Source organism: Akkermansia muciniphila (assembly GCF_002884975.1).
GTDB classification, from domain to species: domain Bacteria; phylum Verrucomicrobiota; class Verrucomicrobiia; order Verrucomicrobiales; family Akkermansiaceae; genus Akkermansia; species Akkermansia muciniphila_C.
The window spans coordinates 57,672-171,299 of the sequence record NZ_PJKB01000001.1 but is presented as its reverse complement, the minus strand read 5'-3'; the positions used below and the strand labels follow the sequence as shown (position 1 = coordinate 171,299).

Below are 113,628 nucleotides of genomic sequence, written 5' to 3'. Positions count from 1 at the left end.
CCGCGAGAGCGTGGAGCAGGCACGGGCGTTTTTCCAAACCTGCATCAAGCAGGCGCAGGACGAACACGCTCCGCTGAAACCCAGCGAGAAGGCTTGCCGGTATTGCCGAGCCCAGTCTTCCTGCCCGGCGGTGTCTCTGGCCTTGGTGAATGTCACGTCCGGGGATTTGACGGCTGCCTGGGAGCAGTGGACCCCCGAAAAGCGGAGGGAAGCCTATGACCTCGCCAAGCTGGCGAAGAGGTGGGCGGCCTCCGTGGAGGGGAAAGTGAAGGCGGACCTGCGGGCCGAGGTAGAAATTCCCGGACTGACTCTGGCACCCGGCAAGAAGGCGTTTACGATCACGGATGCCGCGGCGGCCTTTCAAATCCTCAACGGTTTGTTCCCCGATGGCATCACGGCACAGGCGTTCACGTCCTGCTGCAAGGTGGGAATTACCGACCTGGACAAGCTAGTGCATGGTGTCCGCAAGGCTGCGGATGCTGGCGCCAAGGTAGCCGAGTCCAAAGACTGGCTGCGTAAGACGCTGGCAGGGTGTGCGGATGTGAAAGTCTCTGACGGCTCCGTGAAGGAGATAGGGGGAGGTAAAAATGCCTAATTGGTGCGTTGGTACAATGAAAGTGAGGGGAAACAGCGAAAATCTCACTCGTTTCTTCAAAGAAGGGGTTTTCCATTATGATGACAAAAAACCGCTTACTTTTATTTATGATAAAGGTGAGAATGAAGCTGATATTCTCGCCTACGTTAAAACTAATGATTCTGGCTATCTTGCTATTAAAGGAGTTACTCGTAATGAAATCGAACCCTTGAATGATTATGGTGAAATTTATTTCACTGATTCAAGGAAAGATAAAAATATTAGAATCGGTTATTTCCGATTTGAAACAGCTTGGAAAATTGAAACTGACCAACTGGTTGAAGTGTCCAAGAAATACGGAATAGACATCAGAATTCATGCTTTCGAGCAGGGGATGGAATTTGAGCAGTTTATTGAAGTACATGCAGGTAATCTGGTTAAAAACGAAGTTATTTTGTTTGAAGACCGAGATTGGGCATGGGAATCCGTTAATCCAAACTGGGGAGGCTAAATGAACTCTTTGACCATTACCTTGCCCCATACGCCGCGCTGCCTGTCTCCCAACGCCAAGGCCCCTCTCACTCCGAGGGGGGCCATGGTGGCCGGATTCAAGAAGACGGCTGCCAAGAGCCGGGCTCGTCAGTTGGCCTGGGGCCGGACCTACGAAGCCATGAATGGCCGCAGGATGGTCCCCACGCATTACCGGGTGATCTGGTATTACAAGGGCAACAAGCCGGACGCGGACAACTGCCTTGCCCGCTGCAAGGCGTACCTGGACGGGGCATGCAAGGCTATGGGCATTGACGACAGGACACTGGACTGCGCCGGGATTGACCGGGTTCATGACCTGACGAAGGCCGGACAGGTGGAAATCGTGTTTGAAAGGAGGGAACAATGAAGATTTCACTGAAAAGAATAGTGTTCTTGAAACAACGGGAGAAAGTTTTGCTGAATGAATTAAAGCAAATTAAAGAAGAGATTCTATTTATTGAATCTTTAAAGAATGATCAGCTTGAAGTTTATGAAAAAATCATAGTGAAGCATGATTCCATTGGAATTGAACAGAAACAATTAAAGATTTCGATACGACAAGAACTGAAAAAACAAGGGAAGAATGTTGACTGGCTGGCAAAAGAGCTAGGGAAAAGTACAGGAACAGTTAGAAATTGGTTCTATGCAAATTACTACATAACAGAAGAAAATATAAGGGAAATAGAAGCTGCGTTGAAGAAAGGAGGCCAGCAATGACTGAAGAATTGAAACCTTGTTTTTGTGGACGCATGCCTGAACTGATGAAATACACCAGCAATGGGGAAAATCATGTAGAGTACATGTGCGATCAGTCGATTGATGAATATTTGCCTCATGTCTTACTTGCAGACAATTCTGTTTGCGAAGAGGGAGCGCGGCAGAACTGGAATATGGTAATTGGTGCCATTGAAAAGCGTTATCGGAAAGGAGGCCAGCAATGATTAACATCCTTGCATCCGTCAGGCGGCCTTTCTCCGGTAAAATTCTGTCCGGGGAAAAGAGGTGGGAACTACGCAAGAACGAGCCGTGCATCCCACCGGAAAATCACGGCGGCGTAACGCTCTGGCTCTACGAATCCGGCAAGGACGGGGAGCGGGCCATCATCGGCAAATGCCAGTTGTGGTGCTTTATTCCGTTGAGGCACATGCCAAATGAGTTGATGATCAAGGAAGCTTGCGTCTCGGTAGCTCATTTGCAGTCATATCTCCCCTGCTACGCCTGGGGCGTCCAAGACCCCGTGAGGCTGCCCGCTACCGCGCCGCTCTCTGCCATCGGCCTGACCCGTCCGCCGCAGTCTTGGCAGTACCTTACCCCGGAGCAGGCGGCTATCTTGGAAAGGAGGCTCGCATGACAACATGTAAATACTGTATCAGTTTTGACAAATATGACGGGTGTTACAACCCTAATTGCCCTCATGTATGGGATGCAATAGGTCAAGATGACCCGGCATGTGAATTTTTCAAGGGAAAGGAAGAAGATGACGCCTGAACGGAAAGCATTAAAGGACTACGGAATAGCCCTAGGAGAACTTAAACGATTAAGAAAGGAGCTTATATTTAACCTTGCACACTACCGAGGCATAAAAAAGAATGGGGCTATTTTAATTTTCAGGAAATGTCTTGGCAAGCGTGCCGTTTTAATCAAAGACGCATGGCAGAAGCGGGCCGCGTGCAGGGCGTGGGTGCCTTTAATACGGCGCGATTGCCACAATTGCACTTATCAGGGTATTACTCCCGTACCAGATTTTTGTTTCCCCTGCATCAACGAGGGCATCCCTATCAACTGGGAGCCGAGAAAGGAGGGCGTATGAAACCCTCCATATTTACCATCCAGGCCGCGGAGAGTAAGAAAAAGGACAATTGAAATTATGCTTAAAGGGTATGGCAACATCACGAATGATTAGAGAGGGGTTCCTTGATTCAGAAAAGGTCGCGGCTTTGTCGTGGCGTACCGAATGCTTCTTTCACCGGCTCCTGCTGGTGGCAGATGACTACGGCCTGTTTGACGCTCGCCCGACGGTATTGAGGACTCGCTTATTCCCCCTGCACCTTGACAAAATCAGTAACCAGGACATTCAAGACTGCCTTCGCGAAACGGAGGAAGCCGGGCTTGTAAGGGCATACTGTGTCGGGGGCAAGGATTACGTGCAGATCATCAATTTCGGGCAGCGCAGACAGAGTAAGCCCAAGTTCCCGCTTCCTGACGGTGATTCACAGTGCAATACAGTGAGTCACGGTAGTTCACGGAAATCCACTGTGAATAACGGTGAGTCACGGAAATCCACCGCTTATACGGAGACGAAGTCGAAGACGTATACGGAGACGGAGTCGGAGCCGTGCTCCGTAAACAGGGGTGTAGAACAGTTCCCACGGAATGCGGAGGAAGTACGGCTTTTCATGGGGGCTCAACTCATGGCTCCCAAGGGAGACGAGTTGAAACGGTGTGCAGAGTCGTTCTTTGATGACTTCTCAGCCCGCGGCTGGCGGGACAGCAAGGGCATTCCCCTTGCCAACTGGCAACCGGCTGCCCGCAAGTATGCCCGCTCCTGGGCAACCAACAATGTGCAGCATGGGCGGCAAGGCTCGACTGGACGGAATGACGCCAACGCAGGAAGGAGATACGAATGATGGATGATATTCAACACCTGGCAGGGCAAGTTTCCCTCGTTCCATCCCAAGACGGGATTGTTCGCAGCTACAAGCCTGTACGCTACGACATGGGCGGATTTGACGAGCGAGTGCATCCGGAGGTTCAGGCCATGCACCGGGAAGTGCAGTGGTTCATCAACGACGTTGTGAACAAGGTTCGTCCGCGCCGCTGGCTTTCCCTGCTGGGGGCTTCCGGCATAGGCAAAACGCACTTAGCGGAAGCTGCCAGGGATGCGCTGTTCAAAGAACGCCCCTCGCTGCCCATCCAGTTCTGGAAGTGGCAGAAGGTGGTTTCCATGCTCCGTTCCGGGGACTGGGCATTTGTGGAGTACCTGGTCAAAGAGGTGTACGTGCTGATTCTGGATGATGTAGGCGCAGAGAACACTTCCCCCGCTATTCTTTCCGCGCTGAACCGTGTTGTTGACGGGAGGCTGGGGAAATGGACTATGCTCACCTCCAACCTGCTGCCAGAGCATATCGGGGAGCATCTGGACGCCCGGATTGCCTCACGCCTCTACCGCGGCAATAACGTGGTGTGCCGGGTCACGGATGCGCCGGACTATTGTTTCGAAAGATACCGCAAAAGGGAGGAAGGAAAATGAATATTGAAGAAAGGAAAATGCTACACCTGATTGTGCTGGCCGGAGACTGTGCCGCTTGCGGGGTGACGCCTCCGCTTCAGCCTACCATGTGCGCCGTGATGCGGATGCTGGGGCTGCTGGGAGCCATGACGCTGGCAGAGCTGGCTAACGTTATCCCCTGTTCGGTTGAGGCGCTGCGCCAGCAGTTGAGCCGCCTGATGCGCTGCGGGCTGGTGACCAAGAAAGTCGAAAAGCGCGACGGAAAGCCCGTGGGCATGTACAAGCTGACGCCCAGCGGCACCATTACCCTGCAAGGGTGGATGGCCGACACGGAAAAGTTTCTCAAGAGAATACAAACCCAACCAGAAAGGAAATAGAACCATGCTGAATACGAAACAATACGAACTGGCCCATGCCGTAGCCGCTGGGGAAGACCATGTGGAAGCCTACATGCGCATTTACGGGTCGAGCCGGGAGACGGCGGGGAAGAATGCCAAGAAGACGCTGACAAGCCCGGAGGTGGCCAAGCTGCTGGAGGATCTGCGTTCCGCCGACAAGGCGAGTGTGGATATGATCAAACGGGAGCTGACTGCGGAGCTGCTGAAGGACAGCCGCAATGAGTCTCTTCCCGCCCGCGACCGATTGGCAGCCCGTGCACAACTAGCTAAGATTTACGGGCTGGAGAAATCGAACGTGCATGTCTCCACGGATGACGAGTTCCGGCAGGCAATCATCCAGGCAGCCAAGGGGGAACCATTGGTGAAACCGCAGGCAAAGTAGTGAGTTTAGGAGAGTTGCGTGGAATAACGCCGCCCGGTAATTCTGGGCGGCGTTATTTATTAAATAAGGGTGGCTTTATATACGTACCATACATTACCCAGCATATCCTGGCACCATGTACCGCCATCATCCTCCCAAAGCAGGACAATGGCTCTTACAGCCAGTTTGTATATTTGCGGAGCTTCCTTGTTTTTATCTCTTTTAGGGATTACTTCCAATGCTTCAAAATCCAGTTGCATCCATACAGTGTATCATATTGGTGCAAATGGTACGAAATCACTGGCAGGAGGCATGAACCTGCATGTTGTCTGTATGAAAGTGCTTGATCAAGGGGTGAATGGTTATTTTCAACCATTAATTTTTCGTGTGACACCGTCACGCTTGCGCGGGTGTTCCCTGGTTCCCCATGATGGGAGCATGAACCTTGACTTTTTGGGAGCGGAGCAGAATTTCACCGTACTTGCGGGCAGCCAGCCGACTTACAGGCTGGATTTCATGGATGATTCCGGCAACGCCCTTGTGCTGGACAATGTGACCTTTGACGGCGTATTGACTGCCCCGGACGGCACGGAACGAGCCCTGGACATTACCCAGGCGGAGAGCGGCAACACGCTGATGATTGTGTTCCCCACCGTGGAAACAGGCATGTACCTGTACGAGCTGCGGGCGACCAGCGAGGGCGGAGATCGCTTGCGGCTGGCTTATGGGCGGCTGGGCGTGATGGGCACCAATCTGGAGCTTGCCCGCGTGGAGGACGACACGGAAGTGCGCCGGCTGGCCGTGAGGGTGCCTGGGAATGCCGCGGCCCACTGCATGCTGGAATGGCGGGCGGTGACTGACGCGCAGCGGGCAGCCCAGGACGCGGCGGATTCCGCCAGGGAAGCGCAGGAGGCTTTGGGCGAGATGGAGCAGGTACGGAAGGATGCGGAGGAAGCCGTGAAGCAGGCCCAGGACGCCCTGGGCAAGCTCAATGCCCTGGACGCCAAGCTGGCGGAGGTGGAGGGTCATATCACGTCCGCCATCGTTCCCAACCCGGAAACCAACACGTGGTGGATCTGCGGGAACAATACCGGCTACCAAGTGACGGGCGATCCCGGCAAGAGTCCGCAGTTGTCCTCCACCGGAACGTGGATGATCTGGAACGTCGAGACGCAGGCATGGGACGACACGGGGATTTCCGCCGCGGGAGAAGATGGCCACAGCCCGTATGTGAATGTTGCGGGTAACTGGTGCACCTGGAACGTGCTGACGGGCGAGTACGAGGACACGGGCCTTGCCGCTGCCGGACGGGACGGCATTGACGGGGTCAAGGTGCGCCGCATCGTCGTGGGCAGCGTGGCGGAGATACCGACCAGCGGGGAAACCTGCAACGGCGGGTTCTACTACTACGTTCCGGTTTCCGTGGAGATTCCACCCGCGGACGAGGGGGCGGAACCCGGAGTGAAGAGCTATTACGAGGTGTACGCATGGCTGGAGCAGCCGGACGGCACGGCGGCCTGGGTGTGCATCGGGGAATCCAACGACATTGCCACGGCGGAGATTTACGGATTGGTGAGGCTGGGTACTGACCATCCTGTAACCAACGGCGCCCCGGTGGGGAATGACGCTGCGGGTCAGATGCACGTGCCTCATGCGGATTACACGACTCCTGGGGCGACGCTTCCGGCGCTGGATGGCACCCTGGCGGACGGGGGCGCCGTTGGCTTTGACGCTTCGGGCCGCATGCGCGTGGAGCCTGCCTCCTTTAATAAGTTCGGGGCAATCAAGCCATCCATCAACCAGACGCTGGACAATGCCTGCATCGGGTTGAGAGCCGACGGGCGGGCTTCCGTGCGTTGGGCTACCCTCCAGGATGCAGGCGTGGTGCGGCTGGGAAGCAGGTTCGGCCAACTCAACCCGATACCCTATCAGCACGGCGTGGGGGAGACGTCGGACCACCAGCTTGCCAACAATCTGCTTTATGCGGGGGCTCTCCAGCACCAGCAGCCTTCCTCCTGGTCTGGCAAGGGGATGGATTGGCTGTCCGCCGCCATGACCGAGCACCCGGAGTATTTCGGTTCCACGGATTATTTCATGGGGCTGGTGACTTCCGGGCAGTTCATGCAGAGCCAGGACCGCGGCCTGGAGCTGGAGAGTGCGACCGCCTCCCTGCTGGCGGGCGTCTATCTGGCTTCCACGCTGGGCAATCCCATCGAGGGGACGGCGGCGGATGCCAGGGGAAACGCGGTGCCCACGGCGGCGCAGACGGCTGATTACCTGTCCCAGTTCTATTACAACAAGAGCGAGGTATTCACGAAGGAGGAAACCTGCGGGCATGTAGCAGAAGAGCTGAAGCCCTACGCTACGCAGAGCTGGGTTGAGGGGAAAGGCTACGATACTGCGGAGAGCGTCAACGGCAAGCTGACCGGGTACATTCCCAAGTCTCCGCGAGTGGAGCGCATCGAGGTGTTGACCAGGGATGAATACGCCAACCTGACCGCCAGGGATGCCAAGACCCTGTATATCATGGCGGCGAGCGTTGCATCCTAAAATCCTTACGACCATGAGAGTGACCAACGGAACGAGATTCATCAACAGCTTTGTGGAGAACGTCCGCCTGGGCGATCTGGCGGTGAGCCATGTCTGCCTGGGGAATAACCAGCTCTACCCGGAGGACACGTCCAGCATGCGGCGGCTCACGGTGGAGCTTCCGCAAGAGGGCACGCTGGAGTGGGCCTACTGGGTGCATGCGGTGGCTGCCGTGCAGGATCTCGTGACGCCGAAGCGGTATATGCAACTGACGGTGGGCGCGGAGCGGTACATGGTGAGATCCTCCTTCAACGCGCTGCCTTCCGTCATGTTCGAGGTCAACGGCGTGTTCCTGTTCTACCCGGACGAGGGGGCATCCCTGCATTCCGTCAGGCCTGGGGATTCCGTAGAAGTGAAGGCCGTGATACCCGTGATTGACGATATGCCCCTTTCCATCCGGGAGCAGGACGGTTCCGGCAGCCGCAATTATTCCCTGCCGTTTTTGCCCGGCACGGGGCTATATGTGCAATGGGTAAAGGGCCAGAAGAAGAAGAGCGCGGGAACTTATTTCACCCTGTCCGGTTCCGGCAGCGGCCGTGCCCATATCCAGGGCCAGGGGCAGAAGAACGGACATGGGCGCGGCGAGACGGTAAATGCCGTGGCGTGGCCATGGTCCTGCCGGGTGGCGGATGCAGGCACGCACTCCTGGCTGAATGCCTTTATCGACAGGGACACGGGCCTGCGCCTGACGATGCAGGGCTACAATTCCTGCAATGCGCTGATGGGGCGCCCGCGTTACCCTGCCTTTATCAAGACATTCCAGCTTAAAATTCTATCTATCGCTTAACATGCAGACGAGAACTTGTTTCAACGGCGGCGAGCAATCGCCGGAACTGGCAGCCCGGTGCGACCTGGAAGCCTATATGCGCGGGCTGCTGATTGCGGAGAACTGGAAGCTTTCGCAGATGGGGGGAGCCGAACGCCGCCGGGGGATGCGATATTTCGCAGACGCCTTGAGCGAGCGCAGCCGGCTGGTTCCCTATGTCTATTCCTACGCGGATGCGGACGGCCTGCGCTTCCTGGTGGAGATCGCCGGTGACGTAGTGCGGGTGCTGGACATGGAGGGCGCCGAGGCGGCCCGGTTCACGGACGGCGAGGACGGCCAGGAGTTTTATCTGGACCCGGACACGGTGAGGTGGCGCCAGCTCAACGCGCTGCTGTACCTGACCACGCAGGACAACCGCCCGATGGTGCTGAAGAGGGACGAAGACGGCGCCTGGACATTGGAGGCATGGGAGTTCAAGCACCATCCCTGGCGGTACGTAAACGAGAAGCGGGACCATCCGATGGTGCTGACCTGCACCCCCGTGCTGGGGGACGTGCGCTATACGGTGGAGTTCGACCAGGAAGAAGAGCCCAGGGAAAGCGCCCTTGAAAGTGTGGACCTGCTGCGGGCCAGCTTCTGGTTGGAACAACAGGAGGCATTCGCCAAGGGGGGCGACCTGCGCCGGAACGTCATCATCGCGGACGGATTGCGGACAGCTTCCAAGGGGGACAGGCTGGCCGTCCATACCGATACCACCGTCAAATACTACATCTGCAAGCAGACGCTTTCCGCGGATGTTTACACGGAGGGGTTGGACGAGCCCGCGTGTTATCCTGATTGCTTTGTAGAGGCGGAGAATTTGGACGGGTTTGAAGGAGTGACGCCCGTCTATTCCGTTAAGGACGTGACCGGCACCGGGTTTGTGGACAGGGGAACGAAGGTGGCCATCAAGTCCGGCTACTGGGAGTATTTCACCTGCATACGGGATTTCACGGAGGCGGACATGGTGGACCTGGGCACGGGGTTCGGGGATTATCCGGGTTATTTCGTGCGCGGTCTGTCTGTGGGGAATGCTCTCACCTGCCGGGGGAAGTGGGAATTCTACTGTTCCGGGTTGTGGTACGGGAGCTACGAGGTGCGCAAGTGCTACGATTCCGACGACCTGGACGCCGACTGGGAGACGGCCGGCACGAGCTTTTCCCGGATTGGGGAAGCGAGTAATACGCAGTTGACGGGGGACGAAGCAGACGAAGAGTGCTTCCTGCGCCTGTTCCTGACGCGCAGCAAGTTCATGGGGGATTCCCTGGCTTCCGGCTTCCCGGCGGATAGTTGCGGCAACCGGCTGATTGTGCCCGGCTACCGGCACGATATGGTGCTGCGGGCGGTGCCCACGCTGGACGATGCCGGCGAGGTGGTGGCCGTGGAATGGTCCTGTGAGGACAAGGTACCCGTGGAGTGGATGGGGCGCCGGACGGTCCACAACTGGAGCTGGGCGGCTTTCTCCGATCGCTACGGGTTCCCGCTGCTGTGCGAGGTGTACAACCAGCGGCTGGTGTTCGCCTCCACCCTGGAGCAACCGCAGACCGTCTGGATGAGCCGAACGGACGATTTCAACAATTTTTCCACCGGGGACAGCGACGATGCGGCCCTGGCGCTGACGATGGCCACAACGAGCCAGAACCCGGTGTGCTGGATGATGGCCCAGTCCCACCGCCTGCTGCCGGGCACCAGTGAAGCGGAGTGGGTGATTTCCGCCGGGTCCAGCCAGGGGAGCATCACGAGCTCCAACGCCCAGATTGAGGATCACGGCCATGTGGGCAGCGCGGCGATTCCGGCCCTGATGGCCACCGACAAGGTGCTCTACATCGAGCGGGGTGCTGGCAGGTGCTACGAGTACGGTTATTCCTTCGAGACGGACGGCTACCGGAGCAAGGATTTGACGGTGCTGGCTCCCCATGTCCTGCGCGACCACGGCGGCGTGAAGCACGGCACGATGCTGCGCAAGCCCGATACGGTGGCGGTGTTTGTGCTGGCGGACGGGCAACTCGCCTTGTGCACCTATAATACGATGCACGAGGTCAACGCGTGGCACCGCTGGACTACCAACGGGCGCGTTCTTGCCGCCTGCGCGATGCCGGACGGTTCCCGTTCCGACCGCCTGTTCCTGGTGGTCAAGCGTGAAACGCATACGGCCGCCGGGGACCTGGCGGACAGCTCCCTCTATATCGAGGTGGTGGACGACGATTCCCCTTATGACGACGTAGGCAATGATTACGTGTCCACGCTGCTGACCAACGCCTTGAGCAATCCCCTGGAAACACGGGTAGAGAGAAACCCGAAGTTCCCGGTGGCCGTGCTCTTTGGACAGGATTGCCTGACCGAGCCGCTGCGGGTGACGGGGGACGGGGAAAACTGGGTGCCCGTGGCCAGTAACGCTCCCGTGATGAAGAAGGGCTGGCACGAAGTGATTACGGTGAACCGGTGGCAGTATGAGCATGTCGTGGGCCTGCGGTTCAGCGGCCCTACCGGGTGTGAATTTCTAGCGATGCAGGGATAGAATCAGTTAATAGTGAAAAGGTAATAGTTAATAACATTTCAGAATGAACGCGTTGGAACAGGCATGGGACGTGTTGGAAGGCATCAGGCCGGGGCTGTACGGGGAACATATCCGCACGGCACTGGACATGGGCGGCATTGTCCATCTGGCGCCGGATTGCGTGTACATGGGCATTCCGCGGGACCCGGTAGAAGGAGATGATGCCCACACGTTCCTGGTGTTGTTTGTGTGCGGCATCGGGGCGCGTATCGGCGTCCAGGCGGATTACCTGCTGGGTCTGGGGTACACGCACGTGATCTGGTGCCGGGAGGTGAAAGGCTACGGTCCCCAGGAGTTGCAGAAACACAGTATGGGGAAGTTCGCCCGGCTGGCGCAACGATTGAACAGGAATGGCAATGGGTAAGCATTGGTACGATAATTGCTGGACAAGCCAGGAGTGGAGGCTGAATCACTTGTACTGGATTGAGCGCAAGAACGGACCTCCCTGCCGGTTCCGGCTGAACTGGGCCCAGCAGGAGCTTCACCGTAACTTGTGGCACCGCAATAATATTCTGAAGGCCCGCCAGCTTGGGATTTCCACCTACACGGCCATGTTGATGCTGGATATGTGCCTGTTCCGGGAAGGGTTTCATTGCGGCATCATCGACAAGACCCTGCCGGACGCCCAGGAGAAGATGTCCAAGATTTCCTTTGCATTCAGTTCCCTGCTGGAACCTCCCGTCAACGGGGAAGAGTTCATCGAAGACGAGTGGGAGAGGGAACAGATCAATACGTTTTCCCGCCAGCTTTTTGCGAGTTCCAGTGGCAGGATTTCCGCCACCAGGGCGGAGTTTGCCACGGGCAGCAATATTCGCGTGGGAACCAACCTGCGCGGCGGCACGATGCAGTTGCTCCATGTCTCCGAGTTCGGCTATGTCGCCATCAACGACCCGAAGAAGGCGCTGAAAATTCTTTCCGGCGGCGTCAATACGGTGGGACGAGACGGCGTGGTAATCATGGAGTCCACCCACGAAGGGGGCAAGTATGGCGAGAATTACCGCCTGACCAAGGCGGCCATGGAGAATGTGGGGCGCACCCTGACGCCGCTGGATTTCAAGTTCTTCTTCTTTCCCTGGCACAAGCAGCCGGAATACAGGGTGGACGAAGGGGAACCCCTCCGTCTGAACAACCAGCACCGGGAGTATTTCGAGGGACTGACCAAGGAAGGAATCCATCTGGACGAGGGGCAGAAGCGCTGGTATTTGTCCCAGTGGAATACGTTTGGGCACCTGGTAAAGCAGGAGTACCCCAGCACCCCGGCGGAGGCGTTTGAAACCCAGGTGCACGGCGCCGTGTACGGCACCCAGATTTCCACGCTGCGCGCGGAAGGACGCCTCAAGCAGCAGTTTGAACCCGACGATACCCGGCCGCTGTACGTGAGCTGGGACATCGGGCTTTCCGACTACATGACCCTGTGGCTGATTCAGCCGGGAGGGGACGGCAAGTTTTACGTGCTGGACCATTATTCCGCCAACGGGAAGGAGCTGGCCCATTACATAGGTGTCGTGCGCGGATGGGAGGCGCGCTGCGGGCAGAGCATTGCCGCCAATTTCCTGCCCCACGATGCCGCCAAGCGGGACTGGGACCTGACGAGTTTCGAGCAGAGGCTGGAAATGCAGGGGCTGGTGTGCCGGGTAGTTCCGCGGACCAGCGATATTTGGACGGGGATTCACGTAACCCGCCAGCTTCTGACCCATTGCGTGTTTCACGAACGATGCAGCGAGCCGGTTGTCGTGGACGGCGTGGAGTATATGAGCGGCGTGAATGCCCTGGAGAATTACCAGACGCTGCCGCCGGGAGCCAATGGCCGGGTGATTTCGATGCCGCTGCACAATGCCTGTTCCCACTCCGCGGACGGGTTCCGGACGTTCGCCGAAGCGTATGCTCATGGTTACGTCGAAAAAACGGGAGCACGGGCACGCCCCCGGACGGGACAGAGAGGCGGCATGCGCAAGGGGATGGCCAGGGGCGTTCCGTGGGCAAAGTAATTTTTTTGGCTGTGTGACACCGTCACGCTTTCTTTCAGTCCGCGGGCATGTGAAATCATGATACATGATTATCAACACCACACCCGGCAAGTCCTACGCCGTCACTACTGCGGTGGATTGCACCCTCACGACCCCGGAAGGAGTTTTGATTGCCACCTGCCCGGCAGGGGAACAGACTTATTTTGTCGCCCCTTGTGCGGAAGTGGAAGTGAGCGACGATGCCGCCCTGGTCACAGAGTCTTTTAAGGGGGCCGCTCCGGGATCGTCTGCCCGGAGTGGCATTAGGCCAGGAGATGATGCTACTCTGAAAAGTCTGACGGCGGAAAGTGCCACCTTCGCAGGTGCCGTCAATGCCAACGGCGGCATCAATATCCCGCTTGCTGTTGGGGCTCCGACGGACACGATGGGCATCAACCGGGCTTACGCCCTCGGAATGGCCCACACGGTAATGATGCACCAGGCACGCACCTATTGGCTCACGTCCTCCTGTACGGCTACCAATGGCGTGACGATCAATCATGTGGTGCCCGGCCTCTATTGTGATGCCCGGCTTGGGGCCAATGAGCACACATCACTGACGATGTGCACAACGGGGGTGGTCGGTGGCGGAAATTACAGCAAGATCATGGGTTATTCCCTTCCAGTACGCAACAGCGGGGATACTCCCGGCGCCTGGTTCAAAGTGTCTATGCTCATAGGAGCAGGGGGGGAGTGGACGGAGTACCCTGATGCGGGGATGGATGGTTTCCGCTTCAGGCCCGTTTCAGGAAGCGCCCCATCCATTGCCCGGCTGGTTGAGGTGACCCTCTACTATCAGGAGGGGTACAGGGCGAGGGTGCGAGAATTGATCGGCGTCGGCAATCCCCGGCATTACGTTGTCCGCACGACCACATCTGCCATTAATTACGATAGCAATACGGGATTAATGGCAGGAGCTTACCGTCTGGTGATTGCTCAATCAGAGCAATCTTACTCTGACACACTGGCCGCCGGAGTATGGCTGATGATAGGAGGCGCGGCCAATGATACGGTTCTCAAGCTGGCGGACATCAGGGGGTGGGACACTTACCATGTATCCTCTGGTCCCATGTTGTACCTGGATGTGCAGTCTGGGGAATATGGGTGTGTGGCGCAACTGGAATCTCCGACGATTCTCAACGGCATAGGCAATAATACCTACGTGCGTTACGGCCTGGAACCCTACCAGCGCAGCTGGATCACCACGGAGACGGAGGAGCCGTACACCGATCCGGAACAACCAACAGAATAATATGAACAACGCAGAAATACAGATACAGTTTCCTGCTCCTGGTCAGTGGGACAAATTTACGCTTACCGCGGTGTACCGGGACGCGGAGGGGTACACACACACGGACCGTTACACCCAGGACGAGATACCCGCCGACCAAGCTCCGGCCATGCAGGCTGTAGCTGCCTCGCTGGTGGGCATGGGCGAGGACTGGCAAGCCTCCCGGGTATGGGCATGGCTGGGTGTGAAGCGTGCTCCTGCGGAGAGCAACAGCATATACCTTCTTGCCGTGGAATTGTTCGTTGAGGCTTTCAATGCGCAGGGCGGCCGCAGAATTTTCATGGCCCGCGACTACCCGGAATTCATCATCACGGACCCCGCCGCCGTGGCTTTCTTCAAACACTTCACCAAACCATGAATATCAATAAACAAGACATCGAAAAGGCCCAGCAGGCGGCATCTGCCCGCTGGGGGAATTGGGTCAAGTACGTTATCGGCGCCATCATCGGCGCTCTGGCTGCTGCTGGCTACATCACCGTAACCGGATGCGGGCATAACGTGGACATTACCCCGGACCGCACGGAGGTCTGCAAGGACGGTTCCTGCCTGGTGCTGGAGCCGGGCCACCTGTCCTACAGCCAGGCCCAGCCCACCACTGACGTGCCGCCCGTAGTTCAAGCCACCAAGAAATAAGACCATGTGCACTAAAGCCCGCGGATACCTGAACCTCTTGAGGGAGTACAAGCCTGAACTGGTCATGTTCGTGGGCTTTATTGCCTGTGGCTTCCTGTACCACGACATGCGCGCTTATATGGACGCCCAGACGAAGGCCCTCACGGAGATCAACATGCGCCTCTCCAACCTCGAACAATACGCCAGGAAATGAACTGTTTCCATTTTGGATACAGTTCTAACCACTTCTAACAAAATTAAGTTATAACTATGAATATCGCTTTAGACATCGGACACGCCAACAATACCGGCTCCCGCGGCAACGGCCTGGAAGAACATGCCACCGCCATGACCATTGCCAACCATCTGGCCCCCATGCTGTCGGCCCAGGGGCACACCGTTACCATCATCGACTTCCCTCGCCTGGACAACGACGACGACCTTGCCGCTACAGTCAAGGCCATCAATGCCGGAGGGTTCGATATTTCCATCTCCCTTCATTGTGATTCCGCTGGTTCGGCTACGGCCTGCGGGGCCCATGTCTGCCATCACCGCAATTACCACAGCGACGGTTCTTACACGGATTCTGCGCGGGGCAAAGCATTGGCCAAAGCCATTGCCGGGCCGCTGTGCAAGCTCATGCCGGGTCGCGCTGACCATGTACAGGCACGTCCTGACCGGTCCTGTAAGCCAAACAAGACCAGCCTGTATGTGCTCCGCAATACCATTCCTCCTGCCGTGCTGGTAGAGTGCGGTTTCTTGTCCAACCCCGGAGACGCTTCCCTGTTACGCGATACTCCCGGCGCCATTGCCCGTGCCATCGCGCAGGGCGTGGACTCTTACACCCTCAACCAGTAAATATCATGGGATTCACCGGAGCGTTGATCAGTGCGGCCTTGAGCATCGGCGGGAGCATGTACAGTTCCCACCAGCAAAAGAAGCAGCAACAGGCCGCCACCGTAGCGGCCCAGGAGGCTGCCAAGCGCAACGTGAGCGTGGGCGCCAGTGCTGCCGACCCCACGCAGGCCGCGGCCGATACCGGGGAAAGTGAAGAAGTCAACCGCCAGAATGCCAGCAAACGCCGCTACGGCATGGCCCGGACCGTCAATCCCGGCGGCGTGCTGGGCTCCCTGACCGGCGGCCGCAAAACCCTGGGAGGATAAACAACATGGAAACCGACTATTACAGAATTGCCCAGTCTCTATTTAATAAGACGAACTACGAGTGGAGGCGGTATGTCCGACACGTGCTGCCCAAACTGATTCCGGCCGCGGAACTGGCGGAGATGGAAGACGACGGCATGCCGGAACGCGTCTGCGCCCGTGCCAAGACCGGCGTGCTGAAGCTGGCCAGCGCCCACCTCAACTACATTACGCCGCGTGGGCAGAACTGGTTCCAGTATGATGAATGGGGAGACATCACCGCCGATGAAAAGTTCTGGTTGAAAGATTCCGCCCAGATCACCCAGAAGGAGCTGGAGGCGAGCAATTTTTACACCTCGTTCATTGCCACGGTCATCGACCGCATCGGCACGGGCACCGGCCTGATGATGTCCGAAGAGAACATCAAGAAAGGCACGCTCGTGTTCACCCATGTTCCTGCGGGGACTTATGGCCTGGCGGAAAATGAGGACCACGAGATTGACACGGTGGTGCGCAAGTTCAAGTACACCGCCCACCAGGCTGCGGCCGCCTTTGGGGAAGACGCTTTAAAAGGAGCGATTAAAGATGCCTATGGCGACAAGGAACGGAGGTACACGCAGCAGTTCGAGATTTGGCACCTCGTGCTTCCGCGGGATGTGCCGCCGATGGGCAACCGGAACCTGCCGCCGGAGCAAATGAGCTGGACGAGCGTGTACCTGGACCCGGCAGAGCAGCATATCATCAAGGAGAGCGGCTATTACGAGTTTCCCTACATGGGCACGCGTTTCATCAAATACGGCAATGAGGTGTGCGGGGAAAGCGCCCTGGCCCCCATCGTGGACACCATCGAAGACAGCTTGCTCATGCAGGAAGCCATGAAGGTGGCCGGACAGGCGGCGGCCTTCCCCCGCGTGCTGCTGACTTCGGACATGGTTGACGAGGTGGATATGAGGGCCGGTGGAATGACGGTGCTCCGTCCGGAGGACATCAAGAGCGGGCTGCCCAGGGAATGGGCTACGGCTACCGAGTACACCGTAGGCAAGGATTTGCTGGAGATGTACAATGCCGAGATCGACGACGCCCTGTTTGTGTCCGTGCTTCAGGCCGTGACCCAGGTGGAACGCCAGATGACGGCTCTGGAAGCCAATCTGCGCGACAACGAGCGGATGATGACCTTTACCCAGAGCTTTACGCAGTTCACGTCCGACATCCGCCCGATGATGGAGCGCGTGTTCTGCTCCCTGGAGCGCCTGGGCAAGTTCCCGGAAGAAGGCAAGCCGCAGGGCTTGTTTGTGCCTCTGGACGAGTACGGCATCAAGATGAAGATTCTGGCTCCCGGCGTCAAGTATATCAGCAAGATGGCCAAGGCATTGGAACGCTACAAGTTGAGCGGGCTGGTAGAAACGCTCGGCCATGCCGTCAATCTGGCCCAGACGACGGGCAACCCCGCGTGGCTGGACCCCTTCAAGGAAGATGAATCCATCCGGTACATCGCCGATGAAACCAACGTGCCATCAGAGTGCATGCGCAAGCCCAAGGAGGTGGCGGCCCTCCGGAAACAGAGGGAAGACGAGGCCGGTGCGATGCAGCAGGCCAAGATCGCCCAGATGATGGCCGCCGCCAACCGCGACAATGCCGGGGCCGCCACCCAGGAAAGCAACCTTTCAGCATGACGACCATGAGAAAGAACCCACTGCAAGAAGAGACGAAGCGGAAGCTGGCCCGGCGCCGACGCATTTTGCGAGAAGGCATTTCCGACGAGGCCATGAAGGTGCTGCAAGAGCATTTCGAGACCGGCCTGCCGGTGTTCCTATTTGCCGACAAGCAGGGCATCCCGTTGAGCGGAGACCCCCAAATGCTGACGCTGATGGCCGCCAGGCGCGACGGGCAGCTCCATGTGATCAAGTGGCTGGAACAGGAGCGTTCCAAGCCGGCTGACAACGATTCCACAACCAACAATAATTAAATACCATGCACCATATCATCACGATGCGAATGACCGTGCTGCGTTACCCGGAACCTGCGGATGCAGGCGGTGGACAACCAGCGGCAGCCCCCAGCCAGGAGCCCCAGGGGGGAGACCCCGCGGCACAACCCGCGCCCCAGAATCCGGAAGGAGGCAACCAGCCACCGCCCGGAGAGGGTGGAGAACCGGCAGCCACACAGACGCCTGACCAGAACGGCGCTCCCAGTGGAGCGAATCCGTTCGATTTCACGCTGGAGGATACACCGGACCCGGCCCAGCCCCCGGCAGACGGAGCCCCCGGAGACGAGTATGTTCTGGAACTGGGCGAGTCCTTTAACGGGACGGATGAAACCCGCTCCATGATTGCCTCCCACGCCAAGGCCAACGGGATTGCTCCGGATGCCGCCGGTGCCTTCGTCACTCAGGTGTGCGATTCCCTGGTTGCCGCCCAGCGGGAAGCGGACAAACAGGCCCTGGAATCCCTGAAGGGCGAGTGGAAGGGAGAGTTTGACGGGAACATGGCCGCCACCAGACGTTTTATTGCCGATGCGGTGAAACGCGGGGGGATGAGCAAGGAGGATGCCCAGGCCCTGATGAATCCGCATGTGTTCCGCCTCTGCAACGTGCTGCGCGGCATGGTGGGCGAGGAGCGGACGCGCGGAGCCGGACAGGCTGCCAGTGCCCAATCCCGCCAGCAGGAGATGGACGACATCATCAACAATCCGGAAAATCCCTACCACAAGGATCTGTTCAACCCAGGCAGCAAGGGCTACAAGGCCGCCGCCGAGCATTTCAACAGGCTCGCGGGTATTAAGATTTACTAGCCTTTTTTCTTTCTATTGGTCCATTGCGGATGGTGGCGGTGTCACGTGACATCGTCACCATTTTTTTATGCCCTGGTCTCGTGTGGAGTGAAGTTGCAACAACCAAAGCAACAACACATGAAGATTGAAAAAGCTATCATAGACATGTACGAAAAGACGCGCACCCAGCAGCTTATTGAAGAGCTGCAACAGAAGGTGTCCGTCTTGACTCCGTTCGCCCGCGTCATCCACGGCTGCAACGGTGATATGTACCAGCTTCCTGCTGTCGGGTCCACGGAGCTGAACCGTCGTACCCAGCGAATGCAGGATATTGTCGCCACGGAACTCAAGTTCGGCCTTCGCAATATGCGTCCCCAACTGTTTGAGAAGTTCCTGAAGTGGTCCACGGACGACGAGAAGTTCCTGGCCAGCCTGCCGATTAACGCCACCACGATGGTCACACAGCTTACCAATGCGGCCGAGCGCGTGAAGGACGACGTGCTGCTAGGCACCTGCGTAGACCTGGACGAGAGTTCCGATACCTACGGAGAGCATATCATCCAGACGCCGACTTCCATCATGCCGGATGCCGTGGACGGTTCCCCCTACAAGGGCGGCGCTACCGGCGGCCTGCTGGGTGATAATTACGTTGGCAAGGGCGGCTATGAGAAAGAGGCTCTGCCGCAACAGCCCTATGTCCGCGGAGAAGGTCTCATTACCACCTGGGACGAGCTCACCGATGACTTTGACATCGACACCAAGAAGACCAACGTAGTCCCGGTCAACTACACCCCGGAAGGGACGCTCACCTCCAGCGGCATTACGATTGACAAGTTGCTCTTTGCCAAAACCTGCATGCAGGCCCGTTACGCCCTCAACGGCGGCGGCACGCTGTGCATGGGTATTACTCCGCAACAGGCTTTCGAGATGATGCGCATGGAAAAATTGCAGAATAACGATTATGGCTTCCAGGCCCTGAAGACCGGCTTCGTCAGTCCGCTGCTGGGCATCCGCTTCCTGATTACTGATTCCCTGCCTCTTGTCAACGTTGGCACGGCCAGCGCTAAGAAGTACGTGCGCGTCTGCCCGATGTGGCGCAGTGAAGACCTGATTTATGGTATCTGGGAAGATGCCAAGTTCCACATGCGCCAGCCCGATACGTCCATCGACATGCTGCTGGCAGGCGTGACCTTCGGCATGGGCGCTGCACGTACCAGAGAAGAAACCGTGCTTTCCATCCACTGCGAGGAAAAGTTCTCTGTGGCTTAATTCGGCAACATTGATGTGGTTCGCATTCAGGCGGGCGGCTTCGGCTGCCCGTCTTTTTTGTCATACGGGCATTACAGAAGTGTTACAGATTGACGTAAATATCTGATTGTAATTTATCACAAACCCATCATCCGCTCCATTTTTTTATCCGAGGCCTGCCCATCAAGAGCAGGCTTTTTTATTACCCGGACAATTAAGCCATGGAAGACCCGCTCTTCATGGAATTGAACCAGCTATCGGCAGAACAAGTGCGGAAGCACCTTCCGGAATTCCGCCAAAAAGGAAAAAGGCAGATAATCCCCCCGCAGCCGGAGAGCCATTCCGGGCGTTCTGCCCGTATGCTCCTGCTTTGCTGATCAAAAAAGCGCCAGCATGAAAGCGGGCGGCTTTCCCATTCCATTCGGAAAGCGGTAACCGCCGTTAAGACAGACTCCGGCAGCCCTATCTGCACCATCCCTTCAACGAAAGAGCCTTCCTGATGGTCGTTCAGATAAGGCCGGTGTCGGCACTTCGATACGCCGTCCCAATTCTCAACCCGGAATAAACCAATGAACAATACGACTCAATCAGGGACCTCTCCAACGGGGACCTCAACAACTAACAACGCTCCGGCGGTAAAATCCGCCGTTCGCATGGGGGTATTTACGCTCGCCATGATTAACGTTTCCGCCATTGTCAGCTTGCGCGGCATGCCGGCGGAAAGTACGTACGGACTAAGCTCCGTCTTCTATTACATTTTTGCCGCGGCCTTTTTCCTGGTGCCCGTCTCCCTGGTAGCGGCGGAACTCACCACCGGATGGCCCCAGAAAGGCGGCGTTTACCGGTGGGTGGGTGAAGCCTTCGGCAAAAAGCTGGGATTCCTGGCTATCTGGCTCCAATGGATTGAGAGTACCATCTGGTTCCCGACCGTGCTGACCTTCGCCGCCGTCTCCCTGGCTTTCATGGGACCCGGACAGCGATGGGATGAAGCGCTTGCCGCCAACAAATGGTATGTACTCATCGTGGTGCTGTGCGTGTACTGGGGAGCCACCCTGCTCAACCTGCGCGGCATGAAGACTTCCGCAGGAGTCACCAAGTGGGGCACCATGATCGGCACCATTATTCCGGGCGCCATCCTGATTCTCCTCGGCATCGGCTACTGGGCCGGAGGCAACCCCGTCCTGCTGGACATGAACTGGGACAAGTTGATTCCGGACATGAGCAATTTCAACAACCTGGTGCTGGCGGCCAGTATCTTCCTGTTCTACGCAGGGATGGAAATGTCCGCCGTGCACGTCAAGGACGTGAACAACCCCGGGCGCAATTATCCGCTGGCGATTCTGATTTCCGCCATCATTACGGTGGTCATCTTCGTCTTCGGCACGCTCGCCATCGGCTTCATCATTCCCGGCTCCCAGATCAACCTGGTGCAGAGCCTGCTGATTTCCTACGACGACTATTTCAGCTTCTTCGGCCTCGGCTGGATGAACTGGATTCTGGCGCTCGCCCTGGCTGTGGGCGTTCTGGCACAGGTAACCGCATGGGTGGGAGGCCCCTCCAAGGGTCTTTTCCAGGTGGGCCTGACCGGCAACCTGCCGCCCGTGATGCAGAAGCGGAACAAGAACAACGTCCAGATGGGCATTCTGCTCATTCAGGGGGGCATCGTCACCCTGCTGTCCGTCATGTTCGTGATCATGCCTTCCGTACAGTCCACGTACCAGATCATCTCCCAGCTTACCATCATCCTGTACCTGATCATGTACATGCTGATGTTCGCCTCCGGCATTTATCTGCGCTACCGTGAACCGAATACCCCGCGTACCTTCCGCATTCCCGGCGGCAAGACCTTCGGCATGTGGGTAGTCGGCGGCCTCGGCTTCCTGGCCAGCCTGGCGGCCTTCCTGGTCAGCTTCATCCCGCCGAACCAGATCACCGTGGGCAGCAACACCATGTACATTCTGCTGCTGGTCGTGGGAACCTTCATCTTCGCCGGCATTCCCTTCATCATCCAGGCCATGGCCAAGCCGTCCTGGAAGCGCCCGATCTCCCCGGAAGACGCCTTTGAGCCCTTCGGTTGGGAAAAGACGAACGGCAATCATTAATGTATCATTTCAACTTTCAATAATATCATGAGTGATATACCCACCAAAGAACAAATCCAGACGGCTGTGGACAACGCGTATGCCTACGCCAAAACGGTCCAGGGCGGCAAAAACGCCTCCTACATCCCGGCTCTGGCGCAAGTTCCCTCAGACCTGCTGGCGATTGCCGTGGTCACTGTCAACGGAGATATCCTGACCGCAGGTTCCGCAGACACGCCCTTTGCCATTGAATCCATCTCCAAGGCCTTCAACCTGGCCTACGTCATGGACCTGATCGGAATGAAGGAGCTGCGCACGAAGATCGGGGCGGACCCCACCGGGGAGCCCTTCAACTCCGTCATGGCGATTGAGCTGCACGGCGGCAAGCCCCTCAATCCCCTGGTCAACGCAGGGGCCATGGCGACAGTCAGCCTGGTCAACGGCTCGGATTCCGATGAAATATGGTCCAACATGATTCATAATTTCAACAACTTCGCCAACACGGCCCTGACCGTGAACCAGGAGATTTACAAGTCGGAAAGCGCCACCAACCAGCACAACCGCGGCATTGCATGGCTGCTTGACAGCTACGGCTATTTTTACAATACGCCGCCCATGATCGTGGACCTGTACACCCGCATGTGCTCCCTGAATATCACCACCTCCCAGCTGGCGCTGATGGGCGCCTGCTATGCCAATGGGGGCGTCAACCCCGTCAGCAAAAAGCGGGTGGTGAAGGATGAGAACGTTCCCGCCATTCTGGCGGAACTGTGCATGTCCGGCCTCTACAACTCCACGGGAGACTGGATGTACAAGGCAGGCGTTCCGGCCAAGTCCGGCGTGGGCGGCGGCCTGGTGGCCGTGGTCCCCGGCAAGATGGCCATGGCGGCCTTCTCCCCGCCCCTGGACCCCGCCGGAAACACCGTCAAGGGCCAGGCAGCTCTTCAATCCATTATCAAGGAATTGAATCTGAACCTTTTCCGGAGCTGATCCGGGATGAGAAGGTAAACCCGCGGAGCCAAGATCCGAAAGGATTCCCGCGGGTTTACTGTATCCCGGCATCAGGAACCCATGTCCGGACGGCACCGCTGCCTTAACGGAAAAAGGGATCCTTCGTCAAATCTTCCTTCCCCATCTTCCGGAGCATATCCAGGGCATCCTGATTTCCCTGCTTGGCGGCGCGCGCCCACCAGAAAACCGCCTCCTTGGTATCCATTTCCGTTCCTAAACCGCCCATATGCATCATCCCGACAAGATACTGGGCTTCCGCATTCCCCTTTTTTGCGGAAAGAGATGCCCAGTGATAGGCCTCCTTCCATTTTTCCTGACGTCCGTATAATTTTCCCAGATGGAACTGGCCATCTGCATTACCCTGCTGTGCCGCACGCCTCATCCATTCCAGGGCCTTCCGTTCATCCCGTTTGACGGCACGTCCCTGATCGTAAAAGCAACCGACGGCATCCTGCGCGTCGGCATAACCGGCGGAAGCGGATAAGGAATACCATTTGAACGCCTCCCTGTCATCACGCCTAACACCCTGTCCTTCGGAATACAGCACCCCTAAATAAAACTGTGAAGCGGCATTTCCCTGTCCGGCGGCCAGGGAGAACCACTCATGGGCTTTCCGGAAATCCTGCTTGACGCCTCCTTTTCCATCGTAATAAAGGCACCCAAGAATAAACTGGGAGGTAGAATTACCCTTCTTTCCAGCCTTCTCTGCCCACAAAAAAGCTTCGTGAAAATCCTGAGGAACACCCTTTCCACAAAAATAACACAGGGCCAACCCCTCCAGACCGGCAACTTCCCCCCTCCCGGCAGCATCCCTGAACAAGCCAACCCTGGCCGTGTCAACAAGAACTCCTTCATCAGAAGCATGGTCTGCCGCAGCCTCCACTCCGAGCCCCGCTCCGGTACCCAATAAAAAAAGGAACACTCCGCATCCCCACAACGGAAATCCATACCTCCACATGCTCCCTGTGTAAAAGTCACCATCATTCAACAACTTGCAACGTCTTTTCATAACGTTCCAACGAATAACAAATTCATTTTTTAAAACCAACAAAAAAAGATGGAGAACTCTGGTCCTTCATTTCCAGCCTCCTCATTTTAAGGGCTTGCCTCCGTGCGGTTTTTCCTTAGAGTTTTCCCGGTATGCTTGAAGCCCTGCAAAACGCCTTTCTCCAGACCGGGGACATGCTCACAACCTGGCTGTCCGCCTTCAGCAGTTTCCTGTGGGGATGGCCTCTGCTCATCATGCTGCTGGGCACTCACCTGTACCTCACCATCATTCTGCGCTTTCCGCAGCGATACCTGCTCAAGGCCCTGAAACTGTATTTTGTGAAGGACCATACGGACAAGGGGGACATTTCCCCGTTCAGTTCCCTGATGGTGGCCCTGGCCGCCAATATCGGCGCGGGCAATATCATCGGCGTGGGGGTGGCAATTGCCGCCGGGGGGCCCGGGGCCATCTTCTGGTGCTGGCTGACGGGCGTTCTTGGCATGGCTACACGGTATTCGGAAGGGCTGCTTGCCATCAAGTACCGTGTGGAAAACCCGGACGGCAACATGAGCGGCGGTCCCATGTTCGTACTGGAACGCGGCATGAAATGCAAATGGCTCGGAGTAGTCTTTGCCGTATTTACGGCCATTGCCGCCTTCGGCATCGGCAACCTGACACAGGGGAATGCGGCAGCGGAACAGCTCCACCACGCTTTTTCCATTCCCTCCTGGGGAACGGCAGCAGTGCTGACCATCCTGACGGCCATGGTCATGCTGGGGGGCATCCGGAGCATTGCCAAGGTATGCGCCTTTTTCGTCCCGTTCATGGCGGTAATCTACATTATAGGCTGTGTCTACATCCTGGCCGTACAGTCGCATTACATTCTTCCGGCCATCCGGTACATTCTGGACTGCGCTTTTACCGGGGAAGCCGCCGCAGGGGGCGTGGTGGGCGCCGCCGTCATGACGGCCATGCGGACCGGCGTGGCCCGCGGCCTTTTTTCCAATGAAGCCGGGCTGGGTTCCGCCGCCATCGCTTCCGCCGCCGCACAAAACCGCAACCCCGTACGGCAGGCTCTCATTTCTTCCAGCGGCCCGTTCTGGGATACCGTGGTCATCTGCGCCCTGACGGGCATCGTGCTGACTACCAGCATCCTCGCCCATCCGGACATTTCGTCCAGTGACGGTCCCAGGCTCACTACGCTGGCATTCAGTAAAATTCCTTATGTGGGCTCCCCTCTCCTGACAGTCAGCCTCGTCACTTTTGTGGTCTCCACCATTCTGGGCTGGTCTTACTTTGGTGAAAAAGCCCTGGAGTACCTGGGGGGCATCCGGCTGATCACGCCTTACCGCGTCATCTGGGTGGCAGCGGTCTTTACCGGCTGCGTTTCCAAGATAGACCTGGTATGGGTCTTTGCGGACTGCGCCAACGGCCTGATGGCCCTTCCCAACCTTATTTCACTGCTGGCCCTTTCCGGCGTGCTTGTCCAGCAAACGCGGTACTACCTTTGGCAGCACAGGCTGGACGATTATGACGATTCCCATATTCCGGAAGGCAAATAACGATTTTTTTAAATTCAGATTCAAATAATTCTTGCCTTTCGGCCTCCGGTAGTATTTACTTCGCCGCGCAGTCCCTGCAAACCTAAAAGTCGCGTTCGTCTAGCGGTCTAGGACTCCCGCCTTTCACGCGGGCAACACGGGTTCGAGTCCCGTACGCGATGCCAGCTTTACCGCCGCAGCAGTTACGATGCTTCCGTCCTCCTTCACCAGGGAGGCATATTGGAAAAACGTAATGGCTGCGGTTTTCTTTTGGTCCGGTTCCTCCGGAATCAGGAAAGCGCGGACAGGACGGCAGGAAGCGGTATCCCCCTCCTTTTCAAATGCCGGAACATGTCTTACATCCCCCGGATTTGACTTCCAGAAAGCCCTGTTATCTTTTAAAATTTTTCACACGCAAACGCCATGGATTACACACCTCTCATTGAAAAACGCCGCCAGCGCCTGGAAGAATTGGAAACGATCATTGCCGAACCGGATTTTTTCAATGACCAGAAGCGGGCCTCGGAAACCATGAGGGAGCACCGCCGCCTGAAGGAACTGATGGAAACGTGGGACTCCCTGAACGCCACGGAACAGCAATTGGCGGACAATCAGGAGCTGGCGAAGACGGATGACCCGGAACTGGCGGAGCTGGCCTCCCTGGAGATCCCGGAACTGGAAGAGGCGCTGGAAAAATTGCGCAGTGACGTCCAGTACAGCCTCCTTCCCCGTGACACGACGGAAGACCGGGACGCCATTATTGAAATCCGCGCCGGCACGGGCGGAGATGAAGCGTCCCTGTTCGCCGGAGACCTGCTCCGGATGTACCAGCGCTTTGCGGAAGAACGCGGCTGGCGCTTTGAACACCTGGAAAGCAGCCCTTCCGACGTAGGCGGCTTCAAGGAAGTCGTCTGCCGCATTGCCGGAGAAGAAGTATTCCGCTTCCTGAAGTATGAGGGGGGCGTGCACCGCGTGCAGCGCGTACCCGCTACGGAAACGCAGGGGCGCATTCACACGTCCACCGCCACCGTGGCCGTGATGCCTGAAGCGGAGGAAGTGGACATTGAAATCCGTCCGGAGGACCTCCGTATTGAAGTGTGCCGTTCCGGAGGCGCAGGCGGCCAGCACGTGAACAAGACGGAATCCGCCGTGCAGATATGGCACATTCCCACGGGCGTTTACGTCCGGTGCGAGGAAGAACGCAGCCAGATGAAGAACCGTGAAAAAGGCATGAAGATTCTGCGCGCCAAGCTTTTTGAAGCCAAGAAGCGGGAAGAGGCGGAGAAGTATTCCGCCGCACGCCGGAGCCTCATCGGGTCCGGCGGCCGTGAAGAAAAAATCCGGACGTACAATTTCCCGCAAAACCGCCTGACGGACCACCGCATCGGCTACACCTCCCATAACCTGGACGGCATCCTGATGGGGCAGATGGAAGACCTGATCATGGCTCTCCAGCACGCGGAAATGCAGGAACGCCTGGCGGAAGCCGGCATGTCCTAACCCCTTCTCCTTTCCATGAAAACCTTACTGGAAGTTCTTCAGTCCGGCACGGACTACCTGGCGCGCCAGGGCTGCGAAGAAGCCCGCGCCACCATGCAGCACCTGATGGCCCATGTCCTGCACTGCAACCGCACGGCTCTCTACTCCCAGTTTGACAGGCCTGTTGAGGAAACGGAACTGGCGCCCCTGCGGGAACTGCTGAAGCGCAGGGCGGCGGGCGAACCGCTGCAGCACCTGCTGGGCTCTACCGAATTTTTCCGGAGGGATTTTCTGACGGATGCGCGCGCGCTGATTCCGCGCCCGGAAACGGAAGAACTGGTGGAAATGGTGCTTAAAAAGATTCCCGCCCGTCCGGTACGCGTGCTGGATATGGGCACCGGATCCGGCATCATCGGCGTCACGCTGGCCCTGGAACTCAAGGAGAGAGCGAAGGAAGTCGTCCTGGCGGACATTTCCCCGCAGGCGCTGGACCTGGCGCTGGAAAACGCCATGCGGCTGGGAGCAAGGGTTTCCACCATCCAGACGGACCTGTTTGAAAACATCCCCCTGGAAAAAGCCGCCCCATTCCCGGCGGAAACGGATTCTTCCGGGGCCGCCCCGGGAGAGGAAGAGAACAGTCCGGGTCAGGAAATGCGCTTTGACGTCATCGTGGCCAACCTTCCCTACATTGCGGACGGAGAGGAGCTTGCCCCGGAGGTCATGAAGGACCCGCATACGGCCCTGTTCGGCGGCCCGAAAGGTTGGGAAATCATTGAACGCTTCCTGGCCCGCGCACGGGATTACCTGAATGATAACGGCTTCGTAGCGCTGGAAATCGGATATGACCAGGCACCTGCCGTGACGCAGATCATGGACGGGTACGGCTATAATTACATTGAAGTGCTGAAAGACATGAGCGGCATCGCCCGTTTTCCCTTTGGCTATCGTTAACTTTATCTTTCCCCTCCCACTCCATGCAGGCGGCACGCATCCTGGTTGACGGACAGAGTGATCTGGTGCTGGATTACGGCATTCCGCCGGAAGCGGGAGACGTAAAACCGGGCTGCCGCGTCCGGGTGCCCCTGCGCAACAGGACGGCTACCGGCACCGTCCTTACGCTGTCCGAACCGGACCCTGCCTGGAGGGACAAGCTCAAGCCCATTCTGAAACTGATTGACCCGGAGCCCCTGATTTCCCCGGCCATGATGAGCCTGGCCTCCTGGGCGGCGGATTATTATTCCGTGGCGCTGGACCAGATGATCCGCTGCCTTCTGCCGGAAACCGTCCGGCAGGAAAATACGGCGGAGAAAGTACGCAAAGTAGTGCATCTGGAAAAACGCCCGTCCCGTGAGGAACTGGACGCCCTGTACCGCAAAGCGCCGCGGCAGGCCCGGATACTGGATTATTTTTCATCCACGGAACAGTTGGAAGCCCCGCTGGCGGAATTCGGCGCCGGAGCCCTGAATATTGCACGCAGCCTGGAAGCCAAAGGCTTTATTTCCCTGAAGGAGGAATCCGTGCACCGTGACCCCAGCACGGGGGAACAATTCGTTCCCAGCCAGCCGATGACGCTGAACCATCAGCAGGAGAAGGCGCTGGAAGAAATCACGGCCATGTGCGCGGCGGAGCAGAAAAAACCGGTGCTCCTGCAGGGAGTCACGGGTTCCGGAAAGACGGAGGTTTACCTGCAGGCCGTTTCCAATGTGGTAAAATCCGGAAAATCCGCCCTGATCATGGTGCCGGAAATTTCCCTGACGCCCCAGACCGTCCAGCGTTTCAAATCCCGCTTTGCGGAACTGCCCTCTTCCGTAGCGGTGCTGCACAGCCTCCTATCGGACGGGGAGCGCTTTGACGAATGGCACGCCATCCGTTCCGGAAAGGCCCGCATCGTCATCGGCCCCCGTTCCGCCGTCTTCGCCCCTCTTCAGAATCTGGGGCTGGTGATTGTGGATGAGGAACATGACGCGTCCTACAAGCAGGAAAGTTCCCCCCGCTACCACGGGCGGGACCTGGCCGTGCTGCGCGCCCATCTGGAAGACTGCGCCGTGGTCCTGGGCTCCGCCACCCCGTCCCTGGAAAGCACCCATAACGCCCTGACCGGGAAATACGCCCTGGTGAAGCTGACGGAACGCGCGGACGGCCAGCAGCTCCCGCTCATCCGCATTCTGGACATGAAAACGGAGGGCAAGAACAAGTCCGGCCCCAATGTCCTTTCCGAACGGCTCCGGATGTCCATTGACCGGAGGCTGGAAAAGGGGGAACAGGTTATCCTGCTGCTCAACAGGCGCGGATTTGCGCGCTCCATCCAGTGCCCGGACTGCGGCCATGTGGTCACGTGCCTGCATTGTTCCCTCCCCCTGACCTACCACCGCACGGAGGACCGCCTTATCTGCCACCTGTGCGGGTTCAAGGCCCTGCCTCCCCGCGCCTGCCCGGAGTGCCGGTCCGCCAATATCCTGCTCCAGGGGTACGGCACCCAGAAGGTGGAGGAAATCCTGCGCCGCACCTTTCCAGCGGCGCGCATCACGCGCGTGGATGCGGACGTGGCACGGAAGAAAAACGCCGTCAGAACCATCCTGAACCAGTTCCGCACCCACAAAATAGACATTCTCCTGGGCACCCAGATGATCGCCAAGGGGCTGGATTTCCCCAACGTAACGCTGGTAGGCGTGCTGAACGCGGACCTGGGGCTTTATATTCCGGACCCCCGGGCCGGAGAACGCACCTTCCAGCTCCTGACCCAGGTGGCGGGCCGCGCGGGCCGCGGCGACCTCTCCGGAGAAGTCATCATCCAGACCTTTACGCCCCAGTCTCCCTCCCTGCAATATGCACGGCATCATGATACGGACGGGTTCGCGGCCCAGGAGCTGGAAATGCGCCGCGCCTTTGATCTCCCCCCCTTCACCCACATCGCCGTGCTTACCATACGCTCCCAGCATGAAAACATGGCGGAATTCGCCACGCGCACGCTTGCCGCACGCCTCCGCGGAATGCTGCCCCCCCCCGCTACGATGACGGACCCCATGCCGGCGCCCATCCCGCGCGCGCACGGGCAGTTCAGATTCCAGATTACGGTGAAGGGCCCTTCCGCGCGCGTCCTCTCCCGCACCCTCCGGAAGCTGGTGCAGGAGGCCGGACTGGGAGATGACCTGACGGCCGTGATTGACGTGGACGCCATGTCATTCATGTAAGCCGCCTTGCCAAAGCCGGACGGGCGCATTAAAATTCCGGCACAACATAAATTTACGATCATGCTGCTTCATTTTTACAAGATGACGGGGGCAGGCAACGACTTCATCATGGTGGACAACCGTGACCTGGGTCTTTCCTCCGTGCTGGACAAGGAAACCATTGAAGCCCTTTGCGACCGCCGCTTCGGCATCGGCGCTGACGGCCTGATTGCCGTGGAACCTTCCCAGGGAAAAGGCGGAGCCGTGCGCATGCGGTATTATAATGCCGACGGCGGAGAAGCGGAGATGTGCGGCAACGGAGCCCGCTGCTTCGGCAACTTTGCGGCAGCCCTTCTCCGGCATGACAAATCCGCCCCCCTTCCCTTTGAAACGATGGCCGGTATCGTGACCGCCTCCTTTGAAAAGAATGGCCATGTCACCGTCAACCTAACGAATCCGCACTCCCTGCAGCTTTTCGCCCTGAATGCAGACCCGACCGTGGGCGCAGACGTCCATTTCCTGAATACCGGCGTTCCACATGCCGTAGCGTTCCTGGATAAGCTGGACGGTCTTGACATTCCACGGCTGGGAGCCTACCTGCGCTATCATGATGCCTTCTCTCCAAAAGGAACCAACGCCAACTTCGCCAGAATCCTGTCTCCGGGGCACATCGCCATACGCACCTATGAACGGGGCGTGGAGAATGAAACGCTGGCCTGCGGAACGGGCATGACCGCCAGCGCGCTGCTGCATGCCGTACTGACAGACGCTCCCTCCCCCATCCAGGTAGACGTGGCTGGGGGTGACACGCTTGAAGTCGGCTTCCGGCGCATGGGGGACCACTTTACCCATGTCACCCTGACCGGTCCCGCGGACCTTGTCTTTACCGGAGACATTGAACTCTGAACCAGCCCCCTGCCGGGCAAACGCGCATTCTCCTCGTCATGGGGCCTGTTTGTTCAGCAGGAAACACTCCGCTTTCACATAACCGCCGTAATTATTGCAGAAGGCCTTGTAGACGGCAGGCCCCATGTTGGTCTCGCAATAATACTTCACGGTAATGAAGTCCTTCCCGCGTTCCACATTCAGAAAACGGGAGGACAGCAGTACCAGGTTCGCCTGGTAGTTCCACAAGGCCATGTCATGCGCCATCTCCTTCCTGATCGCTTCACAGATGAAACTTTCCGGCGGAGGAAACAAAATGGCGCCGACGATGCCGATCAGGCAAATCCCCGGCACTACACCCAGCGCAAGCACTCCATGGCATTTCCTGGCCAAGGGGACATGGCCGGGCAACTGCCGGCGGATGATGAAACGGAACAGGTAACCCGCCAGCAGCATCACCGGAAAGGAGACGTTCACGAATTCAAAGGCCAGGCTCATTCCTCCAAGGGCGATAAAGCCGATGCCCTTCCACACCTTCCTGTAAACCGGAATGCACGCGCAAAGAATGACGTACAGGATATATCCCAGCAGGCAGAAAACAGGCAGAAGCACTCCCGTAAACATGTGCTCCACCATGCAGTCCCACGGATATTCCCTGCTGGGGCAGCAGGCCTCATGAAGAAACATGCATACAATGCTCAACAGCACCAGTCCGGCCAGAAGAATAGCCTTTAATTTTCTGGATTCATACAGAAGCCACAGCAAAACCACACCGAAAGGAAGCAAATAACAGCCGATACTGCTGAACACGGTGGACAACATGGGAATGTGCGGGAAGAAATGCATGTCTTGAAGATGGATGATACCGGTTAACGCATGAAATGGATACCGTCGACTGTAATTACAATAATTGGAAATAAGACAAATTCAAACATTCGTTTTCAAATAATGAAGAAAAAATCATATTCTTCTCATAAAACCCCGTCCCGAAGGACTACATAACTTGACAAAACAGACTCCTGAAAAAGATAATAACACCTTTATGAAGCGTTCTTTTCTCATCCAGGCAGCCGTCATTCCAATTCTCTGCTGCCTGTCCCACTGCACCCGCAAACCGCTTCTGCCGGAATACACGCCCCTGTGCTCCGGAGCGGTCCCCGGAGAGCAATCCTCCCGCGTCCTGCAGCCCGGAGAAAGGAGAATCTACCGGGTTGGACCGAAAGGCGGCATATATTACATCAATTCCCATAATAAAAAAGTTTACATCAAATCCAGGCGGACTCAATAGAAGACATGCCCGATCCCTCATTACTTTCCAAATAGGAAACAAATAATTACCCGGACGCGCCCATATTTTACTTTTGAGAAAATATTCCGCCTAAAAAACTCATCAGACTTATTTTCTTCTTGCCAAAACGGAAGAGGGCGGCTAATGTTTGCCGCACCACAACATCAAATGGTGTCGGTAGTTCAATGGTAGAGCCCCAGATTGTGATTCTGGTTGTTGCGGGTTCGAGCCCCGTCCGACACCCCATCCCCTTTCCTTTATAAAAAAGAGCACCTAGGTGCTCTTTTTTACTATCCAGCCCCCGCTACGCATGCGCAATCCAGAATTCGTCAAAGCCGCTTTTTCCGCCATTGCACCGCGCTATGTGGCCACCAACCATGTCCTGAGCATGGGCGTGGACCTGCTGTGGCGCCAACGCGTCGTCCAGCTTGTCTCCGAATGGAAGCCGGAACGCCTGCTGGACCTGGCAACAGGAACGGGAGACCTGGCCCTGGCCATTCTGAACGCGATGCCGGAGATTCAACTGACAGGCTCTGATTTCTGCCAGCCCATGCTGGACGTGGCAGCCAAACGCGGACTGGACAACCTGGTCTGTGCAGACGCCATGAACCTGCCCTTCCCCTCCGCCTCCTATGATGTGGTCACCGTCGCCTTCGGCCTGCGGAACATGGCCAGCTATCCGGACGCCCTGCGGGAAATGGCCCGCATGCTGCGGCCGGGAGGCCACCTGCTCATTCTGGACTTCTCCCTGCCTGAAAACCTGTTGAAAAGCCCCTACCGGTTCTACCTGCACCGTGTTCTTCCAGTCATCGCAGGGTGGATGACCGGCCACCGGGAGGCCTATGACTACCTGGCAGACAGCATTGAAGCCTTTCCCTGCGGGGAGGCCATGGTTGACCTGCTCAGGGAATGCGGCTACGGCAACATTACGGCGGAACCCCTGAACGGAGGAATCGCCAGCATTTACACGGCCCAGAAATGAGTGCTGGAGACGCGAGAGAGGGCATCATACGCGGCAAGGCGTCACGCGCCAGGCTGGGCGGAAAGCTTGCCGGGCTGTCCCTGCCCCGCCAGATCGCCGTCATTGCCTTTTGGCCCTTCCTGGAACAGTTGCTGAGCTTTTTCGTCACCTCGTCCGACCTCTTCATTGCCACCAAAATAGGCCTGGACGCCCAGGACACCATCAACATTTCCGACGGCATGGGAGCTGTCGTCTTCCTCATGTGGTTTGGCTTCGTCATCCAGGGGTCCATCATGATGGGAGCCACGGCCATCGTTTCCCGCATGACGGGAGCCAGGGACTACCCCCAGGCGCAGCACGGCCTGCACCAGGCCGCCATGCTGGGCCTGCTGGCCGGGGTTATCTCCTGCGGCCTGCTCTTCGCATGCAGCGGCTTCCTGGTCACCCATGTGCTGACCATGAATGAAGCCGCCCGGGCCTACGCCCTGCAATATGTCTATGTGGCCGCGTTCGCCGCTCCCTTCAGCGGCGTGGTCTTTGCCATCAATGCCGCCCTGCGCGGATCCGGAGATACCCGCCTGCCCTTCTGGATCATGATGGGCGTGGGCATTCTCAACGTCATCTTCAGCGTCACCTTCGTCTTTGCGGACGCCCCGCTGGGTGGCTGGCGCATCGGAGGCATTGCGGCGGGAACGGTTTGCGGTTACGCCATCAGCATGTGCGCGCTCATCCTCATCATGCTGAGGCGCAAGAAGAAAATATTTGCAGGCCGGCAACATGACTCGCTGGAAGAACTCGTCAGGGAAAACGGCGAGCACTACGCGCCGCCCCTCTATCTCAATTTCTCCAACCTGTGGCCGGACATGAGCATGCAGAAGCGCATTCTGAAAATCGGGCTGCCGCAGGCCGTGGAAGTCTTCGGCATGTGGGGCATCCAGATGTTCTGCCTCTCCATCATCAGCGAGCTGCCCATCAAGGGCGTGCTGGGCGTCCACAACATCGCCGTCCGCATTGAATCGCTCAGCTTCCTTCCCGGGTTCGCCATCGGCATGGCGGCCTCCACCCTGGTGGGGCAGTACCTCGGCGCACGGAACGCGCTCATGGCCCGCATCACCATCTGGAAATGCATGCGGTACGCCATCATCTTCATGACGGGGCTGGGCGTCCTCTTCTGCGTTTTCCCCTCCCTCTTCATGGAGATATTCTCCAACGGGAACATGACCCTCATTGACACCGGAATTCCCGTGCTGCGCACCATGCTGCTGGTGGAGCCCTTCTTTGCCGCCTGCATCGTCATGAAAATGTCCCTGCGCGGGGCGGGAGACACCCGGAGAGTCATGTTCATCTCCTACGGCATCATGGGCTTCTTCCGCGTCGTCTGCACCTGGATTTGGTTCAAGACGGCTCCGGAGACCATGACCCTGTGGGGCATTTGGCTGCTCTTCGCCTTTGAAATGGCCGTCCAGTCCACCATCCTCTATAAAATCGTCAAGGGCCGGAGCTGGACGAAACTGCAGGTCTGACCCTTCCGAACGCCTTTCCCGGACGCATGCAAATCCAAAACGTGATGCCTGCATAAAAACTTTGCTCTTCCCGTCAAATTCTGCTATCATTTTTCCACGTTGTTCTTCAACGGGCTCGTAGCTCAGCGGTTAGAGCAGGGGACTCATAATCCCTTGGTCGTAGGTTCGAACCCTACCGGGCCTACCAAAATAAATCCCCTCAAGTAGAAAACTTGAGGGGATTTTCTTTTGAAAGGGCAGAGTACGTGAAACCGTGAGAAAAACTGCACTGCACACGTGCACCGGCATGCCGTCAGCGCATCGTTGACCAGTGAAGCTCTATCCCACCGGAATTTACGCTTTTCAGAGGTTCCGGCTTCCGGAAATTCTGAGCAGCTCCCCCGGGAGCGCAGGTTCACGCCTGAATAGCCTGCACCATGGCGGACAAATCGTCGTCATACACGAACTTGCACTGGTCTCCACGCTGCTTGAACAATTCAAACAGGCGCGGCATGTCCGTATCCGGAACGGAAAAGCCCAGCGCACTCAGGCGCATCTTCACGGCATGCCTTCCGGAATGCTTGGTCAGGGGCAGTTCCGTGGAACCCCAGCCGATTTCCTCCGGGTCCATCACTTCATAAGTGCTCCGGTTTTTCAGCACGCCGTCCTGATGAATGCCTGACCCGTGGGCAAAGGCGTTCGCCCCCACCACAGCCTTGGAGCGCGAGACGGGCAACCCGCTCATGGCGGCCACCATGCGGCTGGTCCTCACCAGTTCCTTCGTCCGGATTCCGGTGCCCGCGCCGGAAAAGAAATCCGGACGGGAGCGCAGGGCCATGACGACTTCCTCCAGAGCGGTGTTTCCGGCCCGCTCCCCGATGCCGTTGATGGTGCCCTCCACCTGCTGCGCCCCGGCGCGGATGGCCGCCAGGGAATTGGCTACGGCCATTCCCATGTCATCATGGCAGTGGACGGACAGCCTGGCGCGGCTCACGTTGGGAACATTGGATTTCAGGTAGGAAATCAGGCGGTAGTATTCCTCCGGCATCGTGTAACCCACCGTATCCGGAATATTGACCACGGCGGCGCCCGCATCAATCACGGCTTCCACAATCTCCGCCAGGAATTCCGGCTCCGTTCGGGAGGCGTCCTCCGCGGAGAACTGCACTTCCCCGCATAATCCGGAAGCCATGGCGACGGCCTTGACGGCCATCTCCCTGATCTGCCCGCGGCTTTTTTCCAGCTTGTATTTTCGGTGGATGGGGGACGTGGCCACCACCAGATGGATGCGTTCCCGCTCTCCGGCAGCCTTCAACGCCTCATGGGCGGCAACGATGTCCTTCTCCACGCAGCGTGCCAGCCCGCAGACGCGGCTTTTTTCCGTGCGTTCCGCCACGGTGCGGACAGCGTGGAAGTCGCCGTCCGAGATGACGGGGAAGCCCGCCTCAATTACGTCCACTCCCAGAGCTTCCAGCTGCATGGCAACCTGTATTTTCTGCTCCACAGTCATCGCCGCGCCGGGGCACTGTTCCCCGTCTCTCAGCGTCGTATCAAAAATGTGTATATGTTCTTTCATTACAGTAAAAATGTTAAGGGTTCGTTCCTTCGGAAACTGCGCACGGAAAACGTTCCTGTTATGGAATCATTCCTTTGGCGCAAATCAAGACCAGCCGTTTACTTCCCTCGCGCCGGAACGGCTCACCGGCGCATATCAAGATATCTTCACGGACTACCGTCCGAGAAGTAGCAATAGACGACCTTGAAGGAACAGGGTGTTCATCTTGCTTATTTTTACCATAACTCCGCCCTGAATGGGGGAACAAGGCAGACGATGCATTTTTAACGCGGTTTTGTCAAGAACGGCGGGATGCATGACTTTTTCCGCAGAAAAAACCGTGCACGTCCCCCCCCCTTGAGGAGAAGCTACATTTCCCGGTGGGAGCGTATTTCCTGAATGGAGATGGACAGGGAGGCGCGGCCCCGGTACACGTTGCGGTCAATCGTGAAGGCGATGTCCCAGGGGGGATTGGGGAGTTCCCGCTCCGCCCCGTTGAAGAAGATGGCGTCACGTTCCACCATTCCCTGCCGCATGAAGAGTTTCAGGTGGTTGGTTCCCACGCGCTTGGGCGGCTCCGTGGGGAAGACGTCGGAACTCATGAAGAGGGGCTGGGGATTGGAGTTGCCGAAGGGTTCCAGCTTTTCATAGCTGTCCAGCAAGTCCAGCGTCAGGGCCTGGAAGGAGACTTCCATGTCTATGTTGAGCACGGGGCTGCGCTGTTCCTCCGTCGTGGTTTCAGAGACGTACCGGTTGAAGGCCTCGCGGAAGTCATCCATGCGGGCTTCCTCAATCACCAGGCCCGCCGCCATGTCATGGCCGCCGCCGGAAACCAGCGTATCCGCACAGTGGTGGATGGCCTGCACCAGGGACACGCCGGGAATGGAGCGGCCGGAACCCTTCCCCACGCCGCTTTCATCAAAGGCGATGACGAAGGTGGGCTTGTGGTACCGCCGCATGAGCTGGGAGGCCACGATGCCCACCACGCCGGGATGCCACGCGCGGGAACCCAGCACGATGACGTTGTCCCGTTCCGGATCAAAGGAGTTGTGAAGCATTTCCACCGCATCCGTCCGGATGGCTTCCTCTTCCTCCTGCCGCTTGCGGTTGTGGGAGTCCAGCATCTGCGCAAGCTGCACGGCGCGCCTGTTGTCCATGGTCAGCAGAAGTTCCAGGGCGTCCATGGGGGAGTCCATGCGCCCGGCGGCATTGATGCGGGGACCTATCCTGAATCCCACGTGCGCGGCGTTCAGGAAGCCCGCGTGGTTGGCGGAGTCTGAAGGGCGGATGCCCGCTATTTCCGTCAGGGTTTTCAGGCCCGTATGGCGGCTGTGCGCCAGCCTTCCCAGGCCGTGGCGCACCAGTATCCTGTTTTCGTCCACCAGGGGGACGATGTCCGCCACGGTGGCCACGGCCACCAGGTCCAGATAAAGTTTCAGGTCAAAGGTTTTCAGCTTCCGGTCCTTCAGCAGGGCGTGCGCCAGCTTGAAGACCACGCCCGCGCTGCACAGGTAGGTGTACGGGCTGTCTTCCTCAATTTTGGCATTGACCACCGCCACGGCGTCCGGACGGCCCAGCGGCCCCGCTTCATGGTGGTCCAGAATGATGACGTCTATTCCCAGGCTGTTGAGCATCTCCACTTCCTTTACGGAGGAGGTGCCGCAGTCCACCGTAATGAGCAGGCTGGGTCTTTCCGCACATTCGCAGAGGCAGCGTTCTATGCCCGCTTCACTGAGCCCGTAGCCTTCCCGTGAGCGGACGGGGATGAAGTATTGCGGGTCCAGGTCATAGGACATCAGAATGGCCCGGAGAAGCGCCACGGAGGTGACCCCGTCCACGTCATAGTCCCCGTAAATGCACACGGTTTCCCCTTCATCCACCGCCTGGAAGATGCGGTCCACGGCGGCCCTCATTTCCCCCATCAGGAAAGGATCGCTCAGATGGGAGAGCCTGGGCTCCAGAAAGAGGTCAGTTTCCGGTCCTCCGGTGAATCCGCGCTGCAGCAGGAGCTGCTTGACCAGCAGGGGCAGGTCTGCGGGAAACGCTTTCAAGACCGGATCATCCTCCCTCACGGAGGGGCGGAGAGTCCAATGAAAGCCCGGTGTCATGGGAGTATTTTATCCCGCCGCCCAACAGGGTCAAGGTTGTTTCCATAACAGGCTGTCAGAGCAGAAGAAGAGGGAAGGCCTCCATGCCGGATGCTCCATGAACGGAAAAGCCCCGTCCGGATGCTCTCCGGACGGGGCTGTCACATCAGGCCCAGAGCCTGAACCCGTTACTTTTTAGAGGTGAAGACCACCTCATTAATGATCGCGTCCGGCTGGGGGGCCTTGTACGTCAGGCGCACGGCGGAAGTCCCGGCGGGAATGGCGAATTCAGAGGCTCCGGGGCCGGCGTTCCTCTTGCCCACGGGCACCCAGGCTCCCTCGCCACGGCGCGCCTGAATGGCAAAGGCGGCGGACCCCACGACGACTACCTTGGAAGCCTTGGGGTTGTCCAGGTTGGGAATGGTCACGTCCAGGGGCTTGTCAGCACGGTAGACCGTTTTCAGGTTCCTGTCAGTCAGGGAGACCAGGCTGGTGCCGGGGTCCGACGGGGGAACGTCAAATTTGAACATGCTCAGGATGATGTCCTGTTCCTTGCCGCTTTTGTTGACCAGTTTCATGCCCTTGATTCCCTTGGGGAGCTGGTTCGCCTTGGCAATGAAGTTTTTGCCCTGCTTGTCCAGTTTCTGCACCACGGGCTTGGCGGAGCCTTCCACGTCCAGCTCAACCTCAGCCCAGGAGTTGACGTCATCCCGTTCCAGGTTGACTTCCAGCCAGGTGGCGTCCGTGGGGCCTTCCAGTTGCAGGGAGATGAATTCTCCGGGCTTCATCTTGTGCGTTTCCATCACGCGGTTGATACGCACGATTTTGTCGGATTTCTGTACGGAAACCCCTTCCAGCCCCGCCACATTGGAAGCAGCCATGGCTGCAGGAGGCGTGTTGACGGCTATTTCACGAACGGCGGTCCAGACGGCGCGGCCGTTGTCCGTTTTCTTCGGTTCAATGACGCGGTAGCGCACGGCACGGAGGGAGACGGGCTTGGGAGCCTGCCATACCACCTGCATGCCGGAGGTTTCCGGTCCCAGCGGTTTCCATGTCTTCATGTCCCGGGAGCCTTCAAGCTGGCCCCTGGCTACATAGTCGCCGTCCTTGTCATTGCGGCCCATGAGCACTTCCACGCTCCGCACGGGAATCTGCATGCCGTAGTCCACGCCATACCAGTCTCCCGGCTCGCCGTAAGCGCCGGAATGCCAGAAGGTGCCGCGGTCCCCGTCACAGAAGAGTTCCGCCTTGTCCATGCTGCCGCCCTTGACCAGGGGCTTGGGGGAAAGGGCCGGAGTGCCCGCAATGGCGGGGAAGGCTTTTTTGGAGACGATGTCCGCCAGTTCATTGACGGCGGGGGTCATCACGCGTGAACCGGTCTTCACCACGGAACGGTATAGCTGGCCTTCCTGGTTGTGGCGGCGGGAGATGCCGTCCATGGCCGCCAGCGCCTGCGTGGCCTGCACCAGTTGCGTCACGGCGTCCCTGGTGTTGTTTTCTTCCAGCGCCGCTATGGCATATTGCCCGGCGCGGCCCAGTTGTTCAAAGGCGTCCACCCAGGCGCCGATTTCCTTCATCAGCCGGGGATTGTCCGCCTTGGCCCGGATAACGGGCGCGGCGGCGGCCATGCGTGCAAATTCCTTTTTGAGCAGGGCCGCATCCGCTTTAGCCACCTTGCCTTCCCGCGCGGCTTCCAGTACGCGCTTGACCACGGGTTCTATTTCCACGGATTCCTCACGGCGGTAGCCGTGGCCGTTGGGGCCCTGGTCGGAGTTATGGTTCACAAAGACCTGCATGGCTTCCGCCGCCTGCGGGAACAGGCGCTTGACGCCTTCCTTCCAGGCTTCCTCCGATTTAAAGCCGTTGATGTTCCAGGTGTAGTCCGCAAGGCCGAAGAGGGAGACCTTGGACGCTTCCGGCTTGTCCATGGGGTTGGAGACGAAGCCGCCCATGGATTCCTTCGCGCCCGGTTCCGTGGCGACGCCGTACACGCGGCCCATGCACAGGTTGGAGCGGCAGTAGTCCGTTACGGGGAAGTTCCACCAGACGTAGGAAGGGCGCTTGATTCTCTTGTTCACCCACTGCTGGCCTTCCAGCGTGATGTCATGGCAGACGGAGTCCCCCGTCCACATGACGTGGATGGAGGGGTCCAGACGGTCGCCCAGAATGTCCAGGTAGGTTCCCGGCTTGGAGTCCGCCCAGCCGCGGTTGTACTCCGTGGGGCACATGACCAGGGGGGTGACGTCTTTCTTCACCTTGACGAATTCATTGTTGATCTTGTTCAGCAGGAGCGCCTGCATGTCCCCCCTCTTGCCTTCGCCGAAGATGTCGTCAAAGAACACGGCAAAGGACCGGACGCCCAGCTTGTACATCATCTCAAATTTTTTGATGACGTTGTTCATGTCCTCTTCCGTCCACTTGATGTCCTTGCCGGGGTGGATGGCCCAGACAAAGTCCACGTGGTTTTCCCTGGCAACCTTCACCAGTTCCTTGATCTGGGCGGCCTGGTCCGCGGGATAGGGGTCCCGCCAGTGGGGGGAGGAGTGGTAGGGATCGTCCTTCGGCCCGTAGATGTACGTGTTCATCTTGTTCTGGCCGTAAAAGCGCAGCTGGCTCAGACGGGCTTCATGGCTCCACGGAGTGCCGTAGAAGCCTTCCACCGTTCCGCGGAATTCAATGTCCGGCCAGTCCGTGATTTCACCCACGGGCAGCGTCACGCTTTCACCGCCGGTTTTCGTGCCGAGCTGCCGCAGCGTCTGCATGGCGTAAAACGCGCCGCGCTCGTCATGGGCTCCTATGGCCACTTTTCCCTGCGGGGAGATGACCAGCTTGTAGGCCCCTGATTTTTCCGGAACCCCGTTCAGCAGCTTGCTGCCCGCCGTCTTGGCGGAGCGGATGACTACGGAAGGCTTTCCGGAGAAGGCAACCGTCTGGGAGGAGAGTTTGGACTGCTGGGGAGCCGGATACACGGCGGGCGCCGCCGCAAGAGCGGAACCGCCCAGCAGGGCCGCCACGCTCAAACCACATTGAAGAAGTTGAAAGCCATTCATGATTATGCGCGATAATGGAATCAAAAAACACTTTCCACCTCAAGAAAAAACCTTTTGTTCAGGCGCTGCAATATGTCAACAGGAGGAAAGCGGGCAGCCCAGTCCGGAGGATGCCGGTAGATGGAAAGATTCCCGGGACGCATCCGTTCACCCCCCGGTCTTTTTTACTCAAACCATCCCTGCCACTAAGAGGCTTTTAATTCTAACCCACACGCAGCTTAAGCCGGTACGGCGAGACAATCCGGAAGATGAATGACCCAAACTTCCGGCTCCAGTATACGGTTTTCCTTTTCAACCGGATAATTGCGCATTCAGCCCACCCCGTCCATGTCCCCTTTTGCATCTTGCAGTTCCGTTCTTACCGTGTAAAATACATTTTCCCCACCCCCCTTTCCCTCCCCATGGAATTTTTCATTCTGCTGCTGGTCCTCGGCCTGCTTTCTGGAATGGTCTTCACCTTTGTGAAGGCCTGCCAGGTCACATCTCTGGAACAAAAAGTCCGCACTCTGGAAACGGAAGTCGCCCGACTGAAAGAACGTTTGGATCCCCGTTCCTCCCCCCGGAACGTCCCGGCAGAGACCAGGAAGAGCCTCCCGGCCCCTGCCGAATTTCCGGTTCAGCCTATCCGCAGGCTTCCCCCAGCCGCTCCGGTCCGGGAACCCTCCCCTTCTCCCCGGCACAGCGTGCAGACGGTCCGGAACATCAGGCCCGCCGCTGCCCTGCCCGCCTCCTTTTCCTGGGAATACTTCATCGGCGCCAAGCTGCTATCCTGGATAGGAGGGTTCGTCCTGTTCCTGGGAACCGGCTTCTTCGTCAAGTACAGCATTGACAATGACCTGATCTCTCCGGAATGGAGGGTAACCCTCACGTATCTGGCTGCCGCCGGCCTGCTGGGCGCCGGCCTGTCGCGGCTGAGGAAGAAGTATCCCATCCTTTCCGGCACGCTGACCTCCACGGGCATCCTGGTGCTGTACCTGGCTACCTGCGCCGGACGCATGTTTTACGAGCTTCCCTTCTTTACTCCGGCCATAGCCACCATCCTGCTGGCGGCCACCACGTCTGCCGCGTTCATCCTGGCGGTATGGCTGCGGTTCCGGGTGATTGCCTTTCTGGGCATCATCGGCGGGTTCCTCACCCCGGTCATTCTGTCCACGGGCCAGGACCATACAGGCACCCTGTTCCTGTACATGACCATCCTGAACGCCGGGTTGCTCGCCGTCGTGGCCGCAACCAGATGGACGGGAGCCGGGGGAGCCGGACTGGCTGCCTATACCATCCTGCTGATGGGCTGGTTTGACGAATACGGCGGCCCCTCCCATATTCTCGCCGTCGTCATCCTGTCCCTCTGCACCCTGCTTCTGTACGGGGGCTACGGCCTTTATGCCGGCACACGGCAGGCTGAACCGGACCGGAAGGGCGGCCCCTTCCTGCTGGCCTTCTGCGCCATTGCGGTAACCTGCCTGACGGCATTCCGCCTTCAGGCGGAGTGCAGCTTCCGGTTCCTTTCCCCTTCCTCCCACCTGCTCCTCCTGCTGGCGGGCATGCTCCCCATGATCGCCCTGCTCCCGCTGGCCCGCGCCAAAAGCACGTACTGGTCCTGCTTTCTTCCCATGGGGCTTTTCACCGTTTTCTATTTTTACCAGTCTTCCGCGGAAGAAGCCTCGCAATCTGCCCTCTGGATATCCTCCCAGCTCCAGGGCCTTTTCTGCCTGTTCATGATTCCGGCGTCTTATGCGGTGCTGTCCGCACGCACGCCGTCCGGAGGGGCCTACCTGGCGGAGCTTCAGCCCGGCGTCAGGATTTCCTGCTTCGCCACGGCGGCTCTCGCGTGGCTGCTGGTCATGCACCCGCTTTCACCTTCCCCCTTTTACGTTTTCCTGACGGCGGCCACGTTCTGCGGAATGGCGGCATGGCACCGGAGAGGGCAGGCCCTGGTGGCCGCGGCGGCCGGGTACACGATTGCGGCGTCCTATCAGGACATCCACCCTGCCGGTTCCGCGGTGATTTTCCTGGCGATCTTCCTGCTGCCCCTGCTGCTGGTCCGGCGGTTCCGCAGCGGCTTGCTGGCCTGGAGCGCCTCCGCCCTGGCATTCCCCCTCTTCTACCTTTCCTGGTGGCTCTTCGGAACGGCCCACCATCCGGAGGCCACCCACTTCTGGGATTCCACCGTCGCGCTTGCCTGTGCGGCGCCTCCGCTGCTGGCGGCCCTGGCCCTGCGGCGGCTCCCGGAGGAAACGCTTTTGAAGCGTTCCGCCATCCTCTGCTTTTATTATGGAGCCGCCATCGGCATGCTGACGCTGGCCATCGGCCTCCAGTGGACGGGCGCCCCCCTGACCGTAGCCTGGTCCCTGGAAGGGCTGGCCCTTCTGCTGCTGTGCGGCAAATTCCCCCTGCCCAGGCTGGCCTGGACGGGATTTTTCCTGCTGGCCTTCCTGTTCGTCCGCAACGGCCTCTCCCAGGCCTTCGTGCAGCTTGACCCTGCCGGAATGCCGGCCCTGCGCACGATGTTCGCCACCATGGTTTTCTGCTGCATGGCCGGAGCCTGGTGGGTCCAGAAGAAAGTGACGCCGCGCCTGCCGGGAGGCCGCAGCTCCGGTCTCCGCGTTCTTGTCGCGGCCCTGAATATTTTCGGGGCCATCCTGCTTTTCATCTGGATGAATACGGAAATATCCTGTGGCTTCGCCGCGCCGGGTGATCGTCCGCTGATGATCCAGTTCGGGAGCAGCGTGGCGCAGGACCTCACCATTTCCATTGCCTGGAGCCTCTTTGCCCTGGGCCTGATTGCCACGGGGTTTGACATCAGGTCTTCCAGGGTGCGCATGGCGGGACTCGCCCTGCTGGGCATCACCCTGCTGAAAGTCGTCTGTTATGACATTTCCAGCCTCGGGCAGCTGTACCGCGTGGGAGCCTTGGTGGGGCTGGCCGCCATCGTGCTCATCTCCTCCTTCCTGTACCAGAAGTTCACCATGAAGCTGAGGAACAAAAAGAAGAGCCAGGGAGAGGCCCCGAAAAGTTAGCGTCATCTCACTTTGGAAGACAAATTTGACCATTGCATCACTTGAAGGGCGGTTCATAATGCGGAACATGCTCCGGCGCATTCTGATTCCTTTTCTGTGTCTTCTGGGCCTGTTCTGCACTCTTCAGGCCCAGGACGCCCCCGCCCTGAAAATCGCGGCCCTGCACCCTGTCCTGGGAGACATGGCCCGCTCCATCGGCGGCAGCCATGTGCAGGTGGCGGACCTGCTGCGCCCCAACGGCAACCTGCACAGCTTTGAACCCGCTCCGCAGGATATCGCCGCCGCCGGGCAGGCGCGCCTGGTGCTGGCCTCCGGCAAGAATCTGGAGCCGTACCTTCCCAAGCTGAAGGACGCCCTGGGCGGAAAAGCGCAAATTCTGGACCTGGGAGCCTCCATTCCGGACGTTCCCGTGGCGGCGGACACCGCAGACCATGACCATGCTCACGGGGATGACTGCTGCGCCCACGGCCCCAATGACCCCCACTGGTGGCACACCCCCGCCAACATGAAACGCGCCGCCCGCGCCCTGGCTGCCGCCCTCACCCGGATGGACCCGGCCCATGAACAGGATTACAAGGCGGGACTGGCCCGGTGGAACAGGAAGATGGACCAGCTTTCCTCCTGGGCCAGGAAAGAGCTTGCGGACATTCCGGAAGCGGACCGCATCCTGGTGACGGGGCACGCGGCCATGAACCATTTCTGCAAGGAATTCGGCTTCCGCAGCATCAGCATTCAGGGAGTGAGCCGGGAAGACGAGGGAAATTCCGCCCAGCTGGCCTCCACGCTGAAGAAACTGCGCGCCGCCGGGGTGAAGGCCCTGTTCCCGGAATATTCCTCCAACCCCAAGAGCCTGACGGAGATCGCCAAATCCCTGAACATCCCCGTTGCCAAGCCGATCAATACCGACGGGCTGGCTCCGGACGGCCACACCTTTGAGACCATGTTCAAGCAGAACGTCGGCATCATCAAGGAAGCTCTTTCCCCGTCACCCAGACCATGACCAGCTCCCCCCTGCGACAGTTTTTCCCGGCCCTGGGAGTCGTCGTCCTGCTGGGGCTGTTCCTTTACCGGATGACGGCAGGGACCCCTCCGGCGCAGGAAGTGTCCCGCCCGGCTTCCGCGGAGCAATCCGCGGACGTTCCCACGGTCATTACGGTGAGGTGCGCGCACCGTCCGGAATTCCTTTCCATCTCCCATGGAGGCCGTGTCCTCTGGCAGTCTTCCACACCCGGCCTGCATGAAGAAGTGGAATGCGGCCTTCCGCTGGAAAACGGTTCCGTCACCCTCACCGTTTCCGCCCGGTGGCCGGAAGACACGCCGGACACCCCCGTCACCCTGGAACTGGAACCGGAGGGGAGGGAGGCGGCCTCCGCCACGCGGTGGTCCTTCGGCCCTTCCCTGAACGACAGCTACTCCTTCTCATGGAAATAAACAGTCCAGACCCCCACTGCGCCCAGGACCACATCTGCTGGGGAGCCCATGCCAGCCATCCGGACCGCCACCGGCTGGAGGTGCGTAACCTCAGCGTGTATTACGGGAGGCTTCTTGCCCTGGACGGCATCAGCTTTTCCATCACCTGCGGCCACACGCTGGCCCTGATGGGTCCCAACGGCGCGGGAAAATCCACGCTGATCAAGGCCCTGGCGGGCCTGATCCGGCCTGATTCCGGAGAAATCCTGTGGAATGGCCGCCCCCTGCACGATACGCCGGGAGAAATAGCCTACCTTCCCCAGCGTTCCGACGTGGACTGGTCCTTCCCCATCACCGTGCGCGCCCTGGTGGAGATGGGACGCTACCCCTCCCTGGGGCTGTGGAAGAAGTTCGGGCCGCATGACCGGGACATCGTGGAGAAATCCCTTCACGTGCTGGGCATGGAAACCCTGGCGGACCGCCAGATTTCCGAGCTTTCCGGCGGCCAGCAGCAGCGGGCCTTCCTGGCGCGGGCGCTGGCCCAGGAGGCCCACGTCCTCCTGCTGGACGAGCCCTTCACGGGGCTGGACGCCCCCGCGTGCCAGTCCCTGGGACAACTGCTGGATTCCCTGGCGGCGGAAGGCCGCCTGGTGATCGCCTCCCATCACGACCTGAATACGGCTGCGGAAATTTTTGACACCATCCTGCTGATGAACAGGGAGCTGGTCGCCTTCGGCCCCGCCAAGGAAGTGCTTACCCCCCGGCGCGTCAGTGAGACGTATGGAATGGAACCCCAACCGGAAACCCGACTTTCATGATGGACGATTTTCTTCAATTCCTCCGCGAGCCCATCGCGCAGCGCTCCCTGCTGGCCTGCGTCATGATCGGCTTCGCCAACGGCTTCGTCAGCGGGCTGGTCATCCTGAAAAAATCGGCTCTCCAGATCGGCACGCTGTCCTGCGCCCTGCTGCCGGGCATAGCCCTGGCCGTACTGCTCTTCGGCCTCACCCGCTGGAGCCTGCTGACGGGCGCCGTGGTTGCCGCCCTGCTCGTAGGGCTGGGTTCCCTCTTCGTCTCCCGCACGTCCCGGCTGAACCAGGACACGGCCCTGTCCATCCTGCACACCACAGCCTTCGCCGCGGGCTTCATCGTGCTGGTGCGGCTGGGCCTTCAGCAGAAGATTGACGACTGGCTGTTCGGCTCCATCATGAGCCTGTCAGACTCCGACCTGTGGATCGCCTTCGCCATCAGCTCCGTGAGCGTCCTGATCCTGCTGCTCTTCCGCCGCCCCATCCTGATTTACCTGTTTGACCCGGACATCGCCACCACGCTGGGCATACCCTCCCGCCTCATCAGCTACGGCATCTTCACCCTCATCATCCTGGTGCTCGTCTCCTCCCTCCAGGCCGTGGGAGCGTTCCTGACGCTGGGCCTCCTCGTCGGTCCCGCCGCCACGGTATACATGCTCACCAACAAGCCCTCCCACCTCTTCTGGGGTGGCGGAATCATCGGCGGACTGGGCTCTTTGCTGGCCTTTTACCTGTCCTTCCCGCTGGGCTGGCACCTGGGCGCAACCATCATTCTGGTGCTGGGAATCATCTTTTGCGCAGCCTATTTGTACTCATCACGGTGCGGGCTTTTAAAACAGCGCAGAAAGAATTCTTCCTCCGTACAATAACAAGGCCCATTTTCATGACAATCCATGACACGCAGACTACTAGTCCGCCGTGGGGGCCGCCATTATAATGCGGGTTGTGAAAAAATGTGAGATATGCTCTGCACCGGCAACGGTGTTCCTGACACAGATCATCAACGGGAAATCCACCAAATTCTGCCTCTGCGCCAAATGCGCCCAGGAGCGGGGCCTGCTGGACCCGGACGCCTTTGATCTGGCGGAGAAACTGTTCCCGAACCTTCAGGGGCAGTTCGGCAAGGAAGGAGCAGCGGACCCCGCCGCCCCCATTCCTGCCCTTCAGTCCCTCCCGCTCACAAGCTGCCCGATCTGCTCCTTCACCCTTCAGGATTACAAAAACGTGGGACGCCTGGGCTGCAGTGAATGCTACAACGTCTTTGAAGAAGAGATTCTCCCTCTTCTCGCCCAGATTCAGCCTGATTCCCACCATCACGGAAAGACGCCTGAAAGGGCGGAAAAACGCGAAACGGAAACCCACACCATCAGTGATCTGGAACAACAACTATCCCTGGCAGTAGCAAGAGAAGATTATGAACGCGCGGCCAAGCTCCGCGATCAAATCAAGCAATTGCGCACGCCGACCAATTAACCTACATGCTCTTTGACGACTTACTGAACAACCCCGCCAAATGGATGGTGGAATCACGGGATGAACACGACATCGTTCTGACCTCCCGCATCCGCCTGGCACGCAATCTGACCGCCACCCCCTTTCCCGGCTGGGCTACGCGCCAGCAGAGGGAAGACACGCTGAAGCTTACTTCCGGAGAAGCGCGCCAAATCCCCGTCATGAAGGGCGGGTACTACGCGGAACTCTCCGGACTTACCCAGCAGCAGAAGCAGCTGCTGGTGGAACGCCACCTCATTTCCCGGGAACTGGCCGCGCGCGCGGAAGGCTGCGCGGTGCTCATCTCACGCAGCCAGAACGCCAGCATCCTTTTCAATGAGGAGGACCACCTGCGCCTGCAGTACATCCTGCCCGGCATCCAGCTTAAAAAAGCATGGGGAGCCATCTCCAAGATAGATTCCGAGCTGGAAGCCAAGCTGCCGTACGCGTACAACACGCGGCTGGGGTACCTCACCGCCTGCCCCACCAACCTGGGCACGGGCATGAGGGCCTCCGTCATGATGCATTTGCCGGGCCTGGTCATCTCAGAACAGATGCAGCAGGTCGTCCAGGCGGCCGTGCAGCTTAACATCACCGTCCGCGGCCTGTACGGGGAAGGAACGGAAGCCACCGGCAACCTGTTCCAGATATCCAACCAGACCACGCTGGGAGACAGCGAAGACCAGATCGTGGAACGCATGACCCGCTTCACCTCAGACCTGGCCCATCAGGAATGGAACGCGCGCAGGCGGCTTCTCCAGGCCTCCTCCCTTCAGGTGAAAGACCGCGTTTCCCGCGCCTACGGCCTCCTGACCAACGCCACCCTGCTGTCCACGCAGGAGGCCCTGGGGCTGCTCTCCTTCCTCCGGATGGGAGCCTCCCTGGACATCTTTTCCCACCAGGCATTAAAAAACGTCAATAAAACCATACTGAACATTCAGCCGGCCCACCTGGCCCGCCTGTCAACCACGGACCAAACCACCCCGGAACACAGGGACCAGATCCGTGCGGACATTATCCGGAAGGAACTGTCCGGAGATTAATGCAACAATAAAACATCTTCATAAAACATGAACAACTTTACGCCTAGGGCGCAACAAGTGCTGGCGCACGCACGCCGGGAAGCGGACCGCTTCAATCATCATTACATAGGAACCGAACACCTGCTCCTTGGCCTGCTCAAGCTGGGCAAGGGCGTAGCAGTCACCATCCTGGAAAACCTGGGGGTGGAGCTTACCGCCGTGCGCAGGCAGGTGGAGGAACAAATAGGCCGGGGCACGGAACCCCAGGCCGAGGGCAACATCCCCTACACCCCCAGGGTGCGCAAGGTCCTGGCCATGGCGAACCGGGAAGCCCAGGAACTCAACCACACGTACGTGGGCACGGAGCACCTGCTCCTGGGCCTCATCCGGGACGGCGACGGCGTGGCCGGACAGATTCTGCGCCACTTCGGCGTGGACCTGGAACAGGCGCGCCGCGAGCTGCTGGACGTACTCACGCCCAAATACCAGATGGACGCGGATGAAGACAACATCATCCCGGATGACGATGACGACGAGGAGGAAAACGACTCCCCCGCCATCCCGGCGGATGAGCCTTCCTCCCCCTCCTTTTCCAGGCAGCAGAAGTCCAAGACGCCCGCTCTCCAGGCCTTCGGCCGGGACATGACCCAGCTCGCCAGGGACGGCAAGCTGGATCCCGTCATCGGCCGCGCCTCGGAAATCGAGCGCGTGATCCAGATCCTGTGCCGCAGGAACAAGAACAATCCCGTCCTGCTCGGTGAAGCCGGCGTGGGCAAGACCGCCATCGTGGAAGGGCTGGCCCAGGAAATAGCCCAGGGCCACGTCCCGGAACTCCTGCGCAGCAAGAGGGTCATCTCCCTGGACCTGGCGCTGATGGTGGCCGGCACCAAGTACCGCGGCCAGTTTGAAGAACGGCTCAAGGCCGTGATGGATGAAATACGCCGTGAAGGCAACGTCATCCTCTTCATTGACGAACTGCACACCATCGTGGGCGCGGGCTCCGCGGAAGGCTCCATGGACGCCTCCAACATCATCAAGCCCGCCCTCTCCCGCGGGGAGCTCCAGGCCATAGGCGCCACCACGCTCAATGAATACAGAAAGCACATTGAGAAAGACGCCGCCCTGGAACGCCGCTTCCAGCAGGTGCAGGTGGGGGAACCCTCCGTGGAGGATACCATCCAGATTCTGGCCGGCATCCAGCCCAAGTATGAGGAACACCACAAGGTGCATTATACGAAGGAAGCCATTGAAGCCTCGGCCAAGCTCTCCCACCGTTACCTGACGGGTCGGTTCCTGCCGGACAAGGCCATTGACATCCTGGATGAAGCCGGGGCCCGCAAGCGCGTCTCCCAGATGACGCGCCCGGACCACATCAGCGAGATGGAAGCCGGAATCGAGCAAATCAGGGAACGCAAGGACCAGGCCGTGGACGCCCAGCTCTTTGAGGACGCCGCCCGCCTCCGCGATGAGGAAAAACAGGCCAAGGCGGAACTCCAGAACATGCTGGACACCTGGCGCAACTCCTATGAGACCAATTACGTTCCCGTGACGGATGAAGACGTGATGAGCGTGCTTGCCAAATGGACCGGCATCCCGCTGGCCCGGATGGAGGAAAAGGAAACCACCAAGCTCCTGCGCATGGAGGAAGAACTGAAAAGCAAGGTCATCGGCCAGGACGAGGCGGCCTCCGCCATCGCCCGCGCCCTGCGGCGCAGCCGCGCGGACATCAAGGACCCGCGCCGCCCGATCGGCTCCTTCCTCTTCCTGGGGCCCACCGGGGTGGGCAAGACCTATCTGGCCCGCAACCTGGCGGAAATCATGTTCGGCACCGCGGACGCCCTGATCCAGGTGGACATGAGCGAGTACATGGAAAAACACACTACGTCCCGCCTCATTGGTTCGCCTCCCGGCTACGTAGGCCATGACGAAGGCGGCCAGCTCACGGAAGCCGTCCGGCGCAGGCCCTACTCCGTCATCCTCTTTGACGAAGTGGAAAAGGCCCACCCGGACGTCATGAACCTGTTGCTCCAGATTCTGGAGGAAGGCAGCGTGACGGACTCCCTGGGACGGAAGATCAACTTCCGCAACACCATCATCATCCTGACCTCCAACGTGGGGGCCGTCTCCGCCAAGAGGCAGAGCACCATGGGCTTCGGCGCCATGTCTGCCGACAGCGCGGATTACGCGGCCATGAAGGAAAAAATCCTGGAGGAAGCGCGCAAGCACTTCCGCCCGGAATTCCTGAACCGCTTTGATGACATCTCCGTCTTCCGCATGCTGGAACGGGATGACCTGGAACGCATCGTGAAGCTGGAAGCTGACAAGCTCATCTCCCGCCTCAAGACCAAGAACATCACGCTGGCCCTGAGTCCGGAAGCCCTGAGCCTGATCATCAAAAACGGCTACGATCCGCAGTACGGCGCGCGGCCCATGCGCCGCGCCATCGAACGGCTGCTGGAAGACCCGCTGGCGGAAGCCCTGCTGAGGGGCGACGTGAAGCCCGGCGACAAAATTGAAGCCGTGGAAACGGACGGGACGGAAACGCTCACCTTCCTGCACGTCAAGGACAAGGCGTCTCCGAAAGCCAAGACGCCCCGTAAAAGGACGCCCCGCAAGCCGAAGGCTGAATAACCCTACGGACAACCATTAAACAGGAACCCTCCGCATGAATCCATGCGGAGGGTTTTCTTTTTTGGAAGAAACGCCTCCCGGCCGCCGGAACAAGAAACCTCTCCGGCCATCAACAGGCCCCGTTCCCGCTTTTTAAATGGCGCGGATTTATAATCCGTTATGTATTAAATCCTCGTAACGGCCATCCCCTCCATATCCGCTTTCAATGATTAGGGAGGCATTCCATGGGAAAACGGAAAGTATTGGACAGCATCAGGACAATTTTTCCTGTCGGGGGAAATTTTAATAATGAAACGAACGTTTAACACAAGTGACTTGCTTTTAGAACTGAAGCTTGACTCCGGATTATAAATTCGCTACTTTTCCATGTCTAGAGAGGTGCACCATCATTTCCAATCACATATCTCATTGATAGCATGAAGAAGACATTATTCATTCTGGCAGCCATGGCGGCAGCGGCGGTTGCGGCTCAAGCTTCCACCGTTCTGATTTCGTTCGGGATTAATTCGGGCAATGGCACCGCCGTTGTGGATGGTACGTATCTGGGAGAATCCGGACAGAAAGTGAATAAAATCTCCACGGGCAGCTCCTCTTCCTACACTTCCGGAACACTGGTGACCAGCGGAGGCGACGCTACCGGCATCACCCTGACGACCGGCGGCGTCTGCTGCGGGAGCGGCGGCGTTCTGACGGATGCCACCGCCAAAGACTCCGCCCTGGGTCTGGGGAACAAGTTTTATGATATTTTCGGACAGGACATGTCCACCGGCAATCCGATGGGCGGCGTGGTCAACACAAGCGGGTCCGCCAACGCCAATTTCACGATGTCCCTGAACAACCTGTCCGCCGGCACCTACACGCTCACCATGCTGGTGGGACGCGGAAACAACTACGGCACGGGCAACACCTCCTCCTTCAGCATTGACGGCAGCGGCATCTCCAACATCTCCGCCAGCCTGGACGACTACTCCACAGGTTCCGGCGCTACGCTGAACGGCGCCACCGTCACGGGCAACACGCACACCGGGGACTGGATGGTGGTGACCTATACATTTGACGTGGCGGCGGATGGCACCCAGCTCAATATCCAGTCCCAGGGCGGAAGCGGCAGCATCAATGCCCTGGCCCTGGCCTCCGTTCCGGAACCGGCCACGGCCAGTCTCGGCCTGCTGGGCCTGAGCGTTCTGTTGATGCGCCGCAGACGGGCATAACCCTGTTGTTTCATCTTCATCAAGCTCCGGCCGTTTTTCTGCAACGGCTGGAGCTTGTTTATTTACCGGCCACTCTTCCGGACCGCTTTCGCACCCGTGCCTTTTACGTCAAAAATGCTCCGGAAACCGGCTCCAAACCCGGCATGACCGCACGCATGATGGCTCCCCGCACCAATAAAAAGGGCTGAGGGCTACATTTCAAACCGGTGCAGGTTTTCCAGATGGGAATACCCCATTTTCCTGAGGGTTTCCACAGCCTTGTCCGCCCGCTTGCCCGTACGGCAATACAGCAGAATTACGGCATTCTTATCCGGAAGCAGCTGCGGCGCGAGCTCTTCCAGTTCATCCACCGGAATATTCACAGCACCCTCCTTGTGGCCCGCGCGGTACTCCTCCGGGGTACGTACGTCCACCAGCAGAATTTCATGAGGGGTTCCAGCATCTGGAGACACCACCATGGCGGGGGCCGGGGGAACGCGTTCTGCGTTCCTCCCCTTCAGCCATACGAAAATGGCGGTCAGTCCGGTCACCATGACCACATAAAAAACCACGGTTTTCACGTTTCCAATTCACTAAACCGCAACGGCGGAATCAAGAAAAAACTCTTAACTTTTAACTCTTGCCTCTCAACTTTTCTTACTCTTCATCATCAAATACCACAGCCTGGGAAGCATAGCCGAAAGCAGGACTCCCCCACTCCACTACGTCCCCCGGCTTCAAATACTGCGGCGGATTCATCCCCATGCCCACGCCCGCCGGAGTCCCGGTGGATACCACATCCCCGGGCCACAGGGTCATGAAACGGGAAATATAGGCAAGCAACTCCGGCACAGGCCAGATCAGGCCGTCCGTATTGCCATGCTGGCGCACTTCCCCGTTCACCTTCAATTCCAGCGGAATGCCGGAGCCGTCCCCCAGCTCCTCCACGGAAATAAACGTGGGGCCCATGGGAGCAAAGCTGTCATAGCTCTTCCCCTTGGTCCACTGGCCGCCGTGCTCCAACTGGTTGGCCCGTTCGGAATAATCGCACATCAGGGTATAGCCGCTGATGGCCCGCGCGGCCTCCTCCGGGGAAGCGTTCTTCAGCACATTCTTAATCACTACGGCCAGTTCAATCTCATAATCCAGCTTGTCGCAGCCGGGGGGATATAAAACGACGTCACTGCAAGAGGTAATGGCAGAGGGCGATTTCAGGAAAATAGCGGGCTCCTGCACAGGATCGCCGTCAAACTCCTTCGCGTGAGCCGCATAACTCTTCCCCAGGCACACCAGCTTGGAGGGGGAACAGGGAAGCGCGGTATCAATCATCCAGTCAGGGTCCACAGCCTTGGCGGCGGGATTGTCCAAAAACGCCGCAATGCGCTTCATCTCCTCCCCGCAGGAATCCGTTTCCCCGCAAATGCAGGCATCCACCTCCGCAAAAACGGAATCCGCCACCAGGTACTCTCTGCGGCTTTCACTCCACAGGGCCATGATGCGTTCCGCCTGGTCATTCAGGTAAAATCTTATTTTCACCCTTTCACTGTACAGTTTTCCCCCTTTTACGCAAAGAACGGTTCCGTCATTCTTTACCCGGAGCGGCCTTCCGACGCCATCCCGCGCCCCTGTGGAGGAATGCAGCGCGTAGGGCTTGCCTTACCGGGGCAAAACACTATTATATGGGCACTTAATTATATCAATCCATGTCCGACCAAATCTACTTTTTTGACACTACCCTGCGCGATGGAGAACAATGCCCCGGAGCATCCATGAACCTACGCGAAAAGCTGGAAGTGGCGCGTCAGATGGAACGGCTGGGCATGGACGTGATCGAGGCGGGCTTCCCCTGCATTTCCGACGGTGACTTTGAAGCCGTGCACACCATCGCCCGTGAAATCAAAAAATGCCGCATCGCCGGACTGGCCCGCTGCGTGAAGGCGGACATTGAAGCGGCGGCCAGGGCCCTGGAACCTGCCGGGGACCGCGCACGCATCCACATCTTTCTGGCAACCAGCAAGCTGCACATGCAGTTCAAGCTAAAAAAGGCGGAAACGGAAATCCTGCGCATGGCAGCGGAAGGCGTATCCTACGCCAGGCAATTCGTGCAAGACGTGGAATTCTCCCCGGAAGACGCCTCCCGCACAGATCTGGACTTTCTGACCAAGGTGGTGGAAACCGTCATTGACGCCGGAGCCACCACCGTCAACATTCCGGACACCGTGGGCTACACCACGCCGGACGAATTCTACCGCATTATCCGCCACCTGAAGGAAAACGTGCCCAACATCGGCAAGGCCGTCATCTCCGTGCACTGCCACAATGACCTGGGCCTGGCCGTAGCCAATTCCCTGGCCGCCATCCGCGCCGGAGCCCGCCAGGTGGAAGGCACCATCAACGGCATTGGCGAACGCGCCGGAAACGTGGCCCTGGAAGAAGTTATCATGGCCCTGCGCACCCGCGCCGGACAGTTTGGCGACGTGACGGACAACATCAACACGCGTGAAATCGTCCGCACCTCCCGCATCGTGGCCCGCATGAGCGGCATGCAGGTGCAGCGTTCCAAGGCCATCGTGGGGGAAAACGCCTTTGCCCACTCCTCCGGCATCCACCAACACGGCATCCTCAACTGCCGGGAAACCTATGAAGTCATGGACCCGCAGGCGGTCGGCTGGGGGGCCACGGAGCTCCCGCTCACCAAGCACTCCGGACGCGCCGCCGTAAAGGCCAGGCTGGAACAGCTGGGCCATGTGCTCACGGAAGAGGAGGTCAATACGGTGTTTGAACGCTTTAAAAAAGTGGGCGATTCCAAAAAATTCGTTTATGACGACGACCTTTCCGCCATTGTAGACGACTCCCTGCATGCTTCCTCCGGCCTGTGGGAACTGGACTTCCTGCAATTCGTGGCAGGCAGCCACGCCCGGCCTACAGCTACGGTGGGACTGCTCAAGGAAGGCAAAAAGTTTGAAGACAGTTCCACGGGCAACGGAGCAGTGGACGCCGTCATCAAGGCCATTGAACGCATCACCAAGCGCAAAGGCACGCTGAAAGGCTACAGCGTCAACGCCGCCTCTGAAGGCAAGGACGCTCTGGGAGAAGTCACGGTGCACGTGGACTTCGGCCAGCCCAAGCCCATCGTGGGCAAGGGAGCCTCCACGGACGTCATTGAAGCCTCCGCCCGCGCCTACCTGAACGCGGTCAACCGCTCCATCCGCATGGAAAATATGCCCCAGCCCAACAATCTGGACGCAGGCGCCATCTGACCCGGAGCGCCCCGGTACGCATGTGCGAACGGGGCGCACCTCCGCACGGCGTCCGCAGGGCAGCTCCTACGGCTTGCTTTTCTCCTGCTTCCGTGCCATAAATTCCAAGCCTTTTACACCGTACAACCCCATGAAAGCAACACTACTCCTTCTCTGCCTGGCGTGCAGCGCGCTGGCAGCTCCTCCAACCAAAAAACAGCCGGAGCCGGCCAAACCGCTGCCTCCCCTGGAAAAAGCCTCCATTACCATTGACGGCCACCCGGAAAGCGTGGCGGCTGATGCGGAAGGCAACATTTACTTCACCTGCATCGGCGCCAAACTGGCGCCCACGGAAAAGGACAAGGACGGCTATCTGGGAGTGATCCCGCACGGCTCCACGGAACCTAAAAAAATCACGGACGTGGACACCCTGGACGCTCCCAAGGGGCTCTTGTACCAGGACGGCTTCCTGTACTGCACGGATGTGGACATGGTCTACAAGATAGACGCCAAAACCGGCACCATTGAGGGATATGTGGACTTGTCCCCCTCCCGCATGAAATTCCTCAATGACCTGGCGTTCATCAACGGCAGGCTCATGGTCTCCTCCACGGATACCAACCAGATCTTCTATGTGGACACAAACACCAGTTCCTACGGGGAGCTGGTCACCAAGCAGCCCATCTACAAGCCGAACGGCCTGGCCTGGGACCCGGAAAGAAAAGTCATCTACCTCTGCGAATATGCCACGGATGAAAAAGGCAAGCCCAGCGGCCGCCTGCTCTCCATCAACCCCGTCTCCCGGGAAGTCACGGAACTCTCCAAGGAACGGGGGCAGTATGACGGCCTGGCCTACCGTGACAACGCCCTTTACTACAGCGACTGGTCCAAGGACAAAAAACCGGAAGCCATCCGCAAACTGGACCTGAAAACGGGACGCTCCGCACCGGTGGCCACCGGCCCCATTGAAGGCACGGCGGACTTCATCCTGTATGACTCCATGATCGTGGCGCCGGGCATGACGGAAAAGAAAATCCACATCATGCCCATTGGCGGGAAAAAATAACCGGAACTATTCCGTTTTTACACCCTCTCCCGGTCCGCCAGTGGCATCTTCCCCGCTGGCGGCCTTTTTCAATTTACGGCTTGAAGTACACCGGGGATGCGTTTAGTTAATGGAGATATGAGCAAGATTTCAGACCAAATCATGGAAGGGATGAAAACCGCCATGAGGGCAAAAGACTCCGTCACTCTCAATACCCTGCGCGCCCTCAAGACGGCCCTGACGAACGCGGGCATCGCCAAGGGAGGCCTGGGCACTCCTCTGGAGGAGGCGGAAGAACTGGCTGTGGTCCGCAAGCAAATCAAGCAGCGTGAAGACTCTACGGAACAATTCCGGTCCGCCGGGCGTCCGGAACTGGCTGACAAGGAGGAAGCGGAAATCACCGTTCTCAAGCAATTCATGCCTGCCGAGCTTACCGCGGAGGAAACGGCTGCCATTCTGGAAGACGTGATGAAGGAAACGGGAGCCAGCGCCAAAAAGGACATGGGCCAGGTTATGAAACTCATGCAGGAACGCACCGCCGGGCGGGTCAACGGCAAGGAACTGGCCCGGATGGTATCAGCCAGGCTCTCATGAAAGGCTGCGCCGCCATCATCGTAGCGGCCGGGTCCTCCCGGCGCGCCGGATTTGACAAGCTCCTGGCGCCCCTGCACGGCGTCAAGGTGCTGGAACGCAGTATCCGGGCGTTTGCCGGCTGCCGGGAAATCACGGAAATCGTGGTGGTTTGCCCGGAAGAACGCTTCCGCGCCATTAATGCCGCGGACATGGAGACGGAAGTGCCCGTCACCCGCGTGGACGGCGGCGGCGAACGGCATGAATCCGTAAAGAACGGCCTGGCAGCCCTGCTTTACGTGCCCCGGCTCGTAGCCGTGCACGACGGCGCGCGCCCCCTCATTACGGCGGAGCAAATCTCCCGATGCATCCAGACTGCCAGGGAATGTGGAGCTGCCGCTTCAGCACACCCCGTGACGGACACCTTGAAACGCGCGGATGAAGAACGCTTCACGCTTCCGGAACAGGTGGACCGGGAAGGACTGTGGTGCATGGAAACACCGCAGGTCTTTCAATACCCGCTGCTCCTGGACGCCTATGCGGCAGTCACGGAACGGAACATGAAGGTAACTGATGAAGTCACCGCCCTCCAGCTCATCGGCCACCCCACCCGGCTGGTGCACAACCATGGGCCCAATCCCAAGATCACCTGGCCGGAAGACATTTCCTACGCTGAAATGCTGCTGGAACTCAAGCACCGCCGCAATACCCTATGACCAGCCTCCTGTGTACACAACCCCGCACCGTCCTTATTCTGGGAACGGGCTATCTGGGAAAAGCCCTGGCGGAAAGCCTGCGGAAAGCCGGCCATACGGCCCTGACGGCGGACATAGACACACAGCGGGCCATTTATGAGGCGGACGTCACGGACGCAGACTCCATGCGCAGCCTGGCCGCCCGCACTCCCTCCCCGGACATCATCGTCATGTGCGCCAGCACCCGCGGGGGTGGCGAGGATGCCTACCGCAGCCTCTACATCCGTGGAACGCAAAACACGCTGGAAGCCTTCCCCGGAAAACCGGTCATCTTCTGTTCCAGCACCTCCGTCTACGGCATCACGGACGGACGCTGGATTACGGAGGAACACAACGTCTATCCCGCCTCCGGAAAAAGCGGCCTTCTCATTCAGGCGGAACAGGCGGTTCTGGCCGCCGGAGGAACCGTCGTCCGGCTGGGGGCCCTGTACGGTCCGGACCGTTGCGTGCTTGTCTCCCAATACTGTACGAAAGGCACCGCCCTCCCCGGGGATATGGACAGGTGGATCAACTACATCCACCGGGATGACGCCGTGGGCGCCCTGCACCTGCTCTGCACGCTCCGTGAACCGCCCTCCGGCATTTACAACCTGACGGACCGCACCCCCATGCAGCTGGGAGAAATCTACTCTTACCTCTCCGGACTGCTGGGCAGGCCCGCTCCGCAGCCTGAACCGCTCCGGGCGGAAGCGCGCCGCGGCTTTTCCAACCAGAGAATCTCCTGCTCCCGCCTTCTGGCCCTGGGCTGGGAACCGCTCTACCCAAGCTTTGCAGACGGCGTGCATAATGTGCTGGAAGCGCTGGAAGAATAAAACCGGAGGGACTCCTCCATCCTCACGTCCCGAGCGGCTTTCCGGGAGAGAAGGAAAGGAAGGGCCAATGTGCTGAACAAATACCGGGGCAAGCGTGGCGCCGGGCAAGCCGTCCCGGCAGCCTTTGACTCTCCCCTTTCTTGACTTGCCGGGCGCGAACGGGCACAATCCTGCGCGCAATGCGTATCATCACAGGACTTCAACCCAGCGGCAAGCTCCACGTCGGCAACTACTTCGGAGCCATGGAACCGGCCGTCCGCATGCAGGAACGCGGAGACTCCTACTACTTTCTGGCGGACTACCACGCCATGAGCACCGTTCATGACGCGGCCGCCCTGCGGGAAAACTGCAAAAATCTGGCGACGGACTTTCTGGCCGTGGGCCTGGACCCTGAAAAATGCGTCTTCTTCCGCCAGTCCGCCGTACCGGAAGTCAATGAACTGGCGTGGATACTCGGCACCGTCTGCCCGGTGGGCCTGCTGGAACGCTGCCACTCCTACAAGGACAAGCTCGCCAAGGGTTTTTCCCCCAGCAACGCCCTCTTCACCTACCCCGTACTGATGGCGGCGGACATCCTGATGTATGACTCCGACCTGGTGCCTGTGGGCAAGGACCAGAAACAGCACCTGGAAGTCACCCGGGACCTGGCGGGCAAAATGAACGAACAATTCGGAGAAGGCACCTGCAAGCTGCCGGATGCGCTCATTGCGGAAAGCACGGCCATCGTGCCAGGGCTGGACGGCCAGAAAATGAGCAAAAGCTACAACAACACCCTCCCCATCTTCGGAGAGGAAAAAGCCGTCCGCAAGCTCATCATGAGAATCCCCACGGACTCCACCCCCGTGGAGGAACCCAAGTCCACGGAAGGCTCCATCATCCTCCAGCTTTACAAACTCTTTGCCTCCGCGGAAGGCTATGAAACCATGGTCCATGATTTCCAGAACGGCGGCTGCGGCTATGGCGACTTCAAAAAACGCCTCTTTGACGCGTATTGGGAATACTTCCGGACCGCGCGCGAGCGCAGGGCTGAACTGGAAGCCAGCCAGGACTACGTGCGCCAGGTGCTGGAAGACGGGGCCCGCAAGGCGCGGGAAACGGCCTCCGTGGTGCTGGACAGGGTGCGCCGGGCCGTAGGCCTGATCTGAACCGGGGCTGAAATGCCGGAGAACCCGGAGTGAAACACGTTTTTTAGTGGCATGGAAAAGCACGGAATGTTATACAGGAATATATGAAAAATATTCTGGTAGCCATTGATTTCTCCAACGCCACGGACGCCGTCATTCATCAGATCGGCAAACTGGCGTGCCCCAACGACAGCATCATCCACCTGCTCCACATTGTGGAACCCAGCATCTGTTATGAAGTCTCCGGCGTGCTGCCGGATGAAGTGCCCGTACCCGTCATGGACCAGACGGAGGAAAACGAGGTCATCTCCATCGCAAAAAACCATCTGAAAAAGACGGCGGAAAAACTCTCCCGGCTGACGGACGCCACCATCATCCAGGCAGTGGAAGACGAATTCGAAATCAGCGAGGCGGTCATCAACTACGCTGAAAAACACCACATTGACATGATCGTGGTGGGCAAGCACAACCACGGTTTTCTTTCCACCGTCTTTCTGGGCAGCGTAGCCAGCTCCGTCATGCGGAAATCCCCCGTGCCCGTCCTGGTGGTTCCCGTCACCAAGGAAGAACAATAGAAGCCGCCATCTGCACAAGATCCGTCCCATTTCATGATTACCATACTCTTTATAGGCGATGTGGTCGGCGAACCTGGCCGCACCGCCGTGAAGCACATGCTGCCGGAACTCAAAAGGAAGCACGGGGCGGACTTCATCATCGTCAACGGAGAAAACGCGGCCGCCGGACGCGGCATCACCCCCCGGCTGGCGCAGGAGCTGCTGCATGCGGGAGTGGACGTCATCACGACAGGAGACCACGTCTGGGACCAGGTGGAACTGGCCCCGTGGCTGGACTCCGAGCCGCGTGTGCTGCGCCCCCTCAACTACCCCCGGGGCACGCCGGGGCACGGAAGCGTGGTGGTGGAAACACCCAGGGGGAAAATAGCCGTTATGCAGGTGCAGGGGCGCTCCTTCATCCAGCCCCCGCTTGAAAACCCCTTCCTCATCTCGGAAGCGGAAGCCAAAAGGCTGAGGGAGGAAGAAGGCGTCAACGTCATCTTTGTGGACATGCACGCGGAAACCACCAGTGAAAAAATCTCCACCGGATACAATCTGGACGGGCTTGTTTCCGCCGTTATCGGAACCCACACGCATGTGCAGACCGCGGATGAAACCATCCTGGAGCACGGCACGGCCTACCTGACGGACTCCGGCATGTGCGGCCCGGCCATTGGCGTTCTGGGCCGGGAAAAGGAACCCATCATCCAGCGCTTTCGTTCCTCCATGCCCGCCAAATTCCCCGTGGCCAACTGGCCTGTGCGTCTCTGCGGAGCCGTCGTGCAGGTGGATGAAACCACCGGCAAAGCCCTCAACATCGCCCGCATCAGCCAAATCGTGGAAAAACCGGCCTCCTGACCATGCCCACCGCCACAAACCATGAAGCCAGATTCGGCGGCATAGGCCGTCTGTACGGAACCAGCGGGCTGGACCTTCTCCGGAACTCCCGCATGGCCGTCATCGGCATTGGCGGCGTAGGCTCCTGGACGGCGGAAGCACTGGCGCGCTCCGGAGTAGGCACCATCATCCTGATGGACCTGGACGACCTCTGCATCACCAACACAAACCGGCAAATCCACGCGCTGGCGTCCACCATCGGCCAGTCCAAGACAGAAGCCATGGCCGCACGCATCAAGGAAATCAACCCGGAGGCGGAAATCATCTCCCTCAACAGCTTCTACACGGCCACCAACGCGGAAAAACTGCTGGAGACGAAACCGGACGTCATCATCGACGCCGTTGACTCCCTGGCGCCCAAGGCCCACCTCATTGCCTCCTGTTACCGCAGCAGGCAGCTCCTGGTCACTTGCGGCGGCGCGGGAGGGCGCGTCAACCCCGCCAAAATAGAAATAGCGGACCTCTCCCGCACCAAGGGAGACCCCCTGCTCTCCAGCCTGCGCTACAAGCTCAAAAAAGACTACGGCCTCCCGCTTGGGGAAAAAGCGCGCAAACTGAAAATCCCCTGCGTCTTCTCCCAGGAAACACCCGTGTACCCCACTTGTGACGGAGAAACCTCCTGCACGCGCGACCCGGAATTTCAGGGGAAAATGGGCTGTGACGCCGGGTTCGGCTCCGTCACGCACATCACTGGCACCTTCGGCTTCTTTGCGGCCTCCGCCGCCATTCAAACGTTCTTAAACAAAAAACAAACATCACCGCAACCATGAACAAACTCCTGCTTCCCCTGCTGGGGGCCGTCCTTCTTCCCGCCCTGACCCAGTGCAACTCCCTGGAAAAAGACATCGCCGGCATTAACGCCCGCAATGCGGAAATTGCCAGAGAGCCCAGGGGAAACTACTTCGTCGGCCGCCGCTACCATGTCCCGGCGACCCGCTTCTGGGGTTACCTGCGCCAGCCGGGCCAGACCTGGAGAACGGCTCAGCTCGTCATCATGGATGAAAGCTCCTGCCGCACTCCGGACCGCCTGCCGGAATACGCCGGGAACCCGCGCTATGCCTATGACAACAACTATGAATACAGGGTGTACGGCAAATACACGGGCAAATACGGTTACGAGCCCAACTCCAACCTGAAGCTGCCCATCTTCAAGCCGACCCGGTTCGAACCCATCGACACCAATCCCGGCTGGCTCTTCAAACCCTCGGAAAAATATGACACCAAGGCCGTCACCCTGCGTCCGGCCATCATGCCCGTGGCCACCTCCCTACCGGTCCGGTAAAAGAAGCCGCCTTCAAAAACGGAACCAGCAGGATAAAAAAGAAGAAAAAAGCTTGATCTATTCGCTTCCGTGCGCTAAAAACTCCCCGCCTTAAGGCACCCATGCTCGGGTGGCGGAATTGGTAGACGCGCTAGACTAAGGATCTAGTGTCGATAAGACGTAGGGGTTCGAGTCCCCTCTCGAGCACCATTCAATAACCCTCTTTAAGTGAAATGCTTGGAGAGGGTTTCTTGTTGGTAGGAGAGGAAGCCGGGAGCGTGCTTCCAGAGGCTGGGTCCAGTCTCCGACTTTGATAAAGGGTCCCGGTTCAGGAACGCGCATTCAGGGGAAAACCTCAAACGCCTTCGGCCACCAGGGCCAGGACTTCCTCGCGGGTCGGCATGGAGCGGATGGCCCCCTTGCGGGTCGTCACGATAGAAGCGGCGGCGTTGGCGAATAAAAGCATGTCCGCCAACTGTCCTTCCGTCAGGTTTTCCAGTCCCGTTTCCAGAACCCAGTCCAGGCAGGAACCAAAAAAGGCGTCTCCGGCTCCCGTTGTGTCAATGGTGTTGACCTTCAGGAACGTAGGCTGGTAAACCAGCTTGTCTCCACAGGAAGCCCAGCTGCCTTCCCTGCCCCCCGTCACGAGAATGAGGCGGAGATTGCGGAATTCCCTTTTCAGGGTATCCAGCCCTTCCTTCATGGAGGAGCACCCGGTGAGGAAGAGAAGTTCCTCCGTTTCTATTTTCATGACGCTGCACGCGCCGCAGCCGTAGAGCATTTGCTCCCGGGCCAGCTCCAGGCTGGGCCAGAGGGGAGGCCGGAGATTGGGATCAAAGGTGATAAGGGCCCCCTTTTCCCGGGCATGGCTGACGGCGTGCCTGGTAGCGCGCCGCACGTCGCCGTGCGTCATGGAGATGGTCCCGAAGTGGAATACGCGCGTGTTTTCCACCAGCACCATATCCACCTCTCCGGCGGTCAATTTCATGTCCGCGCCGGGATTGCGGTAAAAGGAAAAATCACGGTCGCCCTGTTCGTCAATCTGGACGAAGGCCAGGGTGGTGTTGACTTCCCGGGAAGAGACCAGCCCTGAGTCGTCAATGCCTTCCTCCTGAAGCGTGCGCCGGAGCATTTTCCCGAACATGTCATGCCCCACCTTGCCGATGAAGGCGGTCCTGCGCCCCAGCCTGGACAGCATGGAGAGGACGTTGCAGGGGGCTCCCCCCGGATTGGCCTGGTAAACGGGCAATTCCTGGGCGCTCACTCCGCAGGGGGTGAAGTCCACCAGCAGTTCTCCGAGGGCTACGACGTCATACATGCTTTTTCAAATGTTGAAGGTGGTTCTTCCGGCGGAAAGGAAAGCCGGGAGAGATAGTAAAGCATAGAACGCGCCGCCTGTTCCGGGAAAGGAAAAAGAGGTTCATTCCAGTCATGCCGGAAAGGGCGCGTTTCCGGCGTTTTCACCTTCCCTGAGTGAGCCGCGTCCAGGAGAAAATCCCGGATTTTTTCCGTAAACGCTCCCTGCGGCGCGTGATCAACGCGCCGGATATGGAAAAAGTCTGGCATATCCCTAACACCTGCCTCTCCGGAAATGCCCATTAGTATGAGACGGCAAATACCATACCTCATTTCAAGATGAAGAAGGAACTGAAACGACAGGGCAAGGCGAAGATTCCGGGGGCTCCCGTCCCCTATGACAGGACAACCATTCAACCGGGAATAGTCCATATAGGAGTGGGCAATTTCCACCGCGCGCATGAGGAGTTTTACACGAATCAGCTTCTGGGCATGGGCGGCCGTGATAAATGGGGGATTTCCGGAGTGGCCCTGCTGCCGCAGGACGAACCCCTTTACAAGGCGCTGAAGAGCCAGGACGGCCTTTACACGCTGACAGTCTGCGGCCGCGACGGCAAGGACGAGTTTTATGAGATAGGCTCCCTGGTGGATCTGGCATGGGGGCCGAAGGAGCCCGGAAAGGTAATCGACAGGATCGCGGACCCCCGGACTAAAATCATCACCCTGACCATTACGGAAGGGGGGTACAATCTGGATAAGGAGACCGGAGAGTTCATGCTCAACAGCAAGGACGTGAAACATGACCTGGAACACCCCGGCCATCCCCGTACGGTTTTCGGCTTTCTGGCCGCCGGATTGCGGAAGAGGAGCAAGGACGGCGCAGGCCCCGTAACCGTTCTATCCTGCGACAACCTCCAGCACAACGGGGACACGGCCCGGAAAGCGTTCACTTCCTTTATCAAGGTCCAGGACCCCGGACTGGCTCAGTGGGTGAAGAAGAACGTGACGTTCCCCAACAGCATGGTGGACCGCATCACGCCCGCCGTCACGCCGGACGACGTCAAACGGCTGGATGCGCAGAGCGGCGTGGAAGACGCCGCCCCCGTCTATTCGGAGGATTTCATCCAGTGGGTGATTGAGGATGATTTCATTGCCGGGCGCCCGGACTGGGAAGCCGTGGGCGTTGAGTTTACGGATGACGTTTCCGCTTATGAGAATATGAAGCTCAGCCTGCTGAACGCGTCCCATTCCCTGCTGTCCTACCCCGCCTTTCTGGCCGGGTACCGCCGGGTGGACGAGGCGGTAGGGGATGAACGGTTTGCCCGCTACCTGCGCCTTTTCATGGACCGGGACGCGGGCCCCTACGTTCCGCCGCCAGGGAACACGGATTTGGAGCTGTACAAGAAGACCCTGCTGGAACGCTTCGGCAACAAGGCGGTGAGCGACCAGATCAGCCGCTTGTGCTTTGACGGCGTTTCCAAGATTCCCGTGTATGTGATGCCCGTTTTAACGAAGATGATCAGGGACGGCGCCGACCTGGAACGCCTGGCGTTTTTCGTGGCCGCCTACCGCCATTACCTGAAGCACGGGAAGGACGACCGGGGCCAGGCTTATGAAGTGAACGAGCCCTGGCTGACCAAAGAGGACCGGAAGCTGATCGCCAGTGACGACCCGCTGGATTTCCTCGCCCTCTCCCCCTTCCGGAGCACGGATTTGAAGGCGGCGGACAAGTTCGTCAGCCAGTACCTGGGCATGGTGGAGAAGCTTGAAAAAGACGGCGTGCTCCCCGTTCTGGAAAAATTGGTTCTTCCGTAGTCATACAATCCTTCATGCAGCCCGGCTCCTGTTCCGGGCTGCATGAAGACACCTTCCCGGTCTTTTCCTTTCTGCAGCATTTTCACCTCTCACCCTCCCCATGGAAACACAACCGCATTCACGCCTGGGCCCCTTCCTTGCCCTGACCTTCATTTATTTCCTTGTCGGGTTCCTGTCCACCGTGAACGGCCAGTTCCAGGGGCCTTTGCAAAGCGCCTTCCTGTCGGACGCCGGCGCTTTGAAAAACACGTTCATCACGCTGATTCCCTTTTTCTTTTTCCTGGCGTACCTGGTGAACGGAAACATCGCCTCCCGCTGGATCAACCGCTACGGCTATAAGACGACGCTGATACGGGGGCTCCTGTTCATGGTGCTCGGGCTGGCCGTCTTTTTCCTGTCCGCATGGTTCACCGTCCAGTTCGAGGACCTGCGCACGACGATCGCCGGGGCCAGCATTCCCTACGGCTATTTTATTTTTCTGGCGGGGTCCTATGCCATGGGCACCTCCGCCACGATTTTGCAGGTCGTCATCAACCCCTACGTGACGTCCTATGAATTGAAGGGAACGCAGCCCGTCCAGCGCCTCAACATCGTCTGCGCCGTGAATTCCTTCGGAACGACGATCGCGCCGTTTTTCGTGACCGGCATCCTGTTTGCCGGTCTGCCCATGGAGAGCGTCCACGTGCGGCAGTTGATGCTCCCCCTGCTCATCCTGGGCGTCCTCATTGCGCTGGTCACCCTGATGACGAAGCGCCTTTACCTGCCCAACATCCGGGACACGACGGCCGGAGAAGGAGAAAAGCTGGAACGCAGCATCTGGTCCTTCCGGCATCTGACATTGGGCGTGATCGCCATTTTCTTTTATGTGGGCGCGGAGGTGTCCGTGGGCATCAACGTGAACTTGCACGCCCTGGAGCTCAGCAATTCGGATGAACCGCTGCTGTTCCTGGGCTCCAGCAACCTGGTGGTGTGGGGGGTGGACCTGGGCATTCCGGCCCTGCTGGCCTCCCTGTACTGGGGCGGCCTGATGGTGGGGCGCATCGTTTCCAGCTGGCTGAACCATATCTCCCCCCGCGTCCAGTTGACGGTGGCGACCTCTGCGGCGGCCATCCTGACGCTGGTTGCCATTTACACCCATAACCTGTGGGTGCTGGTTTCCGTAGGGTTGTTCCATTCCGTCATGTGGGGCTGTATTTTCACGCTCGCCACCGTAGGACTGAAAAAATACACCGCCAAGGCTTCCGGCATTTTCATGATGGGCGTGTTCGGCGGCGCCGTTTTCCCCTTCCTCCAGGGAGCTCTGACGGACGCGCTGGGAAGCTGGCGCTGGTCATGGATGCTTGTCTTCCTCTGTGAGCTGGTCATGCTTGCCTATGCCCTTGCGGGTTCCCGCGTCAGGAAAGAAGACCTGCTGGAAGGAACGGACTGAATAAGGCCGGCCCCGTCCGGCTCCATCCGGAGACTTTGCTCTCACCCATGGATTCCTTTTCCGGAGGGAGAAGCCGGTCCGGCGGAACAGCCCGTCCCATACTCCGGAAAGTTGATTTTCCATCAGGGAAGACCATCATGTCCTCCATCTTTTCTTCATGGAATGATGTGTTCTCAATCATTCCATTAAGAGAATCATGAAAGAAATAAAATCATTCAGTCAGGGACAGTTGATTCCCCAGACAGGGGATATTTATCCTTCCGGAATATGCCTGGGCCTGGTCACTTATTGGCTCATTGCATGCCATCGTCATGAAGAAAGCCAATTTTGGGCCGATATTGAACACAGCATCAGTCCGCCTCGCAATCAGCCCATTTCAAAAGCTCCTCTCATTTATGGAGAGGGGTACGCGGCAAAAGCCTCCGTTTTCCATGAACAAAACGACATGGCGGATGTCCTTGCCCGCAGCCGTCAAGCAATGGTTATCGAAGGGAAGATGGAGATGCTGCATAACAACTCGGTTCCTGCAAACTTCTTCGAAAAGAAATTTATGGATTACGCTATTTCCAAAATTTTACAAAAGGACGTTACTATTTCCGAGATTTTACAAAAGGACGTTACCTATACGATTTTGGCCATTTTTGAAGAACGCTGTGGGCACGCCATCGGTATTCACAACGAAAAGGGGAAGGTTCATCTTTTTGACCCCAACTTTTTCGTTCTGGAATGCGACAGCAAAACTGATCTGCCAGGGGATATAAAAAAGGCATTTGGAGAAATTAATAGTCCATACCACGACCGGTTTAACAAAAGTTTTTCCCTGGATGCTTTTTGTTAAGGAAAAACTGCCACCCATTCCCGGAATGAGTCCTTCGCAGCAGGAGGAAAATTCCTGACGGCAATCCCTCCCGGCTTCCATGAAAAGTTGAGAGGGATTTTCCTTTTCCATCACCGGCAAGTCTTCATTCTTGCCCTCCTGCCTCACAGGTGCGAAACCGTGTCCGGAGCCGGCCTCTACCGGGCTTGTTCCGCATTTTTCTTCATGATTTCCCTCCCATCCTGTAACATGCGCCCATGCAAGACAGAAGCAGCGGCTTTCAATGGCCTGCCCAGTGGACCCCTGATATCCTCGCCACCCTGATGTTTGTGGTGCAGGACGGAAGGATTCTCCTGATACGCAAGAAGAGGGGGATCGGCGCGGGGAAGGTGAACGGTCCCGGCGGGAAGTTTGAGGCGGGGGAAACGGCCCTCCAGTGTGTGCTGCGGGAGGTCCGGGAGGAACTCTGCATTGACGTTGCGGATGCCCGGGAAATGGGCGTGCTGAATTTTTCCTTCGCCTGCGGCACCATTCCGGAAATCCGCTGCCACGTGTTCATGGCGTCCTCTTTCAAGGGCACCCCTTCGGAAACGCCGGAGGCAGAGCCTTTCTGGTGCCCGGTGGACGAGATTCCCTACGATCTCATGTGGCAGGACGACCGGTTCTGGCTTCCCGCCATGCTTGACGGGAAACGGTTTGAGGCGTTTTTCACGTTTAAGGGGGACCGGATGCTGGAGTTTTCCCTGAAAACCGAGGACTGTTCCGGCAAGGAAAACCAGGCTCTTTCCCCCTCCCCTTCCCTCTGAGCCATCCGGAAGAAAGCCGAACTCTTTTCCATTCGTCTTTCCCCGGCGGCTCCAGTGTTCAGAAGGAGACGGAGACGCCCAGCGCCGCCTGGTGCTCCAGGAAGGATTCCCTGAAATGCGCCTGGTAGGAGGCGAAGACGGAGCATCTGTCATTGAAGACCATTCTGGACAGCAGCTTGACTTTGAATGACTGCTTTCCGGGAGAATAGCCCTTCCCCTTGTACCGGGATTCCCGGTATTCATCCCCTTCCCACCAGCCGTCCCGGAACGTGTAATGGGGATCGTTACGGTAGATGTCCGGGCAGTAGCTCCCGGACAGGGCATTAATCCATACGGTATTTCCGGACAGACGGAAAACGTGTTCCAGCGTCACTCCCATCGCCATGGACACGTTGTCAAACGTGCCCCGGTTGTCCCGCCGCTGGTTGTAATCATCATCGTCGTCCCAGTCGTCGTCATCCCACCAGTAATCCCCCCACCAGGAGGAATCGCCGTAGCCGCCTTGGTCATCCCTTTTCACCTTGTTGGCTCCGTGCACATACGTTACTCCCATAAAGGGGGTCACGCTGAAGGAGTTCGTCACCTGATAGCGCCAGGAGGCGGAAAACCCCGCCTGGAACGTTTCCGAGTCCCACTTGGAGGCGTTTCCCCACGCATCACTGTGGCGGCATTTGTTTTCCGTACTGCCGAAGGCCGCATTCGCGGCAAGAAGCAGGCTGGACCGCGGCCCCGTTTCCCGGAAGAAGGCGCCGTACAGGTTGGCCATCCACGCTGACTGCCGGAAGCGGTCCCCCTCCATGGGGCCGTCCGGATAGTCCGGCATTTCCTGAATGTTCTGGTGCCCGAACATCTGCCCGAATGCCAGACCCAGCAGGGAACCGGATTTTTCTCCATACGTGCCGTAGTCATACCCCAGCGCGTAGCCGGCGGCTGAGTAGTCAAAGGAAGGCTGGTTGTTCCGGATTCCGGCATCGCCAAAGCTGCCCAGGGCGCCCGCCCACAGGTTGGACGGCCCCTTCTGCCGGAAACGGGAGATATTTATCTGGGCGGAGGAGGCTTCCACCAGCGTCTGCACATAGGCCGCGGACGCCCACATGGAATCCAGCGTGGTTTCCGGACCGCTTTCCGGGAACTGGTTCCAGGATTCGGCGCGCACGGCAGGCAGGCATCCTGCCAGGGTCAGACTCCATAAGGAAATACGGGATAGTTTCATGATCGGGTATGATGGGTTTAATGGCCGGAGGTTGGAACCGGCCTTCACTTTTTCAAGCGCACGTTGGCGCCTGTTTTGTGTATCAAATGCATTTCCCATACTCCGGAAAACTCCTCCCTTCCCGTCCCCGCCTGCCGTTCATGCATTCCGGACCGGTGAGTATTTTTCCTGTTCTTTTTCTTCAGGAAACGCACCCCTTTGACCAGCTCCCGTTTTTCCCGTCACCGCAGGATAAGCGGAGGGGTTCCGCTTCTCCGTTCCGTCCTCTCCCTGCCTTCAATTTGTGTTCTTTAAGCTTTTCTTCACGGCTCAATAATGATAAAGGTGCGGGAGCAACCGTGTGATCCTTGATCGTTCACTTGCTGGCTATTTCAATTCATATTCCATTATTCGACATGTATACCCCTGAATTCAAAAACATCCTCACTTCCACCCTGGACGGACTGCGTGCGGAAGGTCTGTACAAGGAAGAACGCTTCATCGCCTCCCAGCAGTATTCCCAGGTGACGCTGAAGGACGGACGCTCCGTCATCAACATGTGCGCCAATAATTACCTGGGCCTGGCCAATAATCCGGAAGTGATGGAAGCCGCCAAGAAAGCCATTGACGAATGGGGTTTCGGCATGGCTTCCGTGCGGTTCATCTGCGGCACGCAGACCCTGCACCGCCAGCTTGAGGAACGCCTTTCCCAGTTCCTGGGCACGGAAGACACGATTCTGTTCCCCTCCTGCTTTGATGCCAACGGCGGCCTGTTTGAGGGCCTCCTGACCGCGGACGACGCCATTATTTCCGATTCCCTGAACCACGCCTCCATCATTGACGGCGTGCGCCTCTGCAAGGCCAAGCGCTTCCGCTACGCCAACAACGACATGGCGGACCTGGAAGCCAAGCTCCAGGAAGCGGACGCCGCCGGAGCGCGCGTGAAGCTGATTTCCACGGACGGCGTGTTTTCCATGGACGGCATCATCGCCCAGCTGGACAAGATTCATGAGCTGGCCGCCAAGTACAACGCCATCGTGCATTTTGACGATTGCCACGCCACGGGTTTCCTGGGCAAGAGGGGCCGCGGCACGCATGAACACTGCGGCCTGTTCGGCAACATAGACATCACCACCGGCACTCTGGGGAAAGCCCTGGGCGGCGCTTCCGGCGGCTACGTTTCCGGCCCGAAGGAAGTGGTGGACATCCTGCGCCAGAAGGCGCGCCCGTACCTGTTCTCCAACAGCGTGGCCCCGGCCATCGTGGCCGCCTCCATCAAGGTGCTGGACCTGCTGGAAGGTTCCACGGAAGCGCGCGACCGCGTGGAAGCGAATACCAGGTATTTCCGCGACGCCATGACGGCAGCGGGCTTCACCATCGGCGGCAAGGACCACCCCATTTCCCCGGTGATGCTGGGGGACGCCGTGCTGTCCCAGAAATTCTCCGCCCAGCTTCTGGACGAAGGCGTGTACGCCGTCGGCTTCTTCTACCCCGTCGTTCCCAAGGGGCAGGCCCGCATCCGCACGCAGATTTCCGCCGCCCACACCCGCGAACAACTGGACAAGGCGATTGAAGCCTTCTGCAAGGTGGGCAAGAACCTGGGGGTTATTTCCTGATTCCCGCACTCTCCATGACTTCGGACGCATCACCCATGCCCGGCGGCAATCTGCCGACGCTGCCCGTCAAACGGGTGGTGCGTCCCACTCCTTCCATTCCGGACCATGAGGTCGTGCGCCAGATAGGCAGCGGCGCTTACGGGGAGGTTTGGCTGGCCCGCTCCCTGACCGGGGCGTGGCGCGCCGTGAAAATCGTCTGGCGGGAGGATTTTGAGGATGAGCGCACCTTCAACCGGGAGTTTGAGGGCATCCTGCAGTATGAACCCATCGCCCGCAACCATCCGGGGCTGGTCCACATCCTGCACGTAGGGAGGCACGACCAGGATTCCCCGTTTTACTATTACGTTATGGAGCTGGGCGACGACGCCCGCACGGGCGTCCACATCACGCCGGACGAGTATATTCCCCGCACGCTCCAGACGGACAAGAAGTTTTCCGGCAACAAGCCGCTGCCCCTGGATTATTGCCTGGAGGTAGGCAGCCAGCTGGCCCACGCCCTGCTGTACCTGCACAGCAAGAACCTGACGCACCGGGACATCAAGCCGGCCAACGTCATTTTCGTCAACGGACGGCCCAAGCTGGCGGACATCGGCCTGGTGGCCCATCTGGACCAGCGCAGCTTTGTAGGGACGGAGGGGTTCATCCCCCCGGACGGTCCCGGCACCCGGCGGGCGGACGTTTATGCCCTGGCCAAGGTTTTATACGAGATCAGCACGGGGAAGGACCGCATGGATTTCCCTGAACTTCCGGATGATTTGCCGGAAGGCACCGTGCGCAAGAAGTGGCAGGCGTTCAATACCATCATCTGCCAGGCGGCGGAACCCCGCGTGGAGGAGTGCGCCATTGATTCCGCGGAAGAGCTGGCGGAGAAAATAGACGCCCTCCGGGGATATGAAGTGCCCTCCCGCTTCCGCCTTCATAAGAAAAAGAAGCGCCGCAAGCTCAGGCGCACCCTCCAGCTGCTGGCCGCGGCCGTAGCCGGAGCTTTCACCGCATACTGGGGTGCCCTGTGGCTCAACAGCAGCCAGCATCTTCTGGAAGAACCAGCCGCGGACGTCCGCCAGGACCCTCACGCCTCCGCCCCGGAGGAGGAATCCCGGACCGGATATGTGCTGGTGACCAGCTCCCCGGCGGGAGCGTCCGTTTATGATGCGGACGGCAATTACCTGGATGAAACGCCCTACGGCCCCATTGAACTGCCCTCCGGCGCTTCCGTGGCTTACACCATCAAGAAATCGGGCTTCGCGGACAAGGAGGAGGCGGGCACCGTCAAGGGAGGCTCCACGCTGGCCCTGGGCGGCGTGCTGAAGGAGTACCACCCCCCCACGGACAGCCAGCCGTGGAAGGATACGGAGGGCGTCACATACCTGCCCGCGGAAACCCGCCATGTGGCGCAAGGCCCCCTCACCGCCGCCCTGTTCAACAAATTCCTGAAGGAGGACCAGCAGAAGGGGAATTACCAGATGAAGCGGGAACAGACGGAACCGGGCCATCCTGAAAAGGACGTGGCCCTGCTCACGCAGGACGGCATCACGGCCTACCTGGCGTGGCTGAACAAGAAATGCGAACGGGAGGGACTGCTGGGCAAGGAGTTTTCCATCAATGCGGATCCCCTGCCGCAGACGTCCGGAAATACGGACGGCCACAGCGCCTACGTCCTGAACGTCACCCGCGTGTTCCAGGTCCCCATCACCGTCACCACCAATCCGCCGGGGGCCAGCGTCTTCTTCAACAACAGGCTGATCGGACGCACGCCCATTGAGGAATACGTCAACCAGGTGCCCTACGTGATTGAAATCAAACTGCCGGGGCACGCCACCATGCGGCGCCGGGGGCTGGACCCGCAGGATTTATACCTTTCCCTCCAGCTGGAGCCGGACAAATCCGTGATCTTCGGATCACCCTGGACCAACAGCCTGGGCATGCAACTGGCCCCGGTAGGGGGAAACGCCCTGGTCATGTCCCATGAAGTGCGCGTGAAGGATTTCCAGCAGTTCCTGAAAGCTACGGGGAGAAAAGCCCCGGCCCGGCCCGGCTTCCCGCAGGGGGAGAACCACCCGGTGGTTAATGTAAGTAGGCAGGACGCGCGCGCCTTTGCCAAATGGCTTACCAACAAGGAACGGGCCCAGGGGCTGATTGACCAGCATGATTCCTACCGCCTGCCCAGGGACGAGGAATGGAGCTCATGGGTGCGCCTGACGGATGAAAAGGGGTCCTCCCCCTATGAAAAGACGCTGCCTCATGAAAACTCCCGGGAGGTGTTCCCGTGGGGGTATTCCTGGCCTCCGCCGGATAAAACGGGCAATTTTGCGGACCAGTCCGCCCTGATTTACCTTCCTTCCTCCCGCGTCATCGTGGGGTATGAGGACGGACAGCCGTACACGGCCCCCGTGAAGACCTTCCCGCCCAACCACCTGGGCCTGTACGACCTGGAGGGGAACGTCATGGAATGGGTGGACGATTCCTACGGGGGGCCGGAGTCCCTCCCCATCCGCAATTACGGAGTGGCACGCGGAGGCAGTTACCTCTCCTTCCGCCCCAAGCAGCTCACCACCTCCATCCGCACCCCCCTGCCGGAAAACACGCGGGATGACGCGCTCGGCTTCCGCCTCATCCTGTCCTCCGACCGTCCCGCCGTTCCCACGGCACCCTGACGCCGGGGCATGCAACCTCTTCTGCAGCGGTTTTCCCCTGCTCCTCCGTTCCACGCAACAAGCCGTTCCCTAAAGGGAAAGGTCCGCTGCGGCCCGCAGGCCTCACGGCCTCTCCGGGAAAATGGTTGAAAGGGCCTCCCGTTATGCTACCTTTTCCCCGCACCCTTTTCCCGAATGAAAATCATCGCCATCGCCAACCAGAAGGGGGGAGTGGGAAAAACCACCACGGCCATCAACCTGGCCGCCGCCCTGGCCCAGCTGAAGAAGAAAATCCTGGTCATTGACCTGGACCCGCAGGCCAATGCCACCAGCGGCATGGGCATTGACGGAAAAGACATGCCCAGCCTGTACCCGGCCCTGCTCGGCCAGCTCCCGGCGGAAGAGTGCATTGTGCCTTCCGGCAGAAAACGGCTGGACATCATCCCCTCCACCATGGACCTGGCCGGCGTGGAAATAGAACTGGCCCGGTCCGGCAACCACCTGACCCGGCTCCGGGAAACGCTCGCTCCCCTGCGGGAGTCGGAAGCGTACGACTACTGCATCATGGATACGCCGCCCTCCCTGGGCGTTCTGATGACCTCCGCCCTGGCCGCCTGCGACGAAGTGCTGACGCCCCTGCAGTGCGAATGGTTCGGGCTGGAAGGCCTGGCCAAAATCCTGCACGTGACGGCGCAGATCTGCGCCAGCGGAGCCAATCCCCGCATCAGGCATGAAGGGGTGCTGATGACCATGTACGACGGTCGCACCAACCTCTCCCGCCAAGTCATTGACCAGGTGGAAAAACACCTGCCCCAGATGCTGTACAAGACGGTCATTCCCCGCTCCATCCGGCTAGGGGAAGCGCCCAGCTTCGGCCACACCATCTTTGAACATGATCCTTCCGGAACGGCGGCGGACGCCTATCTGAAAGCCGCACGGGAATTTATCAGGCGCCACAAATCCTGAAAACGTGAAGGGTCGGCTTTCACGGGAATGGACTTCATAAGCACGGCGTACAGGATGGGCAAGGCAGAAAGAATCCCCGCCTTCATCTCTCCCTTTAGGTTTATTCCTTCCATTCCACTTGCGCCGTTTTAGATACTACGCACAGGCGGCAGTCCTGATACGGAGGAAAACAGGCATTCACCTTGACTTGCCGCATCCGGCATATGAGAATGCCCGCAGCTTCCGCTTCAGGAACTTCCCCTCATGCCAGCAGAAGAAGGCCAGCCAGATGACCAGCCCCGGACGACAGGGCAAGTCCCGCCTCCCGCTCCGACGACAGGCCTGGAACAGATTCTGCCCGGCCGCCCCCCTCTTCCCCATGCGGAAGAAAAAGGCGCCTTTTTCGTTTACCAGCGGGAGCTGGCCCCCGGCACGCGCCTGGAACAGTATGAAATCATCCGCGTCCTGGGCAGCGGAGGCTTCGGCATCACGTACCTGGCCAAGGACCTGTTCCTGAACCGCAACGTGGTCATCAAGGAAAACTTCCCCTCCAGCTGCTCCTACCGGGACCCGCTGACCGGGCATATCCGGCCCAACAACGAGCACGACCTGGAAAACTACACCTGGGCCCTGAAGAGTTTCCTGAGCGAGGCCCAGACGCTGGCGGAACTCAACCATCCCGGCATCGTCAGAATCCTGTCCGTCTTTGAAGCCAACGGCACGGCCTACTTCGCCATGGAGCACATTACCGGGCTCTCCCTGGACTTTCTGGGGGAAAAGCTCCACAGCACGGGCCACCGTTACACGGAGGACGAACTCAAGGGGCTGCTGACGCGCCTGCTCCGTATTCTGGACTACCTCCATTCCCGGCACATCTACCACCGTGACATCAAGCCCGGCAACATCCTGCTGACGGAGGAGGGCACGCCCGTGCTGATCGACTTCGGCGCGGCGCGGCACGCCCTGAAGCTGCACGCCGCCACCGTCCTGACCACCCAGGGGTATTCCTCCCCGGAACAGGCTCTGGGAAAAACGAACATAGGCCCCTGGAGCGACCTTTATTCCGTAGGCGCCACCTTTTACGCCCTGCTCACCGGCCATCCTCCGGAACGGGCGGAAGTGCGCCTGTCGGAAGACGGCATGCAGCCCCTGCACAGTGATCCCGTGCTCACACGTTTTTATTCCCGCCAGTTCCTGCTGTCCCTGGACAAGGCGCTCTCCCCCCAGATCAACTGCCGCTACCAGACTGCCAGGGAATGGATTCACGACATCTGCGCCATTTCCGGGGAGGAATCCTCCGCCACCATCCATTTATCCCCGGCGGATATTCACTACATCCATCCGGAAGGGATGCCGCGCCCCTGCGCTGAAAAAAAACCGGGAAACAACCATCCCGCCGCCAGTCCGGGCGGCCTCCATTCCGCCTCCCGCAGGCTGTCGGCGCGCACCCTCCGCCGCAACCGCCACATGATGTACCTGATGGTGGGCAGCGCCTGCACCCTCCTGCTGGCCGCCGGAGCCGTCTACCTGATGGACTACGTGAAGAAGGCCCCCATGGGCACCACCATCAACACGATCAAGGAGGCCATCCAGCAACCCGCCGCCAATTCCAATGGACGGGAACTGCCGGCCCCGCCCCGGGACCTGGCGTCCATCCGCATTCCGGAACTTAAAATGACGGAAGACGCAGCGCTGGAACCGCGGACGCTCCAGGAATTCCACCTGCGCCTTGATGATACGATCCTCACCCGTTCCGGCCTCCCCTCCATCCTGCCGGAAAAACTGCGCATCTCGTGCATTTATCTTCAAATCACGCCGCCTTCCTCCGGCGGAGGGGAGCTCCACCTGACCATCCGGGACTCCAACGGCACCCTCGTGGACCGCTCCGTCAACCCGGTTCCCTCCTTCACGGTGCCGGGACAGTCCACCAGCACGTTCTTCTTCCCGTCCCTCCCGGAACTGTCCACGGACCGCGTTTACACGTACACCTTTGAAACTGCGGCCCACAAGGCCGTTCCCATGCAAATGTCCTGTTTCAAAAGCGAGGCGGAGCGCACGGAAGAGACATTCCCCAAGATCCGCTTCATCGCCGCGCCGCCTGCGCCGGAGCCTGCCCTGCTGCATGACCCGGTTTACAAGGGGCTGGTGGCGGCGGTCACTACGCCCACCCCGGGCCACGGAGACGTCCTGAACCATGCGGACATCACGCCGGACACGCTGGCGGCTCTGGAACAACTGTCCAGGGCCGGGTACCCCATTGCCCAGCAGGTATTGGGGAAAGCCCTCATGTCTCCGGACTGCCCCGGAGGCCCCCGGCCTGAAGAAGGCGTGGAATGGCTCTACCGTTCCGCCACCGGAGGATGCTATGAGGCCATGAAGGAACTGGGCATCCTGCTTATGGACATCCCCTCCTACTTCCCCCGCCTGCCCCAGCAGCCGCCCCTGGCCTCACGTGATTACGCCCAGGCGGCGCGGTTCCTGAGAATGGCGGTCCAGTACCGGGACCAGGAGGCCATGTACCTGCTCTCCCTCATGTACTCACAGGGGTGGGGCGTGCCCGCGTCCTCGGAACTTTCCCACCTCATGATGGAACGCCTCAACGGGTCCGGCTACCTCACGGACAGCCTGAACCCCAGGGCGGACATTGCGGCGTACTGGCTCCCCCTGCCGCTTGCCTCCGGAGAATCCACCATCCTGCGGTTCACCATTCCGGGGCCGTTTGCCCCCACCCGGCTCAAGGGCGTCACGCTGCATAACACCGGCATGAAAGACGCCTTCTCCATTAGTAAGATCAACATTCTCCAGCACGGGCGCCTCATTCTGGACATCATTTCCCCCCAGGAAGTATTGCCCGGCAAAAGCTCCGCCCCCATCGGCATCTCCATTCCGGAAGGACTGCTGGCGGATACTACCCTGCCCCTGGAGGTGGAAATCCTGCTGACGCCCGGAGCCAGCAGCGGCGTGGTGGAAATGCCACCACCCGCGGAAAAGAAACGTTCCAGAAACGGAACCAATTAAGGTTCAGTATCCTTTCATAAGGAACAGAAGCCGGGAAACCATAAAACATCCTTGATTCCCATCACGGGAATGCTACAAGAGGAACATGACTCCCTTTACCTGCCTGCGCCGCATGCTCCCCGTGCTGGCCGCCCTCCTGATGGCCTCCTGCGGCGATCCCACCGTCTCCTACTGGAAAAAAGCGGCTGACATCAATACGGAATATTCGGAAAAGAGCGACGCGCTTGTACAGCGCCTCCTGAAATTGAAAAAGAACCCCACCCTTCCGGGCCTGGCGGAAAGCAGCAGGGACGCGGCGGACCTGCTGCGGGAACGGGATGAAGAACTGGCGGACCTGGACACGAAAGACGTGGACCCCGCCGTGGTGGCCTATGTGGAGGAAGACCGCCGGCTCTTTGCCAGGGGGCGGGAACTGGCGGAACGCTACCAGCAATACTTTGAAAAATACCTCAAGGGAGGACCGGAATTCACGCCTGATCCTGTCCGCGCCGCCTCCCACATAGGCCGCGGACGGCAGGAAATACGCAGAATCCTGGCTGAAGCCCGGAAGCTGGAAGAAGGTGCGGAAACCCTGCGGAAGGAAAAATCCGCCGCCCTGGAGGCGGAACTTCCTCCCCTGCACTTCCGCCTTCCGGACATGAAGCAGCTGCTGTCCAACCGCTGACTGTTCCCGTGAACAGGGCGCGGAAAAGGCTATCTCCCCCAGGCTCCGGTTGATCTTTCCACCAATGCCGGGGAGAGGGACATTCTCCTCTGGAACCTCCCTGCCGCGCCATTCGGCGCTGCTTCCATATCATTCCGCTTCTATCCGTATTTTTCCGAATAAAGCTGATGGGATTCCACGCAAGCCTTCCGCAGAAACAGCGCATCTTTTCCAAAAACGAGATTGACACCCGCGGTTCTTTCCCCTAGTATCCGCGCACAACATCAGCGGCGGGGTGGCCAAGTGGTAAGGCAACGGTCTGCAAAATCGTTATTCGCGGGTTCGATTCCCGCCCCCGCCTCCAAGATGCTGTAATAAAACCGGTTCAAGTCGCGTTCGTCTAGCGGTCTAGGACTCCCGCCTTTCACGCGGGCAACACGGGTTCGAGTCCCGTACGCGATGCCAGGTTTTTCCTTTTCCTTCCGTCTTGAACCGGAATCTTTTTTACGCCATCCCCATGGTATGTTTCTGGATTCTCCCGCCCGTTGTGGTATATTGGCCCCGCCATGGCAGCCCAGAACGACATCACGCTGAACGGAGCCCCGTATGGACTGGCGGAACCCTGTTCCGTTTCCCGGCTTCTGGAACTCTTGAGCTTGAACAACACCCCCGTGGTGGTGGAACACAATGGCTCCGCCCTCCTTCCGCAGGACTTTCCCGGGGTGACCGTCGCTCCCGGGGACCGGGTGGAGATCGTGTCCATCGTCGCCGGAGGCTAGTACCCCGATTCCGATATTTCCTTCCCAATCCGCTGCAGCCATGCCCTCCATCCACGTCATGTCTTCCACTCTTGCCAGCCAGGTGGCGGCGGGCGAGGTGGTGGAACGCCCCGCCTCCGTCGTGAAGGAGCTGGTGGAAAACAGCCTGGACGCCGGAGCCAAAGCCGTACGGGTGGAGATACGCCGCGGGGGCGTAGGCCTGATCAAGGTGACGGATGACGGCTGCGGCATGTCCCGGGAAGACACCCAATTGTGCGCCAAGCGCCACGCCACCAGCAAGCTTTCCTCCCTGGAGGACCTTTTTGAAATCACGCACCTGGGGTTCCGCGGGGAGGCCATTCCCAGCATTGCCAGCGTGTCCCGCTTCAAGCTCTGCACCAGGCAGGCGCAGGAGCTGGAAGGCTGGGAAATACGCATTGACGGAGGCCAGGAACATGAGCCGAGAAGCTCCGGCGTCTCCCCCGGCACCGCCATTGAGGTTTCCGACCTGTTTTACAATACCCCGGCGCGTCGCAAGTTCCTGAAGTCCGCAGAGACGGAGGCCTCCCATGTGGAGCACCAGCTGCGCCTGCACGCCCTGGCCTACCCCCAGGTGCGCTTTACTTACAAGCGGGATGACCAGCTTATTTTTGACCTGCCGGCCACGGCGGACCTGCGCGTCCGCATTTCTGCGCTGACGGATGCGGCTACGGCGGCGGCCCTGATCCCGATAGAACCGGCCATCGGCCCCGGCATTTCCGTCACGGGTTTCCTGCTCCCGCTTTCCGAAGCCAGGCGCACCAGAAAGGGGCAGTACGTTTTCATGAATACCCGGCCCGTGGAAGACCAGCTTATCAACCGGGCCATCCGTGACGGTTACGGCGGCTTTCCCACCGGGCTGCATCCGGCGCTGTTCCTGTACATGGAGGTGGAACCCGCGCTGGTGGACGTAAATGTGCATCCCGCCAAGAAGGAGGTCCGGTTCCGCCGGTCCGCAGACGTGGTGAATACCATTGTGGAGGCGGTCTCCAACACCCTCCAGAAACATGCCCGCCGGGAAATCCACGCTCCCGCCGCAGGACCGGACACGGAAAGGCATCTTCCGGAAGCGCCGCCCTCCGCACCGCGTGAGGAAAAAGCCCTCCGGACGGTTCATCCCCTGCCGCCTTTTCCGGCAAAAGCCTGTACGGCTTCCTCCCCTTCCTCCCCGTGTACTCCTGTTTCCTCCCCTGCCGGAACCAGCCAGACCCGCAGAACCGTGCCCGTGGCGCCCCTCCGGCCCATTCCACTGAAACAGGTTCCCGCCACCCAGGGACGGCTGGATTTTCAGCATAAGACGGAAACCGGCTCCCCACAAAGCGCATGCGGAAAGGCAGCGCCGGAAAGGGACGCCTCCGCCGGATTCACTTACATGGGAACCCTCCGCCAGCAGTTCGCCCTGTTTGAAACGCCGGAAGGGCTGGTGCTGATGCATCCCAGGGCGGCCCGGGAGCGCATCATCTTTGAACGGCTGCGCGCGCACCGGGAAGCGCCGATGCCGTCCCAGCAGCTTCTGGACCCGGTGATGCTGGACCTGGACCCGCGTGATTTTGCCGTTATCCAGCAGTTCGCCCCCCATTTTGACCAGGCTGGAATGACCGTCACCCCCTTCGGGCAGAACACCATCAGGATAGAATCCCTTCCCGCCCTGCTGGAGCTGGACAACGCCCGCGCGTTCCTTCTGGAGCTGGTAGACCGCCTCACGCAGTCCGAATTCAGCCGGAACGCCAAACGCATGGCCTATGAAACTTTCATCGGGGAAATTGCCAGGAAATCCGCATGGAAGGAACGTATCCCCCCGCACCGCGCACCTGCCATCCTGAAAGAATTGCTGGCCTGCGAAGTACCGTACTGCACGCCGGGCGGCAAGCCTACGCTGGTTAATTATTCCGTTCCGGAGATCAAGCGCAAATTCGGCATCCAGGCGTGAGGGACCGTGCTTCCCGGGAAACGGGATGGACAAGGTTCTCTATGGTATCTTTTGACGGCCATGCCCACCTTCCCCGGAAGCTTGCTCTTGGCAACGGAGTTCCCCGCGTCTATACTGTTTGCCTGCGTTTCCGCCATCCAGCCCACATTCAGCCATGCCAGACCCCATCCCCAGCAAGTCCCCCGCGCCGCGCATTGCTGAAACCACCGCCGGAAAGGTGCTGACCGCGCTTCTGGCCCTTTTTTACCTTTCCCTGGCAACGACTGCCGCGGGGGGGGAATGGCACACCCTTTTTCTTCCTGCCTGCCTTTTGGCAGCGGCTCTTCTGCTGTTCTGCTTCTGCATCATCCGGGGAGACAAGATTCCCAGCCCCGGCCTGGCGGGCTGGCTCGCGCTGGGGCTGGGGGGCGGTTATTTTTTCCTGCGCGCGTGGCTTTCCCCCTGGTTTTATTATGAGAGCGTGGCGGACCTGGGCCTGATCACCACTGCCATGGTCATGTTCATGGCCGGGGCGTATGCGGGCGCGGGCGACGGGAAGAAGAGCATTCTTCCCCTGCTGGCGGCATTCCTCGGATTGCTGAACGCCCTGCTGTGGGGGTACCAGAACGTGACGGGAACGGAGGCTTCCTGGTTCAGGCCGGATTATTCCCTGTTCGGCACGGAGCTGCGCAATATCGGCCTTTTCGGCTACAAGAATTTTTCCGCCCATTTCCTGTCCATCACGGGGTTTTTCCTTTGCGCCTATAGCATGGCGTCCGCCAGAAAATGGGGTGCCGCCCTGTTTACGGGGCTGGCGCTCATCCTCGTCTCTTTCACCTGCAGCTCCCGTTCCGCCTTTCCGAACGCCCTGGCCGGCGTCACCCTCTGCTTCTTCATTTATACGTCCAGCGTATTCCGCAATAACAGGAAGTTTTACGCGGCAGCCATCCTGTTCATCCTCCTTCTCTTCTTTGGAGCCGCGTACGCCGTGCTGGACCTGGCGAACGGGGCCGGAAAACTGGGTTCCCTGCTGGACATATTCTCCTTCGGCAGCCGGCTGGACCTGTCCAAGCTGGCATGGGCTCTGGCGGACCAGGCGCCGTGGACCGGCCACGGCAGCAGGATGTTCACCAACCTTTCCACGGAATTCTTCTCCGGCGCCAGCCTCCCCAATTTTGCCCACCATGAATACGCGCAAGCCGCCTGTGACTACGGCTATGCCGGACTGGGGCTGATGCTGGCCCTGCTGGCCCTGTTCCTCTTTTCCGGGTTCCGCAGCGTGCTGAAGCTGGCGGACGGCCATCAGCGGACCAATCCCCTGGGGCCCGCGGCTTTCTGCGTGCTGTGCATCGCCGCCTTCCATGCCTACGGGGAGTTTATCTGGCATAATCCGGCCCTGCTGGGCGCCAGCGCCCTGTGCTGCGGCATTACCTGCACCGCCTCCCTTTCCAGAGTGAAGGCATCCCGGCGCGCCGGACGCTGGGTCCAGGCTTCCGCGGCCCTTCTGCTGGCAGTTCTTGCCCTCTGTTTCGCCTTCCTGGCCTTCCCGGTCTGGAAGGCCTCCCTGCACGCCGCCCCTCCTTCCTCCGACGGACGGCTCCCCATGCTGGAAGAAGCCGCTTCCGCCAGCCTGGATCCGGACCTGGTGCGGCGCAGCATCCTGCATGCCACGGGCAGTTCTCCGGCTCCGGACCAGGCCCGTCTCAGGGAGCTGGAGCGGCAGGAGGAAGAGGCGGAACTTTTGAGCCCCGGCAACCATGGAATGGTAGCGGCCAAGAGCCTGCTTTACATCCATCAGGGGCGCTACACGGAGGCGGAACAGATGCTGCGCCCGTATCTGGATCCCGGCAGGTTTGACGACCGTATGTTCGCCTGGACCACCATTTACACCAATATGCTGTATTCCTGGAGCGCGATTTCCGCCTCCCGGTCCCCGGGGCAGGCTCTGTCCATGGCCCTGACGGCGCAGGAAATAATGTCCGCCCAGACGGACCAGTGGCTGTTTTACGGGGCCCTGGATCCCGAGGTCAGGAAAGAACATGACCTGCGCCTCAGCGAGCTCAAGATGCTGATCCTGACGCTGCAGTCCCGCGGAGCGGTTCCCGATTCCTCCTGGCGGAAGTAGGGATCCCGGGACTTTCTCTCCCTCCTTCCTGCCGCCATGCTCCTGTTGTCACAGGCCGTGCCCCGTGCAGCCGACTTTTTCCAGATGTTCCTTTCCCAATAACGGAATAGTTTTCCAGATAGCCGGAGGCGGGCAGCGCCATCCGGACCGGAGCGGAAGAATGGGTGTCATGCTGGAATTCCAACCCGGGGCATCCGTATTCCATCTACGCTGGCGCACGGCGTTTTTCCCGTGGCTCCGGGCCTTTCAGGCCCGGAGCCACTCTTTTGTTTCCCTCTTTGTCCTGCCCGTCCGCCGCCGCGCCGCGCATGCCGCAGGACGGCTGCATGACCTTCTCCGGCTCAACAGATGTATGCCCGGAGGTTTCTATTTCTGTAATAAAACTATTTTTAAAATGCATATTTCCATCAAACGCATTTATGATCCCCAGGACACCGGAGACGGATACCGCGTGCTGGTGGACCGGCTGTGGCCGCGCGGCATTTCCAAGGAAAAGGCTTCCTGGGATGAATGGGAGAAGAATGTAGCGCCCACCACCCGCCTGCGCCGGTGGTTCGACCATGATGATGCCAAATGGGACACGTTCCGCCAGAAATATTTTGAAGAGCTTGACAACAATAAGGAGGGGGTTCCCCACCTCCTCCAGCTGGCCCGCAAGGGAAAGATCACGCTGCTGTATTCCGCCAGAAACACGGAGCACAATGAGGCCGCGGCGCTGAGGGATTACCTGATGCAGCAGTCTTCTTCATAAACAGGCGCACATTTTTGCACAAGCGCCATCCGCAAGACCCAAATGCTGTTACAGGGACCTATGATATGGCCGGATTTCTTCTCTCGTTCATGAACAAGTGAAGAAAATGGAAAGGAGGTGAATATAACATGGCAACCAGTTCCCACATGAGTGGAAATCACAGAGGCGATTCAAAGAAGCGCTCTGAGACCACCACCAATAAAACCGGGCAGCGCGTCAAGCGTGATGCTTCAACCGGGCAGTTTATGACCGAAAAGAGCTCCAGCTCCAAGGACAGCCACAAGGAAAAACACTAATTTCCGTGCGCTCACTGCCCAATTCAGGTTCCGGACAAGTTCCGGAACCTTTTTTTTGTTCTCCCTGCGCCGCAGGAACGCGGGAGAACCGCGCCGTCAGCGCACTCCCAGTTCTTCAAAAGCCCGCAGGCCGAGATCCCGGGGAGCTTTCCGGTCCCCGCGGACCACCACGGCAAAAGGTTCTTCCCGGCCCGGCACGTAGTACGCCGCGCTCAGAACCATTTCCTCCCCTTCCAGCCGGGCGTAAACCCCCACGGGCGTGGAGCAGCTGGCGCCCAGACGCACCAGGAAGGTACGCTCCGCCAGGGCGCAGTCATGGGCTGCCGGATCATTGACGCCTTTCAGAATGTCAGCCGTCTCCTTATCGGCGGCGCGGCATTCCATCCCCACAATGCCCTGCCCCACGGCGGGAATGAAGGCTTCCACCGGCAGGGGGCGCATGTAAAGTTTTCTTCCCTCCGCCACGGTTTCCGGAGCATACAGCCCCAGGCGGTCCAGTCCGGCCCTGGCCAGAATGATGGCGTCCCAGCCGGGGCGCTCCGCCAGCTTCGCCAGACGCGTGGGCACGTTGCCCCGCAAGTCCTCAAACCGCAGGCCGGAGCCCCAGTACGTACGCGCCATGAGGCGGCGGCGCACGCTTCCCGTAGCCAGGATGCCCGTACCGTTCCATTCCGGCTCCTTCGTAATCAGAACGTCCTCCACGGCGGCGCGGGGAAGGACGGAGGCCAGCGTGAAGCCGGGCGCCAGCTCGCTGGGCACGTCCTTCAGGCTGTGCACCGCCACGTCAATGCGGCCTTCCCGCAGGGCGGATTCCAGCTCCTTGATGAAGATTCCCTTGTCCACGATGCCGGAAACGCGGGCCACGTCCGCCAGAGGCACGTCCGTGCGGCGGTCCCCGGTGGTATGGATGATTTCACGGCGCACGTCCAGCCCCGGATGGCGGAGGGCCAGGGCGGCCTGTACCATGTCCGCCTGGGCCAGCGCCAGGGCGCTTCCGCGGGTGCCGATGATGAGGGTGTTTTTACTGGTCATAGAGAGCGGAGTCCGGAAAGTATTTGGAGATGTTGTCCTGGATGATGGCCTCGCACCGGGAGACTTCCTGCTCCCGGCTGCGCTTGGCTTCATCCGCCAGCTGGGTAAGGGTGTCAATGTCGTACAGGTACACCTCGTCAATGTCCGCCACGTCCGGTGAAATGTTGCGCGGCACGGAAATGTCAATCAGGAACAGGGAGCGGTACTTGCGGGCGGCGCGCAGGGGCAGCAGCGTCTCCTGCGTGATGATGCAGTGGGGGGCGGCGGTGGCGGCCACCACCACGTCAATGTCCTTCAGGTAATCCCCCCACACGTCGTACCGGATGGCCTGGCCGCCGATCGTGCCCGCCAGTTCCACGGCCCGGTCAAAGGAGCGGTTGGCTACGTAAATGCCCTCCGCCCCGCGGGCGCGGAGCGCGCGGCCCGTCACCCGACTCATGTCCCCGGCCCCCAGGATGAGGACGCGCGTGCCGGAAAGGTCGCCGAAGATTTGTTCTGCCAGCTCCACGGCCACGGACCCCACGGAGGTGGCCCCGGCGTGAATCTGGCTGTCCGTCCGCACCCTTTTGCCGATGGTGAAGGCTTTCTGGAAGGTCTTGTTGGCGCAGCCCGCGGTCACTCCGGCGTCCAGCGCCATCTGGTAGGCCGTCTTCACCTGGCCGAAGATTTCCGTTTCACCCAGCACCATGGAATCCAGACCGCTCAGCACGCGGCACAGATGTTCCAGCGCCTCCGCGCCCAGGTGGCTGTAAAAGTGAGCGCCCATGTTCACATTACCGCGCCCGGTCCCCAGGAAATGGGAGAGGATGTGCTCCTGTGCGTTTTCCGGCCGTTCTGACCAGTAGTAGATTTCCATCCGGTTGCAGGTGGAGAGCACCACGCACTGGTCCACGTCCGGAAGGGAGCGGATGCACCGCCCTTCTTCCTGGAGCCTGTGGGACGGCACGGCAAAACGCTCACGTATTTCCACGGGAGCGGTCCGGTGATTCAAGCCTAAACAAACCATTCTCATCAGCTTACCAGGAAAATGCTCATGGATGCAATAAAGAGGGCCACGCAGCAGTAAGCCAGGGCCCTGCCCGGCATCCCGCGGCGGTAGGCCCGCCACAGCAGGGCGGCGTAGCCCAGCGTCAGCAGAATGACAATGAGGGTCTTGGCCCCGTTGATGGGGAGATGCCGCTGCCAGCCCAGCCATTCCCCGGCCAGAAGCAGGATAAACGCCACCAGGACCAGGCGCTTCATGCTGGCTTCCAGCGTGCGGATGGGGGGCAGAAGGCGGCAGGTGCCGGGAATCTGGCGCCTTTTAAGGCATTCATTCTGCATGCAGAACGCCACGCCCGCGGCGGCGGCCAGGCCGCCGGCCCCGTAGGACATCATGGCTACGCCCACGTGCGCCGTCACCCAGAAGTCATGCGTGCCCTGCACGTCCGCGCCGGATACGCCGAGCAACAGGGAAAGCGCCGTCAGCAGGGCAATGGCCGGAGCCGTGAAGATGCCCAGCACGGACATGCGGTAGGCGCGGCCCAGCAGAAGGTAAAAGAGATTGATGGTCCAGGAGAGGAAAAAGAGCACCTCCGAGGCGCCGCGGATGGGGCACATCCCCGTCTGGTACGCCTTGACGCAGAGCGCCCCCGTCTGGAGCGCAAACAGGCACGCCATCCAGAGGTGGGCGTATAAAAAACGGCGGCCGGAGGCCAGCAGACGCCATCCCAGCCCCGTGAAAGCCAGGGACAGGATGAGGGATGCAAGGGCCCACCAGTTGTCGTTCATAGGTCCGGTACGGGAAAAAGTTCAGGAGCGCAGGTCGCGTTCAATGACGGCGTACGCCTGGTGGTTGTGAATGGATTCAAAGTTTTCCGCTTCCACCCGGTACCAGCTGAAGGCGGAATGGCTCTGCGTTTTCAGCGCCACGTTCCGCACCAGGTCTTCCACAAAAACGGGGTTTTCATAAGCCTTTTCCGTCACCCATTTTTCATCCGGCCTTTTCAGCACGCTGTACAGGGAGCAGCTGGCGCAGGATTCCACCAGGTCAATCAGGTCTTCAATCCAGACGGGCCGGGAGGCGAAGCGCACGGAGTAGGTGACCAGCCCGCGCTGGTTGTGGGCTCCATAGGAACTCATGGCCTTGGAACAGGGGCAGAGCGTCGTCACGGGAACGACCACGGTCAGCTTGAAGTCCGCCAGCTTGTTGTCCGCTTCCGCCTCCATCTCAAAACGGACCACGTAATCCATCATCCCTTCAATTCCGGTCACGGGGGCATTCTTGGCGCGGAAGAACGGGAATTCCATTTCCACATGGGAGCGGCGAGCGGACAGGCGGCTGAGCAGTTCCCGGGGGATGGCCAGGGCCGTATGCACGTCCAGCAGGGGGCCGTGCTGGTGAAGGGCCTCCACAAAGCGGCTCATGTGCGTGCCCTTGAACTTTTCCGGCAGGTCCACCGCCAGGGAAACCGTTGCCACGGTGGACTGGATGCGGTTGAGCTTGTCCTGAATCTGGATGGGGAAGCGCAGTCCCTTGACACCCACCCGGTCAATGGAGATATTGCGCGTATCCGCCTCAGACTGGGTATCTTTCAGTTCCTGCATGGGGAGGGAGGATGATGGCTGGAAATAAAGCGGGAGTCTGCCCTGTTACCGGACAAACTCCCGCCTGCAAAGACAATTTCTACCGAAAGAGATTTTCCTTGGCGCTTGTTACGGCAGAAGGTTGATGGAACGGGCCCGCTTGATTTCACGGGTCACCTTGCGGTGCATCTTGGCAGACAGACCAGTCACGCGGCGGGGAAGAATCTTGCCGGTTTCAGAGGTGAACTTGGACAGGAAATCGGGGTTGAGCAGATCGACCTGATCCATCGGGATGTCGAGACGGCGGCGCGGCATCTGGCGATTGCACGTGCGGAAACGAATACGACGTTCTACAGTCTTGGGTTCAGTGGACATAATAATAAAGATATAGGCTGGCCCGTAATTAACGCATTTCACGATGAAGCGTACGGCGCTTCAGGAAAGGATTGTATTTAACCTTTTCCAGGCGGCCGGGGGTACGCAGGCTCTTCTTGTTGCGCGTGGTGACGTAGCGGGACGTAGGCTTTCCTTCGGCTTTGGCCTCAGTGCATTCGAGGATGATGATGTCTCTTGGCATGATGAAAATGTGTTACGGGGGAGGATTTATACACTATTCTTCATCATCGTCAAGTGAAACAGATAAATCTACATCATTTTGTCCACCCGCAAAGCCCAGGGCCACCCTGGGGCGGAACCGGGCGTTCTGCCCTTTTTCCTTTTCCCACTGGGCCTGGCATTCCACGGTAAGGCGCGCAAAGGGGATGGCCTCCAGGCGCAGGATGGGAATGACCTTGTATGACATTTCACAGATGCCGTACGTTCCATTGTCAATGCGGGCAAGCGCCTGCTCGATTTCATACAGGCCGTCCTGTTCCTTGGAAAGAAGGCTGAGGGCGAAGTCACGGTCATAGGCGTCGCTGCCGGCGTCCGCCTGGTGCTCTCCGGAGCCGGAGGCTTCACTGCCTTCCGGATGGTTCCGGAGGGTGTCGCGGGCCACGCCGCTCATGTTGTCCAGCGCCCTGTCGCGCAGGTCCATCAGGTGCTGGCGCTGCATCAGCACAAAGGGTTCCCATTCCGGATCCGCAGCCAGCTGCGCCTTGGCGGCGGCGATGGCTTCCGTCTGTTCATCCGTCAACTCATTCCTGGAGGGAGCGGGCGCCGGAGCGGCGGGAGAAGCGGCGGCTTTCCTGGCCGGGGCCTTTTTAGCCGTCTTCGGTGCCGGCTTCTTTTCCACAGCGGCGGCAGGGGAAGCGGCTTTCCTGGCCGGCTTGACGGCCTTTTTCGGTTCCGCAGCCTTTTTCTTTTTCGTGGGAGCCTCTTGCTCTACGGGCGTCTTGCAGGCGGTCTTCCCGCAGGTCTTTTTCTTGGGAGCCGGAGCTTTTTTGGCGGCGGCCTTGCTTTCGGTTTTCTTGGGAGTAGGCATATGAGGTGTCTCTATGGGCTGAGGTTGACGATGTTTCACGAACAGCGGGCGAGACCGCCCAACTGACTAGACTATGAGACACTACAAGCGGCCAAATGTTCATTCAAGAAAATTCAGCAATGAAACAAGTCATTTTCCCCGGCATCCATCCAGCCGTTTTTTTAACGGAAACGTACTTCATTTAACCTTTTCATCGACCCATAAAATTCTATATTGGTACCATATGACAGCTTCAACCATCCCCACCATCGGCGTTGACTTCGGGGGAACCTCCATCAAGCTGGGGGTCGTCAAAGGGACGGAAGTGATCGCTCACGCGCCTTCCATCGCCACCCAGGAATACGGCAATCCGGATCAATTGATTGAAGCCATCGCCCAGTTTGTGAACATGCTGCGGCTGAACCACCCGGAGGTGCAGGCCATCGGCATGGGCATGCCCGGCTTCGTCAACTTTTACCAGGGAACCGTCTACACGCTCACCAACGTGCCGGGATGGAACAACGTTCCGGTGCGGGACATGCTCCAGGCCGCCTGCGGACTGCCCGTGTACGTGGAGAATGACGCCAACTGCATGGCCTATGCGGAATGGAAGCTGGGGGCCGGAAAAGGGAAAAGGCACCTGGTATGCCTGACCCTGGGCACGGGTGTGGGCAGCGGCCTCATCGTGAACGGGGACCTTGTACGCGGGGCCACCTGCTCCGCCGGAGAGCTGGGGCAGACGAGCATTGACTACCGGGGACGGCTGGGCCATTACGGCAACCGCGGCGCCCTGGAGGATTACGTGGGCAACCGGGAAATAGCGGCGGACGCCCGCACCCTGTACGCCAGCCACGGCATTGACAAGGCCATTGTGGACTGCAACCCCATCGCCCTGGAGCGGGCCGCCCTGGCGGGGGATGAAGTGGCCGCGCAGGTATGGCGGGACCTGGCCGTGAAGCTTTCCTGCGCGCTGATGAACTGCTGCTACCTGCTGAACCCGCAGGCCATCATCATCGGCGGCGGCGTGGCGAAGGCAAAGACCCTGCTTTTCCAGCCACTCCAGGAAATCATGAGAGCCCAGCTTGCCGCCCCGCTGGTGGAACAGCTTGAAATCCTCCCCGCCCAGTTCGGCACGGAGGCGGGCATCCTGGGTTCCGCCCATCTGGCGCTCAACACCCACTTTGGCGAAACGTTCCGGGCCTGATTCTCGTGTCCTCCACCCAAATACTCAGGCTCACCTCCAAGCTGGGGCTGGCTCCGGAACAGGAGCAGGACTTTCTGGACGCCATGCAGGCCGGGGACCGTTCCAGAAGCGCGCTGGTCATCACCCCGCAGGCTCCGGAAGGCTACGTTCCGCCCTTCCCCGCGGATGAAACGCCGCGGGACTGGGGGCACCCTTCCATCCCCGCGCTCCCGGCGGGAGAAACGGAGGCGCGGCCCGGTTCCCTGCCGGATTATGAACGCGGCTACTACTATCCCCTGGACCTCTCCTCCGTCTGGGAAACCGCCCCGCTGGCCCATCTGCCCTTCCGTCCGGAACGCTGCCTGGACCTGTGCGCCGCGCCCGGCGGAAAAAGCATTCTGGCGCAAACGAGGGTAGCCCCGCGGGAGCACGTCTCCAACGAGGTGCACCCCAAACGCCTGGGCATCCTGCGCCACAACCTGCTGCGCTGCGGTTTCACGGGCCTGTACACCCAGCGCCTGCGGCCGGACCAGTGGGCGGAACTAGCCCCCGGCTGTTTTGACCTCATTCTGGCAGACGCCCCGTGCAGCGGACAGTCCCTGCTGGCCAAGGGCATTCCCAATCCCGGCTGCTTCAATTCCTCCGTCACCGGAGGCAACGCCAAACGGCAGCGGGGCATCCTGCTGGCGGCGGTCCGGTGCCTGGCGCCCGGAGGCTATCTGCTGTACACCACCTGCACCTACGCCCCGGAGGAGAACGAGCGCAACATTCTGTACTTGCTGAAACGCTGTCCGGACCTGCGCACCGTATCCGTGCCGGAGCTGGAGCCCTTCCGCTCCGCGCTGACGCAGGAGGCCTGCTACCGGCTCATGCCTTTCCACGGCGCGGGCGCGGGCGGCTTCACCTGCCTGCTGCGCCGGGAGGGGGAGCATGGCCCCCTGCCTCCCCTGCCGGACGAACTGCTGGCCTGGCCCATTCATGCCATGAACCAATCAACACCATGAAGATAGGCATTTTTTCCGACCTGCACGACCGCACGGACCACCTGGAGCCTGCCATGCGCCAGATGCGCCTGATGGACTGCGGACATTTCTTTTTCCTGGGAGACTGCACCACCCCGGAAAGCTTCCTGCGCATCCTTGAGCTCACCGGCGGCCTGCCGCTGGACGCCGTGCCGGGCAATAATGACTACGAGCTTCTCCTCATGCAGCGGATGGCGGCCAATTCCCCGGCGGCGCGCCTGCACCCGGAACACGCCGTCATCACCCGGTACGGCATGAAGTTCTCCCTCTCCCATTATCCCAAATACGCCATGCAGGAGGCCAGGAACGGCAGCGTGGACGCCGCCCTGTACGGACACACCCACCAGGCCGCGCGGGAAACGTACGGCGGGTGCCTGCTTGCCAATCCGGGGGAACTCCAGGGAAGGACCGGGCGCATCGGCTTCGGCATCCTGGATACGGACTCCCGCATGATGAACCTGCACGCGGTGGATTTCAGCGCATCATGAACACCCTGGACGTCTGCTGCGCCCTGATTGAGCTGTCCGCCGCCCGGGGCCCCCTCCTCCTGGCCGCCAAGAAGGCCGCGGGGCAGTCCAACGGGCTGCTCTATGAATTTCCCGGCGGAAAACTGGAACCCGGGGAGAACGCGCAGGACGCCATCATCCGGGAAATCCGGGAAGAGCTGGGGTGCGCCGTCCATCCCGTCCGCATGCTCACCCCCGTGCGGCACGGGGAAAAGGAACGCGTCATCCGCCTCATCCCCTTCCTGTGCCGCCTGGACCCCGGAGCGCTGCCCCGGCCCCTGGAGCATGAAAGCCTGGGCTTCTTCTCCCGCCGCACGCTGGCAGAACTGCCATGGGCCCCCGCAGACCGCCCCATTTTAAAGGAATGGCTGGAAGGCGCCTGCTGACGGAACGGCATCCCGTTCAGGTTCAGTCCTATCCCCGGCGGCTCCCCGCGCATGTCTTAAAAGATTCCAAAAACACCTTGGATAATATCCCGCCATGCAGTATATAAGGTGCTGGCTGCTGCACTCGTCAACACCTGGCAAAGTGGCCCGAACCGATATTATACCTAATGGGGGCAGCCCCGACGCAGGGCTGACTAAGTCCTATACCGGATAAGTCAAAACAGCGGCGGAAGTCCCCGCTCTATTGAGGCACGGGAACGTGGCTCATTGCCAGTGACGGTGCAGCGGTGTCTTTCCTTTCCCCTTTGCAGCCGGGAACCCGGCGGGAGTCCGCCGCCATTTGAAGATGTGCACCCGGAGCATGCCCGCCCGGCAACTTTCCACGGCCCTCCCTCCCCGCATGGTTTCCGGACAGGCGCCCGGATGCATTAAAACGAACGCATCCGCGCCCTGGCCACCATGGCCTTCAAATATTCCCGGGCCTTCCGGTCCCGCTCCTTCCGCCCCCTGCATGGCCGGGAGGAACGGCAGAAGGAATGGAGAAGCCTGAACAGCAAATCAAATAAATCATTCTTGTACATACGGTTGACTGGCAATTTCCGGATCACATGATCCTTCACATCTTACTTTGCAAGAAACGTGCCAGTTTTTACCTTTGAGCGGAAAAGCATGAAGGCCAATTGATTGCCGGGGAACGTTCCGGGCGGCTTGTCCCCAGCTCTTTACAATTCCGTAAAAAAGAGCCAGGGCATTACGATTATGTAACATAATTAGTTAATATTTCATAACTGTTATGGAATGAAATAAATCCTTAGACATTTCAGGAAATCATGGTAGGATCACTCCCCGTTGCAAAAAAGTTTTTAACATCTGTGCAACTTTTTCATTATTGCGAAGTATATTATAGTCGTGAAGGGATTTATCAAACTCATCATCGTCATTGTCGTTCTCGCAGGCGCCTGGTTCGCCTGGGAACAGTGGAAAGGGAATGAAGCCATTCAGGTGGAGTACCAGACAGAGCCCCTGGAGAAGGGGGACCTGATGATCACCATTGATGCCACCGGCGTCACGGAACCGGATGAACTGGTGGACGTTGGCGCGCAGGTCAGCGGCATTATCATGGAGTTCGGCAAGGATCTGGACGGCAAGGTGGTGGATTACTCCAGCCCGGTGAAGGCGGGGCAAATGCTCGCGGAGATTGACAAGCTGCCCGTGCAGCTGGACGTGCAGCGGGCGGAAGCCTCCAAGGCGCAGGCATCCGCCGGAATCGCCCGCGCCAGGGCGGACATCCAGCAGGCCAAGGCCAAGCACCACCAGGCCAAGCTGGACCGGGAACGCGCGGAAAAGCTGGGACCGGGGGACGCCCTGTCCAAATCCAGCTATGACCAGTACATTGCGGATGAAGAGACCGCCCGCGCCAACGTGGCCGTGGCGGAAGCCTCCCTGCTGGAAGCGGAAGCATCCCTGAAACAGGCGGAAGCCGCGCTGAAAAAGGAAATGCGCAACCTGGAATACACCACCATCCAGTCCCCCGTGGACGGCGTGGTGGTCAAGCGCCTGGTGAACATCGGCCAGACGGTGGTTTCCAGCATGAGCGCCTCCAGCCTTTTCTACATCGCTACGGACCTCTCCAAACTTAAAATCTGGGCCGCCGTGAATGAGGCGGACATCGGCAGCATCCGCAAGGGGCAGGAAGTGATCTTCACCGTGGACGCCTTCTCCGGCCGCAAATTCAAGGGGACGGTGGACAAAATCCGCCTGGACGCCACCATGACCTCCAACGTGGTCACCTACATTGTGGACATTGACGTGCCCAACCCGGACAAGCTCCTCATTCCCTACCTGACGGCCAACGTCCAGTTTGTCGTGGAGGATATCCGGAACGCCTTCCTGGTCTCCAATGCCGCGCTCCGCTTCCAGCCGGAAACGGACCTCATCGGCGCCGAACAGAAAAGAACCCTTGAACAGATGCAGCCTGAACTGGCCGCTCCCGCACAAAGCGGACAGGAGAAAAAAGCCGTGGTCTGGGAACTCAGGGATGCTGTTCTTTACCCCCACCTGGTCACCAGGGGGGAAAGCAACGGCATGCTGACGGTCGTCAAGGGGGAAACGCTCCGGGAAGGCATGGAGATTGTCTCCACGGCGCAGATACTGAACCGCTCCGGAAACTCCGGTGACGGAACGTCCGCCTCCGCCGGCGGTGAAAACCCGTTTGCGCCCAAGATGCCTCCGCGCCGCAAGCCGAGCACGGGCAATACGAAGGCGGCCTCCGGCAATGGCGGGCCGCCCCCGCCTCCCTGATCCGGGAACAACCCGCATCCGCCAGCTCAACCATTTTTTACCGCATCAAGCATTATAATATAATAACGTGATCCGCTTACGTGACATAACCAAGGTGTACCACCTGGGGGAAATTGACCTCCAAGTGCTCAAGGGCATCACCCTGGACATCAAGGAAGGGGAGTTCGTCTCCCTCACGGGCGCCTCCGGCTCCGGAAAATCCACCCTGATGAACATCCTGGGCTGCCTGGACCGCCCCAGCTCCGGCCATTACTACATTGCCGGAGAAGACGTAGCCAAATTCAACGCCGCAGAACGCGCCACGCTCCGGAACAAGCGCATCGGCTTCGTCTTCCAGAACTTCAACCTGCTCTCCCGCACCACCGCGCTGGAAAACGTGATGATGCCCGCCGTGTACGCCCACCCCACTCTCAGCATGAAGGCCATGCGCGAACGCTCCGTGGAACTGCTGAACCTGGTGGGCCTTTCCGACCGCATGGACCACACCCCCGCCCAGCTTTCCGGCGGCCAGCAGCAGCGCGTAGCCATCGCCCGCTCCCTGATCAACAACCCCAGCATCCTGCTGGCGGACGAGCCCACGGGCAACCTGGACTCCACCACCTCCAAGGAAGTGCTGCACATGTTCAAGGACCTGAACCGCCGGAAGGGGATCACGGTCATCCTGGTGACGCATGACCCCAAAATAGCCGCCTTCACGGACCGGGCCATCAACATGGCGGACGGCCTCATCTGCGAAGGGATTTCCGACACGCTAAGCAAGGACGACGTATGAAATTCCTTCCCCTCCTTAAAACCTGCATCAAGGCCCTGGTGCGCAACCCCATGCGCGCCGCGCTCACCATCCTGGGCATCATCATCGGCATTGCCGCGGTGATCGCCATGGTGGAAATCGGCCAGGGGTCCACGCTCCAGATTAAAAACACCATCGCCTCCATGGGGGCGGACACCCTGAACATCCGCCCCGGCGCCATCTCCAAGAGCGGCGTCAACACTGGCGCGGGCGGCAGGGCCTCCCTGACCAACGCGGACTGTGAAGCCATCATGAAGGACTGCACCATGGTCCTGCGCGCCACGCCCGTGGTGCGCGCCAGCGGGCAGGTCATTTACGGCAACAAAAACTGGAGCCCGGAAACCGTGGAAGGCGGTTCCGTGGAATACCTGAAGATCAAAAGCTGGTATGACATGGAGCGCGGCCAGCCCTTCTCCGAGGAAGACGTGGAGCAGGCCAGGCGCGTGTGCGTCATCGGCCAGACGGTAGCCAGGGAACTCTTTGGAGATGAAGACCCGCTGGGCAAGGACATCCGCATCAAGAACGTCATGTTCAAGGTCATCGGCATTCTCCAGAAGAAGGGGGCCAACATGATGGGCCGCGACCAGGACGACTCCATCATCCTGCCGTGGACGAGCATCCGCTACCGCCTTCAGGGGCTGGGGGGCGGGTCCGCCTCCTCCTCCGGCAAATCCACCACCACCTTCAACCGGGCGGACAAGTACACCGCCAATTCCGTGGATTACTACACGGAAACCACGGACCAGCCGTACACGGACGCCCCCCATCCGCGCCGCTTCAATAACATTGACTTCATCATGGCGCAGATTGCGGACCCGGAACGCTCCTCCGAGGCCATAGACCAGATCACGGAAGTCATCCGCGCCAAGCACAACCTGAAGGACGGCCAGCTGGACGACTTCCGCGTGTGGGACATGGCTGAAATGTCCCGCGCCATGAGCAGCACCACGGAAGTCATGACCAACCTGCTGATGATCGTGGCCATGATCTCCCTGGTCGTGGGCGGCGTGGGCATCATGAACATCATGCTCGTCTCCGTCACGGAACGCACCAAGGAAATCGGCCTGCGCATGGCCGTGGGCGCCCGTCCTCAGGACATCATGCGCCAGTTCCTGCTGGAAGCGGTGCTGCTCTGCGTGGTGGGCGGCGCGCTGGGCATCATGCTCGGCAAGGCCATCTCCATCATCGTCAGCCGCACCATGAACTGGGCCACCGCCTCCTCCCCGGAAGCCATGGCCCTGGCCGTGGGCGTCTCCGTATTCATCGGCCTGGCCTTCGGATGGTATCCGTCCTGGAAGGCTTCCAAAATGGACCCCATCGACGCCCTGCGCCACGAATAACCCGTTACTCTTTTCCTTCCCATGTCATCCACGTTCAAATACCTCCCCCTTTTGGCCGCATGCTGCCTGAGCTCCTGCATGGTAGGCCCGGACTTCCGGCCGCCGGCCAATGACCTGCCTTCCTCCTGGGCCACGGCCCGCCCCCCCCGCAGCTCTGACAAGGACCTGCGCTCCTGGTGGAACATCTTCGGAGACCCCCAGCTCAACCGCCTGGTCTCCGCCTCCCTGAACAACAATCCGGACATGAAAGTGGCCCTCCTCCGCATCCGGGAAGCCCGGGAAAGACTGCGCGTCTCCCAGGCCTCCCTGCTGCCCTCCGCGGATGCCAGCGCGGGCTGGAGCCTGTCTCCGGACCGGGGCTTCCGCAGCTCCACCTCCCAGGACTTCACCCTGGGGGCGTCCACCTCCTGGGAGCTGGACCTCTTTGGCGGCAACCGCCGTTCCATTGAGGCGTACCGCGCTTCCCTCATGTCCACGGAGGCTTCCGCGGGCGCCGTGCGCACAGCCCTGCTGGCGGACGTAGCCACAGCCTACTTTGACTGGATCACCGCCTGCGAACAGCTCCGCATTGCCCGCGAGCAGCTGGAAATCCAGCGCAACACCCTCACCATTGCGGAAAAGCGTTACAAATCGGAATTCGCCCCCCGCCTGGACGTAGAACAGGCCATCTCCACCGTAGCCTCCACAGAAGGCCGCATTCCGGCGCTGGAAGCACAGGTGGCCTCCACCAAAAACCAGCTCTCCGTCCTGCTGGGTACGTACAACTCCCGCGTGGAACTGACGCTTCCCAAAACCTCCGTCTTTGAAAAAACGCCCGTGGTTCCGGTGGGCCTCCCCTCCGAGCTCCTGCGGCGCAGGCCCGACGTCATCGCCGCGGAGGCGGACCTGCACGTGGCCGTGGCCAACGTGGGCGTAGCCGTGGCGGACCTGTACCCGCGCTTCAGCCTGACGGGTTCCCTCTCCGGCCGCGGCGGAGACTTCGGCCAGCTCTTCCGGGAAAACAACAACGTCTGGTCCCTGGGCGGCAACCTGGTGCAGCCTCTGTTCCAGGGCGGAGCCCTGAGAGCTACCGTGCGCGCCCAGAAGGCGGCGGCGGAACAAGCCGCGGAAACCTACCGCAAAACGCTCATTACCGCCGTCTCCGAGGTGGAGGACGCCCTGATCGCCTATGGCAACTACACCTCCCAGATGCAATACCTGCACAAGGAAAACAACGCCAACAGGGAGGCCTTCCTGCTCTCCCGCACCCTGTACATCAACGGGCAGACGGACTTCCTGAACGTCGTCACGGCCCAGCGCTCCTGGCTCAGCTCTGAGGAGTCCCTGGTCACCATGAAGCAGAACATCCGCAAGGCCGTCGTGCAGCTCGCCCGCGCCCTGGGCGGCGGATGGTAAAAGGCGGCTTTCCGGCGCCGGACGCACATTCTCCGTTAAAACGGCGGCTTCTTCATCCTTGAATCACTTCTTCTCCCTGCGCTCCTTCATGACGGATGATGCAGGGAGAAGTTTTTTTCGCCATGGAACGCCGCGGAAGTACGGAGCGCACGGAAACCGGGGAAATAGGGTCCATATTTTCTTCCGGCCATCAATAATTGCGCTGGCCTACCGGGCATGATGACCCGTTCCCGGCGGCGGAGCTTCAATACAGGATTGAAGGATGACGGGACTACAGGCAGGATAGGGCAGAACCGGGCCGGAATCCGGCATACGGGTTCCAACAGAGGCCATCCCACTGAAAACGGAACATCATCACCACATGAAAACAAGCGGCGCACCCCAGGTAATCTTTAAAACAGTTGCTTCACACCGGACGGAATATGAACATCCCATCAAGCTGAAAAAGGGGGAAAGCGTTACGCTGGGGGAAAGAGCGCCGGAAGAAAACTGGAAGGACTGGATTTGGGCGGAAAACAGTAAGGGAACAGGAGGCTGGGTTCCGGTTCAACTGATTGACTGCCAGGAAGGCGGAACGCGTGGGATTGTGCTGGAAGATTACAGCGCCAGGGAATTGAACGTAGATCCCGGAGAAGAAATCGTCAAGATCAAGACGCTGAACGGGTGGACATGGGTCCGCAGAACCAGCGACCGGGAGGAAGGCTGGATACCCAATGAGACCATTGGAGATGAAGCGGCGCAGACCGCGGAAAACGGGTGCCCTTGAACCAGGCGACGCATCCGGAAAAATCTCCCTTTTACTCTGAAAAAACGGTTTTATTCCCCTGCCCTCCGGTTCGTCAGGCTTCCGGCGCTCCCCGGATTTCCCTCATCACCGCGTCAATGAGCAGGCGCGTTTTCACGCCGGGCAGCACGTTCAGGTCCATGCGGTTCATCGCGTAGCCGAAGGAGAGGCCGCTGGCCGGGTCCGCAAAGGCGTGGGAACCGCCCGCCCCGGCGTGGCCGAAGCCGCCGGAGCCGAACAGGCGGCGCAGCTTGCGGCCCGTGGCGGGGTCCGCCGGGTCATGCATGAAGCCGCAGGAAAAGGCGGTGGGCGTTTTCAGGGTCAGGTCCGGCCCGTCAATGACGATGTCCCGCATCCAGCCGCGCACGGCAGACGGGAATACCCGGAGTTCATCCAGCCCCAGGCACGCCTGGTAGAATTTTGCCATGCCGCGGGCGGAAGCCACGCCGCCGAATGCCGAAGCGCCGGACGTCCACGCTTCCGGCGTATTCATCTGCCGCACGCTGTTCAGTCCTGCCAGGGTGTTGAACGCGCGGTTCACGGGCGTTCCCTTCTTCATGTATTCCTGATAAAACGGCGTGCCCATGTTGGACATGTCCATCTTGCCGGGGTACAGCGTCGCCACCCGTCCGAATTCGGATTCCGGCAGGCGGATGTAAAAGTCCAGGTCCAGCGGCGCGCGGACGTATTCCTCCCAGTAGCGCCAGAGGCGCTCCCCGGTCAGGCGCAGCATGAGTTCATCCAGCATGACGCCATAGGTATGGGGATGGTAGCCGTGCTCCGGGGGCTCCCACGCCGGAACGGTTTCCTCCAGGGCGCGCACGCAGTCCTCATGGTCAAACACGCTGGCCGTCCGTGAGAAGGCCGCCAGGCCGCACTGGTGGGACATCATTTGCGCGATGGATGCGTAAGGCAGCGGGAATTCCGGCCACAGTTCCCCCACGCTCATTTCCGGGGAAGCTCCCTGCCGGTGCAGGGCCAGCAGCAGGGCGGCGGAAGCGGCCCCCTTGGTGGCGGAGTAAACGGGAACCAGGGAGCGGTCCGTCCACGGGCGCGTTTTATCCGCCACGGCAAAACCGGAATGCAGGGAAACAATTTCCCTCCCTTCCTTCCAGACGGAAAGGGACGCGCCCAGTTCTCCGTAATCACGGAAGTTCCTTTCAAAAGCTTCAGCTATCTGCCGGTCATTATCCATTCCCTTAAACAGTCCGGGTCCATCTCCGGATTCCGGGAGAAGGCTACTCCCCCACGCCCCGGAAAGCAAGCCCCCTCCCTGTCCTGACGGGCCGCGCAGGGGCCATGCCTGATGGCCGGGGCAACGGCCAGCATCATCGCAGGCGGGCGGCGAAATACCGGGATTTTCAAGGTTTTATCGTTGGTCTCCCGCATTTGGGCGTTGACCGGAGGGTTCCAGGGACAGCACGTGCAGGCGCCCCTCCGCCACTCTGAATTTCACCTCTCGGCCGGAGAACAGGAGGCCGTAAACCCGTTCCGGGTCATCCTGGTACTGGGGGCGGGGGTCCAGGGAGAGCGTATCCGCCAGCGCCGCCAGTTCCTCCGGAGGCATGGATTCCCCCAGGGCGGCGGGGATTTCCACATCCAGCCGCTCATAGGGAGACGCGGTGAATCCCTCAGCGGCCTCCGGAATGCAGTCCGCCAGGGGAACATAAGGCTTGATGTCCAGAATGGGCGTGCCGTCCACCAGGTCCACGCCGGAAAGGTGCAGCACCGGCCCGTCTTGCGGGTGCAGTTCCACCCGTTCCAGCCTGACGGCGGACAGGCCGATGGGGTTGGGCCGGAACGGCGCGCGCGTGGCAAACACCCCCATGCGCACATTACCGCCCAGGCGCGGAGGCCGGACGGTGGGGCTCCACCCTTCCCGCAGGTTTTCACTGAATACCCAGATCAGCCACACATGGGAAAAGCCTTCCAGGCCGCGGACGGCGTCCGGATTGCGGAACGGCGGCTCAAACACCAGACGCGCCCGGGCGCCCGGTACCAGGCCGCTCTGGCGCGGTACGCCGAACTTGTCCGGATAACACGTGCTGACGCGGGCGACGGGATGCAAGCGGAAGCTAATAGCTAATAGTTAATAATTAACAGTTTCCGGTCTTTTTCATTACGCTTTCGTCAGAAGCAGTGGAGCTGTTCTCCGAGCACTACGGCTTCCACCTTTCCCTTCAGGGTTTTGCCCAGGAAAGGGGTATTGCGCGCGCGGCTGCGGAGCGTTTTATCCGTGACGGGCGTTTCACCCTCCGGGTCAAACAGCACCAGGTTGGCCGGAGCGCCTTCCTCCAGGGAGACGGGAGGCAGGCCCATGAGCCTGCGGGGAGCGTCACTGCATGCGCGCGCCACCGTCTGCCAGGACATTTTCCCGGGCTGAACCAGATATTGGTAAATGGCGGGAAGGAACGTATCCAGCGCAATCATGCCCTGCGGCGCGACGACGAAGTCCTGAAGCTTGGAGAACGGAGTGCAGGGCGTGTGGTCGGAAACGATGCAGTCAATGGTGCCGTCATTCACCGCGGCAATCAGGGCATCCACGTCCGACTGGTCCCGCAGGGGCGGCAGGGTTTTGTAACTGGTATCGTAACGGCCCACGTCCTCATGCGTGAACAGGAGGTGGTGAAGGGCCGCTTCCGCGCTCAACCCGGCGGTTTCCGGCTTGCAGCGGCGCAGGATGTCCACGCTGCCGGCGGTGGAAACGGTCTGGACGTGCAGGGAGTTGCCCGTCTCCACGGAAAGGCGGATGATGGTTTCCATGCCTATTTCCTCCGCGCAGGAGGGGGAGCCCGTCAGCCCCAGGCGGTAGGAGGTGGTGCCCGGGTGCATGGTGGCCTTGGCCGTCAGGGACGGCACGTCCCCGCGCAGGGCGAAGGTGAGGTTCAAATTGCTGGCGTACTGCATGGCGCGGTACAGCAGCAGCATGTTGTCCGGCGCGCGGTCCCCGTCCGTGATAAAGCGCACGCCCTTGGCGCGCAGGGAATCGTAGGAGGCCTGCTCTTCACCGCCGTCCCCCTTGGTCAGGCAGCCGGAGGGGATGACCTCCACCAGCGCGTCCGTGCGGCAGATTTCCATGAACGTGGTGATCTGGGCGGCGTTGTCCATCACGGGATCGGTATCCGGCATGGCCATCAGGCCGGTCACGCCGCCATGCAGGGCGGCCGCGGTAGCCGTGGCCACGCGCTCCTTGTCTTCCCGTCCGGGCTGGCACAGGTGCGCATGAATGTCAAACAGGCCAGGGAGCACCAGCTTGCCGGAGGCGTCCAGCACCTTCTCCGCGGAATCCTCGGAGAGCGTTCCGGCAGGCGCCTTGGCGGCGATCACCCCTCCGGAAACCAGAATATCCACCGGAGCGGAACCGTCCGCCAGCCGGGCATTGCGAATAAGTACGGAAGTTTTCATGAACAATTAGTGCTGGGTTTGCGGGGTGAGATGGTAAAGGATGGACATGCGGCACGCGATGCCGTTCTCCACCTGCCGGTTGATCAGGCAGCGCTCGTAATCCATTGCCAGGTCGCAGATTTCCACGCCGCGGTTGACCGGGCCCGGATGCATGATGTACAGGCCTTCACCGGAAATGCGCTCCAGCCGTTCCTCCGTGACGCCGTAAATCTTGTTGTACTCCCGGGCGCTGGGGAAGAAGGGAGCGTCCTGCCGTTCCTTCTGCACGCGCAGCAGGTAAATCACGTCCGGCTTCCACGCGAACGCCTCGTTGAAATCTGAAAAGCGGGGAATGCCGGAATGCTCCGTGCGCGGCACCAGGGAGCCGGGCCCCAGGTAGGCCACTTCCATCCCCAGCCTCTTCATCAGCAGGGAGGTGGAGCGCGCCACGCGGGAATGCAGGATGTCCCCCACAATCAGCACGCGCTTTCCCCGTACCTCCGGAAACACCTCCCGGATGGTGAAGGAATCCAGCAGCGCCTGGGAAGGATGGGCATGCGCCCCGTCCCCGGCATTGATGACGCTGGCGCAGGTATGGCGCGCAATCACGTTCGGCAGGCCGCTGTTATAATGGCGCACAATCACGTAATCCACCTTCATGGCCTGGAGCGTGGCGATCGTGTCCTGCACGGATTCCCCCTTCACCACGGAAGAGGTGGACACCGTGAAGTTGGTCACGTCCGCGGACAGGCGTTCCGCCGCCACCTCAAAGGAGGAGCGGGTGCGGGTGCTGGGCTCATAAAAAAGCGTCAAAACGGACTTCCCTTTCAGGGCAGGCACCTTTTTGACGCTTTTGGTGAAGAGCTCCTTCATCGGACCGGCCGAATCCAGCAGCGTATGAATTTCCTCGTCGGTCAACGAGGAGATGTTGAGAAGATCCTTGCGGGGATTCATGAAAAACGGGTAATGGATTAAAGAACTGTTTAATTGGCGGCAATGACCACACGGTCTTCGCCGTCGGCCTCCTTCATGCTTACGATGACCTTGGCCCCGGCGTGGTCCAGCACGTGGCCCGTGTAATCCGGCTGGATGGGCACCTCCCGCCCCCCGCGGTCAATCAGGCAGGCCAGCTCTATGCGGGCCGGACGCCCGTAGTCAAAGAGGGCGTTCAGGGCCGCGCGGATGGTGCGCCCCGTGTAAAGGACGTCGTCCACCAGCACCACCCTCATGTCATCCGTGGAAAAGGAGAGGTTGGAGGAGCGGAGGGAGGGACGAGCCTCCAGCTTGAAAATGTCATCCCGGTACAGGGAAATGTCAATGGCTCCGCACTGGGCTTCCACACCCAGTTCCTTCACCTTGTCCACCAGCCTCCGGGCGATAATGTCCCCCTGGCTGAGCAGGCCCACGATGGCGAGCGGCTCCCCGGGGAAGCGGGCCACGATGCCGTGGGCCATGCGCTCCAGCGCACGGGAAATCCCCGGGCCGTCCAACACGATTTCCTGTGACGGAGGAGGAATCATCTGCCGGAAGGTAAAGGAGTGAACGGTTACAGGCCGGCCAGCTTCAGAATGCGGTGGGCGGCCATGGCGGCGTTAACAGGGGTCTTCTTATGCAGGCCCACCGTGGTGCAGGGCACGCCGCCCGGGCACTGGGCGATGGCCAGCAGGGCGTCAATGCCGTTCAGGGGGCCGCCGGGAACGGGCACGCCGATGACCGGAAGGGAGCAGCTCATCACCACCACGCCGGGAAGGGCCGCGGACAGGCCGGCCACGGCCAGAATCACGGCCTTTTCTCCGCTGGCTTCCAGCTCACCCAGGAACTTGACCAGTTCCGGAAGGTCGCGGTGGGCGGACAGGACGGTTTCTTCATACGGAACGTTCTCCTGCGTAAAATACTCGCGGGCGGGTTCCATAAAGGGTTTATCATTCGGGCTGCCGTAGATGACGATGACTTTCATGGCTGTGTGTGCGGTTGTAAAACTTGCAGATTATGGCCCCAAGCCCCCTGCCCTGGCAAGACTTAACCTTTAAAAAAAACGGCGGGGGCCGCGGGCCGAAAAAGCGCCCGGGCGCAAGAACAAAAACGCCGGAACGGCAACATCCCGACTCCGAACCGCTCCTGAGCGGAACACCTCGCCGGAATGGCGCCCTATACCCATTTCCGCATTCTCATTACCTTACAAAAACGTTCAAGCGCCCTCCGGCTTCATCGTCCGTGTCTTCAGCCATCCCGGGGATTTCCATTTTTCCGGCAATCAGTTCATCCTTCATCTGTTGGAGCAACTTTATTTTTTCCTCCTTCTCCAATACCCGGAGTTTGCGGTTCAATGCCTCAAAAAGAGAGATGCTGCGTTCTTTCAAGCGGTATTTTTCTCCCACGGCAGCACTGATCTCATTGCTCCGGATGTAAAATTCCTTACAAGCCGTGAGGAACTGGACATCGTCCATCTTCTCCCTGCGCATCCTGTCCAGGAGCTTTCCCATTTCCTCCTTCACCGCCTCATAGGCTTTCCTGTAGTCGGGCGGGCACTTTTCCAGCATGTGAGGAGGAATAGCGGACTGCTGGCTGGCGTACACGGCCGCCAGGACTTCCCGCATATCCCTGCCCTCCGTCTCCAGGGTCGCTATCATGCTCATGACATGCCCCAGCATGACCACCCTGCCAACGGCCTCCCGGTCCCGCTCCAGAGCCTTTCCCTCCTCCGTCTCCAAATCCACATTCGCCATGGAGGGAGCGGCAATATCCTGCGCCCGGGAGGAAAGAGGGCACAGGCCGCCCAGCAATACGCCCAATAATAAAAGACGGCTGGCCCCGGACATGTCCGCATCATAGCACATGAGCGTCCGCAGACAATGAGTTTTCCCCCGTGTTTCCCACAGGCGGCTCCGGTCCATTCCGGTAGAACTCCGGCTCCGGGTTCAGTCCTCCACCGCTTCCGGCATCACCAGATGCCCTGAACGCACCTTGTCACGGAACTTCCTGAATGCCTGGACAAAGGATTCCTGGTCCATGTCCCCGCTGGCGTTGACTTCCTGCCTTATCCAGTTCATGACCTGCTGGCACACGTCCTCCATGCCGTATTGCGCCAGGAAAAGGAAAAGTTCCCGGTCTTCAGGATTAAACGGGATTGTCTTTAATTCCCTCTTCCCGTCCACGGCGTCCTTCAGCTCCCGCACCCTGGCATTCATCAGATGCTGGAGCCCCTGCGGGCATTCCTTCAGCTCCTGCTCCGGAAAAGCGGCCAGCATGAGGGGATAAAGGTCTTTCTCCCTGCAAAGATCACTCTGGTTTTCCATGGCGGGCAGGATCACCGCCAAATAAAGCAGCACGAAGAACTTGCGGATGGACGCCCTCTCCTGTGCCAGCTTCTGCCCGGAAGGAGTTTCCAGGTCCACATTAGGCATGCCGGGAGCCCCCACATCCTGGGCCACGCCGGGCAGCGCGAACCACACGGGGCACAGTATTAAGAAGATCCGGAACGCTCTCATGGCTCATTTTGGACAGCTGCGCCCCCCGATTGTTCGAAATCTGCGGGAAACTCCTGTTCCTTCACTATTTTACCTTTCCGGCTCAACTTTACCGGGGAAATCTTAAAATCCCCATTTTCTTTATAAGGACCGGAAAACCGGATTGCCAGGCCTTTATCTCTGAATATGCACGGGAGTGAACCGGAGGGCATTACCTTATTATGCCCCCGGCAGTGCGGCCATGTGATGAACCGGGGGCAAGGAACGATTCCCGTCCCCGTGCCGGAAAGGAGGGCCGCCAGGGAGCGCCGCAAGCTTACGGCCCGGAATCTTTCATCAGCCCCGCGCCTGCTGCGCCATGGCTTCCGCACAGCGGCGGCCGTCCAGGGCGGCGGAAACAATGCCCCCTGCATAACCGGCACCTTCCCCGCAAGGGTACAGGCCTTCCAGTCCCGGATGCTCCAGCGTGGCGGAGTCCCGCGGAATGCGCACGGGGGAGCTGGTGCGCGTCTCACAGCCGATGAGCTGGGCGGACGGCCCGGCAAATCCGCGCCATTTATGGTCAAATTGCCGCAGTCCCTCCCGCATGCGCCACACGATTTCCGGCGGAAGCAGTTCATGCAGGGGATGGGATGCAATGCCGGGGTGGTAGCTGGTGGGAAGAAGGGAGGAGGAAACGCCCCCCTTGAAAAAATCCTCCACTTTCTGGGCGGGGGCTTTCTGCATGCCTCCTCCGGCGCGGCTGGAGGCGGTTTCCAGCGCCTTCTGGTAGGCCACTCCCGCCAGAACGCCGTGCTCCCTGCGGAAGGCTTCCGTGTCCTCCGGATGCACGCTGACCACAAAGCCCGCGTTGGCAAAGGGGGAGTCACGCCGGGCCAGGGACATGCCGTTGACCACCACCTCGTCATTTTCCGTGGCGGCGGGTACGATAAAGCCGCCGGGGCACATGCAGAAGGAGTGGACGCCGCGGTCCTGAATGGTCGTGGTCACGGAGTAGCGCGCCGCCGGAAGCTGTTCCGGGCGTTTCCCGTCCGGGCGCAGATGGTACTGCCGCGCATCCACGAATGCCTGGGGATGTTCAATGCGCACCCCCACGGCAAAGGGCTTCTGTTCCAGCGCCAGCCCCTCCGCCAGCATCATGCGGTACACGTCCCGCGCGCTGTGCCCGGTAGCCAGCAGGACGGCGTCCGCCGCAAACTCCCGGCCATCCGCACAGGCCGCGCCGCGTACGCGCCGCCCGTCCGCGGAACGGAGCAGATGATCCACCCGGGCGTTGAAATGAATTTCCCCGCCTGCGCGCAGGATGGATTCCCGGATGGCCTTCACCACGTTCGGCAGCAGGTTGGAGCCGATGTGCGGATGGGCGTCCGTCAGAATTTCCCGCGGCGCGCCGTGGGCTACGAATATCTCATAAACCTCCCTCACCGGGCCGCGCTTGGTGGCGCGCGTATACAGCTTGCCGTCCGAGAACGTGCCGGCCCCGCCCTCTCCGAAGCAGTAGTTGGAATCCTCAATCACCGTGCCCTGCCGCAGGATGGGAGCCAGGTCAAAGCGGCGGGAGGAGACGTCCTTCCCCCGTTCCAGCACCACGGGCTTCATCCCCAGCTCCAGACAGCGCAGGGCGGCGAACATCCCCGCCGGACCGAATCCCACAATCAGCGCCACCGGGGCGCCGGGCTTCACGGGCGGATAATCCCGGGAGGGGAGACGCTCCGGAGGCAGCGGCTCATCCACCCCCGCCAGAAACCGGAGCTGAAATAAAATTTTCCTCTGCCGGGAATCAATGGATTCCTTCAGCAGGCGCAGTTCCCTGATCCGGGAGGGGGAAATGCCCAGTTTTTCCGCCACGGCGGCGCGGCGCGCCCGCTCGTCCCCGGCCTTCTCCATCGGCAGAATCACATCCACCGTTACGCCTTCCCCCTCGCTCATGGCTCCTCCTTCCGCGGCCGGGGCTGCTGCTGGGTGATGCAGTGGATGGCCCCGCCCTCCAGCACCAGCTTGCGGGCATCCACGCCCACCACCTGTTTTCCGCTGAAGCATTCCCGCAGAATGCCCAGGGCGCGGTCGTCATTCCGGGGCTGGTTGAACACGGGAACAATGACGGCGTCATTTACGATCAGGAAATTGGCGTAACTGGCCGGAAGCTGGTCCAGCCGCCAGTCCTCCGCCCGGAGCGGGTCCGGCATGGGCAGCGGAACAACCTCCACGCCGGAGCCGTCCACGCACTTCAAATCCTGCAGCCGTTCATTGTTCTCCGCCAGGGCGCGGTAATGGGGGGAGGAGGAATCCGGCTCCACGATGGAGACTACGGCATCCCGGCGCACAAAGCGCACCATGTCGTCAATGTGGCCGTCCGTATCATCCCCCTCAATGCCGGAACCCAGCCAGAAAACGGTCTTCACGCCCAGCATGCGCCGCAGCTCCTCCTCCATCGCGGCGCGGCTCCATTCCGGGTTGCGGTTGGGATTCAGCAGCACGGATTCCGTCGTCACCAGCAGGCCGTCTCCATTCCCCTCAATGGCGCCCCCCTCCAGAATCATGGAGGAGCCGCGCACGGGCAGCCCCAGCGCAGCTCCCATCAGGGCGGGAATGCCGTTGTCCAGGTCCCAGGGAGCGAATTTGCCGCCCCACGCGTTAAACTGCCAGTCCGCCAGCATCAGGGAGCCGTCCTTCACGTCCTGCACAAAGACGGGGCCGTGGTCCCGGCACCAGACGTCATTGGTGGGATGATTGAACAGGCTGTACTGTTCCTCCCGCACCCCCGCATCCCGCATGGTCTGCCGGATGCCCGGATGAAGGGCTTCCGCGGCATTCACGCACACGCGGGCATGCGGGGCGATGGCCGCAGCCACGCGCCCGTAAGTCTGCCGGAGTTCATCCAGGCCGCCCTGCCACAGATCCCTGCGGTGGGGCCAGGAAATCCACACGGCGTCCTGCGGTTCCCATTCAGCGGGCCAGCGTACATCAGGTTCCTTGCTCATGGCGGTATGATCGGTCAACTGGGCTGGTCCTGGAATTCGTAAGGCTCCTCAAACGCCTTGCGGAAACTCATGAATCCCTTGAAGTCATCCAGGGAATCTTCCGGCTGCTTGGAAAACACATCCTCCTCAATCAGTAAAAAAACCATCTCCCCCACATTTTTCCCGTTGCGCAGCCCCCAGTCCTTCAACACGGTGGAGGCCATGGGGCCGAACTGGCTCAGGGCGTAATCACGGAAGCCTTCCAGCAGCTCCTGCCCGCTGACATGGCGCTGGGAGCCGTCTTCCTGCTCTTCAATGCGCTGCATGGTGAAATCCAGCGCATCTTTCAGAAAGGCATACGCCCGTTCCGAGAAACGGGAGTCCTTCCGCACAATGCGGCTCACGGCATCTTCAAACGTAGGGGTGGTCATAACGGCGCACCCCCACCCTATAGAGCCCCCCGCGAAAATCAAGGTTTTTGGGAGCATGCGGGGTTCATGACCCCTATTCCTTTTTCAGGCATTCCGGACCGGAATAGGTTCCGGCAAAGACCACCGCCCTGTCCTCCGGGCTGTAAATGAGCCACAGGAAAGGGCGGTTGAATTCTATTTCCGGTCCTTTCCCGCGAGGGGGAGTTCCGGCAATGAATTGTTTCAGCTTTTTCCCCTTCGGAGGCAGAACGGCCATAAACACCGGAGCCCCCTTCCCCCCGGCAAAGAACAGGCTGGCTGCGCGCACGCCCTCCTTCTCATCATACATTCCGCCCTGCCTGGGCCATGAATTTCCTTCCGTAAAGACCTGCTGCTTCATCATGGGCATGATGCAGGAAGAGCCGTCCTCCCGGAAGAACGTTCCCGCCGTGGTCTTCTCTTCAAACCTGCTGTCCCAGAACGCCTTCATATACACGGCGCTGACCGGGACAAGCACTGTCCGGCCACTGATTTCCTGCGGGTTCATAAGGTTCCTGATCCGGTTGTCCGTGTTTTTCGCCGCCCAGGCGTTGACCTGCCGGACGGCTTCCGCCATGTTTTCCCGGAACGGAGCCGGAACCACGCGGTCCGCCCCCACGGCCTTTACATAGTCTTCCTTCAATTTCACGGACCGGTCCGCAAAAATACGGCTGGCGGAATAACAGCGCCATGACCGGGAAAAATCTTCTGATAAAAAAGACCACTCTTTTCCGGTGGCGCCGTTACCCGGCAAAACGGCTTCCATCTGCTTCCCCGTTTCTCCTGCCGCTCCCGGCAACATATAACGGAGAACTTCATACAGGGAGAAGGGGGAAATCATGACATTGCCGCGGCTTTTTTCCACGCACGCCTGGACCAGCCGCAGTTCCGGAGGAGCGGAAACGCCCGGAACCGGCGGCGCAGGGATGCCCGGCCATGACACGGAACCCAGAAAAACCATGCATGCCAATATCCTGAATATCATGGTTCTACATGATCAAATCCTGCCTGCGTGGCAAGTTTTGCCCTCAGATGCCGCCAAAATGCCCCGCAGGCAGCAAGGAAACCTTGCCAGCGTCTGGTCTGTTTGTTATGAATGGAACGCTTTATGTTCCGTTTCTCCATTTTGCTTCTGGCAACCGTGCTGTGCGCCTCCTGCGTATCGCACCGGCCCATCCAGGACAGCAGTTCGCCGCCCATTGACGCGGCCAACCCGCTGGACGGCACCCCCGTGGCCCTGGCCTGGAGCTCCGGAACGCAGCTGATGATGGGGGTGGACACGGGCGCCGTGCAGACCTCCCTGCTTTTCTCCCCGGCGGTGGAATCCATAGGCGCACGCCTGCGCGGGAGGGGCGTCATGCGCACGGCCAATGTTCCCATTTCCCTGAAGGAAGACGGGGAGCCCATCTCCCGGAAACAGGATGTGGTGATGGTGGACCAGGCCCCCTATGACGGCCTGCTGGGCTGGGAGTGCATCCGCAAGTACGTATGGAACATTAACTATCCCAAACGCTCCCACCGTTTTTTCAACAAGCTTCCCGCCAAAATCAAGAGCTGGCACAAGCTGGCCCTGATCCCCGGTTCCGACTACCCGCAGATTGCGGACAAGCACGGGCGCCGCATCATTCTGGATACGGGAGCGCCCCATGCCGTCTATATTTCCAAGAAACGCTGGAGCGCCATCAAGCAGGCCTATCCGGACGCGTTTGTCAGCGTCTATTCCGGCTACAGCCCCGCCGCGGGAGGATTTTACGCTCATGAATGCATGCATGTAAGCTCCTTCCAGCTGGGCCCCCTGGAATTGAAAAACATCCTGCTTTGTGAAAGCTTCGCCAATCCGGACGTGATGGGCATTCCCAATGATATTGACATCATCCTGGGATACGGCGCGCTGTCCGCACGCCAGTTCTGGCTGGACGGGCCGGGGAACGCCCTCTATTTCAGCTCCACCACCCACCGCATGCCTGCCCCCGCCTCCTTCAACCTGATGGGCGGAACCTTCATCCAGGACCGCAACGGAAACGGTCCCATGAAGGCCTATGTGGCCGAATGGTCGCCCGCCTGGGATGCCGGACTCCGGACGGGGGATGTGCTCGTTTCCATCAACGGGAGAAAGAATCCCTACCCGGATCTCGTAGAATATGTAACCACCCAGCGGGGGGCGCAGGCCAGCGTTGTGGTCCAGCGCAGAAACAAACTGGTGCGTATTCAGTGGGAAGTTCCGGCCGCGCCCCCTGCCGGGGATTATTACCCCACGCCCCAGGCTATTACGGAGAAGGAGTTTGAAAACCACGTCAAGCAGCAGGAGGAAAAGGACCAGGGACGGGAAGGCGCCGGGGAACCGCAGCCTGCGGGTTCCGCGGAAGAATCCGCCCCGGCACCTGAAGACCAACCGGAAAAAGGCCCAGCCGCCTGAATCCGCGCCCATCCAGCCATCTCTCTACAACCGGTATGAACAACGCACAGCAGCAGAATACCAATGACGGCACTGACGCCTGCGGCATTCCTTCATCCTTCCAGAAAAAAACCTGCTGGTGCGCCCTGACGGGCGTCGCCATCCTGGCGATGCTGTGCATTGCGGCCTTCGTCATTTTTGAAGTGGTGGAGGTCCTGGGATTTCTGGAACCGGTGCTCCTGCCCATCCTGATTGCCGCCGTCATCTCCTATCTGCTGGAACCGATTGTCTCCTGGCTGGTTCACCTTAAATTTTCCCGTCCGTGGGCCGTGGTCACGGTCATGTTCGCGGCGCTGGCCGTCATGGTGGGCTTCGGCGCCACCATCCTGCCCCCCCTGATCCGGCAGACGGACGAATTGATCGACAACCGGATGGAGCTCTGGGACAAAACCTCCGAGCTGATTGACTCAACCATTGAAATCCCCTTCATCTCCCGCACCATCGACAGCGTTTACAGCACCAGCCTGCGGGAGCTGAACGCAGGCCATTATTCCGTGGCGGAACTCCATGACCTGAGAAACGCCAAGACGGCCCGGGAAAAGCTGGGGGCGTACATGACCATCAATTCCTCTTTTTACCAGG

The 113,628-nt window shown here is 59.7% G+C and carries 107 protein-coding genes and 6 tRNA genes (2 of these 113 running past the window's edge); 83 read left to right on the top strand and 30 right to left on the bottom strand.

Annotated elements, in window-relative coordinates; translation table 11 throughout:
- The 10 genes from CXU21_RS00835 to CXU21_RS00785 all read left to right on the top strand — a co-directional run.
- Nucleotides 1-595, top strand: the 3' portion of a protein-coding gene (locus CXU21_RS00835; protein ID WP_102724686.1) for a DUF2800 domain-containing protein. Its footprint begins 539 nt before the window's first position; 595 of the gene's 1,134 nt are visible here — the last part of the coding sequence; its start codon lies off the left edge, out of view; its stop codon occupies nt 593-595.
- Nucleotides 588-1,085 carry a hypothetical protein gene (locus CXU21_RS00830; RefSeq protein ID WP_146016881.1) on the top strand — a complete coding sequence of 166 codons (498 nt, stop codon included), beginning with the start codon at nt 588-590 and terminating at the stop codon, nt 1,083-1,085. Before CXU21_RS00835 ends, CXU21_RS00830 begins: the two co-directional genes overlap by 8 nt.
- Nucleotides 1,086-1,472 carry a hypothetical protein gene (locus CXU21_RS00825; RefSeq protein ID WP_102724684.1) on the top strand — a complete coding sequence of 129 codons (387 nt, stop codon included), beginning with the start codon at nt 1,086-1,088 and terminating at the stop codon, nt 1,470-1,472.
- Nucleotides 1,469-1,822 carry a hypothetical protein gene (locus CXU21_RS00820; RefSeq protein WP_102724683.1) on the top strand — a complete coding sequence of 118 codons (354 nt, stop codon included), beginning with the start codon at nt 1,469-1,471 and terminating at the stop codon, nt 1,820-1,822. The genes CXU21_RS00825 and CXU21_RS00820 overlap by 4 nt, the downstream gene beginning before the upstream one ends.
- The gene (locus tag CXU21_RS00815) at nt 1,819-2,046 is read left to right on the top strand and encodes a hypothetical protein (RefSeq protein ID WP_146016880.1); all 228 of its coding nucleotides are present in this window, start codon (nt 1,819-1,821) and stop codon (nt 2,044-2,046) included. The genes CXU21_RS00820 and CXU21_RS00815 overlap by 4 nt, the downstream gene beginning before the upstream one ends.
- Nucleotides 2,043-2,456, top strand: a complete 414-nt coding sequence (locus tag CXU21_RS00810; RefSeq protein WP_102724681.1) for a hypothetical protein — start codon at nt 2,043-2,045, stop codon at nt 2,454-2,456. The genes CXU21_RS00815 and CXU21_RS00810 overlap by 4 nt, the downstream gene beginning before the upstream one ends.
- 1,045 nt (nt 2,457-3,501) lie before the next feature.
- Nucleotides 3,502-3,732 carry a hypothetical protein gene (locus CXU21_RS12045; protein WP_146016879.1) on the top strand — a complete coding sequence of 77 codons (231 nt, stop codon included), beginning with the start codon at nt 3,502-3,504 and terminating at the stop codon, nt 3,730-3,732.
- The gene (locus CXU21_RS00795; RefSeq protein ID WP_102724678.1) at nt 3,729-4,355 is read left to right on the top strand and encodes an ATP-binding protein; all 627 of its coding nucleotides are present in this window, start codon (nt 3,729-3,731) and stop codon (nt 4,353-4,355) included. The genes CXU21_RS12045 and CXU21_RS00795 overlap by 4 nt, the downstream gene beginning before the upstream one ends.
- Nucleotides 4,356-4,372: 17 nt before the next feature.
- Nucleotides 4,373-4,711, top strand: a complete 339-nt coding sequence (locus CXU21_RS00790; RefSeq protein ID WP_146016878.1) for a helix-turn-helix domain-containing protein — start codon at nt 4,373-4,375, stop codon at nt 4,709-4,711.
- 4 nt (nt 4,712-4,715) lie between these two features.
- Nucleotides 4,716-5,114, top strand: coding sequence for a hypothetical protein (locus CXU21_RS00785; RefSeq protein ID WP_102724676.1), 399 nt, complete (start codon nt 4,716-4,718; stop codon nt 5,112-5,114).
- A 59-nt stretch (nt 5,115-5,173) separates the two neighbouring features.
- On the opposite strand, the gene CXU21_RS00780 is transcribed toward CXU21_RS00785, so the two are convergent.
- Nucleotides 5,174-5,353 (bottom strand): hypothetical protein, encoded by a 180-nt coding sequence (locus tag CXU21_RS00780; protein ID WP_102724675.1) that lies wholly within the window; start codon nt 5,351-5,353, stop codon nt 5,174-5,176.
- A gap of 178 nt (nt 5,354-5,531) precedes the next feature.
- On the opposite strand from CXU21_RS00780, the gene CXU21_RS00775 reads away from it, so the two are divergent.
- The 17 genes from CXU21_RS00775 (at nt 5,532) to glsA (ending at nt 23,183) form a co-directional block, all read left to right on the top strand.
- Nucleotides 5,532-7,643: a hypothetical protein gene (locus tag CXU21_RS00775; protein ID WP_146016877.1), complete on the top strand. Its 2,112-nt coding sequence runs from the start codon at nt 5,532-5,534 to the stop codon at nt 7,641-7,643.
- Between the two features lie 13 nt (nt 7,644-7,656).
- Entirely contained in the window at nt 7,657-8,469 is an 813-nt protein-coding gene (locus CXU21_RS00770; RefSeq protein WP_102724673.1) for a hypothetical protein, read from the top strand.
- Nucleotide 8,470: 1 nt separating this feature from the next.
- Entirely contained in the window at nt 8,471-11,005 is a 2,535-nt protein-coding gene (locus CXU21_RS00765) for a hypothetical protein (RefSeq protein ID WP_102724672.1), read from the top strand.
- A gap of 43 nt (nt 11,006-11,048) precedes the next feature.
- Entirely contained in the window at nt 11,049-11,408 is a 360-nt protein-coding gene (locus tag CXU21_RS00760) for a hypothetical protein (protein ID WP_102724671.1), read from the top strand.
- A complete protein-coding gene (locus CXU21_RS00755) occupies nt 11,395-13,032 on the top strand; it encodes a hypothetical protein (RefSeq protein ID WP_180972564.1) in 1,638 nt (545 codons plus the stop codon). The genes CXU21_RS00760 and CXU21_RS00755 overlap by 14 nt, the downstream gene beginning before the upstream one ends.
- Nucleotides 13,033-13,465: 433 nt before the next feature.
- The gene (locus tag CXU21_RS00750; RefSeq protein ID WP_146016875.1) at nt 13,466-14,302 is read left to right on the top strand and encodes a hypothetical protein; all 837 of its coding nucleotides are present in this window, start codon (nt 13,466-13,468) and stop codon (nt 14,300-14,302) included.
- 1 nt (nt 14,303) lies between these two features.
- Nucleotides 14,304-14,699 carry a hypothetical protein gene (locus CXU21_RS00745; RefSeq protein ID WP_102724668.1) on the top strand — a complete coding sequence of 132 codons (396 nt, stop codon included), beginning with the start codon at nt 14,304-14,306 and terminating at the stop codon, nt 14,697-14,699.
- The gene (locus tag CXU21_RS00740) at nt 14,696-14,974 is read left to right on the top strand and encodes a hypothetical protein (RefSeq protein WP_102724667.1); all 279 of its coding nucleotides are present in this window, start codon (nt 14,696-14,698) and stop codon (nt 14,972-14,974) included. Before CXU21_RS00745 ends, CXU21_RS00740 begins: the two co-directional genes overlap by 4 nt.
- A 4-nt stretch (nt 14,975-14,978) precedes the next feature.
- Nucleotides 14,979-15,167 carry a hypothetical protein gene (locus tag CXU21_RS00735; RefSeq protein ID WP_102724666.1) on the top strand — a complete coding sequence of 63 codons (189 nt, stop codon included), beginning with the start codon at nt 14,979-14,981 and terminating at the stop codon, nt 15,165-15,167.
- 56 nt (nt 15,168-15,223) lie between these two features.
- Nucleotides 15,224-15,811 (top strand): N-acetylmuramoyl-L-alanine amidase family protein, encoded by a 588-nt coding sequence (locus CXU21_RS00730; protein WP_102724665.1) that lies wholly within the window; start codon nt 15,224-15,226, stop codon nt 15,809-15,811.
- 5 nt (nt 15,812-15,816) lie between these two features.
- Nucleotides 15,817-16,116 carry a hypothetical protein gene (locus CXU21_RS00725; protein ID WP_102724664.1) on the top strand — a complete coding sequence of 100 codons (300 nt, stop codon included), beginning with the start codon at nt 15,817-15,819 and terminating at the stop codon, nt 16,114-16,116.
- Between the two features lie 5 nt (nt 16,117-16,121).
- Complete coding sequence (locus tag CXU21_RS00720; protein ID WP_102724663.1) at nt 16,122-17,768, top strand: portal protein; 1,647 nt, start codon at nt 16,122-16,124, stop codon at nt 17,766-17,768.
- A 5-nt stretch (nt 17,769-17,773) separates the two neighbouring features.
- Nucleotides 17,774-18,061, top strand: coding sequence for a hypothetical protein (locus CXU21_RS00715; RefSeq protein WP_180972563.1), 288 nt, complete (start codon nt 17,774-17,776; stop codon nt 18,059-18,061).
- 5 nt (nt 18,062-18,066) lie between these two features.
- Nucleotides 18,067-18,885: a hypothetical protein gene (locus CXU21_RS00710; protein WP_146016874.1), complete on the top strand. Its 819-nt coding sequence runs from the start codon at nt 18,067-18,069 to the stop codon at nt 18,883-18,885.
- A gap of 117 nt (nt 18,886-19,002) precedes the next feature.
- Nucleotides 19,003-20,133: a phage capsid protein gene (locus tag CXU21_RS00705; protein WP_102724660.1), complete on the top strand. Its 1,131-nt coding sequence runs from the start codon at nt 19,003-19,005 to the stop codon at nt 20,131-20,133.
- A gap of 632 nt (nt 20,134-20,765) precedes the next feature.
- Nucleotides 20,766-22,214 carry a putative glutamine/gamma-aminobutyrate antiporter GadC gene (gene gadC / locus CXU21_RS00695; RefSeq protein ID WP_102713528.1) on the top strand — a complete coding sequence of 483 codons (1,449 nt, stop codon included), beginning with the start codon at nt 20,766-20,768 and terminating at the stop codon, nt 22,212-22,214.
- A gap of 27 nt (nt 22,215-22,241) precedes the next feature.
- The gene (glsA, locus tag CXU21_RS00690; RefSeq protein WP_102713530.1) at nt 22,242-23,183 is read left to right on the top strand and encodes a glutaminase A; all 942 of its coding nucleotides are present in this window, start codon (nt 22,242-22,244) and stop codon (nt 23,181-23,183) included.
- Between the two features lie 103 nt (nt 23,184-23,286).
- Here glsA and CXU21_RS00685 read toward each other — a convergent pair whose 3' ends face one another.
- Complete coding sequence (locus CXU21_RS00685; RefSeq protein WP_146016873.1) at nt 23,287-24,255, bottom strand: tetratricopeptide repeat protein; 969 nt, start codon at nt 24,253-24,255, stop codon at nt 23,287-23,289.
- Between the two features lie 89 nt (nt 24,256-24,344).
- On the opposite strand from CXU21_RS00685, the gene CXU21_RS00680 reads away from it, so the two are divergent.
- From CXU21_RS00680 to dapF, 6 genes are all read left to right on the top strand, one after another.
- The gene (locus CXU21_RS00680; RefSeq protein WP_102724657.1) at nt 24,345-25,754 is read left to right on the top strand and encodes an alanine/glycine:cation symporter family protein; all 1,410 of its coding nucleotides are present in this window, start codon (nt 24,345-24,347) and stop codon (nt 25,752-25,754) included.
- Between the two features lie 88 nt (nt 25,755-25,842).
- A tRNA-Glu gene (locus tag CXU21_RS00675) sits at nt 25,843-25,918 on the top strand.
- Between the two features lie 238 nt (nt 25,919-26,156).
- Nucleotides 26,157-27,233: a peptide chain release factor 1 gene (gene prfA / locus CXU21_RS00670; RefSeq protein WP_102724656.1), complete on the top strand. Its 1,077-nt coding sequence runs from the start codon at nt 26,157-26,159 to the stop codon at nt 27,231-27,233.
- Nucleotides 27,234-27,248: 15 nt separating this feature from the next.
- Nucleotides 27,249-28,163: a peptide chain release factor N(5)-glutamine methyltransferase gene (gene prmC / locus CXU21_RS00665; RefSeq protein ID WP_102724655.1), complete on the top strand. Its 915-nt coding sequence runs from the start codon at nt 27,249-27,251 to the stop codon at nt 28,161-28,163.
- A gap of 23 nt (nt 28,164-28,186) precedes the next feature.
- Nucleotides 28,187-30,403 carry a replication restart helicase PriA gene (gene priA / locus CXU21_RS00660; protein ID WP_102724654.1) on the top strand — a complete coding sequence of 739 codons (2,217 nt, stop codon included), beginning with the start codon at nt 28,187-28,189 and terminating at the stop codon, nt 30,401-30,403.
- Nucleotides 30,404-30,463: 60 nt separating this feature from the next.
- Complete coding sequence (gene dapF / locus CXU21_RS00655) at nt 30,464-31,288, top strand: diaminopimelate epimerase (RefSeq protein ID WP_102724653.1); 825 nt, start codon at nt 30,464-30,466, stop codon at nt 31,286-31,288.
- Nucleotides 31,289-31,324: 36 nt separating this feature from the next.
- Here the strand turns inward: dapF and CXU21_RS00650 are convergent, their stop codons facing one another.
- Nucleotides 31,325-32,113 carry a hypothetical protein gene (locus tag CXU21_RS00650; RefSeq protein ID WP_102724652.1) on the bottom strand — a complete coding sequence of 263 codons (789 nt, stop codon included), beginning with the start codon at nt 32,111-32,113 and terminating at the stop codon, nt 31,325-31,327.
- A 613-nt stretch (nt 32,114-32,726) separates the two neighbouring features.
- On the opposite strand from CXU21_RS00650, the gene CXU21_RS00640 reads away from it, so the two are divergent.
- The 4 genes from CXU21_RS00640 to CXU21_RS00625 all read left to right on the top strand — a co-directional run bounded on the left by CXU21_RS00640 (nt 32,727) and on the right by CXU21_RS00625 (nt 35,226).
- Nucleotides 32,727-32,801: transfer RNA gene (locus tag CXU21_RS00640), tRNA-His, on the top strand.
- A gap of 64 nt (nt 32,802-32,865) precedes the next feature.
- Nucleotides 32,866-33,537 carry a ubiquinone/menaquinone biosynthesis methyltransferase gene (locus CXU21_RS00635; RefSeq protein ID WP_102724650.1) on the top strand — a complete coding sequence of 224 codons (672 nt, stop codon included), beginning with the start codon at nt 32,866-32,868 and terminating at the stop codon, nt 33,535-33,537.
- Nucleotides 33,534-35,039 carry an MATE family efflux transporter gene (locus CXU21_RS00630; RefSeq protein WP_180972562.1) on the top strand — a complete coding sequence of 502 codons (1,506 nt, stop codon included), beginning with the start codon at nt 33,534-33,536 and terminating at the stop codon, nt 35,037-35,039. Before CXU21_RS00635 ends, CXU21_RS00630 begins: the two co-directional genes overlap by 4 nt.
- Nucleotides 35,040-35,150: 111 nt before the next feature.
- Nucleotides 35,151-35,226 (top strand) — tRNA-Ile (locus CXU21_RS00625).
- A 207-nt stretch (nt 35,227-35,433) separates the two neighbouring features.
- Here CXU21_RS00625 and CXU21_RS00620 read toward each other — a convergent pair.
- From CXU21_RS00620 to CXU21_RS00610, 3 genes are all read right to left on the bottom strand, one after another.
- On the bottom strand, nt 35,434-36,594 hold the full coding sequence (locus CXU21_RS00620; protein ID WP_102724648.1) for a 2-isopropylmalate synthase: 1,161 nt from the start codon (nt 36,592-36,594) through the stop codon (nt 35,434-35,436).
- A 347-nt stretch (nt 36,595-36,941) separates the two neighbouring features.
- Nucleotides 36,942-38,681: a single-stranded-DNA-specific exonuclease RecJ gene (recJ, locus tag CXU21_RS00615; protein ID WP_102713555.1), complete on the bottom strand. Its 1,740-nt coding sequence runs from the start codon at nt 38,679-38,681 to the stop codon at nt 36,942-36,944.
- A gap of 167 nt (nt 38,682-38,848) precedes the next feature.
- Nucleotides 38,849-41,710, bottom strand: coding sequence for a beta-N-acetylglucosaminidase domain-containing protein (locus CXU21_RS00610; protein WP_102724647.1), 2,862 nt, complete (start codon nt 41,708-41,710; stop codon nt 38,849-38,851).
- Nucleotides 41,711-42,111: 401 nt separating this feature from the next.
- Between CXU21_RS00610 and CXU21_RS00605 the strand changes: the two genes are divergently transcribed.
- The 9 genes from CXU21_RS00605 to CXU21_RS00565 all read left to right on the top strand — a co-directional run bounded on the left by CXU21_RS00605 (nt 42,112) and on the right by CXU21_RS00565 (nt 53,301).
- The gene (locus CXU21_RS00605) at nt 42,112-44,727 is read left to right on the top strand and encodes a DUF2339 domain-containing protein (protein ID WP_180972561.1); all 2,616 of its coding nucleotides are present in this window, start codon (nt 42,112-42,114) and stop codon (nt 44,725-44,727) included.
- A 67-nt stretch (nt 44,728-44,794) separates the two neighbouring features.
- Nucleotides 44,795-45,727 (top strand): metal ABC transporter substrate-binding protein, encoded by a 933-nt coding sequence (locus tag CXU21_RS00600; RefSeq protein ID WP_180972560.1) that lies wholly within the window; start codon nt 44,795-44,797, stop codon nt 45,725-45,727.
- Nucleotides 45,724-46,158 carry a hypothetical protein gene (locus CXU21_RS00595; protein WP_102724644.1) on the top strand — a complete coding sequence of 145 codons (435 nt, stop codon included), beginning with the start codon at nt 45,724-45,726 and terminating at the stop codon, nt 46,156-46,158. The genes CXU21_RS00600 and CXU21_RS00595 overlap by 4 nt, the downstream gene beginning before the upstream one ends.
- Nucleotides 46,149-46,955, top strand: a complete 807-nt coding sequence (locus CXU21_RS00590) for a metal ABC transporter ATP-binding protein (protein ID WP_257996537.1) — start codon at nt 46,149-46,151, stop codon at nt 46,953-46,955. Before CXU21_RS00595 ends, CXU21_RS00590 begins: the two co-directional genes overlap by 10 nt.
- Complete coding sequence (locus CXU21_RS00585; protein ID WP_102713565.1) at nt 46,952-47,815, top strand: metal ABC transporter permease; 864 nt, start codon at nt 46,952-46,954, stop codon at nt 47,813-47,815. The genes CXU21_RS00590 and CXU21_RS00585 overlap by 4 nt, the downstream gene beginning before the upstream one ends.
- A 112-nt stretch (nt 47,816-47,927) precedes the next feature.
- Nucleotides 47,928-48,419 carry a UvrB/UvrC motif-containing protein gene (locus tag CXU21_RS00580; protein ID WP_180972376.1) on the top strand — a complete coding sequence of 164 codons (492 nt, stop codon included), beginning with the start codon at nt 47,928-47,930 and terminating at the stop codon, nt 48,417-48,419.
- 5 nt (nt 48,420-48,424) lie between these two features.
- A complete protein-coding gene (locus CXU21_RS00575; protein WP_102713569.1) occupies nt 48,425-49,480 on the top strand; it encodes a protein arginine kinase in 1,056 nt (351 codons plus the stop codon).
- A gap of 27 nt (nt 49,481-49,507) precedes the next feature.
- A complete protein-coding gene (locus tag CXU21_RS00570; protein ID WP_102713571.1) occupies nt 49,508-52,090 on the top strand; it encodes an ATP-dependent Clp protease ATP-binding subunit in 2,583 nt (860 codons plus the stop codon).
- A gap of 416 nt (nt 52,091-52,506) precedes the next feature.
- Nucleotides 52,507-53,301: a PEP-CTERM sorting domain-containing protein gene (locus CXU21_RS00565; protein WP_102724643.1), complete on the top strand. Its 795-nt coding sequence runs from the start codon at nt 52,507-52,509 to the stop codon at nt 53,299-53,301.
- 191 nt (nt 53,302-53,492) lie between these two features.
- Here the strand turns inward: CXU21_RS00565 and CXU21_RS00555 are convergent, their stop codons facing one another.
- Both CXU21_RS00555 and CXU21_RS00550 read right to left on the bottom strand, forming a co-directional pair.
- Nucleotides 53,493-53,861, bottom strand: coding sequence for a rhodanese-like domain-containing protein (locus CXU21_RS00555; RefSeq protein WP_219723138.1), 369 nt, complete (start codon nt 53,859-53,861; stop codon nt 53,493-53,495).
- Nucleotides 53,862-53,937: 76 nt separating this feature from the next.
- Nucleotides 53,938-54,816: a fumarylacetoacetate hydrolase family protein gene (locus tag CXU21_RS00550; protein WP_102724641.1), complete on the bottom strand. Its 879-nt coding sequence runs from the start codon at nt 54,814-54,816 to the stop codon at nt 53,938-53,940.
- 167 nt (nt 54,817-54,983) lie between these two features.
- Between CXU21_RS00550 and CXU21_RS00545 the strand changes: the two genes are divergently transcribed.
- From CXU21_RS00545 to CXU21_RS00495, 11 genes are all read left to right on the top strand, one after another.
- Nucleotides 54,984-56,540: a 2-isopropylmalate synthase gene (locus CXU21_RS00545; protein ID WP_102724640.1), complete on the top strand. Its 1,557-nt coding sequence runs from the start codon at nt 54,984-54,986 to the stop codon at nt 56,538-56,540.
- Nucleotides 56,541-56,670: 130 nt separating this feature from the next.
- Nucleotides 56,671-57,585, top strand: coding sequence for an SMP-30/gluconolactonase/LRE family protein (locus tag CXU21_RS00540; RefSeq protein WP_146016871.1), 915 nt, complete (start codon nt 56,671-56,673; stop codon nt 57,583-57,585).
- A 117-nt stretch (nt 57,586-57,702) separates the two neighbouring features.
- The gene (locus CXU21_RS00535; RefSeq protein WP_257996539.1) at nt 57,703-58,158 is read left to right on the top strand and encodes a GatB/YqeY domain-containing protein; all 456 of its coding nucleotides are present in this window, start codon (nt 57,703-57,705) and stop codon (nt 58,156-58,158) included.
- Complete coding sequence (gene ispD, locus CXU21_RS00530; protein WP_102724638.1) at nt 58,155-58,850, top strand: 2-C-methyl-D-erythritol 4-phosphate cytidylyltransferase; 696 nt, start codon at nt 58,155-58,157, stop codon at nt 58,848-58,850. The genes CXU21_RS00535 and ispD overlap by 4 nt, the downstream gene beginning before the upstream one ends.
- Nucleotides 58,847-59,701: an NAD-dependent epimerase/dehydratase family protein gene (locus CXU21_RS00525; protein WP_102724637.1), complete on the top strand. Its 855-nt coding sequence runs from the start codon at nt 58,847-58,849 to the stop codon at nt 59,699-59,701. The genes ispD and CXU21_RS00525 overlap by 4 nt, the downstream gene beginning before the upstream one ends.
- 179 nt (nt 59,702-59,880) lie before the next feature.
- A complete protein-coding gene (trpS, locus tag CXU21_RS00520) occupies nt 59,881-60,846 on the top strand; it encodes a tryptophan--tRNA ligase (RefSeq protein ID WP_102713587.1) in 966 nt (321 codons plus the stop codon).
- Between the two features lie 83 nt (nt 60,847-60,929).
- Nucleotides 60,930-61,400 carry a universal stress protein gene (locus CXU21_RS00515; protein WP_102713589.1) on the top strand — a complete coding sequence of 157 codons (471 nt, stop codon included), beginning with the start codon at nt 60,930-60,932 and terminating at the stop codon, nt 61,398-61,400.
- Nucleotides 61,401-61,433: 33 nt separating this feature from the next.
- On the top strand, nt 61,434-62,237 hold the full coding sequence (locus tag CXU21_RS00510; RefSeq protein ID WP_102724636.1) for a TIGR00282 family metallophosphoesterase: 804 nt from the start codon (nt 61,434-61,436) through the stop codon (nt 62,235-62,237).
- Nucleotides 62,238-62,239: 2 nt separating this feature from the next.
- Complete coding sequence (locus CXU21_RS00505) at nt 62,240-63,046, top strand: tRNA threonylcarbamoyladenosine dehydratase (protein ID WP_102724635.1); 807 nt, start codon at nt 62,240-62,242, stop codon at nt 63,044-63,046.
- Nucleotides 63,043-63,558 (top strand): hypothetical protein, encoded by a 516-nt coding sequence (locus CXU21_RS00500; protein ID WP_102724634.1) that lies wholly within the window; start codon nt 63,043-63,045, stop codon nt 63,556-63,558. The genes CXU21_RS00505 and CXU21_RS00500 overlap by 4 nt, the downstream gene beginning before the upstream one ends.
- A 103-nt stretch (nt 63,559-63,661) precedes the next feature.
- A tRNA-Leu gene (locus CXU21_RS00495) sits at nt 63,662-63,747 on the top strand.
- Between the two features lie 145 nt (nt 63,748-63,892).
- On the opposite strand, the gene CXU21_RS00490 is transcribed toward CXU21_RS00495, so the two are convergent.
- Nucleotides 63,893-64,855: a PfkB family carbohydrate kinase gene (locus tag CXU21_RS00490; RefSeq protein ID WP_102724633.1), complete on the bottom strand. Its 963-nt coding sequence runs from the start codon at nt 64,853-64,855 to the stop codon at nt 63,893-63,895.
- Nucleotides 64,840-65,136 carry a hypothetical protein gene (locus CXU21_RS12265; protein ID WP_102713661.1) on the bottom strand — a complete coding sequence of 99 codons (297 nt, stop codon included), beginning with the start codon at nt 65,134-65,136 and terminating at the stop codon, nt 64,840-64,842. The genes CXU21_RS00490 and CXU21_RS12265 overlap by 16 nt, the downstream gene beginning before the upstream one ends.
- A 36-nt stretch (nt 65,137-65,172) precedes the next feature.
- On the opposite strand from CXU21_RS12265, the gene CXU21_RS00485 reads away from it, so the two are divergent.
- The 4 genes from CXU21_RS00485 (at nt 65,173) to CXU21_RS00470 (ending at nt 69,700) form a co-directional block, all read left to right on the top strand.
- A complete protein-coding gene (locus tag CXU21_RS00485; protein WP_102724632.1) occupies nt 65,173-66,648 on the top strand; it encodes a mannitol dehydrogenase family protein in 1,476 nt (491 codons plus the stop codon).
- Nucleotides 66,649-66,748: 100 nt separating this feature from the next.
- On the top strand, nt 66,749-68,077 hold the full coding sequence (locus CXU21_RS00480; protein WP_102724631.1) for an MFS transporter: 1,329 nt from the start codon (nt 66,749-66,751) through the stop codon (nt 68,075-68,077).
- Nucleotides 68,078-68,273: 196 nt separating this feature from the next.
- Nucleotides 68,274-68,915, top strand: coding sequence for a YopT-type cysteine protease domain-containing protein (locus CXU21_RS00475; RefSeq protein ID WP_102713667.1), 642 nt, complete (start codon nt 68,274-68,276; stop codon nt 68,913-68,915).
- A gap of 236 nt (nt 68,916-69,151) precedes the next feature.
- On the top strand, nt 69,152-69,700 hold the full coding sequence (locus CXU21_RS00470) for an 8-oxo-dGTP diphosphatase (RefSeq protein WP_102724630.1): 549 nt from the start codon (nt 69,152-69,154) through the stop codon (nt 69,698-69,700).
- Between the two features lie 58 nt (nt 69,701-69,758).
- On the opposite strand, the gene CXU21_RS00465 is transcribed toward CXU21_RS00470, so the two are convergent.
- Nucleotides 69,759-70,913 (bottom strand): autotransporter outer membrane beta-barrel domain-containing protein, encoded by a 1,155-nt coding sequence (locus CXU21_RS00465; RefSeq protein WP_180972559.1) that lies wholly within the window; start codon nt 70,911-70,913, stop codon nt 69,759-69,761.
- A 395-nt stretch (nt 70,914-71,308) separates the two neighbouring features.
- Between CXU21_RS00465 and kbl the strand changes: the two genes are divergently transcribed.
- The 11 genes from kbl to CXU21_RS00410 all read left to right on the top strand — a co-directional run bounded on the left by kbl (nt 71,309) and on the right by CXU21_RS00410 (nt 85,329).
- Nucleotides 71,309-72,508 (top strand): glycine C-acetyltransferase, encoded by a 1,200-nt coding sequence (gene kbl, locus CXU21_RS00460; RefSeq protein ID WP_102724628.1) that lies wholly within the window; start codon nt 71,309-71,311, stop codon nt 72,506-72,508.
- Between the two features lie 14 nt (nt 72,509-72,522).
- Entirely contained in the window at nt 72,523-75,162 is a 2,640-nt protein-coding gene (locus tag CXU21_RS00455) for an SUMF1/EgtB/PvdO family nonheme iron enzyme (RefSeq protein WP_102724627.1), read from the top strand.
- Nucleotides 75,163-75,336: 174 nt separating this feature from the next.
- Entirely contained in the window at nt 75,337-76,107 is a 771-nt protein-coding gene (locus CXU21_RS00450) for a ParA family protein (RefSeq protein ID WP_102724626.1), read from the top strand.
- 243 nt (nt 76,108-76,350) lie between these two features.
- A complete protein-coding gene (locus CXU21_RS00445; protein WP_102724625.1) occupies nt 76,351-79,104 on the top strand; it encodes a protein kinase domain-containing protein in 2,754 nt (917 codons plus the stop codon).
- Nucleotides 79,105-79,189: 85 nt separating this feature from the next.
- Entirely contained in the window at nt 79,190-79,768 is a 579-nt protein-coding gene (locus CXU21_RS00440) for a hypothetical protein (RefSeq protein ID WP_102724624.1), read from the top strand.
- Nucleotides 79,769-80,036: 268 nt separating this feature from the next.
- A tRNA-Cys gene (locus CXU21_RS00435) sits at nt 80,037-80,111 on the top strand.
- 25 nt (nt 80,112-80,136) lie between these two features.
- Nucleotides 80,137-80,212: transfer RNA gene (locus CXU21_RS00430), tRNA-Glu, on the top strand.
- Between the two features lie 101 nt (nt 80,213-80,313).
- The gene (thiS, locus tag CXU21_RS00425; RefSeq protein WP_102713935.1) at nt 80,314-80,526 is read left to right on the top strand and encodes a sulfur carrier protein ThiS; all 213 of its coding nucleotides are present in this window, start codon (nt 80,314-80,316) and stop codon (nt 80,524-80,526) included.
- A gap of 40 nt (nt 80,527-80,566) precedes the next feature.
- The gene (gene mutL / locus CXU21_RS00420) at nt 80,567-82,474 is read left to right on the top strand and encodes a DNA mismatch repair endonuclease MutL (protein WP_102724623.1); all 1,908 of its coding nucleotides are present in this window, start codon (nt 80,567-80,569) and stop codon (nt 82,472-82,474) included.
- Between the two features lie 154 nt (nt 82,475-82,628).
- A complete protein-coding gene (locus CXU21_RS00415; protein ID WP_102724622.1) occupies nt 82,629-84,578 on the top strand; it encodes an O-antigen ligase family protein in 1,950 nt (649 codons plus the stop codon).
- Between the two features lie 394 nt (nt 84,579-84,972).
- Nucleotides 84,973-85,329 (top strand): DUF488 domain-containing protein, encoded by a 357-nt coding sequence (locus tag CXU21_RS00410; protein ID WP_102713937.1) that lies wholly within the window; start codon nt 84,973-84,975, stop codon nt 85,327-85,329.
- A 392-nt stretch (nt 85,330-85,721) separates the two neighbouring features.
- On the opposite strand, the gene hemC is transcribed toward CXU21_RS00410, so the two are convergent.
- The 7 genes from hemC to CXU21_RS12605 form a co-directional block, all read right to left on the bottom strand.
- A complete protein-coding gene (gene hemC, locus CXU21_RS00405) occupies nt 85,722-86,657 on the bottom strand; it encodes a hydroxymethylbilane synthase (RefSeq protein ID WP_180972558.1) in 936 nt (311 codons plus the stop codon).
- Entirely contained in the window at nt 86,647-87,648 is a 1,002-nt protein-coding gene (gene hemA, locus CXU21_RS00400) for a glutamyl-tRNA reductase (protein WP_257997337.1), read from the bottom strand. Before hemA ends, hemC begins: the two co-directional genes overlap by 11 nt.
- A gap of 20 nt (nt 87,649-87,668) precedes the next feature.
- Entirely contained in the window at nt 87,669-88,427 is a 759-nt protein-coding gene (gene ccsA / locus CXU21_RS00395; protein ID WP_102724619.1) for a cytochrome c biogenesis protein CcsA, read from the bottom strand.
- 21 nt (nt 88,428-88,448) lie between these two features.
- Nucleotides 88,449-89,243 (bottom strand): GTP cyclohydrolase FolE2, encoded by a 795-nt coding sequence (gene folE2 / locus CXU21_RS00390; RefSeq protein WP_102724618.1) that lies wholly within the window; start codon nt 89,241-89,243, stop codon nt 88,449-88,451.
- 108 nt (nt 89,244-89,351) lie between these two features.
- A complete protein-coding gene (gene rpsR / locus CXU21_RS00385) occupies nt 89,352-89,597 on the bottom strand; it encodes a 30S ribosomal protein S18 (protein ID WP_022396980.1) in 246 nt (81 codons plus the stop codon).
- A 28-nt stretch (nt 89,598-89,625) separates the two neighbouring features.
- Entirely contained in the window at nt 89,626-89,799 is a 174-nt protein-coding gene (rpmG, locus tag CXU21_RS00380; protein WP_022396979.1) for a 50S ribosomal protein L33, read from the bottom strand.
- A 33-nt stretch (nt 89,800-89,832) separates the two neighbouring features.
- Nucleotides 89,833-90,645, bottom strand: coding sequence for a TraR/DksA family transcriptional regulator (locus tag CXU21_RS12605; protein WP_102724617.1), 813 nt, complete (start codon nt 90,643-90,645; stop codon nt 89,833-89,835).
- A 223-nt stretch (nt 90,646-90,868) separates the two neighbouring features.
- On the opposite strand from CXU21_RS12605, the gene CXU21_RS00370 reads away from it, so the two are divergent.
- The 9 genes from CXU21_RS00370 to CXU21_RS00330 all read left to right on the top strand — a co-directional run bounded on the left by CXU21_RS00370 (nt 90,869) and on the right by CXU21_RS00330 (nt 100,313).
- A complete protein-coding gene (locus CXU21_RS00370) occupies nt 90,869-91,828 on the top strand; it encodes an ROK family protein (protein ID WP_102713700.1) in 960 nt (319 codons plus the stop codon).
- Nucleotides 91,829-91,833: 5 nt separating this feature from the next.
- Entirely contained in the window at nt 91,834-92,811 is a 978-nt protein-coding gene (locus CXU21_RS00365; protein ID WP_102724616.1) for an RsmB/NOP family class I SAM-dependent RNA methyltransferase, read from the top strand.
- Complete coding sequence (locus tag CXU21_RS00360; RefSeq protein ID WP_102724615.1) at nt 92,808-93,317, top strand: metallophosphoesterase family protein; 510 nt, start codon at nt 92,808-92,810, stop codon at nt 93,315-93,317. Before CXU21_RS00365 ends, CXU21_RS00360 begins: the two co-directional genes overlap by 4 nt.
- Nucleotides 93,314-93,721: a (deoxy)nucleoside triphosphate pyrophosphohydrolase gene (locus CXU21_RS00355; RefSeq protein ID WP_102713706.1), complete on the top strand. Its 408-nt coding sequence runs from the start codon at nt 93,314-93,316 to the stop codon at nt 93,719-93,721. The genes CXU21_RS00360 and CXU21_RS00355 overlap by 4 nt, the downstream gene beginning before the upstream one ends.
- Nucleotides 93,722-94,630: 909 nt before the next feature.
- Entirely contained in the window at nt 94,631-96,022 is a 1,392-nt protein-coding gene (locus CXU21_RS00350) for an efflux RND transporter periplasmic adaptor subunit (protein WP_102724614.1), read from the top strand.
- A 67-nt stretch (nt 96,023-96,089) separates the two neighbouring features.
- A complete protein-coding gene (locus CXU21_RS00345; RefSeq protein WP_102713939.1) occupies nt 96,090-96,794 on the top strand; it encodes an ABC transporter ATP-binding protein in 705 nt (234 codons plus the stop codon).
- The gene (locus CXU21_RS00340; protein WP_102724613.1) at nt 96,791-98,152 is read left to right on the top strand and encodes an ABC transporter permease; all 1,362 of its coding nucleotides are present in this window, start codon (nt 96,791-96,793) and stop codon (nt 98,150-98,152) included. Before CXU21_RS00345 ends, CXU21_RS00340 begins: the two co-directional genes overlap by 4 nt.
- A gap of 21 nt (nt 98,153-98,173) precedes the next feature.
- The gene (locus CXU21_RS00335; protein ID WP_102724612.1) at nt 98,174-99,547 is read left to right on the top strand and encodes an efflux transporter outer membrane subunit; all 1,374 of its coding nucleotides are present in this window, start codon (nt 98,174-98,176) and stop codon (nt 99,545-99,547) included.
- 361 nt (nt 99,548-99,908) lie between these two features.
- A complete protein-coding gene (locus CXU21_RS00330; RefSeq protein WP_102724611.1) occupies nt 99,909-100,313 on the top strand; it encodes an SH3 domain-containing protein in 405 nt (134 codons plus the stop codon).
- A gap of 73 nt (nt 100,314-100,386) precedes the next feature.
- On the opposite strand, the gene CXU21_RS00325 is transcribed toward CXU21_RS00330, so the two are convergent.
- From CXU21_RS00325 to CXU21_RS00270, 12 genes are all read right to left on the bottom strand, one after another.
- Nucleotides 100,387-101,526: a serine hydrolase domain-containing protein gene (locus CXU21_RS00325; protein WP_102724610.1), complete on the bottom strand. Its 1,140-nt coding sequence runs from the start codon at nt 101,524-101,526 to the stop codon at nt 100,387-100,389.
- A gap of 174 nt (nt 101,527-101,700) precedes the next feature.
- The gene (tsaA, locus tag CXU21_RS00320) at nt 101,701-102,399 is read right to left on the bottom strand and encodes a tRNA (N6-threonylcarbamoyladenosine(37)-N6)-methyltransferase TrmO (RefSeq protein ID WP_219723137.1); all 699 of its coding nucleotides are present in this window, start codon (nt 102,397-102,399) and stop codon (nt 101,701-101,703) included.
- 62 nt (nt 102,400-102,461) lie between these two features.
- Nucleotides 102,462-103,736: a dihydroorotase gene (locus CXU21_RS00315; protein WP_146016870.1), complete on the bottom strand. Its 1,275-nt coding sequence runs from the start codon at nt 103,734-103,736 to the stop codon at nt 102,462-102,464.
- 6 nt (nt 103,737-103,742) lie between these two features.
- The gene (locus CXU21_RS00310) at nt 103,743-104,669 is read right to left on the bottom strand and encodes an aspartate carbamoyltransferase catalytic subunit (RefSeq protein WP_102713722.1); all 927 of its coding nucleotides are present in this window, start codon (nt 104,667-104,669) and stop codon (nt 103,743-103,745) included.
- A 29-nt stretch (nt 104,670-104,698) separates the two neighbouring features.
- On the bottom strand, nt 104,699-105,235 hold the full coding sequence (pyrR, locus tag CXU21_RS00305) for a bifunctional pyr operon transcriptional regulator/uracil phosphoribosyltransferase PyrR (RefSeq protein WP_102724607.1): 537 nt from the start codon (nt 105,233-105,235) through the stop codon (nt 104,699-104,701).
- A 26-nt stretch (nt 105,236-105,261) separates the two neighbouring features.
- Complete coding sequence (locus tag CXU21_RS00300; RefSeq protein ID WP_102713726.1) at nt 105,262-105,672, bottom strand: AIR carboxylase family protein; 411 nt, start codon at nt 105,670-105,672, stop codon at nt 105,262-105,264.
- Nucleotides 105,673-105,886: 214 nt separating this feature from the next.
- Complete coding sequence (locus CXU21_RS00295) at nt 105,887-106,609, bottom strand: hypothetical protein (RefSeq protein WP_146016869.1); 723 nt, start codon at nt 106,607-106,609, stop codon at nt 105,887-105,889.
- Nucleotides 106,610-106,633: 24 nt separating this feature from the next.
- The gene (locus CXU21_RS00290) at nt 106,634-107,203 is read right to left on the bottom strand and encodes a hypothetical protein (protein WP_146016868.1); all 570 of its coding nucleotides are present in this window, start codon (nt 107,201-107,203) and stop codon (nt 106,634-106,636) included.
- Nucleotides 107,204-107,518: 315 nt separating this feature from the next.
- On the bottom strand, nt 107,519-109,111 hold the full coding sequence (locus tag CXU21_RS00285; protein ID WP_102724605.1) for an NAD(P)/FAD-dependent oxidoreductase: 1,593 nt from the start codon (nt 109,109-109,111) through the stop codon (nt 107,519-107,521).
- A complete protein-coding gene (locus tag CXU21_RS00280) occupies nt 109,108-110,163 on the bottom strand; it encodes an agmatine deiminase family protein (protein WP_102725406.1) in 1,056 nt (351 codons plus the stop codon). The genes CXU21_RS00285 and CXU21_RS00280 overlap by 4 nt, the downstream gene beginning before the upstream one ends.
- Before the next feature lie 14 nt (nt 110,164-110,177).
- Nucleotides 110,178-110,573: a Minf_1886 family protein gene (locus CXU21_RS00275; protein ID WP_102713943.1), complete on the bottom strand. Its 396-nt coding sequence runs from the start codon at nt 110,571-110,573 to the stop codon at nt 110,178-110,180.
- Between the two features lie 73 nt (nt 110,574-110,646).
- A complete protein-coding gene (locus CXU21_RS00270; RefSeq protein ID WP_180972557.1) occupies nt 110,647-111,552 on the bottom strand; it encodes a serpin family protein in 906 nt (301 codons plus the stop codon).
- 147 nt (nt 111,553-111,699) lie between these two features.
- On the opposite strand from CXU21_RS00270, the gene CXU21_RS00265 reads away from it, so the two are divergent.
- Entirely contained in the window at nt 111,700-113,007 is a 1,308-nt protein-coding gene (locus CXU21_RS00265; protein WP_146016683.1) for a PDZ domain-containing protein, read from the top strand.
- 35 nt (nt 113,008-113,042) lie between these two features.
- On the top strand, nt 113,043-113,628 hold the 5' end (the start) of the coding sequence (locus tag CXU21_RS00260; protein ID WP_102713738.1) for an AI-2E family transporter. 728 nt of this gene lie beyond the right edge of the window; 586 of the gene's 1,314 nt are visible here — the first part of the coding sequence; its start codon is at nt 113,043-113,045; its stop codon lies beyond the right edge, outside the window.

What these genes read in the sequence shown, in the direction of transcription:
- CXU21_RS12045 (WP_146016879.1), top strand. Translation starts at nt 3,502, where the DNA reads ATGGGGGCTCAACTCATGGCTCCCAAGGGAGACGAGTTGAAACGGTGT.
- CXU21_RS00740 (WP_102724667.1), top strand. Translation starts at nt 14,696, where the DNA reads ATGAATATCAATAAACAAGACATCGAAAAGGCCCAGCAGGCGGCATCT.
- CXU21_RS00330 (WP_102724611.1), top strand. Translation starts at nt 99,909, where the DNA reads ATGAAAACAAGCGGCGCACCCCAGGTAATCTTTAAAACAGTTGCTTCA.
- CXU21_RS00335 (WP_102724612.1), top strand. Translation starts at nt 98,174, where the DNA reads ATGTCATCCACGTTCAAATACCTCCCCCTTTTGGCCGCATGCTGCCTG.
- CXU21_RS00465 (WP_180972559.1), bottom strand. Translation starts at nt 70,913, where the DNA reads ATGAAACTATCCCGTATTTCCTTATGGAGTCTGACCCTGGCAGGATGC.
- CXU21_RS00810 (WP_102724681.1), top strand. Translation starts at nt 2,043, where the DNA reads ATGATTAACATCCTTGCATCCGTCAGGCGGCCTTTCTCCGGTAAAATT.
- CXU21_RS00570 (WP_102713571.1), top strand. Translation starts at nt 49,508, where the DNA reads ATGAACAACTTTACGCCTAGGGCGCAACAAGTGCTGGCGCACGCACGC.
- CXU21_RS00705 (WP_102724660.1), top strand. Translation starts at nt 19,003, where the DNA reads ATGAAGATTGAAAAAGCTATCATAGACATGTACGAAAAGACGCGCACC.
- CXU21_RS00750 (WP_146016875.1), top strand. Translation starts at nt 13,466, where the DNA reads ATGGCCCACACGGTAATGATGCACCAGGCACGCACCTATTGGCTCACG.
- CXU21_RS00795 (WP_102724678.1), top strand. Translation starts at nt 3,729, where the DNA reads ATGATGGATGATATTCAACACCTGGCAGGGCAAGTTTCCCTCGTTCCA.
- CXU21_RS00265 (WP_146016683.1), top strand. Translation starts at nt 111,700, where the DNA reads ATGTTCCGTTTCTCCATTTTGCTTCTGGCAACCGTGCTGTGCGCCTCC.
- CXU21_RS00755 (WP_180972564.1), top strand. Translation starts at nt 11,395, where the DNA reads ATGGCAATGGGTAAGCATTGGTACGATAATTGCTGGACAAGCCAGGAG.
- CXU21_RS00680 (WP_102724657.1), top strand. Translation starts at nt 24,345, where the DNA reads ATGCTTGAAGCCCTGCAAAACGCCTTTCTCCAGACCGGGGACATGCTC.
- CXU21_RS00720 (WP_102724663.1), top strand. Translation starts at nt 16,122, where the DNA reads ATGGAAACCGACTATTACAGAATTGCCCAGTCTCTATTTAATAAGACG.
- hemC (WP_180972558.1), bottom strand. Translation starts at nt 86,657, where the DNA reads ATGACCAGTAAAAACACCCTCATCATCGGCACCCGCGGAAGCGCCCTG.
- CXU21_RS00635 (WP_102724650.1), top strand. Translation starts at nt 32,866, where the DNA reads ATGCGCAATCCAGAATTCGTCAAAGCCGCTTTTTCCGCCATTGCACCG.
- CXU21_RS00565 (WP_102724643.1), top strand. Translation starts at nt 52,507, where the DNA reads ATGAAGAAGACATTATTCATTCTGGCAGCCATGGCGGCAGCGGCGGTT.
- CXU21_RS00595 (WP_102724644.1), top strand. Translation starts at nt 45,724, where the DNA reads ATGACCAGCTCCCCCCTGCGACAGTTTTTCCCGGCCCTGGGAGTCGTC.
- prfA (WP_102724656.1), top strand. Translation starts at nt 26,157, where the DNA reads ATGGATTACACACCTCTCATTGAAAAACGCCGCCAGCGCCTGGAAGAA.
- CXU21_RS00770 (WP_102724673.1), top strand. Translation starts at nt 7,657, where the DNA reads ATGAGAGTGACCAACGGAACGAGATTCATCAACAGCTTTGTGGAGAAC.
- CXU21_RS00590 (WP_257996537.1), top strand. Translation starts at nt 46,149, where the DNA reads ATGGAAATAAACAGTCCAGACCCCCACTGCGCCCAGGACCACATCTGC.
- CXU21_RS00605 (WP_180972561.1), top strand. Translation starts at nt 42,112, where the DNA reads ATGGAATTTTTCATTCTGCTGCTGGTCCTCGGCCTGCTTTCTGGAATG.
- kbl (WP_102724628.1), top strand. Translation starts at nt 71,309, where the DNA reads ATGTATACCCCTGAATTCAAAAACATCCTCACTTCCACCCTGGACGGA.
- CXU21_RS00715 (WP_180972563.1), top strand. Translation starts at nt 17,774, where the DNA reads ATGAGAAAGAACCCACTGCAAGAAGAGACGAAGCGGAAGCTGGCCCGG.
- CXU21_RS00310 (WP_102713722.1), bottom strand. Translation starts at nt 104,669, where the DNA reads ATGAATCCCCGCAAGGATCTTCTCAACATCTCCTCGTTGACCGACGAG.
- CXU21_RS00470 (WP_102724630.1), top strand. Translation starts at nt 69,152, where the DNA reads ATGCAAGACAGAAGCAGCGGCTTTCAATGGCCTGCCCAGTGGACCCCT.
- CXU21_RS00485 (WP_102724632.1), top strand. Translation starts at nt 65,173, where the DNA reads ATGAAGAAGGAACTGAAACGACAGGGCAAGGCGAAGATTCCGGGGGCT.
- glsA (WP_102713530.1), top strand. Translation starts at nt 22,242, where the DNA reads ATGAGTGATATACCCACCAAAGAACAAATCCAGACGGCTGTGGACAAC.
- CXU21_RS00360 (WP_102724615.1), top strand. Translation starts at nt 92,808, where the DNA reads ATGAAGATAGGCATTTTTTCCGACCTGCACGACCGCACGGACCACCTG.
- CXU21_RS00340 (WP_102724613.1), top strand. Translation starts at nt 96,791, where the DNA reads ATGAAATTCCTTCCCCTCCTTAAAACCTGCATCAAGGCCCTGGTGCGC.
- CXU21_RS00280 (WP_102725406.1), bottom strand. Translation starts at nt 110,163, where the DNA reads ATGAGCAAGGAACCTGATGTACGCTGGCCCGCTGAATGGGAACCGCAG.
- CXU21_RS12605 (WP_102724617.1), bottom strand. Translation starts at nt 90,645, where the DNA reads ATGCCTACTCCCAAGAAAACCGAAAGCAAGGCCGCCGCCAAAAAAGCT.
- CXU21_RS00775 (WP_146016877.1), top strand. Translation starts at nt 5,532, where the DNA reads ATGAACCTTGACTTTTTGGGAGCGGAGCAGAATTTCACCGTACTTGCG.
- CXU21_RS00730 (WP_102724665.1), top strand. Translation starts at nt 15,224, where the DNA reads ATGAATATCGCTTTAGACATCGGACACGCCAACAATACCGGCTCCCGC.
- folE2 (WP_102724618.1), bottom strand. Translation starts at nt 89,243, where the DNA reads ATGCAGGAACTGAAAGATACCCAGTCTGAGGCGGATACGCGCAATATC.
- CXU21_RS00445 (WP_102724625.1), top strand. Translation starts at nt 76,351, where the DNA reads ATGCCAGCAGAAGAAGGCCAGCCAGATGACCAGCCCCGGACGACAGGG.
- CXU21_RS00575 (WP_102713569.1), top strand. Translation starts at nt 48,425, where the DNA reads ATGCTCTTTGACGACTTACTGAACAACCCCGCCAAATGGATGGTGGAA.
- CXU21_RS00510 (WP_102724636.1), top strand. Translation starts at nt 61,434, where the DNA reads ATGATTACCATACTCTTTATAGGCGATGTGGTCGGCGAACCTGGCCGC.
- ccsA (WP_102724619.1), bottom strand. Translation starts at nt 88,427, where the DNA reads ATGAACGACAACTGGTGGGCCCTTGCATCCCTCATCCTGTCCCTGGCT.
- CXU21_RS00790 (WP_146016878.1), top strand. Translation starts at nt 4,373, where the DNA reads ATGCTACACCTGATTGTGCTGGCCGGAGACTGTGCCGCTTGCGGGGTG.
- CXU21_RS00355 (WP_102713706.1), top strand. Translation starts at nt 93,314, where the DNA reads ATGAACACCCTGGACGTCTGCTGCGCCCTGATTGAGCTGTCCGCCGCC.
- CXU21_RS00765 (WP_102724672.1), top strand. Translation starts at nt 8,471, where the DNA reads ATGCAGACGAGAACTTGTTTCAACGGCGGCGAGCAATCGCCGGAACTG.
- CXU21_RS00815 (WP_146016880.1), top strand. Translation starts at nt 1,819, where the DNA reads ATGACTGAAGAATTGAAACCTTGTTTTTGTGGACGCATGCCTGAACTG.
- recJ (WP_102713555.1), bottom strand. Translation starts at nt 38,681, where the DNA reads ATGACACCGGGCTTTCATTGGACTCTCCGCCCCTCCGTGAGGGAGGAT.
- CXU21_RS00610 (WP_102724647.1), bottom strand. Translation starts at nt 41,710, where the DNA reads ATGAATGGCTTTCAACTTCTTCAATGTGGTTTGAGCGTGGCGGCCCTG.
- CXU21_RS00545 (WP_102724640.1), top strand. Translation starts at nt 54,984, where the DNA reads ATGTCCGACCAAATCTACTTTTTTGACACTACCCTGCGCGATGGAGAA.
- CXU21_RS00780 (WP_102724675.1), bottom strand. Translation starts at nt 5,353, where the DNA reads ATGCAACTGGATTTTGAAGCATTGGAAGTAATCCCTAAAAGAGATAAA.
- CXU21_RS12265 (WP_102713661.1), bottom strand. Translation starts at nt 65,136, where the DNA reads ATGGGCATTTCCGGAGAGGCAGGTGTTAGGGATATGCCAGACTTTTTC.
- CXU21_RS00525 (WP_102724637.1), top strand. Translation starts at nt 58,847, where the DNA reads ATGACCAGCCTCCTGTGTACACAACCCCGCACCGTCCTTATTCTGGGA.
- CXU21_RS00415 (WP_102724622.1), top strand. Translation starts at nt 82,629, where the DNA reads ATGCCAGACCCCATCCCCAGCAAGTCCCCCGCGCCGCGCATTGCTGAA.
- CXU21_RS00315 (WP_146016870.1), bottom strand. Translation starts at nt 103,736, where the DNA reads ATGAAAACTTCCGTACTTATTCGCAATGCCCGGCTGGCGGACGGTTCC.
- pyrR (WP_102724607.1), bottom strand. Translation starts at nt 105,235, where the DNA reads ATGATTCCTCCTCCGTCACAGGAAATCGTGTTGGACGGCCCGGGGATT.
- CXU21_RS00275 (WP_102713943.1), bottom strand. Translation starts at nt 110,573, where the DNA reads ATGACCACCCCTACGTTTGAAGATGCCGTGAGCCGCATTGTGCGGAAG.
- CXU21_RS00535 (WP_257996539.1), top strand. Translation starts at nt 57,703, where the DNA reads ATGAGCAAGATTTCAGACCAAATCATGGAAGGGATGAAAACCGCCATG.
- gadC (WP_102713528.1), top strand. Translation starts at nt 20,766, where the DNA reads ATGGGGGTATTTACGCTCGCCATGATTAACGTTTCCGCCATTGTCAGC.
- CXU21_RS00475 (WP_102713667.1), top strand. Translation starts at nt 68,274, where the DNA reads ATGAAAGAAATAAAATCATTCAGTCAGGGACAGTTGATTCCCCAGACA.
- CXU21_RS00820 (WP_102724683.1), top strand. Translation starts at nt 1,469, where the DNA reads ATGAAGATTTCACTGAAAAGAATAGTGTTCTTGAAACAACGGGAGAAA.
- CXU21_RS00585 (WP_102713565.1), top strand. Translation starts at nt 46,952, where the DNA reads ATGATGGACGATTTTCTTCAATTCCTCCGCGAGCCCATCGCGCAGCGC.
- CXU21_RS00500 (WP_102724634.1), top strand. Translation starts at nt 63,043, where the DNA reads ATGAACAAACTCCTGCTTCCCCTGCTGGGGGCCGTCCTTCTTCCCGCC.
- trpS (WP_102713587.1), top strand. Translation starts at nt 59,881, where the DNA reads ATGCGTATCATCACAGGACTTCAACCCAGCGGCAAGCTCCACGTCGGC.
- CXU21_RS00370 (WP_102713700.1), top strand. Translation starts at nt 90,869, where the DNA reads ATGACAGCTTCAACCATCCCCACCATCGGCGTTGACTTCGGGGGAACC.
- dapF (WP_102724653.1), top strand. Translation starts at nt 30,464, where the DNA reads ATGCTGCTTCATTTTTACAAGATGACGGGGGCAGGCAACGACTTCATC.
- CXU21_RS00440 (WP_102724624.1), top strand. Translation starts at nt 79,190, where the DNA reads ATGACTCCCTTTACCTGCCTGCGCCGCATGCTCCCCGTGCTGGCCGCC.
- CXU21_RS00650 (WP_102724652.1), bottom strand. Translation starts at nt 32,113, where the DNA reads ATGCATTTCTTCCCGCACATTCCCATGTTGTCCACCGTGTTCAGCAGT.
- thiS (WP_102713935.1), top strand. Translation starts at nt 80,314, where the DNA reads ATGGCAGCCCAGAACGACATCACGCTGAACGGAGCCCCGTATGGACTG.
- CXU21_RS00710 (WP_146016874.1), top strand. Translation starts at nt 18,067, where the DNA reads ATGCACCATATCATCACGATGCGAATGACCGTGCTGCGTTACCCGGAA.
- ispD (WP_102724638.1), top strand. Translation starts at nt 58,155, where the DNA reads ATGAAAGGCTGCGCCGCCATCATCGTAGCGGCCGGGTCCTCCCGGCGC.
- CXU21_RS00285 (WP_102724605.1), bottom strand. Translation starts at nt 109,111, where the DNA reads ATGAGCGAGGGGGAAGGCGTAACGGTGGATGTGATTCTGCCGATGGAG.
- CXU21_RS00270 (WP_180972557.1), bottom strand. Translation starts at nt 111,552, where the DNA reads ATGGTTTTTCTGGGTTCCGTGTCATGGCCGGGCATCCCTGCGCCGCCG.
- CXU21_RS00745 (WP_102724668.1), top strand. Translation starts at nt 14,304, where the DNA reads ATGAACAACGCAGAAATACAGATACAGTTTCCTGCTCCTGGTCAGTGG.
- CXU21_RS00410 (WP_102713937.1), top strand. Translation starts at nt 84,973, where the DNA reads ATGCATATTTCCATCAAACGCATTTATGATCCCCAGGACACCGGAGAC.
- CXU21_RS00300 (WP_102713726.1), bottom strand. Translation starts at nt 105,672, where the DNA reads ATGAAAGTCATCGTCATCTACGGCAGCCCGAATGATAAACCCTTTATG.
- CXU21_RS00455 (WP_102724627.1), top strand. Translation starts at nt 72,523, where the DNA reads ATGACTTCGGACGCATCACCCATGCCCGGCGGCAATCTGCCGACGCTG.
- CXU21_RS00760 (WP_102724671.1), top strand. Translation starts at nt 11,049, where the DNA reads ATGAACGCGTTGGAACAGGCATGGGACGTGTTGGAAGGCATCAGGCCG.
- CXU21_RS00450 (WP_102724626.1), top strand. Translation starts at nt 75,337, where the DNA reads ATGAAAATCATCGCCATCGCCAACCAGAAGGGGGGAGTGGGAAAAACC.
- CXU21_RS00830 (WP_146016881.1), top strand. Translation starts at nt 588, where the DNA reads ATGCCTAATTGGTGCGTTGGTACAATGAAAGTGAGGGGAAACAGCGAA.
- CXU21_RS00725 (WP_102724664.1), top strand. Translation starts at nt 15,817, where the DNA reads ATGGGATTCACCGGAGCGTTGATCAGTGCGGCCTTGAGCATCGGCGGG.
- CXU21_RS00825 (WP_102724684.1), top strand. Translation starts at nt 1,086, where the DNA reads ATGAACTCTTTGACCATTACCTTGCCCCATACGCCGCGCTGCCTGTCT.
- CXU21_RS00600 (WP_180972560.1), top strand. Translation starts at nt 44,795, where the DNA reads ATGCTCCGGCGCATTCTGATTCCTTTTCTGTGTCTTCTGGGCCTGTTC.
- rpsR (WP_022396980.1), bottom strand. Translation starts at nt 89,597, where the DNA reads ATGTCCACTGAACCCAAGACTGTAGAACGTCGTATTCGTTTCCGCACG.
- CXU21_RS00630 (WP_180972562.1), top strand. Translation starts at nt 33,534, where the DNA reads ATGAGTGCTGGAGACGCGAGAGAGGGCATCATACGCGGCAAGGCGTCA.
- CXU21_RS00290 (WP_146016868.1), bottom strand. Translation starts at nt 107,203, where the DNA reads ATGAGAGCGTTCCGGATCTTCTTAATACTGTGCCCCGTGTGGTTCGCG.
- CXU21_RS00480 (WP_102724631.1), top strand. Translation starts at nt 66,749, where the DNA reads ATGGAAACACAACCGCATTCACGCCTGGGCCCCTTCCTTGCCCTGACC.
- CXU21_RS00490 (WP_102724633.1), bottom strand. Translation starts at nt 64,855, where the DNA reads ATGTATGACGTCGTAGCCCTCGGAGAACTGCTGGTGGACTTCACCCCC.
- CXU21_RS00785 (WP_102724676.1), top strand. Translation starts at nt 4,716, where the DNA reads ATGCTGAATACGAAACAATACGAACTGGCCCATGCCGTAGCCGCTGGG.
- CXU21_RS00540 (WP_146016871.1), top strand. Translation starts at nt 56,671, where the DNA reads ATGAAAGCAACACTACTCCTTCTCTGCCTGGCGTGCAGCGCGCTGGCA.
- CXU21_RS00325 (WP_102724610.1), bottom strand. Translation starts at nt 101,526, where the DNA reads ATGGATAATGACCGGCAGATAGCTGAAGCTTTTGAAAGGAACTTCCGT.
- CXU21_RS00735 (WP_102724666.1), top strand. Translation starts at nt 14,979, where the DNA reads ATGTGCACTAAAGCCCGCGGATACCTGAACCTCTTGAGGGAGTACAAG.
- mutL (WP_102724623.1), top strand. Translation starts at nt 80,567, where the DNA reads ATGCCCTCCATCCACGTCATGTCTTCCACTCTTGCCAGCCAGGTGGCG.
- rpmG (WP_022396979.1), bottom strand. Translation starts at nt 89,799, where the DNA reads ATGCCAAGAGACATCATCATCCTCGAATGCACTGAGGCCAAAGCCGAA.
- CXU21_RS00505 (WP_102724635.1), top strand. Translation starts at nt 62,240, where the DNA reads ATGCCCACCGCCACAAACCATGAAGCCAGATTCGGCGGCATAGGCCGT.
- CXU21_RS00620 (WP_102724648.1), bottom strand. Translation starts at nt 36,594, where the DNA reads ATGAAAGAACATATACACATTTTTGATACGACGCTGAGAGACGGGGAA.
- CXU21_RS00515 (WP_102713589.1), top strand. Translation starts at nt 60,930, where the DNA reads ATGAAAAATATTCTGGTAGCCATTGATTTCTCCAACGCCACGGACGCC.
- prmC (WP_102724655.1), top strand. Translation starts at nt 27,249, where the DNA reads ATGAAAACCTTACTGGAAGTTCTTCAGTCCGGCACGGACTACCTGGCG.
- CXU21_RS00295 (WP_146016869.1), bottom strand. Translation starts at nt 106,609, where the DNA reads ATGGACCGGAGCCGCCTGTGGGAAACACGGGGGAAAACTCATTGTCTG.
- priA (WP_102724654.1), top strand. Translation starts at nt 28,187, where the DNA reads ATGCAGGCGGCACGCATCCTGGTTGACGGACAGAGTGATCTGGTGCTG.